Source organism: Microbispora oryzae, assembly GCF_017896165.1.
In the GTDB taxonomy this organism is placed as follows: domain Bacteria; phylum Actinomycetota; class Actinomycetes; order Streptosporangiales; family Streptosporangiaceae; genus Microbispora; species Microbispora oryzae.
Genome location: NZ_JAFCNB010000008.1, coordinates 170,330 through 285,672, shown reverse-complemented (window position 1 = coordinate 285,672; position 115,343 = coordinate 170,330). Strand labels below are relative to the sequence as shown.

General features: G+C 71.6%; 99 protein-coding genes (1 of these 99 cut by a window edge). 56 read left to right on the top strand and 43 right to left on the bottom strand.

Annotation, left to right across the window (positions count from 1 at the left end):
* The first annotated feature begins 110 nt into the window (after positions 1-110).
* Both JOL79_RS17450 and groL read left to right on the top strand, forming a co-directional pair.
* On the top strand, positions 111-311 hold the full coding sequence (locus JOL79_RS17450) for a cold-shock protein (RefSeq protein ID WP_030509192.1): 201 nt from the start codon (positions 111-113) through the stop codon (positions 309-311).
* Between the two features lie 268 nt (positions 312-579).
* Positions 580-2,202 carry a chaperonin GroEL gene (gene groL / locus JOL79_RS17445; protein ID WP_210156872.1) on the top strand — a complete coding sequence of 541 codons (1,623 nt, stop codon included), beginning with the start codon at positions 580-582 and terminating at the stop codon, positions 2,200-2,202.
* Positions 2,203-2,338: 136 nt separating this feature from the next.
* Here the strand turns inward: groL and JOL79_RS17440 are convergent, their stop codons facing one another.
* On the bottom strand, positions 2,339-3,049 hold the full coding sequence (locus JOL79_RS17440; RefSeq protein WP_210156871.1) for a septum formation family protein: 711 nt from the start codon (positions 3,047-3,049) through the stop codon (positions 2,339-2,341).
* Positions 3,046-5,055 (bottom strand): HelD family protein, encoded by a 2,010-nt coding sequence (locus JOL79_RS17435; protein WP_210156870.1) that lies wholly within the window; start codon positions 5,053-5,055, stop codon positions 3,046-3,048. The genes JOL79_RS17440 and JOL79_RS17435 overlap by 4 nt, the downstream gene beginning before the upstream one ends.
* A 118-nt stretch (positions 5,056-5,173) precedes the next feature.
* On the opposite strand from JOL79_RS17435, the gene JOL79_RS17430 reads away from it, so the two are divergent.
* Positions 5,174-5,479, top strand: a complete 306-nt coding sequence (locus JOL79_RS17430; protein WP_210156869.1) for a hypothetical protein — start codon at positions 5,174-5,176, stop codon at positions 5,477-5,479.
* Positions 5,480-5,742: 263 nt separating this feature from the next.
* Here the strand turns inward: JOL79_RS17430 and JOL79_RS17425 are convergent, their stop codons facing one another.
* A complete protein-coding gene (locus tag JOL79_RS17425; RefSeq protein ID WP_210156868.1) occupies positions 5,743-7,398 on the bottom strand; it encodes a DNA repair helicase XPB in 1,656 nt (551 codons plus the stop codon).
* Between the two features lie 87 nt (positions 7,399-7,485).
* Positions 7,486-9,897, bottom strand: a complete 2,412-nt coding sequence (locus JOL79_RS17420; RefSeq protein ID WP_210156867.1) for a helicase-associated domain-containing protein — start codon at positions 9,895-9,897, stop codon at positions 7,486-7,488.
* Positions 9,898-10,049: 152 nt separating this feature from the next.
* Between JOL79_RS17420 and JOL79_RS17415 the strand changes: the two genes are divergently transcribed.
* The gene (locus JOL79_RS17415) at positions 10,050-10,448 is read left to right on the top strand and encodes a cold-shock protein (RefSeq protein ID WP_210156920.1); all 399 of its coding nucleotides are present in this window, start codon (positions 10,050-10,052) and stop codon (positions 10,446-10,448) included.
* Between the two features lie 50 nt (positions 10,449-10,498).
* Here the strand turns inward: JOL79_RS17415 and JOL79_RS17410 are convergent, their stop codons facing one another.
* On the bottom strand, positions 10,499-11,770 hold the full coding sequence (locus JOL79_RS17410) for an MFS transporter (protein ID WP_307848579.1): 1,272 nt from the start codon (positions 11,768-11,770) through the stop codon (positions 10,499-10,501).
* Between the two features lie 111 nt (positions 11,771-11,881).
* On the opposite strand from JOL79_RS17410, the gene JOL79_RS17405 reads away from it, so the two are divergent.
* Together JOL79_RS17405 and JOL79_RS17400 are read left to right on the top strand one after the other, a co-directional pair.
* Positions 11,882-12,661 carry a DUF3027 domain-containing protein gene (locus JOL79_RS17405; RefSeq protein WP_210156865.1) on the top strand — a complete coding sequence of 260 codons (780 nt, stop codon included), beginning with the start codon at positions 11,882-11,884 and terminating at the stop codon, positions 12,659-12,661.
* Positions 12,654-15,674 (top strand): sacsin N-terminal ATP-binding-like domain-containing protein, encoded by a 3,021-nt coding sequence (locus tag JOL79_RS17400; RefSeq protein WP_210156864.1) that lies wholly within the window; start codon positions 12,654-12,656, stop codon positions 15,672-15,674. The genes JOL79_RS17405 and JOL79_RS17400 overlap by 8 nt, the downstream gene beginning before the upstream one ends.
* A 23-nt stretch (positions 15,675-15,697) precedes the next feature.
* Here JOL79_RS17400 and JOL79_RS34100 read toward each other — a convergent pair whose 3' ends face one another.
* Positions 15,698-15,910, bottom strand: coding sequence for a DUF2530 domain-containing protein (locus tag JOL79_RS34100; protein ID WP_210156863.1), 213 nt, complete (start codon positions 15,908-15,910; stop codon positions 15,698-15,700).
* A 115-nt stretch (positions 15,911-16,025) separates the two neighbouring features.
* Here JOL79_RS34100 and JOL79_RS17390 point away from each other — a divergent pair, with 115 nt between their 5' ends.
* The 5 genes from JOL79_RS17390 (at position 16,026) to thpR (ending at position 23,068) form a co-directional block, all read left to right on the top strand.
* On the top strand, positions 16,026-17,492 hold the full coding sequence (locus JOL79_RS17390) for an NCS2 family permease (protein ID WP_210156919.1): 1,467 nt from the start codon (positions 16,026-16,028) through the stop codon (positions 17,490-17,492).
* A gap of 439 nt (positions 17,493-17,931) precedes the next feature.
* Positions 17,932-20,286: an HNH endonuclease signature motif containing protein gene (locus JOL79_RS17385; protein WP_210156862.1), complete on the top strand. Its 2,355-nt coding sequence runs from the start codon at positions 17,932-17,934 to the stop codon at positions 20,284-20,286.
* Between the two features lie 114 nt (positions 20,287-20,400).
* Positions 20,401-20,844, top strand: coding sequence for a MarR family winged helix-turn-helix transcriptional regulator (locus JOL79_RS17380; RefSeq protein ID WP_210156861.1), 444 nt, complete (start codon positions 20,401-20,403; stop codon positions 20,842-20,844).
* A gap of 257 nt (positions 20,845-21,101) precedes the next feature.
* On the top strand, positions 21,102-22,358 hold the full coding sequence (locus JOL79_RS17375; RefSeq protein WP_210156860.1) for an MFS transporter: 1,257 nt from the start codon (positions 21,102-21,104) through the stop codon (positions 22,356-22,358).
* 152 nt (positions 22,359-22,510) lie between these two features.
* Entirely contained in the window at positions 22,511-23,068 is a 558-nt protein-coding gene (gene thpR / locus JOL79_RS17370) for an RNA 2',3'-cyclic phosphodiesterase (RefSeq protein WP_210156859.1), read from the top strand.
* A gap of 97 nt (positions 23,069-23,165) precedes the next feature.
* Here the strand turns inward: thpR and JOL79_RS17365 are convergent, their stop codons facing one another.
* Complete coding sequence (locus JOL79_RS17365; RefSeq protein WP_210156858.1) at positions 23,166-24,134, bottom strand: aldo/keto reductase; 969 nt, start codon at positions 24,132-24,134, stop codon at positions 23,166-23,168.
* A 46-nt stretch (positions 24,135-24,180) separates the two neighbouring features.
* The gene (locus tag JOL79_RS17360; RefSeq protein WP_210156857.1) at positions 24,181-25,560 is read right to left on the bottom strand and encodes a GH1 family beta-glucosidase; all 1,380 of its coding nucleotides are present in this window, start codon (positions 25,558-25,560) and stop codon (positions 24,181-24,183) included.
* Between the two features lie 385 nt (positions 25,561-25,945).
* Here JOL79_RS17360 and JOL79_RS17355 point away from each other — a divergent pair, with 385 nt between their 5' ends.
* Both JOL79_RS17355 and JOL79_RS17350 read left to right on the top strand, forming a co-directional pair.
* Complete coding sequence (locus JOL79_RS17355) at positions 25,946-26,953, top strand: LacI family DNA-binding transcriptional regulator (RefSeq protein ID WP_210156856.1); 1,008 nt, start codon at positions 25,946-25,948, stop codon at positions 26,951-26,953.
* Between the two features lie 288 nt (positions 26,954-27,241).
* Positions 27,242-31,285 (top strand): carboxypeptidase regulatory-like domain-containing protein, encoded by a 4,044-nt coding sequence (locus JOL79_RS17350; RefSeq protein WP_210156855.1) that lies wholly within the window; start codon positions 27,242-27,244, stop codon positions 31,283-31,285.
* A 44-nt stretch (positions 31,286-31,329) separates the two neighbouring features.
* On the opposite strand, the gene JOL79_RS17345 is transcribed toward JOL79_RS17350, so the two are convergent.
* Together JOL79_RS17345 and JOL79_RS17340 are read right to left on the bottom strand one after the other, a co-directional pair.
* Positions 31,330-32,334, bottom strand: coding sequence for a TrmB family transcriptional regulator (locus JOL79_RS17345; protein ID WP_210156854.1), 1,005 nt, complete (start codon positions 32,332-32,334; stop codon positions 31,330-31,332).
* Between the two features lie 73 nt (positions 32,335-32,407).
* Positions 32,408-32,977, bottom strand: coding sequence for a PadR family transcriptional regulator (locus tag JOL79_RS17340; RefSeq protein WP_230984918.1), 570 nt, complete (start codon positions 32,975-32,977; stop codon positions 32,408-32,410).
* Positions 32,978-33,032: 55 nt separating this feature from the next.
* Here JOL79_RS17340 and JOL79_RS17335 point away from each other — a divergent pair, with 55 nt between their 5' ends.
* Positions 33,033-34,193 carry an FAD-dependent oxidoreductase gene (locus tag JOL79_RS17335; RefSeq protein ID WP_210156853.1) on the top strand — a complete coding sequence of 387 codons (1,161 nt, stop codon included), beginning with the start codon at positions 33,033-33,035 and terminating at the stop codon, positions 34,191-34,193.
* 92 nt (positions 34,194-34,285) lie between these two features.
* Entirely contained in the window at positions 34,286-35,308 is a 1,023-nt protein-coding gene (locus JOL79_RS17330; RefSeq protein ID WP_307848578.1) for a hypothetical protein, read from the top strand.
* Between the two features lie 81 nt (positions 35,309-35,389).
* Here JOL79_RS17330 and JOL79_RS17325 read toward each other — a convergent pair whose 3' ends face one another.
* Together JOL79_RS17325 and JOL79_RS17320 are read right to left on the bottom strand one after the other, a co-directional pair.
* Positions 35,390-35,824, bottom strand: a complete 435-nt coding sequence (locus JOL79_RS17325; RefSeq protein ID WP_210156851.1) for a CBS domain-containing protein — start codon at positions 35,822-35,824, stop codon at positions 35,390-35,392.
* A 53-nt stretch (positions 35,825-35,877) separates the two neighbouring features.
* Positions 35,878-36,255 carry a hypothetical protein gene (locus JOL79_RS17320; RefSeq protein WP_210156850.1) on the bottom strand — a complete coding sequence of 126 codons (378 nt, stop codon included), beginning with the start codon at positions 36,253-36,255 and terminating at the stop codon, positions 35,878-35,880.
* 86 nt (positions 36,256-36,341) lie between these two features.
* Between JOL79_RS17320 and lhgD the strand changes: the two genes are divergently transcribed.
* From lhgD to JOL79_RS17305, 3 genes are read left to right on the top strand one after another with little or no spacing between them, the layout of a single operon-like run.
* Complete coding sequence (gene lhgD, locus JOL79_RS17315) at positions 36,342-37,532, top strand: L-2-hydroxyglutarate dehydrogenase (RefSeq protein ID WP_210156849.1); 1,191 nt, start codon at positions 36,342-36,344, stop codon at positions 37,530-37,532.
* Positions 37,533-37,544: 12 nt separating this feature from the next.
* Positions 37,545-38,255: a response regulator transcription factor gene (locus JOL79_RS17310; protein WP_210156848.1), complete on the top strand. Its 711-nt coding sequence runs from the start codon at positions 37,545-37,547 to the stop codon at positions 38,253-38,255.
* A gap of 3 nt (positions 38,256-38,258) precedes the next feature.
* Positions 38,259-39,668, top strand: a complete 1,410-nt coding sequence (locus tag JOL79_RS17305) for a sensor histidine kinase (RefSeq protein WP_307848577.1) — start codon at positions 38,259-38,261, stop codon at positions 39,666-39,668.
* Between the two features lies 1 nt (position 39,669).
* On the opposite strand, the gene JOL79_RS17300 is transcribed toward JOL79_RS17305, so the two are convergent.
* A complete protein-coding gene (locus tag JOL79_RS17300; protein WP_210156847.1) occupies positions 39,670-41,517 on the bottom strand; it encodes an efflux RND transporter periplasmic adaptor subunit in 1,848 nt (615 codons plus the stop codon).
* Between the two features lie 147 nt (positions 41,518-41,664).
* On the opposite strand from JOL79_RS17300, the gene JOL79_RS17295 reads away from it, so the two are divergent.
* From JOL79_RS17295 to JOL79_RS17255, 9 genes are all read left to right on the top strand, one after another.
* A complete protein-coding gene (locus JOL79_RS17295) occupies positions 41,665-42,843 on the top strand; it encodes an efflux RND transporter periplasmic adaptor subunit (protein WP_210156846.1) in 1,179 nt (392 codons plus the stop codon).
* A complete protein-coding gene (locus tag JOL79_RS17290) occupies positions 42,840-43,580 on the top strand; it encodes an ABC transporter ATP-binding protein (RefSeq protein WP_210156845.1) in 741 nt (246 codons plus the stop codon). The genes JOL79_RS17295 and JOL79_RS17290 overlap by 4 nt, the downstream gene beginning before the upstream one ends.
* Complete coding sequence (locus JOL79_RS17285; RefSeq protein WP_210156844.1) at positions 43,577-44,863, top strand: ABC transporter permease; 1,287 nt, start codon at positions 43,577-43,579, stop codon at positions 44,861-44,863. The genes JOL79_RS17290 and JOL79_RS17285 overlap by 4 nt, the downstream gene beginning before the upstream one ends.
* A gap of 44 nt (positions 44,864-44,907) precedes the next feature.
* Positions 44,908-45,516, top strand: coding sequence for a hypothetical protein (locus tag JOL79_RS17280; protein WP_210156843.1), 609 nt, complete (start codon positions 44,908-44,910; stop codon positions 45,514-45,516).
* Entirely contained in the window at positions 45,513-46,202 is a 690-nt protein-coding gene (locus JOL79_RS17275) for a response regulator transcription factor (RefSeq protein ID WP_210156842.1), read from the top strand. Before JOL79_RS17280 ends, JOL79_RS17275 begins: the two co-directional genes overlap by 4 nt.
* Entirely contained in the window at positions 46,177-47,625 is a 1,449-nt protein-coding gene (locus JOL79_RS17270) for a sensor histidine kinase (RefSeq protein ID WP_210156841.1), read from the top strand. The genes JOL79_RS17275 and JOL79_RS17270 overlap by 26 nt, the downstream gene beginning before the upstream one ends.
* A 45-nt stretch (positions 47,626-47,670) precedes the next feature.
* On the top strand, positions 47,671-48,255 hold the full coding sequence (locus JOL79_RS17265; protein ID WP_210156840.1) for a hypothetical protein: 585 nt from the start codon (positions 47,671-47,673) through the stop codon (positions 48,253-48,255).
* A gap of 88 nt (positions 48,256-48,343) precedes the next feature.
* The gene (locus tag JOL79_RS17260) at positions 48,344-50,059 is read left to right on the top strand and encodes a GTPase family protein (protein WP_210156839.1); all 1,716 of its coding nucleotides are present in this window, start codon (positions 48,344-48,346) and stop codon (positions 50,057-50,059) included.
* Entirely contained in the window at positions 50,056-51,726 is a 1,671-nt protein-coding gene (locus tag JOL79_RS17255; protein ID WP_210156838.1) for a GTPase, read from the top strand. The genes JOL79_RS17260 and JOL79_RS17255 overlap by 4 nt, the downstream gene beginning before the upstream one ends.
* On the opposite strand, the gene JOL79_RS17250 is transcribed toward JOL79_RS17255, so the two are convergent.
* The 10 genes from JOL79_RS17250 to JOL79_RS17210 form a co-directional block, all read right to left on the bottom strand.
* A complete protein-coding gene (locus JOL79_RS17250) occupies positions 51,680-52,804 on the bottom strand; it encodes an SPFH domain-containing protein (protein WP_210156837.1) in 1,125 nt (374 codons plus the stop codon). The genes JOL79_RS17255 and JOL79_RS17250 overlap by 47 nt on opposite strands.
* 3 nt (positions 52,805-52,807) lie before the next feature.
* Entirely contained in the window at positions 52,808-53,239 is a 432-nt protein-coding gene (locus JOL79_RS17245; protein WP_210156836.1) for an NfeD family protein, read from the bottom strand.
* A gap of 102 nt (positions 53,240-53,341) precedes the next feature.
* Entirely contained in the window at positions 53,342-54,505 is a 1,164-nt protein-coding gene (locus JOL79_RS17240; protein ID WP_210156835.1) for a L,D-transpeptidase, read from the bottom strand.
* Between the two features lie 62 nt (positions 54,506-54,567).
* Positions 54,568-55,683, bottom strand: a complete 1,116-nt coding sequence (fahA, locus tag JOL79_RS34095) for a fumarylacetoacetase (RefSeq protein WP_307848576.1) — start codon at positions 55,681-55,683, stop codon at positions 54,568-54,570.
* Positions 55,680-56,852, bottom strand: a complete 1,173-nt coding sequence (locus JOL79_RS34090; RefSeq protein WP_230984917.1) for a homogentisate 1,2-dioxygenase — start codon at positions 56,850-56,852, stop codon at positions 55,680-55,682. The genes fahA and JOL79_RS34090 overlap by 4 nt, the downstream gene beginning before the upstream one ends.
* An 80-nt stretch (positions 56,853-56,932) precedes the next feature.
* Positions 56,933-57,589 (bottom strand): IclR family transcriptional regulator, encoded by a 657-nt coding sequence (locus JOL79_RS17230; protein WP_230984916.1) that lies wholly within the window; start codon positions 57,587-57,589, stop codon positions 56,933-56,935.
* Between the two features lie 24 nt (positions 57,590-57,613).
* On the bottom strand, positions 57,614-58,777 hold the full coding sequence (locus tag JOL79_RS17225) for a PucR family transcriptional regulator (protein WP_307848575.1): 1,164 nt from the start codon (positions 58,775-58,777) through the stop codon (positions 57,614-57,616).
* Between the two features lie 26 nt (positions 58,778-58,803).
* Positions 58,804-59,007, bottom strand: coding sequence for an EF-hand domain-containing protein (locus tag JOL79_RS17220; RefSeq protein WP_210156834.1), 204 nt, complete (start codon positions 59,005-59,007; stop codon positions 58,804-58,806).
* A gap of 146 nt (positions 59,008-59,153) precedes the next feature.
* Positions 59,154-60,275, bottom strand: coding sequence for a cellulose binding domain-containing protein (locus JOL79_RS17215; RefSeq protein ID WP_210156833.1), 1,122 nt, complete (start codon positions 60,273-60,275; stop codon positions 59,154-59,156).
* Between the two features lie 180 nt (positions 60,276-60,455).
* Positions 60,456-61,400: a ketopantoate reductase family protein gene (locus JOL79_RS17210; RefSeq protein WP_210156832.1), complete on the bottom strand. Its 945-nt coding sequence runs from the start codon at positions 61,398-61,400 to the stop codon at positions 60,456-60,458.
* A gap of 489 nt (positions 61,401-61,889) precedes the next feature.
* On the opposite strand from JOL79_RS17210, the gene JOL79_RS17205 reads away from it, so the two are divergent.
* The 10 genes from JOL79_RS17205 (at position 61,890) to JOL79_RS17160 (ending at position 72,919) form a co-directional block, all read left to right on the top strand.
* On the top strand, positions 61,890-63,245 hold the full coding sequence (locus JOL79_RS17205; protein ID WP_210156831.1) for a cytochrome P450: 1,356 nt from the start codon (positions 61,890-61,892) through the stop codon (positions 63,243-63,245).
* 6 nt (positions 63,246-63,251) lie between these two features.
* On the top strand, positions 63,252-64,124 hold the full coding sequence (locus JOL79_RS17200) for a terpene synthase family protein (protein WP_210156830.1): 873 nt from the start codon (positions 63,252-63,254) through the stop codon (positions 64,122-64,124).
* Positions 64,125-64,126: 2 nt separating this feature from the next.
* Positions 64,127-65,716, top strand: coding sequence for a prenyltransferase/squalene oxidase repeat-containing protein (locus tag JOL79_RS17195; protein ID WP_307848574.1), 1,590 nt, complete (start codon positions 64,127-64,129; stop codon positions 65,714-65,716).
* A 211-nt stretch (positions 65,717-65,927) separates the two neighbouring features.
* The gene (locus JOL79_RS17190) at positions 65,928-68,174 is read left to right on the top strand and encodes a sensor histidine kinase (RefSeq protein WP_210156829.1); all 2,247 of its coding nucleotides are present in this window, start codon (positions 65,928-65,930) and stop codon (positions 68,172-68,174) included.
* Positions 68,171-68,587, top strand: a complete 417-nt coding sequence (locus JOL79_RS17185) for a roadblock/LC7 domain-containing protein (RefSeq protein ID WP_210156828.1) — start codon at positions 68,171-68,173, stop codon at positions 68,585-68,587. Before JOL79_RS17190 ends, JOL79_RS17185 begins: the two co-directional genes overlap by 4 nt.
* A complete protein-coding gene (locus JOL79_RS17180; RefSeq protein ID WP_210156827.1) occupies positions 68,584-68,958 on the top strand; it encodes a DUF742 domain-containing protein in 375 nt (124 codons plus the stop codon). The genes JOL79_RS17185 and JOL79_RS17180 overlap by 4 nt, the downstream gene beginning before the upstream one ends.
* Positions 68,939-69,523: a GTP-binding protein gene (locus tag JOL79_RS17175; RefSeq protein WP_210156826.1), complete on the top strand. Its 585-nt coding sequence runs from the start codon at positions 68,939-68,941 to the stop codon at positions 69,521-69,523. Before JOL79_RS17180 ends, JOL79_RS17175 begins: the two co-directional genes overlap by 20 nt.
* A gap of 318 nt (positions 69,524-69,841) precedes the next feature.
* Positions 69,842-71,128, top strand: coding sequence for an extracellular solute-binding protein (locus JOL79_RS17170; protein WP_307848573.1), 1,287 nt, complete (start codon positions 69,842-69,844; stop codon positions 71,126-71,128).
* A 7-nt stretch (positions 71,129-71,135) separates the two neighbouring features.
* A complete protein-coding gene (locus JOL79_RS17165; protein ID WP_307848572.1) occupies positions 71,136-72,068 on the top strand; it encodes a carbohydrate ABC transporter permease in 933 nt (310 codons plus the stop codon).
* Positions 72,065-72,919 carry a carbohydrate ABC transporter permease gene (locus JOL79_RS17160; RefSeq protein ID WP_210156825.1) on the top strand — a complete coding sequence of 285 codons (855 nt, stop codon included), beginning with the start codon at positions 72,065-72,067 and terminating at the stop codon, positions 72,917-72,919. Before JOL79_RS17165 ends, JOL79_RS17160 begins: the two co-directional genes overlap by 4 nt.
* Here JOL79_RS17160 and JOL79_RS17155 read toward each other — a convergent pair.
* The 7 genes from JOL79_RS17155 to JOL79_RS17125 form a co-directional block, all read right to left on the bottom strand.
* Positions 72,882-74,477, bottom strand: coding sequence for a glycosyltransferase family 39 protein (locus tag JOL79_RS17155; protein WP_210156824.1), 1,596 nt, complete (start codon positions 74,475-74,477; stop codon positions 72,882-72,884). The genes JOL79_RS17160 and JOL79_RS17155 overlap by 38 nt on opposite strands.
* Positions 74,478-74,692: 215 nt before the next feature.
* Positions 74,693-75,319 carry an SH3 domain-containing protein gene (locus JOL79_RS17150; RefSeq protein WP_210156823.1) on the bottom strand — a complete coding sequence of 209 codons (627 nt, stop codon included), beginning with the start codon at positions 75,317-75,319 and terminating at the stop codon, positions 74,693-74,695.
* Positions 75,320-75,454: 135 nt separating this feature from the next.
* Positions 75,455-77,401: a multicopper oxidase family protein gene (locus tag JOL79_RS17145; protein WP_210156822.1), complete on the bottom strand. Its 1,947-nt coding sequence runs from the start codon at positions 77,399-77,401 to the stop codon at positions 75,455-75,457.
* Positions 77,398-77,871 carry a DUF6220 domain-containing protein gene (locus JOL79_RS17140; RefSeq protein WP_210156821.1) on the bottom strand — a complete coding sequence of 158 codons (474 nt, stop codon included), beginning with the start codon at positions 77,869-77,871 and terminating at the stop codon, positions 77,398-77,400. The genes JOL79_RS17145 and JOL79_RS17140 overlap by 4 nt, the downstream gene beginning before the upstream one ends.
* Before the next feature lie 139 nt (positions 77,872-78,010).
* The gene (locus JOL79_RS17135; RefSeq protein WP_210156820.1) at positions 78,011-78,328 is read right to left on the bottom strand and encodes a hypothetical protein; all 318 of its coding nucleotides are present in this window, start codon (positions 78,326-78,328) and stop codon (positions 78,011-78,013) included.
* 27 nt (positions 78,329-78,355) lie between these two features.
* Positions 78,356-79,393 carry a cation diffusion facilitator family transporter gene (locus JOL79_RS17130; protein ID WP_210156819.1) on the bottom strand — a complete coding sequence of 346 codons (1,038 nt, stop codon included), beginning with the start codon at positions 79,391-79,393 and terminating at the stop codon, positions 78,356-78,358.
* Entirely contained in the window at positions 79,386-79,709 is a 324-nt protein-coding gene (locus JOL79_RS17125) for an ArsR/SmtB family transcription factor (RefSeq protein WP_307848571.1), read from the bottom strand. Before JOL79_RS17125 ends, JOL79_RS17130 begins: the two co-directional genes overlap by 8 nt.
* A 309-nt stretch (positions 79,710-80,018) precedes the next feature.
* On the opposite strand from JOL79_RS17125, the gene JOL79_RS17120 reads away from it, so the two are divergent.
* The 7 genes from JOL79_RS17120 (at position 80,019) to JOL79_RS17090 (ending at position 86,181) form a co-directional block, all read left to right on the top strand.
* Positions 80,019-80,819, top strand: a complete 801-nt coding sequence (locus JOL79_RS17120) for a glycerophosphodiester phosphodiesterase (protein WP_210156817.1) — start codon at positions 80,019-80,021, stop codon at positions 80,817-80,819.
* Positions 80,820-80,872: 53 nt separating this feature from the next.
* Positions 80,873-81,706, top strand: coding sequence for a DivIVA domain-containing protein (locus JOL79_RS17115; RefSeq protein ID WP_210156816.1), 834 nt, complete (start codon positions 80,873-80,875; stop codon positions 81,704-81,706).
* 134 nt (positions 81,707-81,840) lie between these two features.
* Positions 81,841-82,338 carry an ATP-binding protein gene (locus JOL79_RS17110; protein ID WP_210156815.1) on the top strand — a complete coding sequence of 166 codons (498 nt, stop codon included), beginning with the start codon at positions 81,841-81,843 and terminating at the stop codon, positions 82,336-82,338.
* 223 nt (positions 82,339-82,561) lie between these two features.
* The gene (locus JOL79_RS17105) at positions 82,562-83,089 is read left to right on the top strand and encodes an RNA polymerase sigma factor (RefSeq protein ID WP_307848570.1); all 528 of its coding nucleotides are present in this window, start codon (positions 82,562-82,564) and stop codon (positions 83,087-83,089) included.
* Entirely contained in the window at positions 83,086-84,234 is a 1,149-nt protein-coding gene (locus tag JOL79_RS17100) for a CU044_5270 family protein (protein ID WP_210156814.1), read from the top strand. The genes JOL79_RS17105 and JOL79_RS17100 overlap by 4 nt, the downstream gene beginning before the upstream one ends.
* A gap of 104 nt (positions 84,235-84,338) precedes the next feature.
* Complete coding sequence (locus tag JOL79_RS17095) at positions 84,339-85,154, top strand: PIG-L family deacetylase (protein ID WP_210156813.1); 816 nt, start codon at positions 84,339-84,341, stop codon at positions 85,152-85,154.
* A 163-nt stretch (positions 85,155-85,317) separates the two neighbouring features.
* On the top strand, positions 85,318-86,181 hold the full coding sequence (locus JOL79_RS17090; protein ID WP_210156812.1) for a glycerophosphodiester phosphodiesterase: 864 nt from the start codon (positions 85,318-85,320) through the stop codon (positions 86,179-86,181).
* A 388-nt stretch (positions 86,182-86,569) separates the two neighbouring features.
* Here the strand turns inward: JOL79_RS17090 and JOL79_RS35460 are convergent, their stop codons facing one another.
* Together JOL79_RS35460 and JOL79_RS17080 are read right to left on the bottom strand one after the other, a co-directional pair.
* A complete protein-coding gene (locus JOL79_RS35460; RefSeq protein ID WP_210156811.1) occupies positions 86,570-87,871 on the bottom strand; it encodes an RDD family protein in 1,302 nt (433 codons plus the stop codon).
* A 179-nt stretch (positions 87,872-88,050) separates the two neighbouring features.
* Entirely contained in the window at positions 88,051-88,548 is a 498-nt protein-coding gene (locus JOL79_RS17080) for a MarR family winged helix-turn-helix transcriptional regulator (RefSeq protein ID WP_210156810.1), read from the bottom strand.
* An 85-nt stretch (positions 88,549-88,633) separates the two neighbouring features.
* On the opposite strand from JOL79_RS17080, the gene JOL79_RS17075 reads away from it, so the two are divergent.
* The 3 genes from JOL79_RS17075 (at position 88,634) to JOL79_RS17065 (ending at position 92,667) form a co-directional block, all read left to right on the top strand.
* On the top strand, positions 88,634-89,281 hold the full coding sequence (locus JOL79_RS17075; protein ID WP_210156809.1) for an FMN-dependent NADH-azoreductase: 648 nt from the start codon (positions 88,634-88,636) through the stop codon (positions 89,279-89,281).
* 308 nt (positions 89,282-89,589) lie between these two features.
* The gene (locus JOL79_RS35455; RefSeq protein ID WP_210156808.1) at positions 89,590-91,152 is read left to right on the top strand and encodes a PstS family phosphate ABC transporter substrate-binding protein; all 1,563 of its coding nucleotides are present in this window, start codon (positions 89,590-89,592) and stop codon (positions 91,150-91,152) included.
* Positions 91,153-91,227: 75 nt separating this feature from the next.
* Entirely contained in the window at positions 91,228-92,667 is a 1,440-nt protein-coding gene (locus JOL79_RS17065) for a sensor histidine kinase (RefSeq protein ID WP_210156807.1), read from the top strand.
* Between the two features lie 18 nt (positions 92,668-92,685).
* Here the strand turns inward: JOL79_RS17065 and JOL79_RS17060 are convergent, their stop codons facing one another.
* Entirely contained in the window at positions 92,686-93,204 is a 519-nt protein-coding gene (locus JOL79_RS17060) for a MarR family winged helix-turn-helix transcriptional regulator (RefSeq protein ID WP_210156806.1), read from the bottom strand.
* A gap of 104 nt (positions 93,205-93,308) precedes the next feature.
* Between JOL79_RS17060 and JOL79_RS17055 the strand changes: the two genes are divergently transcribed.
* Positions 93,309-95,639 carry an LLM class flavin-dependent oxidoreductase gene (locus tag JOL79_RS17055; protein ID WP_210156805.1) on the top strand — a complete coding sequence of 777 codons (2,331 nt, stop codon included), beginning with the start codon at positions 93,309-93,311 and terminating at the stop codon, positions 95,637-95,639.
* Here JOL79_RS17055 and JOL79_RS17050 read toward each other — a convergent pair.
* On the bottom strand, positions 95,621-96,244 hold the full coding sequence (locus JOL79_RS17050; RefSeq protein ID WP_210156804.1) for a TetR/AcrR family transcriptional regulator: 624 nt from the start codon (positions 96,242-96,244) through the stop codon (positions 95,621-95,623). The two genes, JOL79_RS17055 and JOL79_RS17050, sit on opposite strands and share 19 nt — an antisense overlap.
* A gap of 191 nt (positions 96,245-96,435) precedes the next feature.
* On the opposite strand from JOL79_RS17050, the gene JOL79_RS17045 reads away from it, so the two are divergent.
* A complete protein-coding gene (locus JOL79_RS17045) occupies positions 96,436-97,173 on the top strand; it encodes an SDR family NAD(P)-dependent oxidoreductase (RefSeq protein WP_210156803.1) in 738 nt (245 codons plus the stop codon).
* Between the two features lie 64 nt (positions 97,174-97,237).
* Here JOL79_RS17045 and JOL79_RS17040 read toward each other — a convergent pair whose 3' ends face one another.
* The 3 genes from JOL79_RS17040 to JOL79_RS17030 all read right to left on the bottom strand — a co-directional run bounded on the left by JOL79_RS17040 (position 97,238) and on the right by JOL79_RS17030 (position 101,126).
* A complete protein-coding gene (locus JOL79_RS17040; RefSeq protein ID WP_210156802.1) occupies positions 97,238-98,623 on the bottom strand; it encodes an extracellular catalytic domain type 1 short-chain-length polyhydroxyalkanoate depolymerase in 1,386 nt (461 codons plus the stop codon).
* Positions 98,624-98,653: 30 nt separating this feature from the next.
* Positions 98,654-99,748 (bottom strand): cellulose binding domain-containing protein, encoded by a 1,095-nt coding sequence (locus JOL79_RS34075; RefSeq protein ID WP_307848569.1) that lies wholly within the window; start codon positions 99,746-99,748, stop codon positions 98,654-98,656.
* Positions 99,749-100,193: 445 nt separating this feature from the next.
* Entirely contained in the window at positions 100,194-101,126 is a 933-nt protein-coding gene (locus tag JOL79_RS17030) for a LysR family transcriptional regulator (RefSeq protein ID WP_210156801.1), read from the bottom strand.
* 341 nt (positions 101,127-101,467) lie between these two features.
* Here JOL79_RS17030 and JOL79_RS17025 point away from each other — a divergent pair, with 341 nt between their 5' ends.
* From JOL79_RS17025 to JOL79_RS17015, 3 genes are all read left to right on the top strand, one after another.
* Positions 101,468-102,472, top strand: a complete 1,005-nt coding sequence (locus tag JOL79_RS17025; RefSeq protein ID WP_210156800.1) for a TauD/TfdA family dioxygenase — start codon at positions 101,468-101,470, stop codon at positions 102,470-102,472.
* 81 nt (positions 102,473-102,553) lie between these two features.
* Complete coding sequence (locus JOL79_RS17020) at positions 102,554-103,726, top strand: pyridoxal phosphate-dependent aminotransferase (protein ID WP_210156799.1); 1,173 nt, start codon at positions 102,554-102,556, stop codon at positions 103,724-103,726.
* Complete coding sequence (locus JOL79_RS17015) at positions 103,723-104,748, top strand: isocitrate/isopropylmalate family dehydrogenase (protein WP_210156798.1); 1,026 nt, start codon at positions 103,723-103,725, stop codon at positions 104,746-104,748. Before JOL79_RS17020 ends, JOL79_RS17015 begins: the two co-directional genes overlap by 4 nt.
* A 7-nt stretch (positions 104,749-104,755) precedes the next feature.
* On the opposite strand, the gene JOL79_RS17010 is transcribed toward JOL79_RS17015, so the two are convergent.
* Positions 104,756-105,544 carry an ArsR/SmtB family transcription factor gene (locus tag JOL79_RS17010; protein ID WP_210156797.1) on the bottom strand — a complete coding sequence of 263 codons (789 nt, stop codon included), beginning with the start codon at positions 105,542-105,544 and terminating at the stop codon, positions 104,756-104,758.
* A 64-nt stretch (positions 105,545-105,608) separates the two neighbouring features.
* On the opposite strand from JOL79_RS17010, the gene JOL79_RS17005 reads away from it, so the two are divergent.
* From JOL79_RS17005 to JOL79_RS16995, 3 genes are all read left to right on the top strand, one after another.
* Entirely contained in the window at positions 105,609-107,162 is a 1,554-nt protein-coding gene (locus tag JOL79_RS17005; protein WP_210156796.1) for an MFS transporter, read from the top strand.
* A gap of 98 nt (positions 107,163-107,260) precedes the next feature.
* Entirely contained in the window at positions 107,261-108,274 is a 1,014-nt protein-coding gene (gene gap, locus JOL79_RS17000; protein WP_210156795.1) for a type I glyceraldehyde-3-phosphate dehydrogenase, read from the top strand.
* 374 nt (positions 108,275-108,648) lie between these two features.
* Positions 108,649-109,392, top strand: a complete 744-nt coding sequence (locus JOL79_RS16995) for a LuxR C-terminal-related transcriptional regulator (RefSeq protein WP_210156794.1) — start codon at positions 108,649-108,651, stop codon at positions 109,390-109,392.
* A 75-nt stretch (positions 109,393-109,467) separates the two neighbouring features.
* Here JOL79_RS16995 and leuD read toward each other — a convergent pair whose 3' ends face one another.
* The 5 genes from leuD to JOL79_RS16970 form a co-directional block, all read right to left on the bottom strand.
* On the bottom strand, positions 109,468-110,082 hold the full coding sequence (leuD, locus tag JOL79_RS16990; protein ID WP_210156793.1) for a 3-isopropylmalate dehydratase small subunit: 615 nt from the start codon (positions 110,080-110,082) through the stop codon (positions 109,468-109,470).
* Positions 110,083-110,092: 10 nt separating this feature from the next.
* On the bottom strand, positions 110,093-111,493 hold the full coding sequence (leuC, locus tag JOL79_RS16985; protein WP_210156792.1) for a 3-isopropylmalate dehydratase large subunit: 1,401 nt from the start codon (positions 111,491-111,493) through the stop codon (positions 110,093-110,095).
* 52 nt (positions 111,494-111,545) lie between these two features.
* Positions 111,546-112,136: a cysteine hydrolase family protein gene (locus JOL79_RS16980; RefSeq protein WP_210156791.1), complete on the bottom strand. Its 591-nt coding sequence runs from the start codon at positions 112,134-112,136 to the stop codon at positions 111,546-111,548.
* 126 nt (positions 112,137-112,262) lie between these two features.
* Positions 112,263-112,655 carry a cupin domain-containing protein gene (locus JOL79_RS16975; protein ID WP_210156790.1) on the bottom strand — a complete coding sequence of 131 codons (393 nt, stop codon included), beginning with the start codon at positions 112,653-112,655 and terminating at the stop codon, positions 112,263-112,265.
* 46 nt (positions 112,656-112,701) lie between these two features.
* Complete coding sequence (locus JOL79_RS16970; protein ID WP_210156789.1) at positions 112,702-114,576, bottom strand: FAD/NAD(P)-binding protein; 1,875 nt, start codon at positions 114,574-114,576, stop codon at positions 112,702-112,704.
* 487 nt (positions 114,577-115,063) lie between these two features.
* Here JOL79_RS16970 and leuA point away from each other — a divergent pair, with 487 nt between their 5' ends.
* Positions 115,064-115,343: the 5' end (the start) of a 2-isopropylmalate synthase gene (gene leuA, locus JOL79_RS16965; protein ID WP_210156788.1), read on the top strand. It continues 1,418 nt past the right edge of the window; the window shows 280 of its 1,698 coding nt (coding positions 1-280); the start codon lies at positions 115,064-115,066; its stop codon lies beyond the right edge, outside the window.

Here is a 115,343-nt window from a genome sequence, read left to right as displayed (position 1 = left end):
TGCGGATTGACTCTGTTGTCCTAAGCCTTGACACGGGTATGGTCGAAGACGATCGACGAAACCGGGGGCTTCTTGTGCGTGGTCCCCAGCCCAGCAAGAGGAGTCGGAAAGTGGCGCAGGGCACCGTCAAATGGTTTAACGCGGACAAGGGCTACGGCTTCATCGCGGTAGACGGTGGAAAGGATGTGTTCGTCCATTACTCGGCAATCATGATGGACGGCTACAAGGCCCTTGAGCAGGGTCAGCGTGTGGAGTTCGACATCACGCAGGGTCAGAAGGGCCCGCAGGCGGAGGCGGTCCGGGCCGTCTGATCCCGTCAACGACTATGAGGAGGCCCGGCCCGCGGCTCGCGGGGCCGGGCCTCACGCTTACCTGGGGCATACCGTCCAAGCTGGTCAGAAGCGCTTCCGCTTGCACTCGCAGGGGTAGAGTGCTAAATAGTTGGTTGGCACTCTGAGGTCGAGAGTGACAACAACCGGATCGAGGCGATGGGGCCCGCGAAGGGATGGCGGGCCCATGCCGTCGCGGGCGTCGGCTCGGTCCGCTGCACGCCACCCTGCTACTGGGAGGTCTAGCCTTATGGCAGCCAAGATGATCGCGTTTGACGAGGACGCCCGGCGCGGTCTCGAGCGCGGCATGAACCAGCTCGCCGACGCCGTGAAGGTGACCCTCGGCCCGAAGGGCCGGAACGTCGTGCTGGAGAAGAAGTGGGGCGCCCCCACGATCACCAACGACGGTGTCTCCATCGCCAAGGAGATCGAGCTCGAGGACCCGTGGGAGAAGATCGGCGCCGAGCTCGTCAAGGAGGTCGCGAAGAAGACCGACGACGTCGCCGGTGACGGCACCACCACGGCCACCGTGCTCGCCCAGGCGCTGGTGCGCGAGGGTCTGCGGAACGTCGCCGCGGGCGCCAACCCGATGTCCCTGAAGAAGGGCATCGAGGCGGCTGTCGAGCGGGTCAGCGAGGAGCTGTCCAAGCTCGCCAAGGACGTGGAGACCAAGGAGCAGATCGCCTCCACCGCCTCCATCTCCGCCGCCGACTCCGAGATCGGCTCGCTCATCGCCGAGGCGATGGACAAGGTCGGCAAGGAAGGCGTCATCACCGTCGAGGAGAGCAACACCTTCGGCCTGGAGCTTGAGCTCACCGAGGGCATGCGCTTCGACAAGGGCTACGTCTCCGGTTACTTCGTCACCGACCCCGAGCGCATGGAGGCCGTCTTCGAGGACGCCTACATCCTCATCGTCAACTCGAAGGTCTCCGCCAACAAGGACCTGCTGCCGCTGCTCGACAAGGTCGTGCAGTCCGGCAAGCCGCTGGTCATCATCGCCGAGGACGTCGAGGGCGAGGCCCTCGCGACCCTGGTCGTGAACAAGATCCGTGGCCTGTTCAAGTCGGTCGCCGTCAAGGCCCCCGGCTTCGGCGACCGCCGCAAGGCCATGCTGGGCGACATCGCCACCCTGACCGGTGGCCAGGTCATCTCCGAGGAGGTCGGTCTCAAGCTCGAGAACGCCACCCTCGACCTGCTCGGCCGCGCCCGCAAGGTCGTCGTCACCAAGGACGAGACCACGATCGTCGACGGCGCCGGTGACGCCGAGCAGATCGCCGGCCGCGTGAACGAGATCCGCGCCGAGATCGAGCGCACCGACTCCGACTACGACCGCGAGAAGCTCCAGGAGCGCCTCGCCAAGCTGGCCGGCGGCGTGGCCGTCATCAAGGCCGGCGCGGCCACCGAGGTCGAGCTGAAGGAGCGCAAGCACCGCATCGAGGACGCCGTCCGCAACGCGAAGGCCGCGGTCGAGGAGGGCATCGTCCCCGGCGGTGGCGTGGCCCTGCTGCAGGCGGGCGCCAACGCGTTCGACAAGCTCGAGGTCAACGGCGACGAGGCCACCGGTGCCGCGATCGTCCGCAAGGCCCTTGAGGAGCCGCTGAAGCAGATCGCCGTCAACGCCGGCCTCGAGGGCGGCGTCGTGGTGGAGAAGGTCCGCAACCTGCCCGCGGGCGAGGGCCTCAACGCCGCGACCGGCGAGTACGTCAACATGTTCGAGTCGGGCATCATCGACCCGGCCAAGGTGACCCGCTCGGCGCTGCAGAACGCGGCGTCCATCGCGGCGCTGTTCCTCACCACCGAGGCCGTCATCGCCGAGAAGCCCGAGAAGGAGAAGGCCCCCGCCATGCCCGGCGGCGGCGACATGGACTTCTAGTCCACGTCGTGGTCCATCTTCTGGGCCACGTCGGCGACACCGTCGCCGGTCTTCGTGAGGGGCGGTTCCGGTTCACCCGGGGCCGCCCCTTCGCCGTCTCGTCTTCCGCTGTCCGTCTTTCGCCGTTCCGCCGGGGTCACCGTGACAGGCGCGACCTGAGCGGCGCTCCGTTGAGATCGGTCACCATGCAGCTGACGGTGCGGCTGACCTCCCAGGCCGCCTTGCTCGGCGGTGTGAACGTGCGGACCTCGAGATGGCTGAGCTCGGGGTTGCCTGCCAGGGCCGCCCTCATCCGCTGGATGCACTGCCGCATCGCCGTGCGGATGACCTTCTCCTTCCCCGGCCACGCGGAGGCGGGCAGCCTGAACTGGTCGCCCACCTCGGCCTCGTGCGGCTTCCCGCACGGCACGAGCCGGACGGCGCCAATCATCTGGCGGCCGACCAACTCGGACAGGCAGTCGCCCGTTCTGACGGTCAGGATCGAGATCAGATCCTTTGGCGGGGGGCTCGGCGCGGGCGGGCGCATCCGGAGCGCCAGTGTGCCGGGTGCCGCCGCGGCCGGCTGGGGGGAGCCGGCGTGGCCCGTGTAGAAGCCCGCATAGAGGACGGCGGCCGCCGCGACCCAGACGCCGGACAGGACCAGCCCGGCGACGGCCAGGCCGCGCCCTCTGCCGCCGTGACGGCGGATCCGTACCAGCGCGGCGACGCCGCACGCGACGGAGAGCGGCACCGCGCTGAGAGCGCCCGCCACGAGCGCCGTGACGGCCAGGCGGCTCACGCGCGGTGGCGGGGGCACCTCTCCAGGAGGTGGATAGGGCGGCCCATAGGGCGGGTCGGAAGCGCTCAAGCCAGTTCCTCGGGCAGGTCCAGGGCGTGCACGACGGTCAGGGATGTGACGGCCCGGGTGAGGACGACGTAGAGCCGGGCGCGTCCCCGCTCCTCGGCCGCCACGATGTCCGCCGGTTCCACGACGATCACGTGATCGTACTCGAGGCCCTTGGCGAGGCTCGCGGGCACGACGAGCACCCGCTCCTCCCCGGTCGAGTCGGGGCCGAGGACGCCGTGCGCGACCCCCTCCAGGGCGGCCGAGACGGCGGGGACCGACGCGTCCGCGGCGATGACCCCGATGGAGCCCTCGCGGCCGAGGACGGCCCGTACGGCCTCGGCGACGGCGGGGCCCGTGTCGGCGGCGCCTGTGGCGGCGGGGTCCGCGCCGGTGACCCGCCGTACGGTCAGGGAGCCGGCGCCCGGCCGCAGCGAGCGGGGCGCGGCCAAGTCAGGAGCGACCGACGGCAGCAGCCGCGCCGCGTAGTCGAGGACCTCACGCGGCACGCGGAAGCCGAGGGTTAGCTCGGTGACCTCGCCCGCCGGCTGGCCGAGGTGGTCGAGCACGGTCTTCCACGACCGCGCCGACCACGGCGTGGTCCCCTGCGCCAGATCGCCGAGCACGGTGGCCGAGCCGGTACGGCACCGCCGGCCGAGTGCCCGCAACTGCATGGCGGACAGGTCCTGGGCCTCGTCGACGACGATGTGACCGTGGGACGGGGTCCGTTCGATGAGATCGGCCAGTTCGTCGAGCAGGGCGGCGTCGGCGGCCGACCACTTGGCCGACCGGTGGGACTTGTAGGGCTTGCGCCAGAGCAGCGACTCCTGCTCCTCGGCGGACAGATCCGCGCGCGCGGCCCTGGCGAGGAAGCCGGCGTCGGACAGCAGGCGGAAGAGCACCTGTTCGGGGGTGAGCTTCGGCCATACGGCGTCGACGACGGTCTTGACCGGCTTCGACCTGGCCACCGAGTCCTGCACCCGGTCGTCGGGCGACTCGCCGCGCCGTTCCATCTGCACCAGCACGGCGTGGGCGAGCCGCTGGGCCAGCGCCGCGCGGCCGGCGCCGTAACGGGTGGTGCCGCGGAGCCCGGCGACGATCTCGCGGACCTCGTGGTCCGGCACCCGGTAGCGGTTCACGCCCTTGGTGACCAGCACGCCCTCCTCCGGCTTGGTCACGTGTAGCCACAGTGCGCGCTCCAGCACGGCGGCCATCCGGGCGTCGCCCTTGACCGCCGCCACCGCCGGATCCTCGGGGTGCCCGTGATCGCCGAGGATGCCGGCGACCGTGGTCTGGTCGACCCTGACCTCACCGAGGGCGGGCAGCACCGAGGAGATGTAGGACAGGAAGGCGCGGTTCGGCCCGACGATCATCACGCCCGAGCGGGACAGCTTCTCCCGGTGGGTGAACAGCAGGTAGGCCGCCCGGTGGAGCCCGACCGCGGTCTTCCCGGTGCCGGGCGCGCCCTGCACGCAGACCGTGACGCCGAGGCCGGATCGGACGATCTCGTCCTGGTCGGGCTGGATCGTCGCCACGATGTCGCGCATGGGCCCGGTGCGGGGCCGCTCGATCTCCTCGGTGAGGAGCCGGCTCTGTCCGAGGCTGCGGCCGTCGAGCGGCTCGTCCTCGTACGCCGTCAGGTCACCGCCCTGGTATCCGAACCGGCGGCGCAGCGCCACGCCCATCGGATCGGCCGGGCTGGCCTGGTAGAAGGCTCGGGAGACCGGGGCCCGCCAGTCGATGACGAGCGGCCGGCTGCTGTCGTCGTGCACGTGCCGCCGGCCGACGTACACGGTCGGGGGCAGGTCGTCGTCGGCCGCCCGGTCGAGGCGGCCGAAGAACAACGGGGTGTCCGGGTGATCGGCCAGCGCCGCCACCCGCTGGTCGAGCAGGCCCTGCAACACCTGCTGGGACACCCAGTCGCCCGCGGCATCGGCGGACAGCGAGCGGGCGTGCTCGCGCATCGCCCGGAGCGCGGCGCGGGACGCCGCCAGGTGGGCGCGCTCGGCGCCAAGCACGTCTGTGGGCATGCGGAAGCTCCTGTCGGCAGGCAACGGGAAACACAAGAGCCTACCGATGGCCGGTGGAATGCCGAAACGGTATTTCTTCCGCGTGTCGTGGAGACACGGCCCGGGTATCTGAATCCGGGTGACGCGCACCTGGGTTCCGCCCGCGCTGCCGATGGTGGCGTGCCTGCTGCTCGCCGGGCTGTGGGGGATGTCGACCTTCGACGGCTGGGTGCAGAACGCCTTCTGCTCGGGCGCCTCGTCGTCCCTGGAGTGCGGTGACCGGCTGGCGCTGGTGAGCACGGTCTCCGCCGGGGTCGCGCTGTTCGCCGGCATGACGACGGCGGCCGGCTGGATCGGGCGGCGGGACGACCTGCTGGGCGTCGCCGTGGCGGCGTGGCTGGTCGCGGTGGGCGTTCTGTTCGTCGGCGGCATCGCCGTTCAGTAGCCCCGCCACCGGTGGACGGCTCCCGGGTCAGGGCTGGAGGGTCAGGCGCGCGTCAAAAGCTGGGCAATTTTTAGTGATTTATCCAGACATATGGGGTATGTCCGCCAGCATGGTCAGAGGTGCGGGGGCATGTCGCGAGGAGGTGATCCGGTGATCCGGCCCGAAGGAATCTCCTGGGTCTAGTCCGCCAGGAGCGGCCGCACCCGGCGAGGTCGGTCTCGCCGGGTTCTCGGTGCCGGTGGGTTCTCGGCGCCGGAGGGACGCTACCGCGCGGGGTCCTCCTCGCCGATGTCGTCGGCGTCGACGATCTGGTACGCGTAGCCCTGCTCGGCCAGGAACCGCTGCCGGTGCGCGGCGAACTCCTGGTCGACGGTGTCGCGGCTGACGATCGAGTAGAAGCGCGCGCCGCCGCCGTCCGCTTTGGGACGCAGCACCCGGCCGAGCCGCTGCGCCTCCTCCTGCCGCGAGCCGAACGTGCCGGAGACCTGGATCGCGACGGACGCCTCCGGCAGGTCGATGGAGAAGTTGGCCACCTTCGACACCACGAGGACGTTGATCTCCTTGTCGCGGAAGGCCTGGAAGAGCCGTTCCCGCTCGCGCACCCGGGTCTCCCCCTTGATCACCGGCGCGTCCAGGTGTTCGCCCAGCTCGTCGAGCTGGTCGATGTACTGCCCGATGACCAGCACCTGCTCGTCCCCGTGCCGCCGTACGAGAGCCTCGGTGACCCTGGTCTTGCTCGGCGTCGTGGAGCAGAACCGGTAGCGCTCCTCGCTCTCGGCCATCGCGTAGGCCAGACGCTCCTCGTCGCTCAGCGTCACCCGCACCTCCACGCAGTCGGCGGGGGCGATCCAGCCCTGGTTCTCCATCTCCTTCCAGGGCGCGTCGTAGCGCTTGGGCCCGATCAGGGAGAACACGTCGCCCTCCCGGCCGTCCTCCCTGACCAGGGTTGCGGTGAGCCCGACGCGGCGGCGGGCCTGCAGGTCCGCGGTCATCCGGAAGATCGGCGCGGGCAGCAGGTGGACCTCGTCGTACACCACGAGGCCCCAGTCGCGCGCGTCGAAGAGCTCCAGGTGCCGGTACGTCCCCTGCCGCCGGGTGGTCATGACCTGGTAGGTGGCGATGGTGACCGGGCGGATCTCCTTCTTGGTGCCCGTGTACTCGCCGATCTCGTCCTCGGTCAGCGAGGTGCGGCGCAGCAGCTCCTGCTTCCACTGGTGGGCGGAGACGGTGTTGGTCACCAGGATCAGGGTCGTCGCCTTGGCGTGGGCCATCGCGGCGGCGCCGACGATCGTCTTGCCCGCGCCGCAGGGCAGCACCACCACTCCCGAGCCGCCGTGCCAGAACGCGTCGGCCGCCTCCTTCTGGTACGGCCGCAGCGTCCAGCCGTCCTCCCGCAGGTCGATCGGGTGGTGCTCACCGTCCACGTAACCGGCGAGGTCTTCGGCCGGCCAGCCCAGCTTGAGCAGCGCCTGCTTGATGTTGCCGCGCTCCGAGGGGTGGACGGCCACCGCGTCCGGGCTGAACCGCTCGCCCAGCATCGGCCGTACTTTCTTGGAGCGCAGCACCTCCTCCAGCACGGCCCGGTCGGTGGTGGTGAGGGTCAGCCCCTGGATCGGGTGCTTCTCCAGCCGCAGCCGGCCGTACCTGGCCATGGTCTCGGCGATGTCCACCAGCAGCGCGTGCGGAACGGGATAGCGGCTGTAGCCGATCAGGGCGTCGACGACCTGCTCCGCGTCGTGCCCGGCCGCCCGCGCGTTCCACAGCGCGAGGGGCGTCACGCGGTAGGTGTGGACGTGCTCGGGCGCGCGCTCAAGCTCCGCGAACGGCGCGATGGCCTTGCGGCACTCGCCGGCCCTCTCGTGGTCGACTTCCAGCAGCAGCGTCTTGTCCGACTGAACGATCAGCGGCCCGTCATTCACAGCCCACTCCCTTGTACGGCTACCGCTTATCAAACAAGAGATCGAGCATAATCAGTCCCGGTTTTACCCAGACCAGGGGAGATCGGCTCAGCCGCCGTATTCGGTCACCCCGGTGATCCGGTGCAGCGCGAACCGGTGGACGGTCGCCCTGGTCTCGTCGTACGCCGTGAGATAGCCGCCCTCCAGCCGGGCCGGTTCGAGGATGCGGCTGGTCGCGTGGCCCTGGGAGTCGAGATAGCCGATCCACACCCGTGACCCCTGGCGGATCGCCTCCTGGAGCGCCTGGATCGCGTCGGTCGACCGCGTGCGCGGCACCTGGCCGTCGGGGGCGCCCGACGGGCGCCGGTGGGCCCGGTGCGCCTCGTCGCCCGCGCGCATCGCCCGCACGGCGGCGGCGGCGACGTCGGCGTCGGGGCCGCTCCCGCCCGCGGGCCGGGACGGGAGCCGGCCCTCGGTGCGCCGGGCGTCGGCCCGCGCCACCACCACATCGCCCTCAAGCGACTCGGCGACGGGCGCGTACCCCATGGCCCGCAGCGAGTCGACGAGACCCGCCCGGGACGTCTTCGACGCCAGCACGGTGGGCGCCAGCCTGCGCAGCCGCAGCAGGCCGGCCCGCTTGTCGGCCAGCACCTCGTCGAGCAGCGCGGGGTCGTCGCACCGGACGTACGACGAGGCGGTGCCCACCCGGATGCGGCCGTGCCGGCGGGCCACGTCGGTCACGAGGTAACGCAGCGGCTGGGGGACGCCTGTGGCGGAGTGCTTCTCCAGCATGGCGAGCAGGTCGTCGGCGGACTGCCCGGCGTCGAGCGCGCGCCGGACCGACCGCTCGCCGAACCGATAAACGGTCGCGCCGCCCTTCGACTCCACATCGGCCGCCAGCGCGAGCCAGCGGCCGAGGTCGGTGGTCAGCGGGCCCGGCGCGACGGCCGTGAGGTCGGCCTGGAGCAGCACGTGGTCGACCGGCTCGGGCAGCAGCGTCGCGAGCAGGGCGGACGCGCGGCCGTCCGCGTCGGGGAGGCCGTCGATCTGCGCGAGGGCGCGCCCGTGCTCGGACAGCACGCCGAGCCCGGTCAGCCCGATGTGCTCGGCCTCGCGCAGGGCGAACTCGGCCAGCTGATCGCGCAGGGCGGCCCGGCGGCGCGGCTGCTCCCAGGCCAGCCGCGCCAGTACGGACCCGGGGTCGGGGGCGAGCCCGGGGGGCGCGGCCGCGAGCACGGCGAGCGTGCGCGCCCGCACCTGGGCGACGCCCGGCCTGCGCAGGTCGGCGTGCAGGGCGTTGAGCGGGCGGTCGCGGTCGTCCCGGCCGCCGATCAGGCCGGGCACGCGGTCCATCGCCAGCCACGCCGTGGCGAGCACGGTCCAGCGGTCCTCCGTGGCCCGCACCCGCCAGGAGTCGTATCCGTTCGTCGGCAGCCACTCGCCCTCGCCCGCCGCGACGAGCCCGGCCGCGTGGGCCACCTCCACGATCAGCCCGGCCGCCCATTCGGGCAGGTCCAGAAGTTGCGCCGTCCTCCTGAGATCGCGGACGGCGAGACCACCCGTGCGCAGCACGCCGGGCGGGTCGGCGCTCCACAGCTCGCACAGCTCCTCGACGGCGCGGACGAACGCGAACGCCTGCCCCGCCGCCGTGCGGTCGGCGAGCGCCGGGCCGCGGGCCGTGCCGGTGAGCTCAGGAGGACAGGGGGAAAGGTCACGGTGGATCCGGCCGTCCCGGAGGAAGAGGGCGACCTCGCGGGGGAGCGCCACCGTCTCCTCGCCGGTCGCGCCGAGCAGGCCGCGAGCGAGGAGCTGCTCGATCGGCGACTGGGCGGAGGCGGCCGTCACCTCGCGGTGGGCGTTGGGCAGCCGTCCGGTCGGCGGGCCCCAGGCGAGCTCCTCCAGCGCTGCCCTGGCCTGCGGCGAGACCTCGCCGACCAGCCGGGCGACCGTCGCGTCGTCGGCCAGGAGCGCGGTCAGCCGATCTCTCGGCGCCTGTCCGTCTCGTGCCGACGCCGCCGCCCCGGTCGCGCCGCGGGCGCCGGCGACGTCGGCGAGGATCGCCTCGATCCGCTCCGGCGGGTGATGGCGGAAGACCTCGGCGGCCGGCGGCCCGAGGGCGGCGGGCGGGTCGAGGGCCTCGGCGACCCCCGGAGCCGGTCGCAGCGCCGGGCCGCTGTCGTGGACCAGCGCCCGGGTGCGGAGCCGTTCGAGCGCCTCGTCGAGCGCGTGGTCGAGCGCGGACTCCGCGCCCTTCCCTGCGGCGGCACGGGCGAGCGGAGCGCGCAGGTCGTCCCGGGTGACCGGCGGGGGCCGCAGGATCAGGGTCTCCAGCACGGAGAGCGTGAACCGGTCGAGGCGGTCGAGCGCCCGGCCGACGGCCGAAGGGGTGCTCGCCCGGGCCGCCAGGGCGTCCATGTGGGCGGGAACGGGCGTGACGAGTTCGGGCCGCGCCGCCACGAGCGTCCGCAACTGGCCGTCGGAGCGGCCGCGCAGCCACTCGGTGAACTCCGTGCCCGTCATCGCTTCCATCGTATGGCTCGGTTTCACGAGAAGGCCGGATGTGGAATCCCGATGGGAAGCGGCTTACTCCCTCAGGAGTGGGTCCACGTGGGGCCTGTGTGGGCATAACCTACATCCATCACCTTCACGACAGTCTGAACGAGGTCACCCCTGTGCCGAGTGGCAAGGTCAAGTGGTACGACGCCGACAAGGGTTTCGGTTTCCTCACGCGCGACGACGGCGGTGAGGTATTCGTGCATTCCTCCGCTCTGCCGAAGGGTATCGAGGCCCTTAAACCCGGGCAGAAAGTCGAGTTCGGTGTGGCTGAGGGCCGCCGGGGGCAGCAGGCCCTGTCGGTCCGGGTGCTTGAGCAGCCGCCTACGCTGGCCAAGGCCGCCCGGCCGAAGGCGAAGCGGAAGAAGCCGGACGAAATGGTGGTCATCGTCGAGGACTTGATCAAGCTCCTGGACGACGTCTCCAACTCCTATCAGAGGGGCAAGCACCCCGACGCGCCGCACGCCAAGAAGGTGGCGACCGTGCTGCGCGCCGTCGCGGACGACCTCGACGCCTGATCCGGCAGCGTCAGGCCCGGTCAGGCCCGGTCAGGCTCGGTCAGGCTCGGTCAGGCCGTGTCGGGGCGGGCCTCCAGGCCCGTCGTACGCGGCCTGCGGCGGCGCCGGGTGGCGACGAGCCAGGCCAGGCAGGCGACGAGCCCGGCGGAGACCACCCCGAACCCGGCCGGGCCTCCGACGAAGAGCGACATGACCAGGCCGAGCAGGCCGCCGGCCACCCAGGCGATCTGCAGCAGCGTCTCCACGAGGCCGAAGGTCGAGGAGCGCACGTGCTCCCCGACGTCGCGCTGCACGATGGCGTCGAGGGCCAGCTTGCCGAGGCCCTGGGCGAACGCTCCCACGAGCGCGACCACGGCGGCCGTCCACAGGTCGAAGGCGACCGCTGCGGCGGCCGTGGTGACGGTCGCGGCGGCGAGCGTCGCCAGCACGGTCAGCCGTGGTGATCGCGACCGGGTCCACGAGCCCAGCGCGGCCCCGGCGAGGCCCCCGCCGCCCGCCGCCGCGGCGAGCAGTCCAAGCGCCACCTTCTGGTCGGTGTCGCGCAGGTGGCCGTCCTGCACGAGGAACAGCAGGAAGAACACGAGGAAGCCCGACTGCACACGGATGGCCGCGTTGGCGATCAGCGCGTCGCCGACCGCCCGTCCCGTGGAGAGCATGCTCGCCAGGCGTCGCGGCTCGTGACCCGCGAGTTCCAGGTCGGGCGCGTCGACGTGCCGCGGGAGCCGTACTGCGAAGACCCCGGAGGTGAGGAACAGCGGCACGGCCACGCGCAGCAGCCAGTCGGGGCCGGTGAGGGCCACGAATCCCGATGCCGCGCCCGCGCCCGCCCCGGCCGCGACCAGGGCGAAGAGCGCGACCCGGGCGTTCGCGGTGACGAGCGGGATGTCGGCGGGCAGGACGCTCGGCATGATCGCCGCCCGTGACACGTTGTAGGCCTTCGACAGAACCAGCACCGCCAGGGCCGAGGGAAACAGCGTGATGGCGTCGGAGGAGTGGACCGCCCCGGCCATCCCCCAGCACAGCAGTCCCCGGGCGAGCAGCGTGCCCGCCATGATGTAGCGGCGTCCCGAGCGCAGCCGGTCGAGCACCGGCCCGACGAAGGGCGCGACGACCGCGAACGGCAGCATCGTGATCAGCAGATAGAGGGCCACCTGGCCGCGGGCCTGGCCCACCGGCAGCCGGAAGAGCAGCGCCCCCGCCAGGGCCACGGTGATCAAGGCGTCCCCCGCCGAGTGGGCGGCGGTCAGCTCGATCAACCGGCCGAGACCGGTGCGGCCCGCTCCGTGCGCGTGGGTGAGCCTGCGGGTAGCCCTCGCGGGCACGCCCACGGCATGGATAACGTTCGTCCAAATATTCACCATAGGCGCCGACAGTCCTTCCAGCATTCCCATCGAGCCGGTGCGGTCCGCTCGCGTCGTGGGTGAAAATGGAGTGTGAGTCGTACCCGAATCCGCAGCACTCCAGTCGACCCGGCCTGTGCCGCGGCGGTCGACCTGGCACGCCAGGCCGCCGACGAGATCGCTCGCCCCGGCGAGGTGGGAGAGCATCTCGGTTTCGACGGCGAGGGTGACCGGGTGGTGACCCACTACTTCGAGTGTCTGGATCGCGCCTACACGGGCTGGCGCTGGGCCGTCACCGTCAACCGGGCCTCCCGCGCCAGGAACGTCACGGTGAGCGAGACCGTGCTGCTGCCCGGCTCCGGCGCGCTGCTCGCGCCGCGATGGGTGCCGTGGAACGAGCGACTCCTTCCCGGCGATCTCGGCGTGGGCGACCTGCTGCCGGTCGAGGCCGACGACGACCGGCTGGTTCCCGGCTCCCTGGCCGGAGACGATCTCGACCAGCAGATGGTGTTCGAGCTGGGCCTCGGCCGGGCCCGGGTGCTGTCGCCCCTCGGCCGCGACCTCGCCGTGCGCCGCTGGCACGCGGGTGACGCCGGCCCGCACGCCCCGATCGCGCACGCCGCCCCCGCGCAGTGCTCCACCTGTGGCTTCTACTGGCCCCTCGCGGGCGCGCTGCGGGTCGGCTTCGGTGTCTGCGCCAACGAGTACGCGCCGGACGACGGCCGGGTGGTCTCGGCCGATCACGGCTGCGGCGCCCACTCGGAGGCGACGGCCGTGCCGTCCATGGTGGTGGACGCGTCACCTCCGATCCTCGACGACATGGGCTACGACGTCGTCGAGCCGGTCGCGGCGGACATTCCTGATCATGAGTGACTTCTTCGAGACCGCGCGGCTGCGCGAGACGGTGCTCGCGGCCTGGGCGGCGTCGCCCGCCCGCTTCCGCGAGGACGCGAACGCCGAGGAGGACTTCGCCCTCGGCGGCTACCGTGACCGGCTCGTCGTGGAGCTGGCCCAGAACGCCGCGGACGCCGCGCTGCGCGCGGGGGTGCCGGGCCGGCTGCGGCTGACGCTGGACGGCGACGTCCTGCTCGCCGCCAACACCGGGGCCCCGCTCGACACCGCCGGTGTCGAGGGCCTGTCCACGCTGCGCGCCAGCGGGAAGAAGGACGAGGCGGGCGCGGCCGGGCGCTTCGGCGTCGGCTTCGCCGCCGTGGTGTCCGTGACGGACGCGCCCTCCGTCGCCTCCCGGAAGACCGGTGGTGTGCGCTGGTCGCGGGAGGAGACCACCGCTCTGGTCGCGTCCCGGCCCGAGCTCGCGGCCGAGCTGGCCGGCCGGGACGGCCACGTGCCGCTGCTGCGCCTGCCCCTGCCCGACGACTCCCTGCGGGTGCCCGACGGTTTCGACACCGTCGTACGGCTCCCGCTGCGCGACTCCGCCGCCGTGGACGCCGTACGGCGGATGCTGGAGGAGGCCGGGCCGGCGCTGCCGCTGGCCCTGCCGGCCCTGGAGGCCGTCGAGATCGAGATCGGCGGGAGCGAGCGGACCATCTCGGCCGGCGGCTGGCACGTCGTCACCGAGTCGGGCGCCTACACTCCCGAGCAGGTGGCCGAGCTGTTCGCCGACCGCCCCACCGAGGAGCGCGCCCGGCCGTACTGGGAGGTCCGCTGGGCCGTCAAGCTCGACGCCGGGTCGGGCGAGCCGATGATCCGGGCCAGGGACACCGGCGTGCCGCGCGTGGTGCACGCGCCGACGCCCAGCGACGAGCCGCTCGACCTGCCCGCGCTGCTCATCGCCACGTTCCCGATGACGACCGACCGGAGGCACGTCGCCTCGGGACCGCTCACCGACTTCCTCGTGACCCGTGCGGCCGAGGCGTACGTCCGGCTGCTGGGGGAGCTGCCGAAGACCCCGGCCCTGCTCGACCTCGTCCCCGGCCTCATGGGCAAGGGACGGCTCGACGCGGCGATCCGGCGCGAGATCATCGAACGGCTCCCCGGCACACCGCTGCTGCCGGCCATGTCGGGTGTCCTGCCGGGCAGCGAGGCGAGGGCGGTCCTCGGCTCGCAGGAGTTCCTCGACACGATCGCCGAGATGGTGCCGGGGCTGCTGCCCTCGGGCTGGGCGACGCGGCATCCCGCCCTCGCCACGCTGGGCGTCCGCCGGGTGGAGATCGCGGACGTCGTCGACATGCTCTCGGGCGACGCCGTCGCCGACGCCACCCCGTCGTGGTGGCGGTCGGTCTACGCCGTGCTGCCCGCCGACGACCTGGAGTCGATCGCGGCGATTCCCGTGCCGCTCGCCGACGGCCGCCTGGTCAGGGGCCCGCGAGGCACGCTCATCCTGTCCGGGGAGTCTTCAGGGTCTTCGGCCTTTTCGGGGGATTCGGCCGGGCCGTCCGCGACTCCGCACGCTCTCGACCCCGCCCTGCTCGCCCCGCTCGGGCTGCGGATCGTCCACCCCGACGCCGTCCATCCGCTGCTGCTGCGGCTGGGTGCGGCAGAGGCGACCCCGCGTACGGTCCTGGAAGACCCGCTGACCCACGCGGCGGTGTCGGAGTCGCTCGACAGCGCGGATCCGGAGCCCGTCGCCCAGGCCGTCCTCGCCCTGGTGGACGCGGCCGGGCTGACCGCGGGGGAGGCGCCCTGGCTGGCCGAGCTGGCCCTGCGCGGCGCCGACGGCGAGCTCTACCCCGCGGGTGAGCTGCTGCTGGCCCAGGGGTCGCTGGCCGGGCTGATCGACCCGGAGGTGCCGTTCGGGGTGGCGGCGCCCGATCTGGTGGACAGGTACGGCCCGGCCGTGCTGGCCGCGACCGGCGTGCTCGACGGCTTCGCCGTGGTCAACGACGCGGACGTGCTGCTCGATCCCGCCGAATGCGACCACGAGCTCGACCTCGAGGACGAGTGGATCGAGGCCGTCCTCGACCTGCTGCCCGACCTCGACGTGCCGCCCGTCGCCCTGGAGTTCACGGCGGTGCGCGACCTCGAATACGTGGCCGACTGGCCGTCCGCGCTCGCCCTGCTGTCCCGGCCGCCGCTGCGAGCCGCGCTGCGCCCGTTGCGGCTGATCGTGTCCGGAGAGACCGTCGAGGTCCCGTCGTACACGGCGTGGTGGCTGTCAAGGCATCCCGTGGTCGACGGCCGCCGTCCCACGTCTCTGCGGCTCCCCTCGGGCGACCCACTGCTGTTCGGCCTGTACGGCGACGCCCCCGCCGCGGTGGACGAAGAGGCGCTGAAGCTGATCGGCGTCCGGTCGACGCTCGACGAGCTGCTCGCCTCGCGTGGCGGGCCGGAGGAACTGCTCGATCTGCTGGCGGACGCGTCCGTCGAGGTCGACCGCGCGCAGCTGCGGGGGCTGTGGACGGCGATCGCCGGCGTCGACCCGTCGCGGGTGAGCCCTCCCACGGCCGTACGGGCGGTGCTGAAGGGGCAGGTCACCGTGGCCGACGTGGAGGACGGGCCGGTCGTCGTGGAGGCGCCCGACCTGCTGGCCCTGGTCGAGGACCGGCCGCTCGTGCTCGCGCCGTTCGACCTGGCGGAGGCCCTCTCCGAGGTGCTCGACCTGCCGCTCGTCGGGGAGATCGTCGCCGGGGCCGTGACGTCGTCGGGAGCCGAGAAGCCCGTCCCGGCCGAGGTCCGCTCGCTGCTCCCGTCCGCTCCGCTGACGTACGTCGAGCACGACGAGCTGCTGGTGGACGGCAGGCCCGTGCCGTGGCGCTTCTTCGAGGGCAAGGTCCACGCGTCCGGGGTCGAAGGGCTGGCCCGCGGCCTGGCCTGGGCCGCCGGTCAGTGGACCGATCGGCTTGCGGTCGCCGCCCTTCTGCGGGAGCCCGCCAGGGTGCCGCTGCTGCTCGCAGAGGCCGATCTCGACCCCGTGACGCCCGTCTGACCTGGCCGGTCACGGATTGCTGGTCAGAGGCGGGAGTTGCGGCGCCTGATGTAGAGGAGGCCGAACAGACCGAGGCCCACGCCCGCGGCGCAGGTGAGGATCGGCTGGGAGTCGTCCGGGCGGATGACCAGTGCCGTGACCGCGAGGGCGACGGCCCACAGCGCCGTACCGATCAGGACCGTCAGGGCGTCCTGCGTCTTGAGGGGTTCGGGGTCGGGCCGACGCGGCTCAGTCACAGCGACAGCCTACCCGGTGGGAGATTTGTGACGAATCAGTCACAATAGGACAACGCTGGCTGCGGCGGTCTTTTCGCCGCCGGTGACGGGCTGTCACTCTGCGCGCGTGACTGACATGACCCCCGGTTTCCTCGATCGTTACTTCTCGATCTCGGCTCGCGGATCCACCGTGGGCCAGGAGGTGCGCGGCGGCTTCGCCACGTTCTTCACGATGGCCTACATCGTCGTGCTCAACCCCATCATCATCGGCACGGTCGCCGACAAGACCGGCCAGTTCCTGGGGGACTCGGACCATCCGCAGCTGGCGCTCGTCGCCGCGGCGACCGCGTTCGTGGCGGGCATCCTGACCATCGCCATGGGCGTCTTCGGCCGGGTGCCCTTCGCGCTCGCGACCGGTCTGGGGTTGAACGCGTTCGTGGCCTTCGGCATCGCCAGCCAGGTGTCCTGGGAGGACGCCATGGGACTGGTGGTCCTTGAAGGAATCGTCATCGCCATCCTGGTGGCGACGGGCTTCCGCGTGGCGGTTTTCCATGCGATACCGGAGCAGCTGAAGACCGCGATCAGCGTCGGAATCGGCCTGTTCATCGCGTTGATCGGCTTTGTGGACGCCGGGTTCGTCCGGCGGATGCCCGACGCGAGCAACACGACGGTCCCGGTCAAGCTCGGCGTGCTGGGCAACGGCTCGCTGACCGGCTGGCCGACGCTCGTCTTCGTCGCCGGCCTGCTCGTGATCGCGTTCCTGGTCGCTCGCAAGGTCAGGGGCGCCATCCTGCTCGGCATCGTCGGGACGACCATCCTGGCCATCGTCGTGGAGGCCATCGGCAAGATCGGCCCCCAGGTCGCGAACGGCAAGCCGGTCAACCCGAACGGGTGGAGCCTGACCGTGCCCACCTGGCCGTCCAAGGTGCTGGGTATGCCGGACCTGTCGTTGCTCGGGCAGTTCAGCCTGTTCGGGAGCTTCAGCAAGATCGGCGGCGTCGCGGCGGTCATGTTCGTCTTCACCCTGATGCTGGCCGACTTCTTCGACACGATGGGCACGATCGTCGGGGTCGGCCGGCAGGCGGGACTGGTCAAGGAGGACGGCACCGTCGAGCGGACCCGCGAGATCCTGCTGGTCGACTCCCTGGCTGCCGCCGCCGGTGGCGCCGCGAGCGTCTCGTCCAACACGACCTACATCGAGTCGGCGGCCGGGGTCAGCGAAGGCGCCAGGACCGGCCTGGCCAGCGTGGTCACCGGACTGCTCTTCCTGCTCGCCATGTTCTTCGCGCCGCTGACCGACATCGTGCCGTTCGAGGCCGCGACTCCCGCTCTCGTGATCGTCGGGTTCCTGATGATGACGCAGGTCAAGGAGATCGACTTCAGCGACCTCGAGACCGCGATCCCCGCGTTCCTGACGATCGTGCTGATGCCGTTCACCTACTCGATCACCGCCGGCATCGGCGCGGGGTTCGTGAGCTTCGTCCTCATCAAGGCGTTCCGCGGCAAGGCGAAGGAGATCCACCCGTTGCTGTGGCTGGTGGCGGCGCTCTTCGTCGTCTACTTCGCGCTCGAGCCCATCAAGAGCCTGCTCGGGCTCAGCTGACGCCTTCGTTGCGTCGTCGCCTGGAACGGCCGGGGCCGCGGCCCCGGCCGTTCCAGGCGGCCTCGTTTCGGGGGCGCTGGTCCGGGGCCCGGGGGTTCGGTGGTGGGCTGGCTGGGTCGGTGGATTCTCGGCCGGTTGGGTCGGCCGGTTGAGTCGCTGGGTTCGCCCGGGGCGGCGGGTTGGCGTCGTTCGCCGGCGCGGCGGTGAGCCGGCTGGCCCCCGTCCGCTTTGCGCCCACGTCGGGCGTCGGGGATTGTCGCCCTTGATTAGGTCGTGTGTTCGATATAGCGTGGGGCTTGCCGGTTGAGGTGAGCCTAGTTGGCGGGCCTGTAGGGCCATGCGCCGAGTGACGACGTAGCCAAGTCTGCAGAAGGGCCCGGTCTGATGATCGGGCAGGCAGTCTGTCCGTTTCACTTCGGCTTCCTTGGGGGTGCCCGTCATGGCCGCGCATTTGGCGTCGCCGTTGCCGTCGGACCACGGTGGCCTCCCGCGCGCGTCTGGCGATGAGTCATCCACCATCCACACCGGGCCGGCTCTGGATGAGCCGGGCGACCGCGGGCCGCATGGCGGATGGCTCTGGGACAGCGTGGACCGCGGTCCTGTACCGATCCCCGAAGGCATCGCCGTGATGCCACCCGGCCCAGAGCTCGCGCGAATCTTGGCGGACGTCAACGTCGCAACGGTGTCGGGATACGACACGGTGGAGGTGGTCAGGGCCGCCTACCGGCAGTGTTGTCATGATCGGGCGAGGTTCCTGTACGCCTTGCTTGAGGCGGGGCTGCGGGAGCCGTTCTCGGGGGCGGCGGTCCGTCGGCTTGGTGTGCCGGACGAGTTCGCGCCCGATGAGGCGCGGGCCGCGTTGGTATGGTCGCGGCGCCGGGCCGACTCCACGTTCGAACTGGCCTGGAATGTGCATCGTCGATTGCCCGTGTTGGGCGAGGCGATGCTCGCGGGAGACCTGGACGAGCCGCGGGCAGCGGCCTTCATCCGATGGACCGCCGGATTGACCGACGAGCAGGCTGTCTTGATCTGCGAGCAGTTGGTCGGGCAGGCGGCGGCGTGGACGGTCGGAGAACTGATCGACCACATTCAACGACGTGCTCTGGCCATCGATCCTGACTGGGCGCGTCGCCGTTACGCCGAGGCGGTGCGCCGGCGCCGGGTGGTCGGGGTACGCAACGACGACGGCACGGCGAGCGTGTCCGGGCAAGACCTACCGATTGACCGCGCGGCCGCGGGCTGTGACCGCATCGACGAGATGGCCCGTTCGTGCAAGCGATCCGGAGATCGGCGCCCAATCGATCACATTCGAGCCGATCTGTTCCTCGGATCACTCGACGGCACCTTTGAAGGGCTCTCCGACGAGCAGATAGTGGCGTGGGTGCTAACGCATCCCTTCATCGAACCGCCGCTGCCTGGCGACGATGCGCCGGGCGACCCCGGTACCGCTACCGTCGCCGAACCACCGGCTGAGCCTGCCCCCGCGCGTGTTCTTGCCCCTGCGCATGTCGGTCCCGGGCGCCAGCCGAGGGCGGCCGGCGACGCAGGTCAGAACGCGGGTGAGGACACGCGCCCGGACTCGTGTGAGGACACGCTCCCGGACTCGTGTGAGGACACGCTCCCGGACTCGTGTGAGGGCACGCTCCCGGACAGGTGCGAAGACACGCGCTCGGACTCGTGTGGGGAGGCCCACTCGAGTAGCAGCGCGGGCGGGCATAAGGACAGACGCGACACCAACGCCGGCCCGGTGAGCGACGTCACGGTTACCGGTCGCGCCTGGCCGGTACGGGAGCTGCGGGTCGAGGTCACATCACTGCTGGGCCGGGACGAGCATCCTGCCGAGCTGCCGGGCTGGGGCTTCATCCATGCCCCATTGGCCCGCCAGATCCTCACGCAGATGACCGGCGCGGAGTGGCGCTTCGCCGTCTGCGATGAGGACGGGCGGCTCCTGCACGCGGGGATCACCCGTCGCCGTCCCGCTGATGGAGGCAAGGTATCCCGGCGGAGCACTGAAACTGTTCGTCGCCCGGCTGTCGTGGAGCTCCAGATCTCCTTGGCTACCCTGCGGGAATTGGCCGCCGACCCCGACACCACCGGGCCCTGGGCTACGGTGGTGGCTGACCTCGCCCGGCAGGTCGCGGGCGGGGTAACCGGCCCGCCGGGCCGTCCCGAGCGGTCGATTGTGGGATCTCCAGGCAATGGTGCGGGACCTCGCCGGGCTGGTGCGATCTTACGCCGCTATGTACAGATTCGGGGCAGGGTCTGTTCCTGGCCCGGCTGCCGCGTGCCTGCGACGAACACCGACCAGGATCACGCTGTCGACTGGCTGGCGAAAGGACGAACCGAAGAGAGAAACCTCGACCTGGTCTGCCGCCACGATCACCGTGCGAAGCATCAGGGCGGCTGGCGTGTCGCGCTGCCGGAATCAGGGGTGGTTGTATGGACCAGCCCTCTCGGGCACGTCTACCCCGTTCCGCTGCCGCCGATCATGGCCAAGCTACTCGCGCCTGCTCCACGGAACTGGCCGAACACGCTGGCGATGCCTTATCGAGGCGAGGCCGAACAGAAACCGCTCATGCGGGTCGACGGAGGCAGAAGGCCGCCTGATCCGGCGCCTGGGGGAGGCAGGGAAGCGAGCCGCGATCTCCAGTCGAATCACGGTGCCGCTGGAGCTGGTGCTGGTGCTTGCGCCCACGCTGGTGCCTGTGGTGACGGTGCCTGTGGTGACGGTGCTGGTGACGACCGGAGTGAAGGCGCCGGAGGCTTCCCGCGTCTCGATGCCCCGCCGTTCTGAGCTTGCGGGATGGGTTGGACCGAGGGCTCGTAGATCATCTATAGAGGATCTGCGGCACCATGACCGATGCTGGAATACCCCGATGAGCTATATAGTTAGCGAAGGTAATGACTCATGCTAACGAATATCCCGAATCTGCGCAGCGACGCCGGGCTCGCCTCCGCCTTACGCGTGTCGCTCGCACGTCTGACGCGACGGCTTCGCAGGCAGGCCGCCCATCACTCGCTGACGCCCACCCAGCTCGCGACTCTGTCCGCCGTCGAGCGTCATACGGCTATGACGCCCAGCGAACTCGCGGAACACGAGAAGGTGCAGCCGCCCTCCATGACCCGGGTGGTCGCCAAGCTGGAGGAGCGAGGTCTGCTGACCCGATCACCCCATCCGACCGACCGGCGGCAGGTGACGGTGAGCGTGACGCCGCAGGGGGCGACGCTCCTGAAGGAGGAGCGCCGGGCGAAGGAGGCCTGGCTCGCCCAGAGGCTGAAGGAGCTCACCCCGGAGGAGAGAGCGACGCTGCGGGCGGCGGCCCCCATCCTGGAGAAGCTCTCGAAGATGTAGGCGGAGATGTAGGCGGGGACGCAGCCGGAGCCGCAGGCGGGGACGCAGCCGGGGATGTAGCCGGAGCCGCAGGCGGGGACGCAGGCGGGGATGTAGCCGGAGCCGCAGGCGGGGACGCAGGCGGGGACGCAGGCGGGGACGCAGCCGGAGCCGCAGGCGGGGACGCAGCCGGGGATGTAGCCGGAGCCGCAGGCGGGGACGCAGCCGGGGATGTAGCCGGAGCCGCAGGCGGGGACGCAGCCGGAGCCGCAGGCGGGATGTTCCGTTCGCTGCGGAACTACAACTACCGGCTGTTCGCGGCAGGTGGGGTCGTCTCCAACTGCGGCACGTGGATGCAGCGCACTGCCCAGGACTGGCTGGTGCTGGATCTCACTCATGGCAGCGGCTCGGCGCTCGGTGTGACGGTGGCGCTGCAGTTCCTCCCGGTGATGCTGTTCGGGCTGATGGGCGGGATGCTGGCCGACCGCTACCGCAAGCGGCGCGTGCTCATCGTGGCTCAGTCGCTGATGGGTCTGCTGGCGCTGACCATGGGCGTTCTGGTGACGACCGGTTCGGCCCAGGTCTGGCACGTGTACGCGATGGCGTTCACGCTGGGCCTCATCTCCTGCGTCGAGGTGCCGACCAGGCAGTCGTTCGTCGTCGAGATGGTCGGCCGGGCGGACCTGCCGAACGCCATCGCGCTGAACAGCTCGACGTTCAACCTCGCCCGGGTCGTCGGCCCGGCGGTGGCCGGCCTGCTCATCTCGTGGATGGGTACCGGGCCGATCTTCCTGCTGAACTCGGCGTCGTTCATCGCCGTGATCGCCGGTCTGGCGCTCATGCGGGCCTCGGAGTTGAGCTCGCCCCAGCCCGTTCCGCGGGGGAAGGGCCAGCTGCGGGAGGGCCTGCGCTACGTGGGAGGCCGTCCCGACCTCCTGCTGCCGCTGTTGATCGTGGCCTTCATGGCGATCTTCGCGCAGAGCTTCTCGACGAGCATCGCGCTCATGGCCCGGCAGGTGTACGGCGCGGGCGCGTCGTCGTTCGGGATCGCGTCCAGCATGTTCGCCGTCGGGGCCTTCGGCGGGGCGCTGCTCGCGGCCCGGCGGGTCAAGCCGAGCCGCCGGTTCCTGTTGGCGGGGGCGCTCAGCTTCGGGTTGTTCCAGGTGCTGTCGGGCCTCGCGCCGGTCTATCCCGCGTTCCTGTTACTGCTCGTCCCCGCGGGCATGGCCATGATCACTGTGAACACGACCGCCAACACGATCGTGCAACTCGGGGCGTCCCCAGAGATGCGCGGCCGGGTCATGGGCATCTACGTGCTCGTCTTCACCGGCGGCGCTCCGATCGGCGCGCCCCTCGTGGGCTGGCTCGCCGAGCTGGCCGGGCCGCGGATCGCGGTGGTGGCAGCTGGGACGTTGAGCATGGTGGGCGTCGCGCTGGCCGTACTGGTGACCCGGCTTGTGGCGGTGCGGGTCGCCGCCCGGACGGCGGACGCGGACGCGGTGGACATCCCAGGCGTGGCCGGAGCCGTGGCCTGACCGGCGTCCGTGGCCGTCGCCTGACGCCGCGCCCGCCGCCTGACCAGAGCCCGCCGCCTGACCAGGGCCCGTCCAAGAGCACGCCGCCGGGTCGCGCGGGCTGACCCGAGTATGCCGTTCCGGGTGAAGGTGCCACGGGAGACAATCGGGTCGTGAGCCGACTTTTCGCGGGCCTTTTGCCCCCGGGGGAGGCGTTGGACGAGGCCACCCTGGCCGTCGAGGCGGTACGGGCCGAGTGGCCCGGCCTGCGCTGGGTCGATCCCGCGCTGTGGCACGTGACCTTGGCCTTCTTCGGTGAGGTGGCCGACCGGGCCCTACCGGATCTACGGGTACGGGTGGCCAGGGCGGCCGCACGCCACGCGCGGGCATCGCTGCGCCTGGCCGGGGCCGGGGCGTTCCCGTCGGCGGCCCGCGGGCGGATCATCTGGCTCGGGCTGCGGGCCGATCCGCCGCTGACCAGGCTGGCCGGTTCTCTCACGGCGGCCGGTCGCCGGGCCGGGGCCGGGGAGGTGGACGGCAAGCCGTTCCACCCCCACCTGACCCTGGCCCGGTCACGAGACGGCGGTGACCTGCGGCGGCTGATCGGCGCACTCGGCGCGTTCGAGGGACGCGGCTGGGAGGCGGAGGCGGTTCACCTCGTCCGCAGCCACACCGGGCCGCAGGTGCGTTACGAGACCGTCGATGTCTACCCCTTGGGCAGGCGCGGCTAGGCTCCAAGGCGTGGATCGTCCTCGTCGCTGGCTGCTGCCCACGGTGCTCACGCTGCTCGTGCTCATCGTCATCGTGGGGACGCTGCTCAGCACCTGATCACCAGGCGTAGTCCTCCGGCGCGGTCCTGTGGCCGGGGAAGATCTCATCGAGGCGGGCCAGTGCCTTCTCGTCCAGATCGATCTCCGTGGCGCGCAGCGCGCCGTCGAGCTGTTCGACGGTGCGAGGACCGATGATCGGCGCGACCACCGCGCGCTGCCGGAGCAGCCAGGCGAGCGCCACGTTGGCCGGGTTCTCCCCGAGCTCGTCGCAGAACGCCTCGTACTGCTCGATCTTGTCGCGGTGCTTCTCGAGCTGGACCTGCATCTGGTCCGTGGCGGACCGGCGCTTGTCGGTCTTGCGCAGGATCCCGGCGAGCAGGCCACCCGCGAGCGGGCTCCAGGGGATGACCCCGAGGCCGTAGTCCTCGGCGGCGGGCAGCACCTCCAGCTCGGGTGCGCGGGTGAGCAGGTTGTAGTGGGACTGCTCGCTGACCAGGCCGAGGTCACCTCGCCGCCGCGCCGTCTCCTGCGCCTTGGCGAGGTGCCACCCCGCGAAGTTGGACGAGCCGACATACAGGATCTTGCCCTGCTGCCGGAGCACCTCCATGGCCTCCCAGAACTCGTCGAACGGGGTGTTCCGGTCGACGTGGTGGGCCTGGTAGATGTCGATGTAGTCCGTCTGCAGGCGCTTCAGCGAGGCCTCCGCGTTGCGGCGGATGCTGAGCGCCGACAGACGGCTCACGTTGGGCCACTCGCCCATGTCCCCGTAGACCTTGGTCGCGATGACCGTCTTCTCACGGCGCTCGCCGCCCTTGGCGAACCAGCGGCCGATGATCTGCTCGGTGGTCCCGGGGCCGATCTGGCGGCCGTAGACGTTGGCCGTGTCGAAGAAGTTGATGCCCACCTCGTGGGCGCGGTCCATGATCGTGTAGGAGTCCTCCTCGCTGGTCGTGGGACCGAAGTTCATCGTGCCCAGGCAGAGTCTGCTGACCTTGAGGCCGGTACGGCCAAGCTGTCCGTATTCCATGACGACCACACTAGGAACCTGGAGTGGACTCCAGTCGAGCGTGTGGTCAGCTCTGGCTGCCGATGAACTCCCTGAACCAGTGGAAGCTGGCCTTGGGGGTGCGAACCTGGGTGCGGTAGTCCACGTGCACCAGGCCGAACCTGGCGGCGTAGCCGCGCGCCCATTCGAAGTTGTCCATCAGCGACCAGCAGAAATAGCCCCGCACGTCGACTCCGTCGGAGATGGCGTCACGGGTGGCGGTCACATGGTCTCGCAGGTAGTCGATCCGGCCGGTGTCCTCCAGGACGCCGTCGTCGCCGTAGCCGTTCTCGGTGACGTAGATCGGGGGCAGGTGGGGATAGCGCCCGGCCAGGCCGACGAGGGTGTCGTACAGGCCCTCGGGCTCCACCGTCCAGCCCAGCCCGCTGGTTCGGGCGTGTTCGGGCGTGATGCCCCGCACCCCGATGTCGAACGCCGAGCGGGAGGCCGGATCGCCCTCCACGTGCGGGGCGTCGGCCACATGGATCCGGTAGTAGTAGTTGACCCCCAGGAAGTCGACCGGCGCGCCGATCAGGTCCAGGTCGCCGTCGCGGCGGAAGGAGAAGTCGCTGACGCCGCCGAACACCTCGGCCATGTCGGCGGGGTAGGCGCCGCCGAACAGCGGTTCGGTGAACTGGCGGTTGACCAGCAGGTCCATCCGGCTGGCCGCGGCGGCGTCCTGCGGGGAAGGGCTGGCCGGGACGGTAGGTGACATGTTGAGCGTCACCCCGATCCGCTGGCCGGGACGGGCCTGCTCGCGCAGGCGGGCGGTGGCCAGGCCGTGGCCGAGCAGCAGGTGATGGGCGGCGGCCAGCGCGCCGTGACCCTCCCGCACGCCCGGAGCGTGGCGGCCCTCGGCGTAGCCGACGATGGCCGAGCAGTACGGCTCGTTGAGCGTGATCCAGTTGGCCACCACGTCGCCCAGCGCCTCGTGCACGGTGGCGGCGTAGTCGGCGAACCGCTCGGCGGTGTCGCGGACCCGCCAGCCGCCGCGTTCTTCCAGCGCCTGCGGCAGGTCCCAGTGATAGAGAGTGACGAACGGCTCGATGCCGCCCTCGCGTAGCGCCTCGACCAGGCGCCGATAGAAGTCCAGCCCCCGCTTGTTGACCTGGCCGGTCCCGTCGGGGAACACCCGCGGCCAGGCCACCGAGAACCGGTAGGCCCCCGCCCCCAGCTCCTTCATCAGATCGACATCCTCCCGCCAGCGGTAATAGTGATCGCAGGCGAACTCACCGGACTCGCCCCTCGCCACCGCGCCGGGCACCCGGCAGAAGGCGTCCCAGATCGACGGGCCGCGCCCATCGGCGCTCACCGCCCCTTCGATCTGGTACGCGGCGGTGGCCGTCCCCCACACAAACCCAGCGGGGAAGGACCCCGCCCCGGCGAGGCGTTCCTCGATCGCCGTCATTCCTTGAACGCTCCAAACAGATATGCGCGACGCCCCCGTGCCGCGCGTCAGGCGGCCTCGGGGGCGTGATGTGAGATGCGGCCGGCAGCGCGGCCAGGGAATAACCCGATCTCCAACTCGTGGGCAGGCGAAGTTTCGCAGCTGACACCTGACGCTCCTCGATCTGGAGAAGGGGTGGCTGCGAGACGCGACGGCCGCGCCTGTGGCAAGCGGCAACGGCCGGTTCGCCGTAATCACACATAATCAGAGGGGAAGATGTCAAGTCACGGAAAGATAACTATTCCGGTTGGTTCTATCCGGCTTGACACATTTCCCGATACTCGCGTACCGTGCGTGAAACCGGTTACATGAAACCGGTTTCAGCGAGATGCGATAACGTTCGATTGTGGCAACGATCAGAGAGCTGGCACGCCTGTGCGGGGTGTCGCCGGCGACCGTCTCCCGTGTGTTCAACAACCCGGAGGTGGTGAACGCCAGGACGCGTGACGAGGTGTTACGCGCCGCGCAGCAGATCGGCTACCAACCAAACGCGTCGGCCCGCACATTGGCCACCAAGAAGTCGTCGATGGTCGGTCTCGTATGGGATACCGATCATCGGCGTCCCGGATGGCGGCATCCCTATTTCCAGGAGATCCTCATCGGGCTCAAGACCGCGCTCAGCGGGCGCGGCTACCATCTCCTGCTGCTCGCCACGAGCGAGGAGAAGCCCGAGGAGTCGTACGTGCACGCCGTGCGGCGGCACAATCTCGACGGGGTTGTCATGATCGACAGTGGCAACCGCGACCCCTCGCTCGGATACCTCGCCGAGTCCGGCATCGCCTGCGTCTCCCTCGACCGTCCACTGGAAGGGCCCCGCACCACGTACGTGACCTCTGACAATGTGGGAGGCGCACGGCAAGCCGTCCGGCACCTGTACGAGCAGGGGCGGAGGTCCATCGCGACCATCAGCGGCCCCGCGGGCACAGGACCTGGGACCGATCGGCTGCGGGGATACGTCGAGGAGCTCGCCGCGCTCGGCCTGTCGCAGCGTCCCGAGCACGTTGTCGAGGGCGACTTCTATCTCTCCGGCGGCGTGGCCGCGATGCGCCGGCTGCTGCGGGCGCCGGAGCAGCCCGACGCCGTCTTCGTCGCGGGCGACGAGATGGCCGTGGGCGCGTTGCGCGCGATCGCCGAGGCGGGCCTGAAGGTGCCCGAGGACATCGCCGTCGTCGGGTTCGACGACATCGAGCTGGCCGGGCTGGTCATCCCCGGCCTCACCACCGTCGCGCAGGACAAGGCCGGTATAGGAGCCGCCGCGGCCGAGGCGGTGGTCGCCATGATCAACGGCGCGGACGCGCCGCCCCCGCAGGTGCTGCCGACCACCCTCGTGGTCCGGGGCTCCAGCCGGCTCTGATCAGACCTGCCCCTCGTCCTGGAAACAGGCGGGGGGCGTTTCTGTCTGTATTGGGGTATTTCGGACTACTTTCCCGCTGGCGTGAACGCGTCACGGCAGCATCCCGCCGCCCGGTGACGTTGACGAGATTGTCCCGGATGCCGGATTTTCGGACCATATTCCGTGATCTCGACCGTCGGCGCACGCCTGGCGGCGGTCCGAAAGCAGGAGCATCCCCCATTGCGTATTTGGAAACTGCATATCCGGAAACCGCTTTTCCGGAACCGGCCCGGGGCCGGGGCCCCCAGAGTGGTGATCGCCACCGCCGCGGTGCTCGCAGCCCTGGCCGTTTCTCCCGGAACATCCCTGGCCGGCACTTCGCCGGCACCGCCCACCCCGGCAGCCACATCCACCCCGGCTGTCACCTCCACCCCGGACGCGGCCGGAGGCGCCGGGCAGGCCGAGCCGTACGCGCCTCTGTGTGAGGCGCCCGCCGAGGGCCGGTTCAGCTGTTTCGTGCTGCGGAAGGCGGGCGGCGCCCGCCACGCCGCGGGTCCGCTGGCGGCCGGAGCCGCCCCTGACGGGTACGGCCCCGCCGACCTCGCCGGAGCGTACGGGCTGCCGTCGGACGGCGGAGCGGGCCAGACGGTCGCGATCGTCGTCGCCTTCGACGCGCCCGAGGCGGAGGCGGACCTCGCCGTCTACCGCGCGCAGTTCGGCCTCCCGGCGTGCACCGGTGCCGACGGCTGCTTCCGCAAGGTCGACCAGCGGGGCGGCACCGACTATCCCGCGCCCGACCCCGGCTGGGCGGGAGAGGCGGCCCTCGACCTCGACATGGTCTCGGCCGTGGCGCCCCGCGCACACATCCTTCTCGTCGAGGCCGACTCCAACAGCCCGTACGACCTCGGCGCGGCCGTCGACCAGGCGGTGGCGATGGGGGCGCGCTTCGTGTCCAACTCCTACGGCACCGACCAGGAGTACTCCGACGAGGCGACGCTGGACGTCCACTACGACCACCCGGGAGTGGCGGTCGTGGCGGCCTCCGGCGACTACGGCTACGGAGTGTCCTATCCGGCCGCCTCGCCGTACGTCACCTCGGTCGGCGGCACGTCCCTGGTCCGCGACTCCAGCTCGCGCGGCTGGTCGGAGACGGTGTGGAACTCCACCTGGACGGACGGCGGCGGTCAGCAGCGGTGGGGCGCGCCGGGATCGGGATGTTCCCGGTTCGAGGCCAAGCCCGAGACGCAGCACGACTCCGGCTGCCCCGGGCGCACCGTCGCGGACGTGTCGGCCGTGGCCGACCCGGTGACCGGCGTCGCCGTCTACAACAGCTACTCCGACGACGGCTGGGCCGTCTACGGCGGCACCAGCGCCGCCACCCCCATCGTCACCGGCGTCTACGCGGTGGCCGGTGCCCCGATCGAGGGCACCCGGGCCAACACGTATCCGTACCTCGGCGCGAGCGCGCTGTGGGACGTCACCAAGGGTGACGACGCGAGCTGCCCGGCCGGGCTGTGCCCGTTCGGCACCACGCCGGAATGCGCGCCGTCCTACCTCTGCGCCGCGCAGGCCGGCTACGACGGGCCGACCGGGCTCGGCACGCCGAACGGCCCGGCCGCGTTCCGCGGCGCCCCGCACGGAACGGTCGCCGGCACGGTGACCGACGCCGGCACCGGCAAGCCCGTATCCGGCGCGCTCGTGACATTGGGCGACTACACCGCGACCACCGCGGGCGACGGCCGGTACAGCCTCGCCGTGCCGGTCGGCACCTACTCCGGCACGGTCGACGTGTACGGGTACCGGCAGGCGGTGATCGAGACGTTCGCCCTGGCCGACGGCCAGACCGTCACCAAAGACGTGGCGCTCCAGGCGCTGCCCGCGCAGACCGTGTCGGGCACCGTCACGGACGGCGGCGGCCACGGCTGGCCGCTCTACGCGCAGGTCGCGGTCGAGGGAGTGCCGGGCGCCCCGGTCTTCACCGACCCGCTGACCGGGAAGTACAGCGTGCGGCTCCCGCAGGGACGCACGTACACGCTCACCGTGACCTCGGGATATCCCGGCTACCTGCCCAAGACGGTGGAGGTCGCCGTCGGCGAGGGCCCGGCGACCGCCGACGTCGCGGTGCCCGTGGACACCACCAAGGCGGCGGCCCCCGGATATTCGCTGACCTATCACGGCGGCGGCGTCCAGCCGTTCGACACCCGGTCCGCCCCGGCGGGCTGGACCGTCAAGAACAACAACGAGAACGGCGGCTGGCGCTTCGACGACCCGCTGGGACGCAGCAACCAGACGGGCGGCGGCGGTGGCTTCGCCATCGTGGACGACTTCAACGAGGGCTGGGCGCAGCTCGACACCGAACTGCGCAGCCCGTCGTACGACCTGTCGGCCGAGAAGAACCCGGTCGTCGAGTTCGACACCCACTTCCCGCCGGTGCAGCGGGTCGACGTCCCGCAGGCCGACATGGACGTCAGCGTCGACGGCGGCACGACCTGGTACACCCTGTGGCGCTCGCCCCCGGCCCTGTCCGGCCCCGACCACGTGTCGGTCTCGCTCACGCCGTTCGCCGGGCGCAAGGACGTGCGGGTGCGGTTCCACTACGTGGGCGGCCTCGGCAACATCTGGGAGGTCGACAGGGTCGCCGTGGGCACCCGCACCTTCGCGGCGCAGCCCGGTGGACTCGTCGTCGGCCGGGTGACCGACGCCAACACCGGCGAGGGCGTCGTCGGCGCGACCGTGTCCCTTGGGCCCGCATCCCTTGGGCCCGCGCGCGCGATCAGCGTGGCGACGCCGCAGGACCAGGCGATCGGCGACGGCCTGTACTGGCTGTTCTCGCCGGAGAAGGGCGATCGGCGGATCACGGCGGAGAAGGCGGCGTTCGGCTATCCGGCGCTGACCCGGAAGCTGAAGCTCACGTCGGGGGTGACCCCCGCCGACTTCGCCCTCAAGGCCGGACGGATCACGGTCGCTCCCGCGTCCGTCAGCGCGTCCGTGCCGTGGGGCGGCAGCCGCACCGTCACGGTCACCGTGAAGAATGACGGCACGGCTCCGGCCTCCTTCACGCTCGGCGAGCGGGAAGGCGGGGCGCCGGTGAGCCTCCAGCAGACGGCGGGGCAGGGATCGTCCGACGGCACGCTGGAGGAGGCGAAGGGCCGCACGCCCGTGCAGCGGGTGAAGACCCCCATGGACAAGGCGATCCCGGCCACCGTTCCGTCTCCGCCGGCGTCCCCGTCGGGGAGCCCGGCCACACGTCCGGCTCCGCCGGTCGGCGACGCCTGGCGCGCGATCGCCGATCTGGCCCAGCCCTCCAGCGGCATGGTCGCGGGCACCTACAAGGGCAAGCTGTACGCCGGGCTCGGCAATCCGGCGACCGGCACCCTGTTCTCCAACACGTTCGCCTCGTACGACCCGAAGAAGCGCACCTGGACGACGCTGGAGAGCCCCTGGTACCGGCGGTGGGCGGCGGTGGGCGCCTTCATCGGCGACCGCTTCTACGTCACCTCGGGACGGGACAGCATGGGCGGCACGGTCGCCGCGACCGAGATCTACGACACCGGGACCGGCACCTGGCACACCGGCACGCCGAACCCGCGGCCTCTCGGGTCGTCGGGGTCGGCCGTGCTCGACGGCAAGCTCTACGTCGTCGGCGGGTGCTACATGGAGGGATTCGGCAACGAATACTGCGCCAACGCGGACGTCATGGTCTACGACCCGTCGGCCGACGGCTGGAGCAAGGCGGCGGCGTACCCCATCGGCACCGCGCGCCTGGCGTGCGGCGGGATCGACGGCAAGGTCTACTGCGCGGGCGGTCAGACGGCCAACGCGTACGCCTACGACCCGAAGACCGACAAGTGGTCCAGGGTCGCGGACATGCCGCTCGACCTGATGAGCGCGGCCTCAGCCGTGGCGAACGGGCGGCTGCTCGTCTCCACCGGCTACAGCCTCAGCCAGGGCGTCGTCACCAACGAGGGCTTCGCCTACGACCCGGCGACGAACACGTGGAGCCCGCTGCCCAACGCCCCCGCGCCCACGGCCGGAGCCGCGGGCGCCTCCGGGTTCTACCTCGTCGGCGGGTCCGACCCCGCGACCGGTATGCCCGTGGCCACCGTCGAGCAGCTGCCGGGCTACGAGCAGCCGCACGCGGACGTCGCGTGGTTGTCGGTGCGGAACGGCGGGTCCCGGCTTGAGCCGGGGCACAGCGCCAAGATCACGGTCCGGTTCGACGCGGACGAGGACGCTACTTCCGTCCTCACCGAATACTCGGCCGGGCTGGTCGTCGACACCGACACGCCGTACCAGGCGCGGCAGGTGCCGGTGACGATGCGCGTCGAGCCGCCGCGCCCCGGCCACGCCTGATCACCGCGGCCCGGCCGGAGGGACCTCCGGCCGGGCCCCTTCCCCTACGGGGTCCACCATCCCCGGCTGGCGGCGAGGACGCCGGCCTGGAACCTGCTCGTCGCGTTGAGACGGACCATAAGGTCGTGGATGCGGCGCTGCACCGTGCGATGGCCGATCTCCAACTGCCGGGCGATGGCCTCGTCGGGCAGGCCGAGCGCGAGCAGCGAGACGATGCGCCGCTCCTCGTCCGTCAACGGCGGCTCGTCGTCCGCCGCCCGTTCCGGGCCGGCGGCGCCGGTCGGGCCCTGGCGCGCGGGGTAGGGCTGCGCCTGCTGCCACAGCATCTCGAACAGCGTCGACAGCGCGTCGAGCAGGGCCGAGGGGTGCACCACGATGCACGAGTCGAGCACGCGGGGCGTCGCCCGCAGCGGGATCAGCCCGAGGTCGTCGTCGACCAGCAGCATCTTCATCGGGACGCTCGCCAGGACGCGGATCTCCTCGCCCGCGGCCGTGCCCCGGGCGAGCTCGTCGGCCTGGCCGGGCAGCAGCAGCGCGTCGCGGTCGTGGATGAAACGCCGCCGGACCGTCTGCTCCAGCACGTTCGCCGAGGAGGAGATCCGCTCCCCGTCGATCGCCCGCGCGTACGGCGGGGCGTCGATGCCGCGCAGGGTGCTCCTGGCCCTGCGCATGAGCTGCTGGCCCGACCGCGCCACCGCGTCAGGACCCGAGATCACCTCGATCAGCTCGGCCGCGTCGTGTCCCGGCCGCGCCCTGCGGTGCCGTTCGCCGAGGTGATGCGCCAGCGCCCGCACGCGCTTGATGTCGCGTTCGCGGGCCAGCAGCAGCACTTCGATGGCGTTCTCCGGCGGAAGCGCCGTGTAGCGCACCGGGCGGCCCGGCAGGCGGGAGATCAGGCCACGGTCCTCAAGGCGCTGCACGACCGTGCCGAACAGTTCCCGCTCTATCGTCGTGACGCTGAGGATCTCCTCCGCGGTGAGCGGCGTCCCGTCGACCAGCGCGAGGTAAGCCTCCTCACCCCACTGGTCGATCCCCAGCACCTCAAGCACGTGCCACCTCGTTGACCTGCGGTTGGGCAGGATCGTAGACGAGGCCCGGCCGCCGATCGTCACGAGGTGGGGGTCAGACGCGATAGTCCCAGGTCAGCGTGCCCTGGCTCAGGTCGTCCACGAGCCCGCGGACGAAGGCGAGCTCGGCGTCGATGACGTCCCGCCGATACTCGGTCTCCACGAGGAACAGGCGGGCGAGGAACGTGGCGCCCTCCGCCAGCTCGGTTCGTACGGCCGCCAGCCCGGCCTCCAGGACGGCGACACGCTCACGGAGAGCGGCCAGGGCCTCCTCCGGAGGGAGCACGGGCAGGAAGGCCAGCGCGGCGGGGAACTCGGGAAACTCCTTGGCCGGGGCGGACAGCATCGCCCGCATCCACTGCCGCAGCGTCTCCCGCCCGGCGTCGGTGGGCTCGTAGACGGTCCGTTCCGGCCGGTTCTCCTCCCGCGCGGTCTCGCGGACCGCGATGAGCCCGTCCCGGAGGAGGCGCTCGATCGTCTGGTACACGCTGTTGCGCTGGGCCACGTTGACCACGTCGTCCTTGTGCCGCTCCTTGATCAGTTGCTGCATCCGGTACGCGTGCATGGGCGCCTCGCAGACCAGGGAGAGCACGGCCATGGCCAGAGGGGAACGCCGGGTCGCCATGCCGCACATCGTATCGGCCCTGTTTCTCGATAGTCATTTTATGTATAGTCATAACATGACCAAGAGAGCATTGATCATTGGTGGCGGCATCGCCGGGCCGGTGGCGGCCATGGCTCTGCGCCGGGCGGGCATCGACAGCGAGATCTTCGAGGCGTACGACAAGGGGGCCGAGGGGGTGGGCGCCTTCCTCACCCTGGCCGTGAACGGTCTCGCGGCCCTGCGCGTGCTCGGCCTGCACGACCTCGTCGAAGGACTGGGCATGGACACGCCGGTCATGGAGATCCACAACGGGCGGGGCAGAGGGCTCGCCACCGTGCGGCAGCCGAGCCGCACCCTGAAGCGGGCCGACCTCTACCGCGAGCTGCGCGACGAGGCGGTGCGGCGCGGCGCGACCGTCCGGTACGGCAAGCGCCTCGTGTCGGCCTCGCCCACGGCGGGCGGGGTACGCGCCGTCTTCGCCGACGGCGGCGCCGCCGAGGGCGATCTGCTGATCGGCGCGGACGGGCTCCGCTCGCGCACGCGGACGGTCGTCGACCCGGCGGCTCCGTCCGCCCGCTATCTCGGGCTGCTGAACACCGGCGGCTTCGCGTCCGGCGTGACGGTGCCGGGGGTGCCGGGGACCGTCTACTTCGTCTTCGGCAGCCGATGCTTCTTCGGGTACATAATCCACCCCGATGGAGAGGTGTGGTGGTTCGCCAACCCGCCCAGCCGCCGGGAGCAGTCGCCCGAGGAACTCGCCGCCGTCGCGCCGGACCGGTGGCGGGCGCGGCTGATGGACCTGTTCGACGGCGAAGCCGGCCCGATGCGGCAGATCATCGCGGCGACCGAGCACATCCTGCCCGGATGGAACACCTACGATCTCCCGAAGGTCCCGACCTGGTCGCGGGACGGCATGGTGCTCATCGGCGACGCCGCCCACGCCACCTCGCCGGCCTCGGGCCAGGGCGCCTCGATGGCGATCGAGGACGCCGTCGTGCTCGCCCGGTGCCTGCGCGACACGCCCGAGACCTCCGCCGCGTTCCGCGCCTACGAGGGGCTGCGCCGCGAGCGGGTGGAGCGGATCGTCGCGTACGGCAAGCGCAACGGCGACGGCAAGGCGCCGGGCCGGTTCGGCGCCGCCGTACGCGATCTGGTGCTGCCCGTGATCATGCGCCAGGTGGAACGGCGGAACTCGCTCGCGTGGATTCACGACTACCGGATCGCCTGGGACGGCTAGGCGGGGACCGACCAGGGCACGCTCGGAGCGCGGATATCGGGAATGATGGCGGCATGGGGAGCAGATCGGGGGAGAGGCCGCGAAGCGGTCGCGTGGCGGGGCTCGTGGCGGCGTTCCTGCTGATCGTCGCGGTGCCGCTGGTCCCCGGTGCCGCCCGGGCCGACGGTGATCGGCTGCTCTTCCGGTTTCACGACAAGCGGATCAACGAGTCGAGCGGCATGGCCGTCTCGCCGACGCATCCGGGCATCGTCTACACGCACAACGACAGCGGCGACGGCCCCCGCGTCTTCGCCGTGGGGTCCGACGGCCGGACCAGGGCGACGTTCACGATCGGCGGGGCCGGCGCCTGGGACTGGGAGGCCATGGCGGCCACGCTCGACCGGGCCTCGGGGCGCGGCGTGCTGTGGCTGGCCGACATCGGCGACAACCAGAACAACCGCCGTGACATCAGCGTCTACCGGGTGACCGAGCCACGTACCGTACGGGACGCCACGCTGCCGGCCACCCGGTACCGGTTCCGCTACGAGGACGGCAGCCGCAACGCCGAGGGCGTCATGGTCAACCCGCGTACCGGCCGTCTCTACGTCGTGAGCAAGGAGATCGGCGGGTCGGTGTACGAGGCTCCGGCGCGGCTCCGTACCGACCGGGTGAACGTGCTGCGCAAGGTGGGGCCCGCGCCGATCATGGCGACCGACGCGGCGTACGCGCCCGACGGGTCGGCCTTCGTCATCCGCACGTACTTCTCCGCGTCGGTGTACCGGGCGCCGGGCGATCTCCTCGCCCACGTCACCATGCCGCCGCTCGACCAGGCCGAGTCGATCACCTATACGCGGGACGGCTCCGGCCTGATGACCGGGTCGGAGGGAGCAGACAGCCCCGTCTACCTGGTGCCGTTGCCGGCCGGGGCCCGCGCGCGAGCGGCCCCCGTCGTGTCCCGCCCGACGCCCCGGCCGACGCCGTCCCCGGGCCGGAGGGCGGCTCGCACCGGCGCCGCCGAGGCCGCGTCCGAGAGCGCGGGCGGCGGCGTTCCTGCACTGATGACGCTGTTATGGGTCGGCGTCGCGCTGGGCGTCATGGGAGTGATCGCGACGATCGCCTACCGGACCGGCCGCTGAGCCCCGCACCATCGCGCCCCGTCCCATACGGGACGGCCCCCGCCGATGACGGCGGGGGCCGGTGCCGGCCGGGAGCCCTGATCAGGCTCCGGCGTAGATGCGGTGGACGAACTCGGCCAGCTGGTCGTCCGGCAGCCCCTTGGCCAGGTCGGCTTCGCTGATCATCCCGACCAGGCGACGGTTTTCGATCACCGGTACGCGCTTGATCTGGTGCTCCTCCATCTGGGTGATGGCGTCGTCGACGCTGGTGTCGGCGTCCACCCACACCAGCCCGCGCGCGAGCTCGCCCGCGGTCGTCCGGTCGAGGTCCATGCCCTCGGCGCAGCACTTGATGATGATGTCGCGATCGGTGATGATCCCCTTGAGGCGGTCGTCGTCACCGCAGATGGGCAGCGCGCCGACGCTCATGTCGCGCATCATCTCCGCAGCCCTGCGCAGGCTCTCGTGTTCGCCCACGCAGGCGGCCCCCGGATGCATCACGTCCCGGGCTCGCTTCTCGGCTCCTCCGGTAGTCATCGTTTCCTCCCGAAACTTGGACTTATATAGGTCTATGCCCGGTTAGTCCCAGCTCAGCGGAATCTCTCGACGAAATGCTCCCCTCGCAACGCCCGCTCCACGAGTTCGATCGATTCGGCCAGTCGTACGAGGCGAGGTCCCTCCTGCCGATACGCGTCGAGCACCTCCTCGACCGCGTGTGGCGGCAGATGGTCTCTCAGGTCGACGGCGGCGCCCCGATAGCCGGTCCGGGCCGCCTCGATGGCCGCGCGCACGTGCTGGCGGGCCATCCGCGCGAGCGCGATCGGGTGGCGGCGCAGCACGCCGTACGCGCGATAGTCCGGCGGGACGGCGTCGAGCAGCCACGACACGGCCGACATCGCCCAGTCGGGGCTGTCCGGCGGCCGCACCTCGGCGGGCCAGCCTGGTGGCACGTACACACCGGTCAGCATACCGAACAACAGTTCGATCACCGAGAACCAGCCCGGCTGCGCGACAATGTCGGCATGGCAACCCACCGGACGCCGGCCGGGCCGGCATGAGGATCGGGATCATCGGCGCGGGGATCCTGGGCCTGGCCGTGGCCAGGCAGGCCGCCCAAGCGGGGGCCGAGGTGACGGTCCTCGACAAGGAGGACCGGGTCGCGGCCCACCAGACCGGCCACAACAGCGGCGTGGTGCACGCGGGGATCTACTACCCGCCCGGCTCGCTCAAGGCCCGGCTCTGCCGGGACGGCGTGTCCCTGCTCAAGGAGTACTGCGCGGAGCACGGGCTGCCGTACGACGAGGTGGGGAAGCTGGTCATCGCCTCCGGCCGGGGCGAGATGGCCGGGCTGCGCCGCATCGCCGATCGAGCCAGGGAGAACGGGGTTCCCGACGTCGCGGAGCTCGACGCCATCGGCCTTCGGGAGATCGAGCCCGCCGCGGTCGGGGTGGGCGCGGTCCACTCGCCGCGCACCGCGATCACCGACTACCCCGCCGTCGCCCGGTGCCTCGCCGACGAGGTGACCGCTTCGGGCGGGTCCGTACGGCTCTCGCATCCCGTGCGGGCGATCAGGGAGAGATCGGGCGGCGTCGATGTGCTGGCGGGGCGGTCGCGCTTCAGGTTCGACCGGCTGATCTCCTGCGCGGGTCTCGGCACCGACCGGGTGGCGGAGCTCGCGAAGGCGCCCGGGGCCGTGCGGATCGTCCCGTTCCGCGGGGAGTACTACCGGCTGACGCCCAAGGCGAAGGACCTGGTGCGCGGCCTCGTCTATCCGGTGCCCGACCCCCGTTACCCCTTCCTGGGCGTCCATCTCACCCGGCGGATCGACGGCGAGGTCCTCGTCGGGCCCAACGCCGTGCTCGCCCTGGCGTACGAGGGCTACTCGTGGCGGGACGTGTCGCCCCGAGACCTCCGGCGCATCCTCACCTGGCCCGGCACCGGGCGGATGGCCGCCAAGCACTGGCGGACCGGAGTGAGAGAGGTCTACGGCTCCGTGGCGAAGGGCGCGTTCGTGGCCGCGGCCCGCCGGTACGTCCCCGCGCTGTCGTCGGCCGACCTGGTGCGGACCGAGGGCGGCGTGCGGGCGCAGGCCGTGGGGCGGGACGGCGGGCTGGTCGACGACTTCGCGATCGACGTCCGGGGCCGGATCGTCCTGGTGCGCAACGCCCCGTCGCCCGCCGCGACCTCAAGCCTCGCCATCGCCCGACATATCGCTTTAACAGTGCCCTTAACGGAAGGGCCATAGAGTACGTCCGCCATGGTTGCCGAATCCGCCGAAGCCCGCCTGCTGATCGTCGAGGACGAGCCCAACATCCTCGAACTGCTGGCGGCCAGTCTCAGGTACGCCGGGTTCGAGGTTCACACGGCCGCGAACGGGATCGAGGCCGTGGCCGCGGCCCAGCGGCACCGGCCCGACCTCATCGTGCTCGACGTCATGCTGCCCGACATCGACGGCTTCGACATCGTCCGCCGCCTGCGCGGCGGTGGCCTCCACACGCCGATCGTGTTCCTCACCGCCAGGGACGCCACGGAGGACAAGGTCCGCGGCCTGACCCTCGGGGGCGACGACTACGTGACCAAGCCGTTCAGCCTCGAGGAGGTCATCGCCCGCATCCGGGCGGTGCTCCGCCGTACGGCCGGCGACCCGCTCACGGCGCCTCCCCGGCTGACGTTCGCCGACATCGAGCTCGACGAGGAGTCGCACGAGGTCTGGCGGTCGGGCGTGGCCGTCCCTCTGTCGCCCACCGAGTTCAAGCTGCTGCGCTACTTCATGGTCAACGTCGGCCGGGTGCTGTCGAAGGCCCAGATCCTCGACCAGGTGTGGGACTACGACTTCCGGGGCGACGCCGGCATCGTCGAGTCGTACGTATCCGTGCTCAGGCGGAAGCTGGACAGCAGGGAGCCGCGGCTCATCCACACCCTCCGCGGCGTCGGCTACGTCATGCGATTGCCCCCCGCCGGCGTGTGACCCGTGCCGGGACGCACGCCGCTGCGCATCAGGCTCAGCGCGGCCATGCTCGCCCTCGTCGCGGTGGCGCTCGCCGTGATCGGGGTCGGCAGCGTGTCGGTCCTGCGGTCCTATCTCGTCGGCCGGGTCGACGCGCAGCTCGGCATGGTGGTCGCCGATCTCGGCATGCGGCTGCAGCGGGGGCCGCTCGCCCTCGGCAGGCTGCGGGTGCCGCCCACGGGCCGGGTGGAGATCCGCGACGCCACGGGCAAGACCGTGGCGATGCAGGTGGGCATGGACGTCGAGACCCGTCCCGGCCCCGGACCGCTCACGGCGGCTGAGGCACAGGCCGGGTCCGCCCAGACGGTGTCCGCGGTGAACGGCGACGGGCTCTGGCGGGTCAGAGCCGTGCCGATCGAGGGCTTCGGCAGCGTGGTCGCCGCCGTCGACATGGAGTCCGTGCAGCAGATCACCACCCGGCTCGCCCTGGTGGAACTGCTCGGTGGCGGCGCCGTCATGGCCACGCTCGCCGTCGTCGGAGTCGTCATCGTTCGGCGGAGCCTGCGGCCGCTCGGCGAGATCGAGGCGACGGCCGAGGCCATCGCCCAGGGACACCTCGGCAGCCGCATCCCCGACTGGGACCCTCGCACCGAGGTCGGCCGCCTGGCCCGCTCGCTCAACGGCATGCTGGCCCAGATCGAGGCCGCCTTCCAGGCGCGGGCGGCCTCCGAGGCGGCGGCGCGCGAGTCGGAGGCGCGGATGCGGCGGTTCGTCGCGGACGCCTCCCACGAGCTGCGGACCCCGCTGACGTCGATCAGGGGATTCGCCGAGTTCCACCGGCAGGCGCCGGACGAGGACGCCGGCTGGCTCCTCTCCCGGATCGAGAGCGAGGCGGGCCGCATGGGCCTGCTCGTCGACGACCTGCTGCTGCTCGCCCGCCTCGACCAGCAGCGTCCTCTGCTCCAGCAGCCCGTCGACCTGCTCGCTCTCGCCGCCGACGCCGTCCAGGACGCGCGGACGCTCTGCCCCGACCGCGACGTCTCCCTCGCGATCGAGGGCGACGCCGCACTGATCGTCACGGGGGACGAGGTGCGGCTGCGCCAGGTCGTGGGCAACCTGATGAGCAACGCCACCACCCACACACCGGCCGGCACCCCCATCACCGTGCGGGTGGGCCGCGAACGGTCGCACGCCTTCGTCGAGGTCGCCGACAAGGGCCCCGGTCTCACCCCGGAGCAGGCCGCCCGGGTCTTCGAGCGCTTCTACCGCGCCGACCCGTCCCGCAGGCGTCCGACGGGCGGCAGCGGGCTGGGGCTGGCGATCGTCGAGTCGCTCGTCCGGGCCCACGGAGGGACGGTCTCGGTCCGGTCGGAGCCCGGGGCGGGGGCCGCCTTCCGGACCGTCCTGCCCCTGGCGTCCGAGGCCCTGCCCTGACCTACTCGGCTCCGGGGAAGCCCTCGTCGGGGAAACCGCCGCCCGCCGTGCTCGTGGGGAGCACGACCTGGTCGCCGTCCGAGAGCCCGCTGAGGATCTGGACGTACTGGTCGCCGCGGACGCCCTGCTTCACGGTGCGCCGCATCTGCGTCCCGCCGTTGACCACCGTGACCGTCGCGGTGCCGTCAGGGAGGGTCCGTACGGCCTGGGACGGCACATACAGGGCGTCGGCGGCCTCACCCGTCGTCACCCGCACGCTGGCGCTCTGGCCCAGAAGAAGCCGGGCCGGGCGGTTGTCGAGGCCGATCGTGACGCCGTACTGGACGAGCCGGTTGGTCGTGGTCGCCGTCGGGTCGATGTGGACCACGGTGCCGGAGTACTGCTCGCCCGGCCGGGTCGCGAGGCTGACCGACGCCTTCTGGCCGACCTTGAGCGAGCCCACGTCCGACTCGGTGACCATCGCCTCCACCTGGAGATCGCTCAGATCGCCCAGTGTGATGAAGGTCCCGGACGTGTAGTGGGTGCCGACGGTGCCGTCGATGGACAGGACGGTGCCGTTCGCGGGCGCGGTTATCTTGACTCCGGCGAGGGCCTTCGCGGCGTCGGACAGCTTGCCGCTCGCCTGGGTGACCTGGGCCTCGGCCTCCGCCTCCGTGAGCTGCCGCCCGCCGCCCTGACCGCCGCCGCTCTGACCCTGGCCACCGCCGCCCTGGCCGCCTCGTCCGGAGAACCCCTGCCCGGCTCCGCCGCCGGAGCCACTCCCGCCTGCGCCCTGGCCGCCTGCGCCCTGGCCCCCTGCGCCCTGGTTTCCGGCGCCCTGGCCGCATCCCTGCGGGGAGGCGCCGGTCGGGGACGGCTGCGGGGTCGGGGCCGCCGGGGGGATCGAGATGCTGAGAGTCGGCTCCGGATGCCCTGTGGGGTGATGATGCGGCCGGTGCGACCAGGTGGGCTTCGGGTTCGGCGTGCCGGTCGGCCCCGGGGTGGCTGTCGGCCGTGGGTCCGCGGTCGGCCGGGGATCGGGTGACGGCGATGCCGGATGCCCGCCGGCACCCGTCGAGTAGGCCGTCGTCGAATAGGCCGCAAGGGATATGCCTGTCGCCGTGACGGCGCCCCCGCCGCGCTGGGCCTGCCCGGACGGGCTGGGCGACGGCGACGACCCTGGCGGGCAGGGAGCCGAAGCGCCGCCGGAGCCTCCTGCGCTGGAGCTCCCGGCTCCGGAGCCCCCGGTGCCGGCGGAACCTCCTGCCCCACCGGCCGGAGCCCCCGTGCCCCCGGCCGAGGAACCCGTGCCGCCTCGTGACGCGCCCGTGCCCCCGGCCGAGGAACCCGTGCCGCCTCGTGACGCGCCCGTGCCTCCAGCCGAGGAACCGGCGCCGCCTCGTGTGGCGCCGCCGGCCGACGCGCCCGAACCGGCGCCGCCCCCAGAACCCCCAGAAGCCCCAGAAGCTCCGGAGGCCCCAGACGCCCCTGCCGTGACGGACACGCCGTTCCGCACGTTGTCGAGGGTCTCCTGAGCGGCGGCGAGGGCGGCCTTGGCGGCCTCGTAGTCTTCCCTGGCGATCGTGTCGTCGATGCGGGCGAGGAGCGCTCCCCGCTTCACCTTGTCGCCGAGCTTGACGTAGATCTTCTGGACCGTGCCCTCCGCGCCGAACACGAGGTCGTTGACGCCGTTGTTCACCGTGCTCCCGGCCGCCGAGACGTAGGACGACACGGTCCCCCGCTTGGCGGACGCGAGCGAGATCGGTTGCGGGGCGGACGAACCGCCCGCGGCGCTGATCACGGCGACGCTCGCCACGACGATCCCGGCGAGGGCCAGTCCCCCCACGCGGACAGGAGTGCTCGGTCTCATGGCGGACATCCTGCTGATGCCACGTCACCGCCGGCTTGGCCGTACCTGAGAGTTCACTGTGGATGCGGGGACCACCGTGGCGACTGTCAGGAAACCCTCAGCATCGGCCGAGGTTGCCCGAAGCGGGATTTGCCAGGGTTCATCGTCGTGAAGCTGTCGACGAAGCGCAGAGCGCTGATCATCAACGGCGTGCTGCTGGTGCTGCTGCTCGGCGGGATCGCCGCCACCTGGGCGGCCCTGCAAGGAGACTCCTCCGCTGAGACGTCGCCGCTGACGACCCGCGTGACGCGCGGGAGCGTCATCGCCACCGTGTCCGCGTCCGGCTCGGTCGAGAGCGCCCGCACCAGGGCGCTCGACTTCGGGACGAGCGGCACCGTCGAGTCGATCGAGGTGCAGGCCGGTGACAAGGTGAAGAAGGGGCAGGTGCTGGCCCGGCTGGACGACACGGCCGCCAGGGAGAGCCTCGACGCCGCCAAGGCCGCCCTGGACGCCGCCAGCGACGGCGACACCTCGACGGCCTCCGGATACTCCCAGTACATCAGCGCGCGGAACACCTACCGCGCGGCACAGCGCGCCCTGGACGGCACGGTGATCAAAGCGCCGTACGCCGCGATCGTGACCGCCGTGAACGGATCGGAGGGCGGCTCGTCGAACGGCTCGGGGAGCTCCGGCTCGTCGAGCGGTTCGGGCGGGTCGTCCCAGGGGCAGGGCGGCGGTTCCCTCGGTTCGCAGGGGTCCCAGGGCTCGTCGGGCGGCACGTCCGGCGGCTTCATCGACATCGCCGACCCGGCGCGCCTCCAGATCGTCGGCGATTTCACCGAGGCGGACGTCACCCGGCTCAAGGTGGGGCAGACCGCCACGATCACGTTCGACGCGCTGACCGGGGTGACCGCGTCCGGCAAGGTCGCCGTGATCGATCCGCAGGCGCAGACGAGCAACAACGTCGTCCAGTACGCGGCGACGATCTCCCTCACCGACGTGCCCCGCACCGTGCGGCTCGGCCAGACGGCGAGCGTCCAGGTGGAGGTGGGCCGGGCCGACGACGCGCTGACCGTCTCGTCGGCGGCGGTCACGACCGTGGGCGGCCGGAGCGTGGTGACCGTGCTGGAGAACGGCAAACAGGTCGTGCGCCCGGTGGAGGTCGGCCTCAAGGGAGACCTCACCACCGAGATCAAGTCGGGTCTGAAGGAGGGCGACGAGGTGGTCCGGCCGCTTCCGACCACGGCCGGCACGGGCGGAGGCTTCCCGATCGGCGGCGGCGGTCTGGGCCGCGGCCTCGGCGGCGGGTTCGGCGGCGGCGGCGGTGGCGGAGGGAGGGGCCGATGACGGACGGGAAACCGCCGGTTCTCGACCTGCGGGACATCACCAAGGTGTACGGCTCGGGCGAGACGGCCGTACACGCGCTGCGCGGCGTCTCGCTGACGGTGGACCGCGGCGACTACGTGGCCATCATGGGGGCCTCGGGCTCCGGCAAGTCGACGCTCATGAACATCGTGGGCTGCCTCGACATCCCGTCCGGGGGGCGCTACCTGCTCGACGGCACCGATGTGGGGGCGCTCGACGAATACCAGCAGGCGATCGTCCGCAACCGCAAACTCGGCTTCGTCTTCCAATCGTTCAACCTGATCCCCCGGATGAGCGCGCTGTCCAACGTGGAGCTCCCCCTGGCGTACGGCGGGGTGAAGGCGGGGGAGCGGCGCAGACGGGCGCTGGCCGCGCTCGACCAGGTGGGGCTGGCCGCCAGGGTGGGCCACCAGCCGAACGAGCTGTCCGGCGGCCAGCAGCAGCGGGTGGCGGTGGCGCGGGCGCTCGTGACGGCCCCGACCCTGCTGCTGGCGGACGAGCCGACCGGCGCGCTCGACAGCAAGTCCAGCCAGGACGTGATGGGCATCTTCGACCGCCTCGGCGCGAGCGGCCGGACCATCGTCGTCATCACGCACGAGGAGGAGGTCGCCTCGCACGCGAAACGGGTGATCCGGCTGATGGACGGCCACGTCGTCGAGGACGTACGGACCTCTCCGGTCGGCGGCCTCCCGCCGCGGCTCGCCGAGGTGGCGTCGTGAACGCGGCCGAGGTCCTGCGGTTCGCCCTGCGCGGGCTGACCGCCAACAAGGTGCGCAGCGCGCTCACGATGCTCGGCATCCTCATCGGGGTCGCCGCGGTGATCCTGTTGGTCGCCGTGGGGCAGGGCGCGTCGCGGTCGATCCAGGACAACATCCAGCGGCTCGGCGCCAACTCGCTGACGATCACGCCGTCCACGTCCGGGGGCGGCTTCGGCGGCGGGGGCGGCGGGGGCGGCTTCGTCCGGATCGCCCAGGGCGGTGGACGGGGAGACCAGCAGAACAGCGGTCCCCGCACCCAGGCCAAGGACCTGACCGTGGACGACGCAAGGGCGCTGGCCGACCCGGCCAACGCGCCGTCGGTGAAGAGCGTCTCCCCGGTGGTGACCGCCCAGAACCAGGCGGCGACGTACGAGGGCGCGAGCCACTCGATCGCGCAGCTCGTCGGCACCTATCCCAGCTATTTCGAGGCGTCCAACAAGCCGGTCGTCTCGGGCACGTACTTCTACAACGACGACGTCCTGTCCGCCCGGAAGGTCGTGGTCATCGGGCACACGGTCGCCCAGGACCTCTTCGGCACCGCCAGCCCGCTGGGCAAGCAGATCAACGTGGCCGGTGTGCCGTTCACGGTGGTGGGCGTGCTCAAGGAGGCGGGGTCCTCGGGCTTCCAGGACGCCGACGACGTCGCCATCGCGCCGCTGCCCGCCGTGCAGCAGAGCCTCACCGGCTTCGGGCCGCTCGGGCAGATCCTGGTCGAGGCCAAGACCGCCGACGCCGTCGACGCCGCGCAGGCCGAGGCGACGCAGGTGCTGAACCAGCGGCACGGCATCACCGGCACGGCCTCCGCCGACTACCGCATCCTCAATCCGGCCACGCTGCAGGAGACCGTCAGCGCCGCGACCGGCACGTTCACCGTGCTGCTGGCCGCGGTCGCCGCGATCAGCCTGCTCGTGGGCGGCATCGGCATCACCAACATCATGCTCGTCACGGTCACCGAGCGGACCCGCGAGATCGGCATCCGCAAGGCCATCGGCGCGCCGCGGGGGGCCATCCTCGGCCAGTTCCTCGCCGAGGCCACCATGCTCAGCCTCGTCGGCGGCCTGGCCGGGACTCTGATCGCGGTCGTGGGCGCGCAGTTCACGATCGCCGGAATCGAACCGGTGATCGTGCCGATGTCGATCGTGCTGGCGCTCGGCGTCTCCGTCGCCATCGGGCTCTTCTTCGGCAGCTATCCCGCCAACCGCGCCGCCAAGCTGCGGCCGATCGAAGCCCTCCGGTTCGAGTGACGGCCACCAATGACGATCACCGATACAGCCCAAGGGAGACGGATGTGAGCAGGCACGGCACCCCAGAGGACGTGCTGGAGTCCTCGCCGTTCGACGACGACCTCGATGAGGCGCTGGCGGCCGGCCCGGCCCGGGCGAAGGCGTCGAAGCTCACGCTCGGCCTCGCCGGGGCGGTCCTGCTCGTCGCCGGGATGTTCGTCGGCGTGCAGGCGCAGAAGGTGCTCGGCGGCTCGCCGCCGGGCCGTTTCGGGGGCGTCGCCGGGATTGCCGCCGGCGCCGGGGGCTTCGGCGCCCGGGCGGGCGGCGCCGGCGGCGCGGGAGGCGGTTTCGGCGGCCGTGCCGGGGGCGCCGGCGGTTTCGGCGGAGCGGGTGGCGGCGGTGCGGGCGGCGGGAACGTGACCTTCGGCACGGTCAAGCTCGTCGACGGCGGCACGCTCTACGTGCAGACGGCGACCGGCGGCCTCGTCACCGTGAAGACCAGCCGCGACACCAAGGTCAGCGTGACGAAGGCGGGCAAACTCGGCGACCTGAAGCCGGGCTCGACCGTCGTGGTGAACGGCGCCGCGGACGCCCAGGGGACGGTCGCGGCGACGTCGGTCACGCAGGGCGGGGCCGGCGGCCGGGGGGCGGGCGGCCGGGGGGCCGGGTCATGAGCCCCGAGGCGCGTCTCCTGGTCGTCGACGACGAGCCCAACATCAGGGAGCTGCTCTCCGTCAGCCTCCGATACGCCGGGTTCGAGGTGGTGACGGCCGCCGACGGCAGGGAGGCCGTGTCGCTCGCCGAACGGACGCGGCCGGACCTCATCGTGCTCGACGTGATGCTGCCCGACATGGACGGCTTCGCCGTCACCGACCGGCTCCGCGCCGCCGGGCGCCGCACCCCGGTGCTCTTCCTGACCGCCAGGGACGCCGCCGACGACAAGATCAGCGGGTTGCGCCGGGGCGACGACTACGTGACCAAGCCCTTCAGCCTGGAGGAGGTCCTCGCCCGGATCCGGGCCGTGCTCCGCCGTACACGCGGCGGGAACCCGGCCCCCACCCGCCTGCGGGTGGCCGATCTGGAGATGGACGAGGAATCCCGGGAGGTCTGGCGCGGCGGCAAGGCGGTGCGGCTGTCGCCCACGGAGTTCAAGCTGCTGCACTACTTCATGATCAATCAGGGCCGGGTGCTGTCGAAGGCGCAGATCCTCGACCACGTGTGGAACTACGACTTCGGCGGCGACCGCAACGTGGTCGAGTCGTACGTCTCCTATCTCAGGCGCAAGGTCGACTCGAGCGAGTCGAAGCTCATCCACACGCTACGCGGTGTGGGTTATGTCCTGCGTGCTCCGCGCCCGTGAGCTGAGACGGCGCGCGGCCAGGACGCCGCTGTGGCTGAGGCTCGTGGGCGGGACGCTGCTGCTGGTGGCGCTGGCCATCGCGCTCACCGGCGGCTTCGCCGTCCAGCTCCTGCGCGGCTACCTGATCGACCGGGTCGACGGCCAGCTCCTGGCCATGGACCACCGGGCGCACGAGCTGCCGTCCATGCCGGCGCCGTCGCAGGCCGGCGCCGCCCGGCCGCAGCGTGAGTTCGGCTCGTTCTACGTCGTGCTGCTGAGCGCGGACGGCGCGGTCGTCCGCACTCTTCAGGAGCCGCCGAACGGCGAGCTCCCCGCGCTGCCCCGGCCCGTGCTCCGGCACGGTTCGCGGCTGTTCACCGCCGAGTCGCCGAAGGGCGCGCTCTGGCGGGGCATAGTCTCGGCCGACGGCCAGGGCGGCTTCCGGGTGGCCGCGATGAGCCTCACCGAGATCGACGGCACCGTGTCACGGCTGGCGGTCATCGTGTCCTGCGTGGGGGTGGCCGTGCTCGCGGCCCTCGGGCTCGCCTGCCACTGGCTCGTCCGGCGCAGTCTGCGGCCGCTGGGGGAGATCGAGCGGACCGCAGAGGCCATCGCCGCCGGCGACCTGTCGCGCCGGGTCCCGCTCCGGCACCCGCGGACCGAGATGGGCAGACTGGGCCGGGCCATCAACGGCATGCTCGCCCAGATCGAGGCGGCCTTCCTCGACCGGGAGGCGTCGCAGGAGCGGATGCGCCGGTTCATGGCCGACGCCTCACACGAGCTGCGCACCCCGCTGACCTCCATCCGCGGGTTCGCCGAGCTGTCCCGGCAGCAACGTTCGCAGGACCCGGCCCGGCTGCTGCGCAGGATCGAGGACGAGGCGGTGCGGATGGGCCTGCTCGTCGACGACCTGCTGCTGCTCGCGCGGCTCGACCAGCACCGCCCCGTGGAGAGCCGGCCGGTCGACCTGCTGAGCCTGGCGGCCGGCGCGGTGCTCGACGCGCAGATCCTCGCGCCGGACCGGGAGATCGAGCTGCGCCGCATCGACGCCTCCGACGGCCCGGTGCGGGTGCTCGGCGACGAGGCGCGGCTGCGCCAGGTCATCGGCGCCCTGGTGAGCAACGCCCTGCGGCACACCCCTCCAGGTACGGCGTTCCGGGTGGGCGTGGGAGTCGTCCCGGGACCTCTCGCGGTGATCGAGGTCGCGGACGACGGCCCAGGGCTGGGACCGGGGGAGACCGAGCGGGTCTTCGAACGGTTCTACCGGTCCGATCCCGCCCGCAGCCGGGACTCCGGCGGCACCGGCCTCGGGCTGTCCATCGCCGCCGCCCTCGTGCAGGCCCACGGCGGCACGATCACCGCACGCGACGAGCCGGGCCACGGCGCCGTGTTCCGGGTGCAGATCCGCGCCGAGTCCGTCCAGAGCCAGCAGGCCGCGTCGTGAAAAGCACTTCCGTGAAAGGCCCCGTGATGAAAGGCCATGAGACCAATGACTAGGTTCATCCCTTCGCGTTATCTGACCGCCGGCGTCCTGGCCGCCGTGGCCCTGTCGGCCACCGGCTGCGGGGGCGACGACGCGGCGAGCGGATCGGGCACCGGGTCGGGCGGCTCGTCCGCCGCCGCGCCCGCCGCCTCGCCGGGGGCCGGTTCCCGCGAGGCGTTCACGGCCTGTCTGCGGCAGAACGGCGTCACGCTGCCGAGCGGACGCCCCAGTGGTCGTCCCAGTGGCCGCCCCACCGCGCGCCCCAGCGGCGGGACGGGACGAGGCCCGGGTGGCGGCCCGGGCGGTTTCGGCGGCGGGTTCCCGTCGATGTCGCCCGAGATGCAGAAGGCGTTTCAGGCGTGCCGCTCGCTCATGCCGCAGGGCGGTTTCGGCGGCGGGGGCAACCGGCGCGGGTTCGGCGGCGACCCCGCCGCCATGCAGGCGTTCCGCAACTGCATGAAGGACAACGGGGCGGAGGTGCCCGAGTCGGGTGGCTACCGGCAGATGAACCGGAACGACCCGAAGGTGGCGGCGGCGCTGAAGAAGTGCCAGGTGCTGCTCCCCACGGCGCGCCCCACGCCGGGCGCCTGAGGCGGCTCGTGCCGGCCCGCCGACTCGTGCCGGCCCGCCGACGCCTCGTGACGGATTCGACGGCGTCCCTCCGGGAAAGTGCCGGAGTATGGCGGGGCACGAGGGCCTCCTGGGCATCCTCCGGGACCTGCGGCGCCACCTCGACCAGGAGCTGTTCCCCCTGGCCGTCGGTGACGTCGCGGCCGACCGGCGTGCCCTGCGGGAGCTGAGCGGCCAGCTCGACGACTACCTGCTGCCCCGGCTGGCCGCCATCGACGCGCCATTGCTGGCCGTCGTCGGCGGTTCGACCGGGGCGGGCAAGTCGACGCTGGTCAACTCCCTGGTCGGGGAGACCGTCACCGAGCCGGGTGTGCTCCGCCCGACCACGCTCGCCCCCACCCTGGTCGCCGGTCCCGCAGACACCCCGTGGTTCGCCTCGCCCACGGTGCTGCCCGCGCTGCCGAGGGTGACCGGAGACGGCCGGGGCGAGCCGGGCACGCTCCGGATCGCGACCGTCGAGAGCCTGCCCGCCGGGCTCGCCCTGCTCGACGCCCCGGACATCGACTCGGTCGTCGCCGCCAACCGCGAGCTCGCGGCGCAGCTCCTGGCCGCGGCCGACCTCTGGCTGTTCGTCACCACGGCGGCCCGGTACGCCGACGAGGTCCCGTGGGGCTTCCTCCGCCAGGCCCGCGAGCGCAGCACCGCGCTCGCGGTCATCCTGCAGCGCGTCCCGGCGGAGGCCCACGACCCCGTCACGGCCGACCTGGTCCGGTTGCTCGGCGAGAACGGCCTGGCCGGGACGCCGCTGTTCACGGTCCCCGAGCTGGCGCTCCCGTCGGAACGGGCCCGGCTGCCCGCCGAGACCGTGCAGCCGATCGCCACCTGGCTCGCGGAGCTGACCGTCGACGCGCGGTCCCGGGCGGCGGTGGTCAGGCGGACCCTCACCGGCGCGCTCGGCAGCCTCACCACCCGCGTGCCCCGGCTGGCCGACGCCGTCGACCGGCAGCGGGCCGGGATCGAGGAGCTGCGTGCCATGGCGGACAAGGCGTACGACACGGGGATGGCCGCCTTCGACGACGGCATGCGGGACGGCCTGCTGCTGCGCGGCGAGGTGCTCGCCCGCTGGCAGGACTTCGTCGGCACCGGCGACCTGATGCGGGCGCTGGAATCCCGCGTGGGATGGCTCCGCGACCGTCTCGCCTCACTGGTCCGCGGGCGGCCCGCCCCGGGGCGCGAGCTGCGGACGGCGCTGGAGAGCGGCGTCGAGTCGCTGATCCGCTCGGCCGCCGACGCCTCCGCCGAGCGGGCCGTCGAGTCGTGGCTCGCCACCCCGGCCGGGCGCGACCTGCTGGAACGCGCCGGGGTCGTGGTCACGGGACGGCTCGGCCGGGCGTCCGCCGAGCTGCCCGGGCGGGCCGGCACGGCGGTGCGCGCCTGGCAGGGCCACGTCCTCGACCTGGTGCGGTCGGAGGGCGCCGACCGGCGGTCGCTGGCCCGGGCGGCGTCGTTCGGCGTCAACAGCCTGGGCGTCCTGCTCATGCTCGCCGTGTTCTCCTCGACCGGAGGGATCACCGGCATCGAGATCGGCATCGCCGGAGGCACCGGCGTGCTCAGCCAGAAGCTGCTTGAGGCCGTATTCGGCGACCAGGCCGTGCGGACGCTGACCCAGAGCGCCCGCGACGACCTGCGCCGCCGGGTCGGCGACCTGCTGGGCGAGGAGCGGTCGCGCTTCACCTCGCTGCTCGACGGGCTCGGTCCCGGCGGTGAGACCGCGGCCCGGCTCAGGGAGGCGGCGAAGGCCGTACGGGAAAGGGGCGAGCTGTGAAGCTCCTCGGCGGGCGGGCGGAGGCGCCGCTCGACGACCGGCTGACCGCGCTCGCGGAGGCGGCCGAGCTGGCGGAGGGACGGGCCGGCCGCGCGGACGTCGAGCACGCCAGAGCCGTCGTCGAACGGGCCGGCGCGCGGTGCGGACTGTCGGTGGACCACACCGCCGCGGCCCTCGCCGGCGCGACGGGCAGCGGGAAGTCGTCGCTGTTCAACGCCCTCGCGGGGGCCGATCTGGCCGTCGTCGGGGTGACCCGGCCCACCACCGCCAAGGCGCAGGCGGCGATCTGGGGACCCGACGGCGCCGGGCCGCTGCTGGACTGGCTCGACGTGCCCGTGCGGCACGTCGTCGGGGGCGAAACGCCCCGCGGCGTGAAGCAGCTGGAGGCCACCGGCCTGATCCTGCTCGACCTGCCCGATCACGACTCGATCGAGCTGTCGCACCGGCTGGAGGTCGACCGGCTGGTGGGCGTGGTCGACCTGCTGGTGTGGGTGCTCGACCCGCAGAAGTACGCCGACGCGGCCGTGCACGAACGCTACCTGCGTCCGCTCGCCCGTCACCGGGACGTCATGGTCGTCGTGCTCAACCAGGTCGACCGGCTGCCCGCGGGATCGGTGGCGCGCTGCCTGGACGACCTGCGCGGCCTGCTGGCTGCCGACGGCCTGGCGGGCGTGCCGGTCGTCGGGGTCTCGGCCCGCACCGGCCGGGGCGTGGCGGAGCTCGGGCTCATCCTCGAACGGCGGGTGTCCCAGCGGCGGGCCTGGGCGGTCCGGCTCGCTGCGGACGTCGCCACGGCCGCCGACGCGCTGCGACCCGACGCGCCGGTGGCCGACGCTCCGCGGTCCGGGGAGCGGGCCGCGGCCGTGTCCCCGGAGCGGCTGAACCGGCCGCCGGACCGGCCGCTGGTTCGGGCGCTTGAGCAGGCGGCGGCGGTTCCGCTGGTGGTGGAGGCCGTGGCGAAGGCCCACCGGCACCGGGCGGTGGCCGCCACCGGATGGCCGGTGACGCGGTGGCTGCGCCGGCTCCGCCCGGATCCGCTGCGCCGCCTCCACCTCGGCCGGCGCGACGCCCGCACCTCCCTGCCGGCCGCGACCGCCGTACAGGTCTCCGCGGTCGACACGGCCCTGCGGGACGTCGGCGACGCGGCCGCGCGCGAGGTGCCCGAGCCCTGGGCGACCGCCGTCCGGCACGCGGCCCGCTCCCGGGCCGGCGAACTGGCCGACGCCCTGGACCGGACGGTCGCCACCACGTCGGCCGGGATGGCGCGGCCGCCGCGCTGGTGGCGGGCGGCGGGCACGCTCCAGTGGCTCACGGTCGGGGCGATGGCGATCGGGGCGCTGTGGCTGCTCCTGCTCTTCGCGACCGACTATCTGCTGCTGACCAGGCCGCCGACGCCGACGGTGGGCCGGGTGCCGTGGCCTACCGTCCTGCTGGCCGGGGGCGCGCTCGCGGGCGTCGTGGTCGCCCTGCTCTGCCGGGTGGCGGCCTGGATCGGCGGGCGCCGCCGGGCCCGCCGGGCCGCCAGGCGGCTCCGCGCCGGCGTCGAGAGGGTCGCCCGGGACCTCGTGATCGCTCCGGTGAACGACGAGCTGTCGCGGTACGCCCAGTTCGCCCGGTGCCTCACTGTGGCGGCGTCCGGCCGGGCCGCTCCTCCTCGGGGCGGGTGACGGCGGCCGGGTCACGCCGGCCCGTCAGCGCGTCCAGTGCGGTGACGCCCGGCCCGCCCTGGTCACCGGCGCCGGGGGAGAGCTGACGGGGGCCGCGCTCGCTGTCCTCGGCGGCCGCCCTGGCCTCCGCCGCGGCCCGCTCCGCCTCGGCGACGGCCGCGCTCTCGGTCCGCCGGCCGTCGCGTTCCCTGGTGGCGGGCGACATCGGCAGCGCCTCGGTGAACGCCTTCGACACCCCCTGCAGGGCCGAGGTGACCTCGCTCGGGATCACCCAGAACGTGTTGCCCTCTCCCTGCGCGAGCTGCGGCAGCACCTGCAGGTATTGATAGGCGAGCAGCTTGGGGTCGGGGTCGTTGCGGTGGACCGCCTGGAACACCTCGTCGATCGCCTGCGACTGGCCCTCGGCCTTGAGGATCTGCGCGGTCCGCTCGCCCTCGGCGCGCAGGATCGCGCTCTGCTTCTCGCCCTCCGCCGTGAGAATCTGCGACTGCCGCTGACCCTCGGCGGTGAGGATCGCCGCGCGCTTGTCGCGCTCGGCGCGCATCTGCTTCTCCATCGCCTCCTTGATGGTCTTCGGCGGGTCGATGGCCTTGATCTCCACCCGGTTGACCCGGATGCCCCACTTTCCGGTGGCGTCGTCGAGCACCCCCCGGAGCTGGCTGTTGATGGTGTCGCGGGAGGTGAGTGTCTTCTCCAGGTCCATGCCGCCCACCACGTTGCGCAGGGTGGTCACGGTGAGCTGCTCGACGCCCTGGATGAAGTTGGCGATCTCGTACTCGGCCGCCCTCGGGTCGGTGACCTGGAAGTACAGCACGGTGTCGATGTCGACGACCAGGTTGTCCTCGGTAATGACCGGCTGCGGCTTGAACGACACGACCTGCTCGCGCAGGTCGAGCAGCGGGCGGACCCGGTCGACGAACGGGATCACGAAGTTGAGGCCGGGCGCGAGCGTCCGGTAGTAGCGGCCCAGGCGTTCGACGTTGCCCGCCCTCGCCTGCGGCACGATGCGTACCGCGCGCAGCACCGTGAAGACGACGACAAGGGCGACGACGACGCCGGCGATCACTGCTGCGTCCATGCTCTACTCCCGAGGGTAGACGAGGGCGGTCGCGCCCTCGATCTCGATGACGTCGACCGTCGCGCCGGCGGGGATGACCAGGCTGTCGTCGTAGGCGCGCGCCGACCACTCCTCGCCCCCGATCCGGACCCGCCCGTCCCGGGCGGTGACCTCCTCGGTCACGTACGCCGGCCGGCCCACCAGAGCGGCCACGCCGAACCGGCGCGGGGGCGGCTGCCTGATGTGCCGCAACGCGATCGGCCGGACACCGGCGAGCCCGGCGACGGCCGCCACGACGAAGAGGGCGAGCTGGAGACCCGGCGGGAGCCCGACGAGCGCGACCCCGGCGGTCAGCAGGGCCGCGACGGACAGAATTCCCAGGGCGGCCGTGAGCGTGAAGATTTCCGCGACGCCGAGGGCCGCCGCGAGGATCAGCCAGACGATCCACGAGTCCATTGCCGCCTCCATAGCAATGAACGGATCCGGAACACAGGAGGTTCCTCCCCTTTACGGTAACTCCGTAGTCGTCGCCTCCGCGTCATTCGCGGGCGCGGCGGTTCAGCGGCGGACGGGACCGCCGCGGGCGGCCAGGTCCTCCCGCACGGGCGCGTGGAGGGCGCTGCCCGCCAGCCAGTCGGCCCAGGAGAGCTGCCAGTAGCCCCAGCCGTTGTTCCACTCCAGCTCGCGGGCGGTGCCGGTGACGATGACGGGGTCGCCGCGCAGGGAGTGGTCGTAGAACCACCGGGCCTGGTTGGGCCGGGCGTTCACGCATCCGTGGCTCACGTTGACCCGGCCCTGGGCCCACACGTTGTCCATCGCGTGGACGTACTCGCCGCTGTTGGAGATCCGCACGGCGTAGCCGATGAGCATGTCGTAGTAACCGGGCTCGCCCTCGCGGCGGCCGGGCGAGACCATGCGCACCGGGTTTCCCTTGTCCATGGTCAGGTGGACGCCGCTGGTCGTGGTGTATTCCCTGGTGGTGCCCATGCCGGCGCTGATCGCCATGCGCTGGGCCACCTGGCCGTCCGTCCGGACCACCATCTGATGGGTGCGGGCGTCGATCGTGCTGATCGTCGCCCGGCCCACGCCGAAGGAGAGTGACCTGTCGGCCGCGCCGTACGTGCCGGGGCCGGTGCGCAGCCCGGCGAGATGGGCGGTGAACGCGACCCTGCTCCCGGACGGCCACATGTTCCTCGGCCGGTAGATCGCCTGCGTCGGCCCGGCCCAGCGCCAGGCCCCCTCGCCCGGCCCCCGGACCTCCAGCGCCTTCTCCACGGCCGCCCGGTCCTCCACCGGGCCGGTGAACGTCACGATGATCGGCATGCCGACGCCGACGGTCTCCCGGTCGTCGGGCGTGACCGAGGCGACCGAGATCTCCCGCTTCGGCCGCAGGGTGCGGAACCTCCCGGCGAGGCGCGACGTGACGCCCTGCGCTCCGGTGGCGACGGCGTTCACGGTGAACTCGGTGCCGGGGCGGAGCGTCCAGCGGGACCGCCACACGGTGTGGGAGGCGTCCAGGTCGCCGTCGAGGAGCTCCCGCCCGGCGAACGCGACCACGCTGGTCAGCCGGCCGCCCTCGGCTTTTACGACCACCGGGGCGTCGGGGCGCACCCCGGCCGTGCCCGAAGCCGGCGACATGGTGATCCGGGGGGCCGGCGGGACGTGGACGGCGCAGCCCCCGACGAAGAGGAGGACGGCCGCGGTCCAGGCGATCCAGCGCATGCGTGTGCCTGCCTTCGCTACTCGGGGCCACCAGAGTAGCGAGACGTGACGACGCGGACACGTTAAGTCGCGGGAACTATGGTCCCGGAGACCCCCGCCAGGCGGATCCCGTCCCGGGTGACGGCGTGGACGGTGACCGTGTCGCCGTCATCGAGGAAGGTCCTGGTCTCGCCGTTCGCCAGTGTCAGCGGCTCGGCGCCGTTGCGCGTCAGCTCGATCAGCGAGCCGGGGTCGTCCGGGCCGGAGACCGTGCCGCTGGCGAACAGGTCGCCGGTCCGCAGCCGGGCGCCGTTCACCGTCATGTGGGCGAGCATCTGGTCGGGCGTCCAGTACATGCCCCGGTAGGGCGGGGCCGAGACCGGCTCGCCGTTGAGCTCGACCGTGAGCGTGAGATCGAGGCCCCAGGGCGCGCTCCTGCGCAGGTAGGGGAGCGGCTCCGGGTCCTGCGCCGGGCCGTCGACCCGCGCGCCCTCCAGCGCGTCGAGCGGGGTGATCCACGGCGAGATCGAGGTGGCGAACGACTTGCCCAGGAAAGGCCCGAGGGGCACGTACTCCCAGGCCTGGATGTCCCTGGCGCTCCAGTCGTTCACGAGGGCGACGCCGAAGACGTGGTCCTCGAACGCCCCGGGACGCTCGCCCGGCCCTGTCGGCGTCCCGACGACGAAGCCCAGCTCGGCCTCGATGTCGAGGCGCAGGGACGGCCCGAAGGACGGGCGGCCGCCGGGCGCGGACGGCGGCCGCTGCCCGCACGGCCGCCTGATCGGCGTGCCCGAGACCACGACCGTGCCCGCCCGGCCGTGGTAGCCGACCGGCAGGTGCCGCCAGTTGGGCTTCAGCGGCTCCTCGCCCGGCCGCAGGATGCGGCCCAGCGCCGACGCGTGGTCGAGCGACGCGTAGAAGTCGACGTAGTCGGCCACGTCGACGGGCAGGTGCGGGGTCACCTCGCCGAGCGGAATCAGATCGCCTGCCGTGCTCTCTCTCACGGCCGCCTCGACGCGCCGCCGCGCCGCCCGCCACGCCGTACGGCCGAGGGCCATGAACGGGTTGAGCGAGGGCGCGGCGAAGACCTCGTCGCCCAGGGCCGCCGCGAGGTCGAGCACCCGGTCGTCCACCCGGACACCCACCCGGCGAGGCTCGCCCGGGCGGGAGAACACCCCGTACGGCAGGCCGAAGCTCACTCCCGGCCCGCCCAGGTCCAGGCGTACGCCGGGTCCTCGCACGCGAGGGCGGCCGGGCCGAGGTCGAGCGGGCGGAAGGTGTCGAGCATGACCGCCAGCTCGCTCGTGCGCGTCGCGCCCTGCCGTACGGCCTCGACGGCGGCCTCGACCGCGCCCGGCTGCGGGCCGTGGGTGAACCCCGCCGGATGCAGGGAGATCGAGCCGACGTCGATGCCGGAGCCCCGCCGGGCCGTGTAGTCGCCGCCCGCGTAGAACATGAACTCGTCGGAGTCGACGTTGTGGTGGTTGTAGGGGATCGGCACGGCCTCCGGGTCGAAGTCGAGCGGCCGCGGGCAGAACGAGCAGATGACGAAGCCAGGTCCCTCGAACGTCTGATGGACCGGCGGCGGGGCGTGGGTGCGCTTCACGATCGGCTCGAAGTCCTGGATGTTGAAGGCGTAGGGATAGAGACAGCCGTCCCAGCCGACCACGTCGAACGGGTGACGGGCGTAGGTGAGCCGGGTCAGCCCGCCCCTCGTCCGGACGAGGACCGGCACCTCCGCTCCGTCGGCCAGCAGCGGCTCGGCCGGGGCCCGCAGGTCGCGCTCGCTGTACGGCGCGTGCTCGAGGAACTGGCCGAACTGCGAGAGGTACCGCCGCGGCGGCCGGATGTGCCCGGCCGCCTCGACGACGAGCGCGGTCACCCGGCCCTCCGGCACCCATCGGTGGATCGTGCCGGTCGGGATCACGACGTAGTCGCCCTCGCCGACGTCCAGCGCGCCGTACGCGGACTCGAACCGCGCCCGTCCGCTCGCGATGTAGACGCACTCGTCGCCCTTCGAGTCGCGGTAGAGCTCGCTCGGCGCGGCGCTCTCGGCGTACGAGATCCGGACGTCGGCGTTGCCGGCCAGCAGCAGGCGGCCGGAGACGAGGTCGCCGTCCGGCGACAGCTCGCGGGTGCGGAAGTGGCGCGGCGACAGCGGGAGGTTCGGGACCAGGGCGGCCGGGCCGGCGTCCACCGCCTCGGCCTTGACGATCGCGGTGGGCGCGTGGCGGTGGTAGAGGAGCGAGGAGTCGGAGGAGAAGCCCTCCTCGCCCATCAGCTCCTCCTTGTACAGGCCGCCGTCCGGCCCGCGGAACTGGATGTGACGCTTGCGCGGCACCTCGCCGACGACGCGGTAGTGCGGCATGGCCATCCTCCGGAAGTGTCCTTATAGCGGACGTCTTTGTCCTCTATACGTACGACCTTCCGTCACCGCCGGTGCCGCTGTCAACCGGGGGCGGGCTGGGAGAGCGCCGCGGTGAGCTCCCGCGCCGCCGCGAGGACGAGCGGGCCCACCTCGTCGGGATCGAGATCGGTGAAGCTGACGACGCCGACGGACGCCTCAAGCCACGGGAGGCCGCGCACCGGGGCGGCGATGCCCTTCGCGCCCTCCTGGAGCTGGCCGCTGCTGGTGTGCAGGGCGGGCTCGCCGGCGCCGGCCCGCAGCGCGAGGAGCGCGAGCCCGGCCGCGCCCCGGGTCAGGGGATGGCGCGACCCCTCCCGGTAGGCGACGTGGAAGTCGGTCCACGACGGCTCGGCCACCGCGACGGCCAGGCCCTCGTCGCCCTCCGCCACCGTCAGGTGCGCGGTCGCCCCGGCCCGCTCGGCCAGGGCGCGCAGCGACGGCAGCGCGGCCAGGCGGAGCAGGGGCTGCACCGACCGGGCCAGCCCGAGAACCCCGAAGCCCAGATGAACCCGCCCGCTCGCGTCCCTGCGGGCGAACCCCTCCGCCATGAGAGTGGTGACCAGCCGGTAGACGGCGGGGCGGCTCAGGCCGAGCTCCTGGGCCAGCTCGGTCGGGGTGCGGCCCCGGTTGTCCTGCGCCAGCACGCGCAACAGCCGTAAACCCCGCTCCAGAGTCTGCGCTGACTCGGCCGCCATCATGATTCGATTATCGCGGGGCCGCGTCTAGCGCGGGGCTGCGTCGAGAGCCTGCCGGGCCCGCAGCACGATTTCCAGCTCGAAGCGGACGTCGGGGTCGGCGAGCTGGTCGCCGTAGAGCTCCTCCAGCTGGCGCAGGCGATAACGCACGGTCTGCGGGTGCACGTGGAGCGCGGCGGCGACCTCCGCGACGCCCCGGCCGTGCCGGAGCCAGGCCAGCAGGGTCTCGGCGAGCCGGTCCTGCTGGACGGGCCGGAGATGGGCCAGGGGCGCCAGCCGCGTCTCCGCGAGGGCCGCCACCAGCCCCTCGTCCTTGAAGACGACCAACATCGCCATGTGATCGGCGCAGCGCAGCAGGCCGTCCCATGGCAGGACGCCCCGTCTGCCCAGGTCGAGCGCCTCTCGGGCCCATCCCAGCGAGATCGCGGCGTCCGCGGGGGCGACCGCGGGCCCGACCGCGGCGCGCCGCCCGCCCAGGGCGCGCTCCAGCGCCTGGATCCGTCCCGGTCCCCCGGGGTCGGGCAGGACGAGGCAGGGGGCGGTCCTGTCGAGGCCCGGCAGGACGTCCGGGGGCAGGAGCGACGCCGGGGGCCCCTCCGCACGCTCCCGGTGCTCCTCGACGGCGACGCCGGCCACGGTCCTCGGCAGCGGCCACCCGGCCGCCCTCGCCATGTCGGCGATGGCGTCGGCGGAGGCGGGGGGCCGGCTGAGCAGCAGGTCGAGCAGCCGCCGCCGGCGCCGCTCCCGCTCGCCGGCCGCGTGGGCCCTGGCCTCCGCGAATCCCTCGGCCGCCGCGTCGGCGAGCTGGTCGAGGTAGACGAAGATGGCCTCGCCCAGGTCGTACAGCGTCCTGGGGTCGAGTCCCAGCTCGTCCGACTGCTCGGCGACCTGCCGCCAGGCCACCCGGGCGCCCAGGCGCATCGCGGCCTGGAACGACTCCAGGTCACGGCCCTCCGCGGCCTCGCCACGTCCGATGGTGCGGAACACCTCGAGGTCCCAGGGCGCGCGGGGGCTCTCGATGCGGTCGAGGAAGCCCCGCAGCGCCTCGTTGACCGCGAGGCGCAGGACCTTGAGGTACGTCTCGTCGGCGGGGCGCGAGTATTCGGGCACCCGCCGCTGGATTTCGTCGATCAGCAGGTCGGCGACGCCGTCGACCTGGGGGCGCAGCAGCGCCGCGACGCCCGCAGGCACCGCGCCCCAGAGCTCGTCGTCCGCTTTCAGCGCCTGCTCAGCCAGACGCCGAACTCGTCGATGTCGATCAGGCCGTCGCCGTCGCCGTCGACCTTCGCGATGGCGCCCTGCGCCCCGTCGACGCTGATCGTCTCGCCGAGCACCTCCATCAGGCGGACCAGCTCCTCCGCGGAGATCCGCCCGTCCTTGTCGGCGTCGATGAGATTAAAAGTCACCGCATATTCGCTCATGCCGTACTCCTCCCGGATCGCGCTCAGCACCTTAGCCGATCACGCGCTGCCCCCAGGCGGGAAGCGGAAACGTGGGGCCGCCAGGTCCGCTCACGCGTCAGCGAGACGGCTCAGCAGACGGCTCAGGAGACGGCTCAGGAGACGGCTCAGGAGACGGCGCAGCGGGCGGACGGCGCGGTGTTCGTGCCGTTCCAGGAGCCGAGGAAGCCGAACGACGTGGTGGCGCCGGGGGTGAGGGAGCCGTTGTAGCCGGCGTTCCGCACGGTCACGCTCTCGCCCGTCTGGGTCAGCGTGCCGTTCCAGGTCTGGGTGACCCGCTGTCCGTCGGCGAAGGTCCAGGTGACCGTCCACCCGTCGATCCGGGCGCTCCCGGTGTTCCGCACGGTGACGTCCGCCTGGAAACCCCCGCCCCACTGGTTGGTGACCGTGTACGTCGCCGAGCAGCCGGCCGGGCCGGAAGACGGCGAGGACGACGGCGAGGACGACGGCGAAGGGCTCGAGCTGGGCGAGGGGCTCGGCGTCCGGCTCGGGCTCGTGGACGGACTCGGGGAAGGACTCGGCGAGGGGCTGGGGGTGCCGCCGGACAGCAGCGCCGCCAGCGCCGGATACCACCGGTCGGACATCTTCTGGTCGCCGCTCGCGTTCGGGTGCACCCCGTCGTAGGTGTCGGCGGAGGTGCTGAAACCCGTCCACTGGTCGACCACCGTGATCGGCGACGCCGCCGTGGACTTCGCGGCGGCCCAGCCGGGGATCGCGTCGTTCAGGGCCACCACCCGCTGACCGCAGTCGGCGCAGTTGGCGGGGTTCATCGGCAGGATCTTCGCGACCAGGATCTTCATGTTCGGGTTGCTCGCCCGCATCTGGTCCACGAGCTTGCCGAACGCCGCGGTGATCGTGGCGGGGGACTTGCCGTTCCAGACGTCGTTGGTGCCGAAGTGCATCATGACGATGTCCGGGCGGGTCGCGGCGAGCCATCCGGGGAGCAGGTTCTGGTCCGCGACGTTGGTGGCGAGGTAGCCGCCGTGCCCCTCGTTGTCGCCGTCGTACGCGACGGCGCACCCCTGGGGCGGCAGCGTGCCGACGAAGTCGACGTTGGTGTAGCCGGTGCTCTGCAGTCTGTTCCAGAGCAGGGCGCGCCAGCAGCCGGGAGATCCGGTGATCGAGTCGCCCAGCGGCATGATCCGCACCGGGGCGGCCTGGGCGGGCCGGGCGACCAGCAGCCCGAGCAGCAGGACCAGCGCCGCCATGAGCGCGCTCTTCCTCGACATCGTGCCCTCCCTCGTCCGGCCAGGCGGCCATGTCCGGCCTCGTCCGCTCTGTCCGCCTCCGCTCGCCGCGATGGTAGGAGCGCGCCCGGCGGGCCGCCCAGCCCTCCCCGGCCGGAACGGGCGGTGACCTGCGCGGCCGGATGTACCGTTCAGCCGGGGAAGGTCAGCCCGGGAGCGCCGTCAGCCGATGAGCCGGGCGAGGTCCGCGATCGGCAGCGAGCCGGGCTCCCTTCTCTCCCGGGCGAACCGGTCGGCCTCCCGCTGCAGGACGAGGTTCACCGGCGTGGGCACGCCGTGCCGGCGGCCCAGCAGGACGATCTCCCCGTTGAGGTAGTCGACCTCGACCGAGCCGCTGCCCCTGGCGAGGCTCTGCCAGGTCGATCCGCCCGGCCGTTCGACGCCGCCGAGGGGAGCGATCTCGACCAGGTCGCCCCGGGCGGTCCGCTCCTCCTCCTCGGAGGCGTACGGGATGCCGGCGGCGTCCAGCACGGCCCGGGCCTCCCGCTGGGCGCGCTCGGTGATCTCTCCTGTGCCCGGGGCGTGCCCGCAGAGCGCCTCGACGGCGTTGCCCAGGTTGCCGAGCAGCTTGGCGTACTTCCACCGCATGACGTCGGGCACGGCGAAGGCGGCGAACCGGCTCTTGGAAAGATCACCGGCCATCCGCTCCGCCGTCTCGTCCACACCCTGTGGATATCGCCCGAGGGGAAGCATGCCCGACATCGGGGTGCCGTACGACGCCACCACCCCGGGTTCGAGATGGAGGGCGGGCATCCACAGGCACATGCCGTACACCTGGGAGAAACGGCGCAGTGCGAGGCGCTCGTTCTCCACGGCGTTCTGCGCGCAGACCACCGGGACGTCGTCCCAGCCGTCGAGCGCGGCCCGCGTGTCCTGCGTCTTCGTGGCGACGACGAGCACGTCCCCGTCGCCGAGCGGCACGGGACGGTCGGTCACCGGGATCCGGAGGGTCTCCTCGCCGTCGGGGGCGACCAGGCGCAGACCCCGGTCGCGGAGCGCCTCGTGGTGCGCGCCCCGCGCCACGAGCAGAACGTCGTGGCCGCTCTGGAAGAGGCGCCCGCCGATGGTCCCGCCGATCGCTCCCGCCCCGATGATGATGTAACGCACCGTTTGATACTGGCACGGGTTCCACCAGGTCGCGCGAGCGAATATGCTGCGTGCGGTCTGTTTTCCGCACGTCCCGAGAGGTCCGCCCATGTACAAGGAGTTCCTCGGCGAGGTCGTGGTGTGGCTGATCCCCGTCGTCATCCTGGTGGGCCTCGCGCTGATGGTGACCAGCCACGCCTGACACAGCCGTCTCAGTAGGGCCGGATCGCTTCGATCCGGCCCTTTCTGCTGGTTGGACCCGGTTGTCAACCGCGTAGCATCCCGGCAAAAACGCTAACACAGCCAACCTGGCCTAGTGAGTACAAAACTGTCACTTAGCCGCACTGTTGATCACTTGATAAGGATCATGTGACACTTTGGCCGTGATGCACAGGAGACGCCCGATCTCGGACGGGACGCCGAATCGGTCACCGATCGCCCGGGAGGGCTGCGGCTGACTGTCCGCCACTCATCGTGAACCGCGAGCGACACCAGCACGAGGAGACAGGCGTGACGTCTGCCGGAACCGGCGGTCCTGGCACGGGAAAGGCGATCGGCCTTCCGCTCCGCCGCATCCTTCCCCGTATCCTGCGAGACCCGGTCAACGCGTTGTGGGAGTTCGGCCGGGAGCACCGCGGCCGGGTGATCCGGCTCAATCTCGGGCCCTTCCGCCCCTATCTCGTCAGCCATCCGGACCACGTCCAGCGCGTCCTGCGCCTCAACTGGCGCAACTACGCCCGTGAGGGCACCTACTGGAAGCCCCTGCAGCGCCTGATGGGCGACAGCATCTTCAGCGAGGGCTCCTGGGAGTCGAGCAGGTCGGTGCTGCAACCGCTGTTCACGGCCAAATACGTCGCGTCCCTCGGCGCCGGCATGGCCGAGACGATCACCGAGGGCGTCGAGAACTGGGAGATGCACGCGAAGACGGGGGAGGCCCTCGACGCGCCGACCGAGCTCACCCACATCGTCACCCGGGCGGTCGTGCGGGTCCTGTTCGGGGACAAGATCCCCGACTCGGACGCCCGGCGGCTGACCACCGCCTACCACCTGGCGGCGAAGTCGTTCGCCCTCCGGCTGCTGATGCCGTTCGTGCCGAACTCCGTTCCGGTGCCTGGGGACCGGACCTTCCACCGGTCGGCCAAGGTGATCGACGACATCATGGTCCCGCTGATCCGGCAGGCCAGGCTGGAGCCCGGCGACGGCAAGGACGTCCTCTCGGCGCTGGCCAGGGCCCACGCGGAGGGCGGGACCGCGGGTCACCAGCAGATGCGCGACGACCTGGTGGCCGTCTACGCGGCGGCGACGGAGACGACGGGTACGGCGCTGAGCTGGCTGTGGCCGCTGCTGGAGGACCACCCGGAGGTGGCGGCCCGGCTGCAGGCGGAGATCGACGACGTGGTGGGGCCGGGGCCGGTGGATCCCGCGTGCCTGCCCGAGCTGCGTTACACGAAGATGGTCCTCCAGGAACTCGTGCGGCTCTACCCGTCCGGCTGGCTCCTGCCGCGGATGACGCTTGAGCCCGACCAGCTCGGTGACGTCCGCATCCCCGCCGGGGCCCAGGTGCTGGTCAGCCCCATGGTCACGCACCGGCTCGACGAGTTCTGGGATCGCCCTCTCGACTTCGATCCCGAACGGTTCGCGCCCGGCCGCGAGGAGCGGCGGTCCCGCTGGTCCTACATCCCGTTCGGCGGGGGACCGCGGCAGTGCCTGGGGATCCACCTGTTCCACGTGCAGGCTCCGTTGATCGTCGCGGCCGTCCTGTCCCGCTACCGCGTGCGGGTGGCGAGCACCGGTCCATATGTCCCGACGCCGTCGGCGGCGCTGGCGTCCAGTCCGAAGATCGAGCTGAACCTGCGGTCACGTTGAGGACACATGAGCGATAGGTACGAGACGATGCCCGGCGCCGAGCTGGGGGCGGCCTGCGCGCTCGCCGTACGGCTCCAGCGCGCGATGCGGGCGTACGCGGCCGGACGCCCGGCCCTGTTCTCCGCCGCGCAGTTCGACGCCGGCTTCTTCGCCGCGCTGTCGATGGTCAGCGCGTTCGGGTCGCCCTGGGCGTCCCCGGACGAGCTCACCGCGGTCACCCGGGCGTCGATGTGGATCGGCGCCCTCGACCACCAGGTCGACGTGGTGGCCGAGTCGCGGGCGGAGGTCGACGACCTGGTGGCGGAGTGTCTCGCGGTGGCCCGCGGGGAGGCGCCCGGCGGCGGCTCTCCCCTCGCCGGGATGCTGGCGGACATCAGGGACGGGCTGACCGGGAGTCTGTCGGCGGCGCCGCACCCGATCTGGGCCGACCAGGTCGGGCGGGTGCTGTCGGCGATGGCCGCCGAGTGGCGGTGGAAGAGCGAGAAGGCCCGGATCGAGCTCGGGGAGTATCTGGACAACGCCGACAGCGTCGGGTCGTCGTTCGTGAACGTCTCGCACTGGATCGCGACCGGCGACGACTGGACCCGCCTGCACCTGGAGGAGCTGCGCGAGGTCAGCGGCGTGGTGCAGCGCTACCTGCGCCTGCTCAACGACCTGGCGACCCACGGGCGCGAGCGGGAGTCCGGCGACGTCAACGCGCTGGCGCTGGGCGCGGGACGCGACGAGGTGACCGCCCGGATGGCCGGGCTCGCCGCCGAGTGCGGTCCCCTCCTGGAGACCGTCGCGGCGGGCAGCCCCCGCGTGGCTCTCTATCTGGAACGGCAGATCGGCTTCAACACCGGCTTCTACGGGGTCACGGACTACTGGGGCGCGAAGTGAGTGTGGATTCCGCGACGTGGGACGGCCCGGCGGGCGTGACGGGCGCCTCGGACGAGCTGGTGCGCGAACTGATGATCCGGCCCTGGGGGCAGGTGACACCGTCGGTCTACGAGACCGGCCGGGTCGTGACCCTCGCTCCCTGGCTGGCCCGGCACGCGGACCGGGTGGCCTACCTGCTCGCCGCCCAGCGTGACGACGGCGGCTGGGGCGCACCCGGGGCGTACGCGCTGGTCCCGACCCTGAGCGCGACCGAGGCGCTCCTGGCGGAGCTGCGGCGTGGCACAGAAACGCGGCAGGAGTCCGCGACGCTCCTGGAGGCGGCCGGACGCGGGCTGCGGCTGCTGTCCGGGTGGCTGGCCGAGCTGACCGCGCGGTCCCTGCCCGACCTGCCGGCCGTCGAGCTCACCGTGCCCGACATGGTGGGCCGGATCAACGGGCATCTCGACGCCCTTGGCGAGGCGGGCTGTCCCGGCCTGCGCCTGCGCCTGCCGGCCGGGATGGACACGACCTTCCTCGACATCGTCCGCGACCGGATCGGCTCAGGCCGGCAGGTGCCGGAGAAGCTTCTGCACGCGCTGGAGGTCGCCGGCGACGCCGCGGCCGGGGCGGCGTCCGTTCTTCCCACCGCCATCGGCACGGTGGGCGCCTCGCCGGCCGCCTCGGCCGCCTGGCTGGGCGATCCCGCAGGACGCGCCGCTGGCGATCCGGTGCTGCGGCACCTTGAGGCGGTCGTCGTCCGGCACGGCGGCCCGGTGCCGGTGGGCTTCCCCATCACGGTCTTCGAGCGGGGCTGGGTGCTGAGCTGGCTGGTGCGGGCGGGTGTGCCGGTCGATGTGCCGCCTGAGCTGGTCGCCGAACTGCGCGCCGTGATCGGGCCGGCCGGCACCCCGGCGGGTCCTGGGCTGCCCTGCGACGCGGACACGACGTCCGTCGCGCTCCACGCGCTGACGCTGCTGGGCATGCCGCAGGTCCCGGCCAGCCTCCTGGAGTTCGAGACGGAGACCCACTTCTGCACCTGGCAGGGGGAGCAGGGCGCCTCGGTCACGGTCAACGCGCACGTCCTCGACGCCTTCGGCCAGTACGCGATCTGCCGGCCCGCGGAGCGGGCGTCGTACGAGAGGGTGATGGCCAAGACCACCCGGTTCCTGCTCGACCGGCAGGAGCCGGACGGGAGCTGGTCGGACCGCTGGCACGCCTCGCCTTACTACGCGACGGCGGGGTGTGCTCTGGCGCTCGACGAGTTCGGCGGCGACGGATCGGCCGAGGCGGTCGCCCGCGCCGCGCGCTGGGTGCTCGACTCGCAGCGGGAGGACGGGTCCTGGGGACGCTGGGGCGGCACGCCCGAGGAGACCGCGTACGCCATGCAGGTGCTGCTCATGACGAATGCGAAGTGGGACCCCGCCGGGCGGGAGGCGGCGGCCCGCGGATATGACTATCTGCACCGTTCATGGGGCGTAGTGGATAATCCGCCCATGTGGCATGACAAGGACCTATACCTCCCAATTGCCATCGTTCGGGCCGTCGTGCTCGCGGCTGTTCACCTCGCGCAGGGCGCCGGTGTGGTTGTCCCCGTCGCAGGGCCGCTGGTATGATCACTGGCGTTTTATGAGTACTAAACGGCATGTATTTATACAAAAGCCCATATTGCTCTGTGACTGACTTCGGTTACCTTGAGTAAACAATTGCGCCGTTGCTAGAGTGTTCCGCGGCCTCTGCATAGAAATGCTATGCCCCTCGGGGTTTGTCAGGGTTTATGCCTGTCTACCGCCGGGGGTTTCCTGATTTTGCGGTGGGTGGGTGTCGATGCGTTTCCGCAATTCCCGAATACGGACCAAGGTCGCGGCTCTGCTGGTGTCTCTCACCGCGCTGTGGGCGTTCGCGGCCTGGGTCACTCTCCGGGAGGGCGTCACCCTTGTCTGGACCGCCACCCTCAACACCGGCGTGATCCAGCCCAGCCAGCCGCTGCTGACGGAGTTGCAGGAGGAGCGCCGCCTGTCCGTCCTCCGCGTCGCCGCGCCGAGCCCGCGGGCCCGGCAGGAGCTGGAGCGGCAGCGCGCCCGCACCGACTCGGTGCTCGCCGACTTCGAGCGGCTCGCCGGCGGCAAGAACGTCGACCTGGCGGCCAGCCCCGCCTTCAAGGCCCGGCTGAACCAGGCGCTCCAGCAACTCCAGGGGCTCACGCAGGCACGCAAGGCGATCGACACGACCACCCTGGACCGGGTGCAGACGGGTGACGCGATCACCCAGATCATCGACTCGATCTACCGGATGTACGACTCGCTCACGTCCTTGGACGACGAGCAGGTGGCCAGGGACGCCCAGAGCAACGTCGCGATGAACCGGGCGCGGGAGCAGCTCGCCCAGGAGGACGCGCTCGCGCAGGGCGCCCTGGCCGCGGGACAGTTCGCCCCGGCCGAGCTGGCGCGGTTCACGCAGCTGGTCGGCGTCCAGCGGTGGTTCACCGACAAGTCGGTCGCGGAGCTGCCGACCGTCGACCAGGAGGCGTACCGCAGCCTGGCGGCCACGCCCAAGTTCCAGCGGCTGCGCCAGATGGAAGACATGCTGACGCAGAACGCGGTGCCCCGGCGTACGCCACCGGTGACGGCCGAACAGTGGCGGCAGGTGGCGCAGGGTGTGCTGACCGACCGGGCCCGCACCCTGCAGGTCTCCGGCGACGCCCTCATCCAGCGCGCCGGGGACGTGGGCGCGGGCATCGTGGTCCGCCTCGTGCTCGCGGGCGGTCTCGGCCTCCTCGCCGTCGTGGCGTCGATCGTCCTGTCGATCACGACCGCCCGGGCGCTCGTGGCGCAGCTGGAGAAGCTGCGCGCGGCGGCCCTGGAACTGGCGAACGAGCGGCTGCCCGGCGTGGTGGCCCGCCTCGCGCAGGGCGAGAAGGTCGACGTGCGGGTGGAGGCGCCGCCGCTGGAGTTCGGCACCGACCTGATCGGCCAGGTGGGCTCCGCCTTCAACACCGTGCAGGAGACCGCGATCCGCACCGCCGTCGAGGAGGCGCAGCTCCGGCAGAGCATCCGCGACATCCTGCTCAGCCTGGCCCGGCGCACGCAGTCGCTGGTGCACCGCCAGCTCACGCTCCTCGACGTCATGGAGCGGCGCGAGTCGGACGCCGAGGAACTCAAGGACCTGTTCCGCATCGACCACCTCGCCACCCGCATGCGCCGCAACGCCGAGAACCTCATCGTTCTGTCGGGCGCGTCCCCGGCCCGCGCGTGGCGCCGTTCGGTGCCGATGGTGGACGTCGTGCGCGGCGCCCTCGCGGAGGTCGAGGACTACACCCGGGTGACGGTCATGCCGATGGGGCAGACGGGCCTCACCGGCCGGGCGGTCGGCGACGTCATCCACCTGCTGGCCGAGCTGATCGAGAACGCCGTCTCCTTCTCCCCGCCGTACACGACCGTGCAGGTGGGCGGCCAGGTCGTGGCCAGCGGCTACGCCCTCGAAATCGAGGACCGCGGTCTCGGCATGAGCCCGGAGGACGTCGACGCGGCCAACGAGCGGATCGCCAACCCCCCGGACTTCAACCTGTCCAGCACCGCGCGGCTCGGTCTGTACGTGGTCAGCCGGCTGGCCGAGCGGCACGGCATCAAGGTGTCCCTGAAGGCGTCCCCGTACGGCGGCACGACGGCCGTCGTCCTGCTGCCCATCGACCTGGTCATCGAGGACGGGGACGACCTGTCCCAGGGGACCGGGCCGTTCCCCGAGCAGGAGCGGGGGCCACGGAAGATCGCACTTGTCGGCGCACCCGACGCCGACCCAGAACCCGCCCAGGAGGTGGTTCCCGTGCCCGTCGTGCCAGAACCGCCGAGGCCAGCGCCTCCGGCGTCGTTCACCCCGTCGGGCCTGCCGTTCCGGGTGCCCCAGGCCAACCTGGCGCCCGCGCTGGCGGACAACACGGCCGACCTCGACGAGGACGACGAGGACGACCGCAGCCCCGAGGACATCCGCAAGATCATGGGGTCGTTCCAGTCGGGCACAAGGAAAGGCAGGTCTGAGGCGGCGAGGCTGCAGAACGAAGGGAGCGACGACCAGTGACGCAGAAGACGGGCGCGTCCGCGGATCTCGCGTGGTTGCTGGACGACCTGGTCGAGCGCGTGCGCGAGGCCGACCACGGCATCGTCCTGTCCACGGACGGGCTGCTGCTCGCGTCCTCGCGCGGGCTGCGGCAGGAGGACGCCGAGCACCTGTCCGCCGTGGCCTCCGGCCTGCAGAGCCTGGCCCGCGGTGTGGGTGAGCGCTTCAAGGGCGGCGCCGTACGGCAGACCATCGTCGAGATGAAGTCGGCGTACCTGCTCGTCACGGTCGCCGGCCAGGGGGCCTGCCTGGCCGTCCTGTGCAGCGGAGACGCCGACGTCGGCCTCGTGGCGTACGAGATGGCCATGCTCGTCGCCCGCGTGGGACAGTACCTGACCTCTCCCGCCCGGACCTCCGGAAGCGAGCATCGATGAGCAACGAGTGGAACCCGGACGAGGAGCGGCTCCTCGACGCGCCCACCGTCCGCCCGTACGTCATCGCCAGGGGGCGCACCGACGCCCCGGACCGGTTCGACCTGATCTCGCTCGCGGTGACCATCAGGCCCGCGACCGGGAACGAGATCGGCCTCGATCCCGAGCACGTCGCGATCGTGCGGCTGTGCCGCAGGCCGCTGTCGGTGGCCGAGATCGCGGCCCACATGGATCTGCCCGCCGGCATCGTGCGGGTGCTTCTCAACGACCTGTTCGACCGTGGATTCGTCGCCGTGCAGCAACCGCAGCCGGAGATGGACGTGCTCGACGAACGGATGTACAAGGCGGTGCTCGATGGTCTCAGGGCGCTCTGACCACCCCAAGATGCCCACGGCGATCAAACTTCTGATCGCCGGCGGCTTCGGTGTCGGCAAGACGACGATGGTGGGATCGGTCTCCGAGATCCGGCCGCTGCGCACCGAGGAGACGCTGACCAACCGCAGCGTGGGCGTCGACGATCTGTCCGGAGTCGAGGCCAAGTCGACCACGACGGTCGCCATGGACTTCGGCCGCATCAGCATCGGCGACGACTTCATGCTGTACCTCTTCGGAACCCCGGGCCAGGAGAGGTTCTGGTTCGTCTGGGATGAGCTGGCGAGGGGAGCGCTCGGGGCGGTCGTGCTGGCCGACACCCGCAGGCTCGCCGACTGCTTCCCGTCCGTCGACTACTTCGAGCGGCGCGGGACGCCGTTCATCGTGGCCGTCAACTGCTTCGACGGCGCGCCCCGGTTCGAGCTCGACGAGGTGAAGCTCGCCCTGAACCTCGGCCCCGAAGTCCCGGTCCTGCTGTGCGACGCGCGCCGCCGGGACTCGGGCAAGGAAGTGCTGATCACTCTCGTGCAGCACGCGTACGGCCGGCGCCCCAACGCCGTGGCCTGACCCCTCGGCGACGCCCGCGCCGGAACCCGCGGCCGCGCTCATCGGCATGCCCATCGCCGATGAGCGCGGCCGTTTCCCTGCTCCCGCTTGATCATTCTCGCCAGGGATTTCGGCGGCCTCCGCCCTTTCGGTCTGAAACTTTCAGATTTCCGCATTCCTGAATTGCGTGAACCGCTGGTGAAGCATGCCCCGGAACGCTGGCGAGTAACAGCTACACAACAGCCGTTGATCTGAGCCAACTCCCACAGGTAGCGTCGGCGGCGTCGCAGAAACTATCGGCCCTATGTCGAAAGTTTCTAAATCGAGGAGGGAACGACCGTGACGGTGTGTCGGCGAAGTGCGGCGCTTCTGGCGGTGTCCGCATTGATCCTCGGGGGTTGCAGTTCCACGGGAAGTGAAGGCGGCGGAGGCGGAAGCTCGGCCGCCGGCAAAGTCACCGTGGAGTGGTGGAACATCGGGACGACCGAGCCCTTGAAGACGGTTTACGCCACCGCGGTGAAGGACTTCGAGGCTCTTCATCCGAATATCACGATTAAGAACGTGGCGACGGAGAACGACGCCTACAAGTCCAAGCTGACCACGCTCACCCAGTCAGGTAAGGCGCCGCAAATCTTCCACACCTGGGGTGGCGGTGTTCTCAAGCAGCAGGTCGACGCCGGGCTGGTAAAGGACATTTCCTCCGAGGCCGCGCCGTGGCTGAGCACGTTCACCGACGCCTCGCTCGCCGCTTACCAGTTCGACGGCAAGACCTACGCGGTGCCGTACGACATCGGAATGGTCGGCTTCTGGTACAACAAGGCGCTGTTCAAGAAGGCCGGCATCGAGGAGCCGCCGGGCACCTGGACGCAGCTGCTCGACGACGTGAAGAAGCTCAAGGCCGCGGGCATCACCCCCATCGCCCTCGCCGGCAAGGCCAAGTGGCCCGGCCACTATTACTGGGCGTACCTCGCGATGCGGATCGGCGGCCTGCCCGCTCTGCAGAAGGCAGGAACCGACAAGAACTTCAACACGCCCGATTTCGTGGCGGCGGGGCAGAAGGTCAAGGAGCTCGCCGACCTCCAGCCGTTCCAGCGCGGCTTCCTCGGCGCCGACTACGACAAGCCGGGCGGCCAGGCCGCGACCATGGGCAACGGCAAGGCCGCGATGGAACTCATGGGCCAGTGGGCTCCGGCGGTCGAGAAGTCGTCGGGCAAGGGCATCGGCGACGACCTCGGCTTCTTCCCCTTCCCCGCGGTGGAAGGCGGCAAGGGCACGGTCACCGAGGCGTTCGGCGGTGGCGGCGGATTCGCGCTCGGCGCCGACGCGCCGCCGGAGGCCGTCGAGTTCCTGAAGTTCCTCACCAGCGACGCCGAGCACCGCAAGGCCGTGGGATCGGGCGGAGTGCTGCCGGTGCTGAAGGGCGAGGAGGACGCGGCGACCGACCCCAACCTGTCGGTGGTGGCGAAGAACCTCGCGTCCGCGACCGGCTTCCAGCTCTACCTCGACCAGGCGTACCCGCCGGCGGTCGGGCAGGAGGTCAACGACAGCGTGGCCGAACTCATCGCCGGGACCAAGACGCCCGACCAGGTGACCCAGGCCATCACGGAGACGGCGAAGTCGGAGTAAGTGCCGCGTGAATTCGGGTCGCAGGAATCCCCGGAGCCGCGCGCTCCGGGGGTTCACCACCATTCTGCTGTTCCTTCTCCCCGCCCTCGTCCTGTTCCTGCTGCTGGTGGTGGCCCCGATCGCGGTCGCCATGTACACCAGCTTCTTCAAGTGGAACGGCCTCGGGGGGCTGCCCACCGAGTTCCTGGGCTTGGGCAACTTCGAGCGCCTCTTCGGCGACCCGGTGTTCCAGGGCGACCTGTGGCACGGCGCCGTCCTGATCGCCTTGTCGCTCGTCGTACAGCTCCCCATCGCGCTCGGCCTCGCGCTGCTGCTCAACCAGAAGCTGCGCGGGCGCGCGTTTTACCGGCTGCTGTTCTTCGCGCCGTACGTCCTGTCCGAGGCCATCACGGGCGTGCTGTTCATGATGATCCTCGAACCGGAGTCCGGGCTGGCCAACCAGATCCTCCAGGTCGTGGGGCTCGGCGGGCTCGACTGGTTCGCCGACCAGTCGACCGTGCTGCTCTCGCTGTTCCTGGTCATGCTCTGGAAGTACTTCGGCTTCCACATGATCCTCTACATCGCGGGACGCCAGGGCATCCCCAACGAGCTGATCGAGGCGGCCCAGATCGACGGCGCCACCGGGTGGAAGGTGTTCCGCCATGTCACGCTGCCGCTGCTCGGGCCCACGATCCGGATCAGCGTGTTCCTGTCCGTCATCGGGGCGATCCAGCTGTTCGACCTGGTCTGGATCATCACGGACGGCGGTCCGACCCATTCGTCCGAGACGATGGCCGTGACCATGGTCCAGTTCGGCTTCAAGCGTTTCCAGGTCGGCTACGCCAGCGCGATCAGCGTGGTGATGTTCCTCATCAGCCTCGTCTTCGCGCTCGGCTACCAGAGATTCGTCCTGCGCCGCGACCTCCAAGGAGCGACCACCGTGCTGCGAGACCAGAGATGAGCCGCCGGGCCGCGGTGCCCTCCCAGGGCCGACGCGGAAGGAACCACCTGATCCTGCAGCTGATCGCCGTGGTGGTCGGCGCGTTCGTGGCGATCCCGCTGATCTACGGGGTGGTCGGCGGCTTCAAGACCACGTCGCAGCTGTCGACCAACCCGTTCGGCCTGCCGTCCCCGTGGGTCCCGGAGAACTACACCGACGTGCTGGGCTCGGGGTCGTTCTGGCGGCAGCTGTGGAACAGCACCTTCATCGCGATCGCCACAGCGGCGATCGTCGTCGGCGTGTCGGCCATGGCGGCCTTCGTGTTCGCGCGCTTCGCGTTCAGGGGCCGCGAAGCGCTGTTCACGCTGTTCGCGGCCGGCCTGATGTTCCCGTTCACCGTGGCGATCCTGCCGCTGTTCGTGCTGCTGCGGATCTTCGGGCTGCTGGGCAACCCGCTGGGAGTGATCCTCCCGCAGGCCGCCTTCGGGCTGCCGATGACGATCATCATCCTGCGCGGCTTCTTCCGGGCCATCCCGGGGGAGATCGAGGAGGCCGCCACGCTCGACGGGTGCACCGCTTTCGGCTTCTTCTGGCGCGTCCTGCTGCCGATGGCCCGGCCCGCGATCGCCACCGTGTCTGTCCTCGCCATCGTGACCAGCTGGAACAACTTCCTGCTGCCGCTCGTGGTCTTCAACGAGGACAGCATGTGGACCATCCCGCTGGGCGTCCAGCAGTTCCAGGGGCAGTTCGCGTCTGACACGGCGCGCATCCTCGCGTACATCGTCATGGCGATGGTGCCCGCGCTGGCCTTCTACGCCGTGGCGGAGCGCCAGCTCATCGGGGGCCTGACCGCGGGCTCGCTGAAGGGGTGAGTCCCTTGCGCACATAGAGCCGTACGGAGTAGCCCAGCACACGGGTGAACATGCGGCGGTTGTACCGCTCCTTCAGGAGCAGCCGTTTGGCCGTGTCCTGCGGGGAGGCGAGGTCGGCGTCGCGGGGATGGGAACGGCTGATCACCCAGACCCGGGGCGCGTCGCCCACGGACCCCGGGAGCTGCTCGGCACCCAGCTCCCGGCCCGCGAGCGTGCCGGACTCGGCGCCGGATCGCCGCAGCGCGACGTCGCGGACGTTCCGGAACGCGGCCGGATAGGCCTCCGCCACCAGGCGGCGCACCGACGGCAGGAACAGCACCGCGTCGCCGGGACGGGCGCCCGCGGCGATGATCCGCGCCACGGCCGCCGGGTCGTCGGGACGGCTCGCCACCTCGCGCGCCCGCTCGTGGACGGGCAGGGCGGGCACCGTCAGCAGCGCCGCGAGCGCACCGGCCACGCCCAGCCGCAGGACGCCCCACCGCAGCGGCCGGACGGCCGCCGCGATGCCTCCGCCGACGGCCAGTGCCAGCCCCGCGACCGCGTAGAGCACGTATCGGTCCTGGTAGAAGGGCTGGATCCAGGCCGAGACGGCGAGCAGCAGGGCGGGCGGCACGACGGCGAGCGGCAGGGCCAGCGCGAGCAGGCCGGCGTGGCGCTCCAGCCGTTCTGATCGCCCTGAGCGGACCATCAGCGCGGCGACCACCGCGACCACGACGAGGACGGCGGTGAGCGCGAGCGGGACGCCGGTGCCGGCGAAGCGGGCGACGAGGTCGGAGACGGTGGTCCAGCCGGGCGGCTCCAGCCACGCCACCTGCCCACGCTGCGTGAAGCCGGCCCCCGCCACCGGAGCGACCGCGAGCAGCGCGCACAGGCAGGCCGCGGCCCAGCGGATCCAGGCGGCTCGCTCCGCCCGGGCCCAGACGAGCGTCACCGCGTGGGCGGCGAGGGCGAGGGCGGCGAAGAGGTTGAGCAGGCACGCCACGGCGACCGCCCCCGCGTACCAGGCCCATCCGCCCGTCCGGCGGGGCCGCGCCAGCGCCCGGACGAACAGCAGAGAGGCCAGGACGACACCGGCGGCGACCAGCGCGTACGACCGGGCCTCCTGGGCGTAGTAGCCGACGACCGGCGCGGTGGCGTAGAACAGCCCGGCCATGAGCCCGGCGAGGGGCGACGCGAGCCGCCGTCCGATGGCCGCGACTCCCGCGGCGGCCCCGGCCGTCGCCAGCAGGGACGGCAGGCGCAGCACCACCTCGGGAGGCAACCCTCCGGTGACCGACAGCAGGGCGTGGACGAGCAGGTAGTAGCACCCGTGAACGGCGTCGACGTGGCCGAGGGTGCGCCACAGCTCCGGCAGTGAGCGACCGGCCACGGCATAGGTGGTGGCCTCGTCCTGCCACATCGAGCCGCGGTCGAGGCCCCACACGCCGGCCAGCAGGGCGACGAGTGGAGGGACGCCGAGAGCCGCGACGGCGCGGACCGGCCGCCCGCGCCACGCGTGATCCGGCTGCCCCCGCCATCGGGATCCGCGCCGTTCGGCCGGATGATGGATGACGCTCACGATCTCCCCGTTCGCCGGCCGCGTGGTCGCGCACGCCGCTACCCCTTCTGGAACATCCCTACGCGGGCGGCGGGGTGAACGGGCGTCAGGCGCAGGCGAACAGTGGGAGAACTCGCGGCGCGGCAGACCCCGCTCCCGGCGGTGGGCGCCGGGAGCGGGGCTCCGTCGGGGGGAGGCTGGGGGGAGGATGGGGGAGGTCGGGTCCTCCGGCCGGATCAGTCGGGGTCGATCCTGTGGAGGTAGTGGCCGGACGCCCAGCCCGGCTTCCCGGACGACGTCTCCACGGCCACCCATCCGTGGAGCCGGCCGCAGCCGCCGGCGAAGCGGCCGTCCGTCGCGGTGAGGGAGCCGACGGGGCGATAGCGCAGGCCCGGCCCTCTCCGGACGTTGAGGTAGCTGCCCCTGCGGACGTTCACCACCCGGTACGTGCAGGACAGGCTGGGCCGGACGATGGCGGACGGGGGCACCAGATCCAGCTTGCGCAGGTAGCGGGTCGCGACCCAGCCGAGCCTGCCGCCGGAGTATCTGACCGTCACCCATCCCGCGGAGGGCGTGCAGGCCCCCGCGAACCGGCCGTCGGACAGGCGCAGGGCGCCGACCACGTCGTGGATGCGGCCCGGTCCTTCCCGGACGTTGAGATGACTCCACGGCGATATGCCGCGGACGCGATAGCTGCACGCGAGGGCGGGCCCCTCGGGGCCCGGCTCCGGTCTGACGAGAGTGGCCGCCCGCGCGGGAGGTGCGGCGGGGGCGTCCGCCAGAGCCGGCGGGACGGCGAGGACGAGCCATCCCGCTGCGGCACCGGCGCTGATCAGGGGGGTGAGCCGCTCCGCGACTGTCACGTTGTCTCCTTCCGGTCCGCATCGCCGTCGGCCGGTCGGGGGACCGGGCAGGTGATGCATTCACCGAAAGTTCTTAACCGATTACTCTCCGTTTACACTCTCCACGGCGGCGCGGCGGATTTCTTTACCCTCCGGTCAGCCGCCGTGGGCGCCGTGGAAAGGCGTGGTCACCCCTTCGTACTCCAGGTGGAGCACCATTCCCTGATCCGCGTGGCTGAGGTTGTGGCAGTGGTTCATCCACAGCCCGGGGTTGTCCGCGCGGAACGCGACCTCCCACACCTCGCCCGGCCGTACGTCGAAGGTGTCGAGCCACAGCGGGGCGCCAGTGGGAGCCCGGCCGTTCCGGCTGAGCACGAGCACGCGGTGACCGTGCAGGTGCCAGGGGTGCGTCTCGTTGCCCCGGTTGACCACGGTGAACCGGACCAGGTCGCCGTCGGCGACGCTCAGCGGGGGGATGTCGGGGAAGGCGCCGCCGTTGACCGTGTAGGCGTAGAGGAGCCGCCCGCCGGCCAGCGAGACCCCTCGGTCGAGCACCAGGGTGAAGCGCCGGTCGAAGCGGCTGCCAGAGGAGAAGGGAGTGGGCGCGGGCGTGCCGTAGCGGGTGATGTCGAGTTCGGGCCAGGCCGTGGTGTCCGTGGTGACCGTGCCGTCGTCCGGCGCGTCCCGCTCGCCGAGCCGCAGTGCGACCGTGCGGTCGTCCACCCGGAGCACGACCGGCTGCCCCGGCTGCCCTGGGGGCGTCGTGAAGGCGAGGTCGTACCGGCCGCCCGCCGGGAGCCGCAGCCCCGTCCGCGACAGCTCGCCCGGGCCGTTCAGGTCCGCGCCGTCCACGGCCACCAGCCGGTACGGCGTGCCCGCGAGCGTGAACCGGTGCGGGGTGTTGTCGGTGTTGATGAGCCGCAGCCGCACGGTCGTTCCCGGAGCGACCTGGTGGAATAAGGGTCGATCGGCGTCGCCGACGACGGTCGAGCCGGCGAACGTGTGCACGGGCAGGGTGAGGTCGACGCCGGAGGCGGGCGCCGCGCGCGGCGCGACCACCAGCGTCCCGTACAGACCCATGCGGACGCCGAGATTCGAGACCTCGTGGGTGTGATACCAGAAGGTCCCGGCCTGGTCGGCCCGGAAGCGGTAGACGAACTCCTGGCCCGGCATGACCGCGTCCTGGGTCAGGCCGGGCACCCCGTCCTCGCCCGACGGCACGTCGTACCCGTGCCAGTGCAGCGTGACGCCCTGCGCGATGTCGGCGTTGCGGAGCCGCACCTCGATCAGATCGCCCTGGACGGCGGTGAGCGGGGGCCCGGGGACCCGGCCGTCGAAGGTCCAGGCGCTGATCCGTCTGCCCGACGAGAGGGTCACGGTGGCGGTGCGGGCGGTGAGGGTGAAGTCCCGCACCCGGCCTCCGGGAGCGGGAGTCGTGGGGCCGCGGAAGCCGGTGACCGGGCGGGCCGGGCCGCCGGTCATGTCCATGCCGCTCATCTGATGCGCGGCGGCCACGTCGCCCGGCCGGCCCTGGTCCGGCAGGCTCCCGGAGGGGACGACCGCCAGCACCACGCCCAGCAGGGCGACCCCTGTGGTCGCGCCGGTGAGTGTCCGCGGTCGCGGCACGCGGGCGGCGACCGCGCGCCAGGTGACCAGGACGGCGGCGGCGACGACGGCCAGGAGGATCAGCGACCTGCTCACGGTGGCCGGGTAGCCGAGGAGGAAGGTCTGGATCGGGCCGGCCGCGCCCGCGTAGGCGGCCGCCAGCAGCGGGACGACGACGGCGGGCGCCCCGGCGTCCCCGGGCCGCCCCCGCCGTACGGCGGACAGCAGTCGCGGGCCCGCCACCGCGGCGGCGGCGACGGTCGCCACCAGGAGCAGCGGCAGGGCGAAGGTCACCTTCTCCTGGACGAACCACCATCCGGCGCCCGCTAGCGCGATCACCGACCAGGCGCGCGCGAGCGACGCCGCCACGGCTCCCGCGAAGAGGACGGCCGCCGCCCGGGGGCGCCGGGCGGCGGCCGTCACCCCCGCGCCCGCCCACAGCGCGGCGGTCACGACCGCGACGAGCAGGTCGAGCACCATGAGCCGGTCGGTCGTCATGAGGCGGGCACCGCAGGCCCGTCCGGCCTGGCCTGCGTCGCCGGTCCGTCCTCGCGGCCGGGGTCGCCGCTCATCGCGAGCTTGCGGGCCCGCTGGAAGACGGCAGCGGAGACGCCGATGACGGCCATGCCGTTGAGCGCGTGCAGGCCGAGTATGGCGAGGGACAGCGGGGTGGAGTTGCCCGAGTCGTCGTCGAACGCGCGCCCGAGGACGACGATCAGCACCTGGACGATCACCAGACCCAGGGGCAGGAGACTGCGGCCGATCAGCGGGCCGGGGGCCCGGGCGGCCGCCGCGGCGGCCGTGGCCAGCAGGGACAGTACGGGGATGATCAGCATGCCGGTCATGCTGTGCAGGGCGAACGAACCGTCGTCCTGCGGCTTGTCGAACGCGCCGACGGCGGCGAAGTACATCTGCGCCACGGCGGCGGCCAGCAGAACGCCCGCGATGACGGCGTAGACCTTACGCACGGCGGACTCCCTTCGGTGGTTGCGGTCAGGGGGATCGTGTCCGACACCGCACGCCGTCGTCGTCCGCCGTCCGGCGACACGTCGCCTACCACCGGGGGAGTACGCCCCGTTCTCGCGGGTCAGCCGCCGTGATGACGCACTACTGCGCGCGGGCCCCCGGCGGCCACTTGCGGTAGCTCTCGTAGAGAGCGGCCAGATTGTCCGTGTAGAGCTCCGTGTAACCGCAGGCCGCGCAGATCCAGGCCCGTACGGTCCCGGACGAGCCGCCCTGGAACCAGATGAGGCCGTGCTTGGGCGGCTCCGGCTCGGTGACGTGCACCTGCAGTGGCTGCGGATTGTGCTCCCCGCGGTCGCGCACCTCCACGCCGCGCATGATGTGCTCGGAGGAGCATTTCGGGCAGACGTCCACGTCCGGTCCCTTCGCCTCGTGCGACTCGTACGGAACGCGAGTGTGCACAGCGCAGATCACAGGACCGTACCGGGGTCAGCTACGGCGGGAGAAACGGATCCGGCGGCGCCCCGAGCAGGAGCCCGGTGCGGCCGGCTGCTCGCCGTCGACCCGATCGGGGGTGTGGGCGGGGCCGTGGGCGTCGGCGCAGTGCGGAGCGGGCCGTCCGATCGCCAGGAGGTCCGGGGGAGCGTGGTCGACCTGGAGGGTGGTGTGCTCGATACCGTACTCGTCGCGCACCAGTCGCTGGGCGGCCTCCCGTACGGCGTGGCAGTCGGCGCCGGGGGCGACGAGGATGTGCGCGGACATGGCCGGGTAGCCGGAGGTGACCTCCCAGATGTGGAGGTCGTGCACTTCGACGACGTGTTCCAGCCCGGCGGTCTTGTGGCCGATCTCGGCGGGGTTCATCCCCGCGGGCGCGGCCTCCATGAAGACCCGGCCGGACTCCCGGACGAGGCCCCAGCCCGCCTTGAGCATGAGCGCGGCGACGACCAGCGCGGCGACGGCGTCCGCCCTGGCCCACCCCGTGAGCAGGACGACGACTCCGGCGAGCGTGGTGGCGACGAACGCGAAGAGGTCGTTCAGGATGTGCTGGAACGCCCCCTCGACGTTGAGGCTCGCCCGGTTCGCCCGGCTGAGCAGCCAGGTCGCGGCCAGGTTGACCACGATGCCCGCGAGCCCGGTCGCGACGACGTACGCGCCCTCGACGTCCGGCGGCGTGATCAGGCGGCGGACGGACTCGTAGACGAAGAAGACGCTGAGCAGCAGCAACGTGATGCCGTTGAGCTGCGCGGAGACGATCTCGGCGCGCTTGAGACCGTAGGTGAAGCCGCCCTGCGGCGGCCGGGCGGCGATGCGCATGGCGATGAGCGCGAAGGCGATCGCGATCGCGTCGGTGAGCATGTGACCGGCGTCGGACACCAGCGCGAGAGACCGCGCGATCACGCCCACGACGACCTCGGCCGCCATGAAACACAAGATCAGGACGAGCGCGGCGGTCAGGTGGCGCCGGTCGGTGTCCGCGCCGACCCCGTGCCCGTGCCCGGCCCCGTGCCCGTGGCCGTGATCACTCATCGCCCCGGTCCCTCCCGTCGTGCCCGATGTGGGTGATCGCAAGGTCGAACAGCATCCGTACATGTGAGTCCGCGAGGCGGTAGTACGCCTGGCGGCCGGATCTGCGGACCTTCACCACATTGTGAACGCGCAGCAGCCGCAGGGCGTGGGACGCGGCCGACATGCTGTGCCCGGTGGCCGCCGCGAGGTCGCACACGCACATCTCGCCGCCTTCGAGCAGGGCGGAGATCAGCCGCAGTCGCCCGGGGTCCGCCAGGAGTCCGAAAATCTGCGCGAGGTCCTCGACCACGTCCTGCGCCGGCAGCGCGTTTCTCACGCTTTCCACCCGTCCTGGATCCACGTCCGGAAGGGCGCAGGAATCTCCAGCGATGTCCACAATACTTGCACGATTATTCATATGTAGGAGTTTAGGTTCCCCAGGCGGCCTGTCAACGTCCCCGGGTCCCAGGTCTCGGTCCGGCAAAGATTGTCCCCCTCTCCGGAGGTGCGAGTGTAAACGAAGGGTAATCGAGGAACTACCAGCGGTGGCTGTATGCGGCCGACACGCGGCGGATGGCGAGACGGGGGACGACATGACACGCACCGCTGGTGATAGGTCCTCGCCCGTACGGCACGGCGCGGCGCGGTGAGGAGGCTCACCCGCGCGTCGGCGGTCCCGATGCTGGCCCTGACGGTCGCCGTGCCCGCGAGCCCGGCGGAGAGCCAGGTCGTCGACCGGGCCCGAGGAACGTGCTCCGCGCCGTCGGCCGTGGCCCATCGGGGCGACGGGGCGGGATACACGGAGAACACCTCCGGCGCCTTCCGCGAGGTCCTCGCCGGAGGCGCGCGCCAGGTGGAGCTCGACGTGCACTTCACGAAGGATCACCACCCCGTCCTGATGCACGACTCGACGGTCGACCGGACGACCACGGGCACCGGCCGGGTCTCCGCCATGACCCTCGGGAAGTTCCGCGATCTACGGACACCGGACGGTCAGCGGCCCCCCACGCTGGCGACCGTCATGCGGCTGGTCCGGGACGCCGGGGCCCGCATGCTGGTCGAGCTCAAGGAGGTGCCGGACGCGAGCGACCTGCGGTCGCTGCGGGCGGACTACCGGCGCCTCGGCGCGTACCGGTGGGCGAGCCTCATGTCGTTCTCGCCCGCGGCGCTGCACGCGGCGCGGGCGATCCCGGCGGACAAGGGCCTGCTCGCGACCTCACCGCCGTCTGTGCGGGTGGCCCGCGGATACGACTTCGTCGGCGTCCGGTACGACCGGCTCACCGCGGCCCGCGTCCGGGCGTACCGCGCGGCGGGAGTGGCGGTCTACGCCTGGACGCCGAACGACCGCGCCGACTGGCGCCGCCTCGCGAGTTACGGCGTGAGCCGCGTCGTGACGGACCGGGCGCCCGCCTATCAGATGTGGGCCAGGACCGCCTGCCGGCCCTGAGGCGCGGAGTCGTCCGCGCCGACCGAGCGACAACCATGGGGGAGGTTCAGATCATGTACGAGGCCCACGGTCATGAGGGCGACGAGGGACGTGACGGGCACCAGGGACATCACGGGCACGGGCACGGGCATCACGGGAGGGAGGCGCTCGATGAGCTGGGGGACGTCGGCAGCGGCCAGGCCCGCACGGGCGTGCTGAGCCCGGCCGCCGTGCGCAACCAGGTCTTCACCGTCGTCCGGCTCCGCGAGGGCTACGACCTGGCGGAGGTGGACACGTTCCTCGGCCTCGTGGAGATCACCCTGAGCACGCTGCTGCGTGACAACGACGATCTGCGCCGGCGGCTCAAGGCCGTGGTCCAGCTCTCCCGCCAGGCGCGACCGCCCGCGAGCGTGAAGGCCGGCCGGGTCGTGGAGATCGCCCACGAGGCGGCCGAGCGGGTGATCGACATGGCGTGCCAGGAGGCCGAGGCCGTGCTGGCCCAGGTCCGCGCCCAGGCGGAGGAGATGGAACGGGAGGCGGCGGAGCGGGCCGACGCGCTCCGGCGGGAGGCGGGCCGGGCGCAGCGTGACGCCCTGGAACGCCGGTTGGAGTCGCTCCAGACATTCGTGGCCGACTTCGGCGGCCGGTTGAAGGCCGGCCTGGGCGGCTCCCCCGACCTGCTGGAGGAGTTGCTCGACGACCTCCGCGCCCGGATCGGACCCCTTGAGCCCGAGCGGCCCGAGCGGGGTGAGCGGGGTGAACGGACCGAGCGCGGCGAGGAGGACGAGGGGGTCCCGTCGCCGTACACCGCCGGAGCACAGCGGACGCCCGCCGCGGCGACGGTGGACGACACCATCGGCCTGGACATCTTCGAGGGCGTCCGGGTGATCACCCCGGGGGACAGGTGAGCGCGGGATGGGCCGCCGCCGGTGACCGTATGTGTGGGGTTGTTGTCTCGTAGGTGCCTGTTTCTATCCGGTTCGGCCCCGCATGGTGGAGGAGTCGGCATCGACCGGCCGCACGCTGAGAGGGGGTGCCCGCCGTGATTCGGATCCACGCCACCGGGACGACCGAGCCCGCCGCATTCTGGCGCGGGGTGGCCGCGTGTGCCGGGGAAGCCGTGAGACGGGCCCGGGGCTACGTCCCCGGGGAGCTGCGGCCGTTCGGGCGCCGGGCATCCTGGGCGCTCGGCCGGGAGTTCGCCTCGGCCGCGCTGGCCCGGAGGTACGTGCGCGCCCAGCTCGGCGAGTGGGGGTGGCGTGGCCCGATAGAGGTGGTCGAACTCGTCGTGACCGAACTCGTCGGCAACGCCCTGCGGCACACGGCGGGGCGGCCGGTGCTCACGCTCGTGAAGCACGGCGACGTGGTGCGCTGCGAGGTGGCCGACGACGAACCCGCCTTCCTGCGCCCCTCGCGGCCGGGACGAATCGGCCACGGACTTGTCCTCGTCGACCTGCTGTCCATGTCGTGGGGGGCGGTCCGTATCGGGCTCGGCAAGGTCGTCTGGTGTGAGGTCTCCTCTCGCGCCTGGGCTGTGTGACCGGGAGGCGGGGGACGCAGGGAGGGCAAGGAAGGCGGGCCGGGGGGAGTGGGGCGAAACCGCTCCCCCCGGCGTTTCACTGTCCGACTGCAGGCACACTGGTAGCCGCCTGACCGGCGAAAACGGCATCGCCCAAAAAATCATCAGAAGTCATCTGTAACACGCGGGCCTTCCTGACCACTTCCTCGTGTCGCAACAACACCCGGGACGAAGGGGGCAGGTGGTGACGGACGATTCTCAGCGGTTCACCGCCATGTACGACGAGTGCCGCCAGCGCGTGTGGGCCTACGTAGTCAGCCGCGCCGGTCGGCAGATCGCCGACGAAGTGGTGAGTGAGACGTTCGCGATCGCCTGGCGGCGGTTCGACGACGTGCCGGAGCCGGCCCTGCCGTGGTTGCTCGGTGTGTCCCGCAACGTCTTGCGGGACAACATCCGCGCCGAGATCAAGCAGGAGTCGCTGGCCAGGGAGCTTGAGACCTGGAACGAGGGAGACCACGCCGAGCGCGTGGCCGAGCGGTTCGCCGTCGTGCGGGCGCTGGCCACCCTGAGCGAGGACGAACGGGAAATCCTCATCCTGGTCGCCTGGCAGGGGCTCTCTCCCCGCGACGCGGCCCGCGTCGTCGGCTGCTCGCCCGCCGCCTTCCGCGTACGCCTGCATCGAGCCCGCAAGCGGCTCGCCCAGGCCGTGGAGGGGGCGCCGGCGATCGTGAACCGGCCCCGGGTCCGAAGTATGCACAAGGAGTGGTCATGAACCCGATGGACGAGTTGCGGGCCGCGCGCCCGGCGTACTACGACGCCCAGGTGGACGAGACGACCAGGGCCGGCGAGCTCGCCCACGCGATGGCGCAGCCGCGGCGGACTCAGAGCCGGAAGGCATGGCGGCCGGTCTGGGGGCTCGGGCTGGCCGGGGCCGCGGCGGCCACCGCCGTGGCGGTCACCGTGTCCGTCGCCGGCGGCGGGGGCGTCGGCGTCGGCGCCGGCGGTGGGAGCACGGGTGTCACGGCCCTCGGCTCCCCCGGCGCCGCGGCCACCCCGGAGGTGGCCCGGCTGTCGGCGAAGCAGCTTCTGCTGGTCGCCGCCGAGTCGTCGCGCAAGACGCCGGTGGCCGAGGGGGCCTACTGGCACAGAGAGTCGACCTCGGGCGTCGCCCAACAGGTGGGCACCAAGGTCAAGTACGTGGTGAACACCCTGGGCCGCGCCCAGTTCTGGATCGCGAGCACACCCGACCGGCCCAGCTACTGGGTGTCGCAGAACCTGGGCACCAAGCCCGCCAAGGGACAGGAGGACGCCTGGCGGCAGGACGGCTCGCCGACGAACTGGAAGATCCAGGTCGGCACCAAGCGGATGAGCGTGACCGTCGACGCCGGCTCGGGCAAGCCGTCGAGGGACCGAATCGACGTGAACGGCAAGGTGTTCGACCTGGCCGGGCACAACGCCTCCATGGCCGAGCTGCGCGCCCTGCCCACGACCGCGGAGGGCCTGAAGAGGTATCTGCTCAAGGGCTACCAGGGCCACGGCACCGAGGCGAACACGCCGATGGACGCCGACGCGTGGCTGTTCCAGGTCACCGCGGGGCTGCTCGAGGACATGCCGGTGAAGCCGGCGACCCGGGCCGCCGCGTACAAGGTGCTCGCCGGGATCGACGGGGTTCGCAACCTCGGGCAGGTGACCGACGCCCTCGGCCGTACGGCGACCGGGGTCGGGCGGACCGAGACCTGGCCCACCGGCCGGTTCGAGCGTCAGCTCCTGATCGACCCGGACACGGGGGCCCTGCTGACCGACCAGTACGTCGCGGTCGAGCCGCGCGGCGAGTACTCCTGGGCCAAGCCCGGCACGCCGATCAACTGGACCGCCACGATCAAGGCCTCGTGGACCGACGAGACGCCGGACTCCTGACGCGCCCCGGGTGCGCCGGCCGTCTCCCCTCCGCGCGCGACTTGTCGTAGCGCGGAGGTAGGGTCACCGGTGTTTCGAGGAGATCGGCGACCCGGGGAGACGGAATGCAGCGACCACTCACCCTCATGGCGGTTCACGCCCATCCCGATGACGAGGTCATCGGGACGGGCGGGATCCTGTCGGCGTACGCCGACGAGGGCATCACGACCGTGCTCGTCACCTGTACGGACGGCGGGCAGGGCGACGGCCCTGACGGGGTGAAGCCGGGCGAGCCCGGTCACGACGAGGCGGCGGTGGCCGAACGCCGCCTCGCCGAACTGCGTGAGTCCGTCGGCCATCTCGGTGTCACCCACGTCGAACTGCTCGGCTACCGCGACTCCGGCATGGTCGGCTGGCCGGCGAACGACCACCCCGAGGCGTTTTTCAACGCCCCGGTGGAGGGGGCCGCGGCGCGGCTGGCCGAGCTCGTCGAGCGCTACCGGCCGCACGTGATCGTCACGTACGACGAGAACGGCGGCTACGGGCATCCCGACCACATCCAGGCACATCGGATCGCGGTCAGGGCCGCCGAGATGACCGGAATTCCGGACAAGTTCTACTACTCGGCCGCGCCGCGCTCCCGCATGCTCGCGATGGTCGAGCACATGAAGGCGATGGGGATGGGGCCGGACTTCGAGCCGCCGGACGACTTCGGCACCCCGGACGAGCTGGTCACCGCGGAGATCGACGTGTCGGCGCACTCGGAGCGGAAGCTGAAGGCCCTCCGGGCCCACGCGAGCCAGGGCGACAGCGCGATGCTGCTGGCCATGCCGCCGGAAGCCCAGCAGCTCTTCTTCGCCGCCGAGTTCTTCACCCGGGCCTGGTCACGGGTCGACGCGCCCGACCTCGAGGACGACCTGTTCGCCGGCCTGCGCGGCTGAGCCTGCTCGGGGGCGCTCGCGGGCCACGGATCGCCCCGAACCGCCGGGAGCGGCGAACGCTCATCCGCACGGCATCAGATCGACACTTTCACCTCAACTTGTCGTCATGGACCCTGGTCAGATACCTCCTCGTAGGCCGCCTCCCGCCTTCGAGGAGACCCCCATGCTCCGACCGCTCGTCCTCACCGTTTCCGGCGCCCTCGCGGCTCAGATCCCGGCGCTCCCCGCGCACGCCGCGCGTCCGGCCGCCGCCGAGTCGTCCCAGGTCGTCGTCGTCGCTCATCGCGGGGCGTCCGCGTACGCCCCGGAGAACACGATCGCGGCCTTCGAGGAGGCCCGGCGACTGCGCGCCGACACGTTCGAGCTGGACGTTCAGCAGACCAGGGACCATCAGCTCGTCCTGATGCACGACGTCACACTGGCCCGCACGACCGACGTGGAGAAGCTGTTCCCCCGCCGGGCGCCCTGGCGGGTCGGCGACTTCACCCTCGCCGAGATCCGCCGGCTGGACGCCGGCTCGTGGTTCGCGCCTCGTTACAAGGGCGAACGGGTGCCGACGCTGGGAGAGACGCTCACGAAGCTGAGCGGAAGCGGGCTCGACCTGCTCCTGGAGATCAAGGAGCCGAGGCGCCACCCCGGCATCGAGGGCCGGATCGCGCGGGAGCTGCGGGCGGAGCCCGCGTGGCTGCGCCCCGGACGCCTCACCGTCCAGTCGTTCGACTGGGACTCGGCGCGGGCCTTCCACCGGCTGCTGCCCAACGTCCCGATCGGCCTGCTCGGCGCCCCCTCGGCGGGCCGCCTGGCCGGGCTCTCCCGCTTCGCGGACGAGGTGAACCCGCCGTACGCGTCGGTCACGGCCCAATATGTGCGGCGCGTGCACGCGAACCACATGCGCGTGCTCGCCTGGACCGTGAACGACGCCGCGACCATGCGGCGGCTGATCTCGGCGGGGGTCGACGGCATCATCACCAACCGCCCCGACCTGCTGCGCGGCATAACACTCACCGCGCGGAAACGGCCGGCCTGAGACCCGGGGGTTGTCCGCGGCGTTCTTCCCGGCGACGATGAACACGTCGTCGGGAGGCGTCCATGGCGGTCATAGCGGGACTGTTGGCCGGATCCGTGCTGCTGACGGTCGCCTTCGGCCTACGGATGAACTGCCACAGTCCGCGAAGCCGGGCACCGTACCAAGCCTGTCAAAGGGTCGTCTACGGGCTGCTGGGGCGCTGCCCCTACCACGGGCGGCGGCCGACGCCCCGCCTGGTCGCCACTCTCGGCGGGCGCCACCTGCTGGACCGCCGGGTCTGCGCGAAGTGCGGGAAGCCCCGGACGTTCTCCCGGATGAGGGACACAGGTCGGCCCTATCTCGGCTGCTCGGGATATCCCGGCTGCCGCAATCCGCGGATGCTGCAGGATTAACGCTTCTGAGGCAGCCTCGACCTGCCGCGGACGACGATGGCGCGGGCTCCGCGGTCGTGCAGGCACTGCCGGGCGGGGTCCCAGATCAGCCAGGCGAGATTGCGTATCGCCAGCGGCGGAAAGACGAACTGCAGGTCGAAGAGGAGCGCGCGCCTGAGGGCGTCCGCGTGGTTCAGCGCCCGCGCGTCCCAGACCGAGATCGGCTCGATCCGAGCGAGACGCTTGCCGGGGCTACCCCCGCTGAGCGTGCTCAGCGGCTCGTACAGGTTCAGTGTCACGAACCCGGCGAGCGTCGCCTGCCACGCGGTGAGCCCCAGCAGGGAACCGCCCCGGGCCAGTGCGACGGCGACGCCGACCGCGATCACCAGATCGGCCGTTCGCGCGGAGATCCGGCGGCCACGCGGAGCGAGATCGGCCCAGATCGCGCGCCAGCCCGTGGACGCCCTGCTCCGCGTGGACCCCACTGGTTCGAGCCGGAGCGCGGTAATGGATGTGCCGGCGTCCGCGATCACGTCTTTACGCATGGTCAGCCGGTGTCCGGTGGAGAAGCTCAGATAGCTGCTGCGGTTTTTTCTGCGCTGGTGCAGGTAGAAAAGTTCCGGCCGGCCGCACTCCGGGCATTTGTGCCAGATGGAGTACGGGGAGAGATCGATCGCGTGGTCGAGGGTGGAGTCGTGGTACGCCACCACGGTTCCTTTCTCGAATTCCCTGGACGAGCGCATGCGCGATATCTGAAACGGCTCGGCGTAGCCCGTCATCACGTCAAGTTCGACGATGTATCCGTCGCTGCCCGCGCGGCCGGAGCGGATGACCCCGATGCGCAACTCCGTCAACGGCTGGACGCGGTCGAGGAGAGCCGAGACGGTCCGGCCCATCTCCGCCACGGCCTCCTCCTGGTCCGGCCGGAGGCGTGGCATCCCGCCATGGGCGTAGACGTTGCGCCGCTCGCCGTACCGATCAAGGCCGTCGGCGGCGGCGCCGGCCGCCGCGGAGACGATACGGGCCACCGGATCGCGCTCGGCCCGGGCCATCAGTTTGCCGGCCGCTCGCGCGGCCGCATTCCAGGCGCCGAGCGTGATTCCGGACGGTTCGAGTTTTCGCTGCCACTGTTTTACGCCACCCGGCTCGACCGAATTCTCCCGGCACCAGGCCAGCGCCAGCACCCCGAGAAACGTGGCGACCAGTTCCAGAAAGTGCTGCGCCTTTCCCAGCCGATCGGCCGGGCCGTCGGCGATTTCGAACAGGCGAGCCGGATAGGCGATCGGGAACGGATATTCGTGCAACCGGTGCGGGACCACCTCTTCTCCTTCCTGCGTCCGGCTCGAACAGAACATGTGATGCCGGGGCGGGGCAAGTAGACGAGACGACAGAGCCCGATAGCCGGGTGTGGAAGGCGATTCGAATTCGGATCCATCCGAATGGGCGTGCCGGGACGGCGTGGGCCTCTACGGGCGCGACGACGGGCGGCCGTTCGGAATCAGCGGCCGGTTTTGGCTGCCTCCGCGGCGTCTTCCCTCGCCGCCTCGACGCAGGTGGCGGAATCCACGCCCGTGACCTGCTGGAGCAACTCGTAGAGGGTCTCGCGCTGCTCGAAGTCGAGCCCCGCGAACACCTCGTCCTCGACCGCGGCCAGTGCGAACTCCGCCTTCGCCAGTCTCTCACCGCCGGCCGGGGTGAGCTCGACGACATGGCGGCGACGGTCCTTGGGTGAACGCCGCCGCTCGATCAGCCCTTCGGACTCGAGGTCGTTGAGCAGCCCCACGACGTTGGTCCCGTCCATCTCCAGCGTTCCGGCGAGCGCCTGCTGGGTGCTGCCGCCGCCGTCCCGCAGGACTGTGAGAGCGATGAGGTGGCGGGGACGCAGGCCGAGCGGGGCGAGGACCGACTCGGAACGGAGCCGGATGCGGCGGGCGATGTGGTCGAGGAGGGCGCCGCAGCGGTGCGCCGGCTGGTTGACGACCGGCAGGGACTTCATGCCCCAAGTCTAGCCGACTTGACGTGTGGTCGACGTGCCGCTAATCATTTGTGAACCACAAACTATCCATGAAGGATGAACTGGGATGTCACACCTGCTGCACATCGACTCGAGCATCCAGGGCGACCGGTCCGTCAGCCGGAAGCTGTCCGCACGCGCCGCCGCCGTCTGGCGGGAGGCGCATCCCGGTGGCACCGTCACCTACCGTGACCTGGGCAGGAGCCCCCTGCCGCATCTCGATGAGGCCGGCGGACTGGCGCGGATGACGCCGTCGCAGGACCACACGCCGGCGCAGGCCGCCTCCTGGGCGCTGACGGAACGGCTGACCGAGGAGGTGCGGCAGGCCGACACGATCGTTCTCGGGCTGCCGCTCTACAACTACAGCGCGCCCAGCTCCGTGAAGGCGTGGGTCGATCACCTCATCGCGCCGGGGCTGGCGTTCGACCCCGTCACCAGGGAGGGGCTGCTCGGCGGACGTGAATTCGTGGTGGTCGCGACCCGCGGAGGCGGTTACGGGCCCGGAGCGCCGCGCGAGGGGTGGGACCACGCGTCGCCGTGGCTTTCGCACGTCATCTCCGGCACCGGGCTTGAGCCGCGGTTCATCGCGGCCGAGCTCACCCTGGCCGAGGTCGACCCCGCCATGGCGGAGCTGATCCCGATGGCCGCCAAGAGCCTCGCCCAGGCGGAGCAGGAGATCGACGCTCTCTGGACCCCGGTCGACGTGGCGGTGTAGCGCCGTCCGCCGTGAACGAGCCGCGCCGGCCGCGCCCCCTCAAAGGACCTCAAGGGACTTCATAGGACCTCAGGAGACCTCAGGGGACGCGGCCGTCCGGGCGGCATCGCGGCGATATCGACCGCACGGGATATTCCGGAAGCTTCGGTGAATGAAGAATTCCGCGCGAACATCGGGGAACCGCTCCGTTAAGACGCCGGTATTCCGATTGCCGCCGCATATCGTGAAAAAGGCCAGGCGTGAGGCGCGTTGGCCGCAGCGTATAGACCGCCGGCGCATCCGGGTCATTCACGGGGAGCGTGTCGAGCGTGGACTGGTTCACCCCCGAGAACATCGTCGCCATGGTCGCCGCGCTGCTCGGCCTCCTGGTGCCCGCCGCCGGCGCCTCGTACCAGCTCCGGACGCGACGCGGCAAGCGTGTCGGCCACCGCGTGCAACTGGACACCGCCATCGGCGGCACCGGCGGCACCGGTGACGACGGCGCCGGCGACGACGGAGGTGCGCCGCCGAACGCGCCGCTGGGGCTCTTCACCGACCAGCTCGGCATGTCCGATCCCACTCTTGTGCTGCTCCGCGTCGAGAACGTCGGCACGACCGGCATCGCCGACACCGACTACACCAACCCCGACAGGAATCACGGCCTCACCGTCGTCTTCTCGGGGCGGAGGGTGCGCAGCGTCGAGGTCATCCCCGACCCCAAGGCGCCGCACCTGCTGGGACATTTCGTCCCGGTCGAGGGCAAGGGCGGCCTGCAGTACGGCGGGAACGCGATTCGCCTGCCCCGCGTCCCGCTCAACGAGGACCAGCACTTCAAGCTGCTCGTGCTGTTGAGCGGCGGTCACGCCGGAGGCCGGATCGACGTCAGGGGCGGCATCCAGGACGGCAAGGTGGAGCGCACCCGCAGCATGTCGGTCGACGACAAGCCGCCGCTCTTCAGCAAGGTCGCCCTGGGGACCACCGTCGTGCTCGCCGTCTGCCTCCTCACGCTGGCGGGCATCGTCGTCTTCCGGCAGCCCGCGCCGCCGATCGGCTGCGCCGCGGGGGAGCTCAAGGTCGTCGGCTCCACGGCCTTCGCCCCCGCCATGCGGAAGCTGGCCGAGCGGTACGAGGGGGAGTGCCCCGGCTCCCGGATCAGGGTGGACGTGCACGGCAGCAACGAGGGCGTGCGCGAGCTGATGGAGGCGGACGGCGGCTTGACCGCCGCCCCGGCCCTGCTCGCCGTCTCGGACGGTCCCAAGCCGCCAAGCTTCACCCAGCTGAGGGAGGACCGGATCGCCATCGCGGCCTTCACGCTCGTCGTCAACGACAAGGTCGGCGTCGGCAACCTGACGATCGATCAGGTACGCCGGATCTACCAGGGCGACGTGGTCAACTGGGCCGAGCTCGGCGGCCCCGACCTTCCCATCCGGCTCGTCAGCCGGGACGCCAACTCCGGCACCCGCGACCTGCTCCGCCGGCGCATCCTCGGCGGACAGGGCGAACCCGCCTTCACCTCCCGGGATTGCGAGACCAGGAACTCCCCGCAAGACAAGATCATCCGATGTGAGCTCGACAGCACGACCGAGGTGCTCACGACCGTGGCCCGGCTGCCGGGCGCCATCGGCTACAGCGAGCTCGGGGCCGCCGTCGCCACCAAGGGCCTGCACCCCGTGACCATTGACGGCCACGCGCCCTCGATCCAGGCCATCGGCGACGACACCTACCGTTTCACCGAGATCGAGTACGCCTACACCAACGGGGCGCCCGCCCCCGGCTCCCTGACGTCGAGCTTCCTCAACTACGTGATCAGGGGAAACGGCCAGGAGGTGCTGAAGGCCTTCGGTCACCTGCCGTGCTACACGCCGAGCGGCCTCAGACGCTGCCAGTCGTGAGCCGCGGCCCCGTTCGAGGGGGAGGCGCCGACGCTCTGCCGCCGCTCGTGTGGTCCACTGGCTGGGGGACGGAGGATGAGAACGCGGCAGCAACTCTCGATCATCAGGCGCACCACGCTGTTCGCCGGAGCAGTGGCCGCCCTGCTGTCGACGTCGCTCGCCCTGTTGCTCATGGTCGTCATGCAGCACGTGGCCACACGGTGGCTCAGCGAGGAGGTCGCCGCCGCGGGCCGCCGGGTGGTCACCCAGATCGAGCATGGAGACGTGGTGGCCGATCCGCTCGCCAGCCACTCGTCGCGCGTCGTCCAGGTGGTCGACGAACGGGGAAGGGTCGTCGCCTCGACCCCGCAACTGAAGGGCAGGCCGCCCATGGCGGCCTTCACTCCCAGCGGCCGGCAAGCCACCACCTCCGTGGTGTGCGGCGGGGTGTTCCGGGACGACTGCGATGTGGTGGTGGCCCAGCGGGCCCGGCACGGCCAGGCGGACTGGATCGTCTACAGCGCGTCCCCGGCCATCCCCCCGTGGGTTGACGCACAGCTCGCCGCGGCGATGATCGGTGGCGCCCTGCTGCTCACGGTGGGGATCACCGCGCTCGGCCACCGAGTGGCCGCGGTCTCCCTCCGGCCGGTCACCGCCATGCGGGCGGAACTGGATTCGATCAACGCCACCTGTCCCGACCGCCGGGTGCCCGTGCCGCCCTCCGCCGACGAGATCCACGACCTGGCCGGCAGCGTCAACGAGACGCTGAGCCGGCTGGAGGCGGCGCTGCGCCAGCAGCGCCAGTTCGTGTCCGACGCCTCTCACGATCTGCGCAGCCCCATCACCGCCATGCGGACCGAGGTGGAGGACGCGCTGGCCGCCCCCGGGGAGACCAACGTGACCGAGCTCGGCTCGCACCTCCTGCACAGCCTCGACCGGCTCGGCGGCATCGTGCACGACCTGCTGATCATGGCGGCGCTGGACTCCGGCGTCTCACTCCCGCCGGAGCGGGTCGACCTGGCGCAGTTCGTGGTGGGCGAGTGCGCCATCCGCCGTCCGAAGAAGACGATCGAGTGCAGCCTCCAGCCCGGGGTGCGGGTCGAGATCGACCGGGGCAGGCTGTGCCGGTTGCTGACCAACCTCGTCGACAACGCCATGCGGCACGCCGAATCCGTGGTCACCATCACCGTACGGCGGGAGCCCGGCGACGGACCGGAAGATGGACGCTTCCCGAACGGCGTCGCCGTGCTTGAGGTGCTCGACGACGGCGCCGGGATCGAACCGCAGCAGCGGGAACACGTCTTCGGCCGTTTCACCCGTCTGGACGCCGCCCGCACCCGCGACCGCGGGGGCAGCGGACTCGGCCTGCCGATCGCCCGGCAGATCGCGGAGATGGCCGGCGGCACCCTCGGGATCGAGGACAGTCCGCGTGGGGCGCGGTTCGTGTTGCGACTGCCCGCCGCCGCCGACGCCGCGAAGCCGGCCGGGAGCTCCGCCGTTCAGGATCAGCCGATCACCGCCCGGGGCTCCAGGTAGCCGTCGCCGCGGGACGGGTCAGGAGGGGATGTCGAGCACCGACCTGACGGCGACGCAGGGGTCGGTGTTGGGGCGCGTGTCGTGGATGGCCGAGGCCGCCTTCGTCGTGATCTTACGGAGGATCAGCCGCTCTTCCGGGCTGATTCCGGCCAGCATCCGCTCCTCGGCCATCGCCACGCGGTTCTTCGCCTCGGCCAGCACCCGCACGCCGCGCTCGGTGACCGCGATCAGCCGGGCGCGTCTGTCTGTGGGATCCGGCCGTCTCTCGACGAGGCCCGCCTCGACCAGGTCGTCGATGAGATAGACCAGCACGGTGCGGTCGAGCGCGACCTGGCCGGCCAGGTCCTTCTGCCGCCGCGGCTCGCCCTGTGCGACGACCGAGAGCACGTGGTAGCCCCTGCTGCCGCCCGGCATGCCCCGGAGCGCCTCGTCGACCTCCTCCTGCCAGGCGCGCAGGACCATGCCGAGCGACCATCCCAGGTTGCCCGCGGCGGCGCGCTCGGTCGCCGGGAGGTCGTCGGCCCGTTCTTCCGCCATCGTTCAAGACTATCAGGAACACGTGTGGGCGCAGATCAGTTGCATGGCATATAGGTTGTGACTCAGATAAAATTCTGTGCAACGTATCTGATGGGGACCATTCAATGCCTGACTACGGTCACGAGCTCCTGCTCGGCACGTTCATCACTCCCACCGCACACGACCCGGCGCGGGCCGTGGCGCTGGCGGAGCTTACGGAGGACGCCGGCCTGGATATCGCGACGTTCCAGGACCATCCCTATAACGCCGACTACCTCGACACGTACACACTGCTGACCTGGGTCGCGGCCAGGACCCGGCGCATCCGCGTCTCGGCGAACGTGATGAATCTGCCGTTGCGGCCGCCCGCGGTGCTCGGCCGGGCGACGGCGACGCTCGACGTCCTGTCGGAGGGCCGGTTCGAGTTCGGCCTCGGCGCGGGCGCCTTCCCCGGCGCCGTCCACGGCATGGGCGGCCCGCGTCTGACGCCGGGGCAGAGCATCGAGGCGCTCGACGAGGCGATCGACATCATCCGGGGCGTCTGGGACGACGGCGAGCCCGGGCCGCTCCGCCACAAGGGCACGCACTACTCGATACCCTCCATGCGGCGCGGCCCGCGTCCCGCACACGACATCGGCATCTGGCTGGGGGCCTACAAGCCGCGCATGCTGCGGCTCACCGGCCGCAAGGCCGACGGATGGCTCCCGTCGCTCGAATACATCGAGACGCCCGGGATGGCGGAGTCGAACCAGATCATCGATGAGGCGGCCCTCGCCGCCGGTCGCCACCCCCGCGAGATCCGGCGCCTGCTCAACATCCTGCACGTGGGCTTCTCTCCCGTCAGCCGCGGCCTCCTCCAGGGGCCGCCCGAGCAGTGGGTGGACGAGTTGCTCACCCTCGTGCTCGACCAGGGCTTCTCGGCGTTCCTCATCGGGCAGGACGATCCGGAGGTGATCCGGACCTTCGGCGAGGAGGTGGCCCCCGCGCTCCGCGAGGAGGTCGCGCGCGAGCGGGCGAAGGCCGGTCCCGGGGACGTCCCGGGCGGTGGTCCGAAGCGCCCGGCGGCGGTGCTCGCCAGGCGGCACGACACCCTCGACTACGACGCGGTCCCTGAGTCGCTCGCGGCGAAGGTCGTCGAGCCGGGCGACCGGGCTTACGAGGAGGTGCGCCACAGCTACAGCCACACCGGATCGCCCGCGCTGGTCATCCGGTGCGAGACGGCCGACGACGTCGCGGCCGCGCTCGCCTACGCGCGCGGCCAGAACGCCGGCATATCCGTACGCAGCGGTGGGCACGGCATCAGCGGCCGGTCCACCAACGACGGCGGCATCGTGATCGACCTGTCGAAGATGAACGCGGTCGAGGTGATCGACCGGGACACGGGGCGCGTGAGGGTCGAACCGGGCGCGCGGTGGGGGCACGTCGCCCGCGCGCTCGCGCCGTACGGCCTCGCGCTGAGCTCGGGAGACTACGGCGACGTTGGCGTCGGGGGCCTCGCCACGGCAGGCGGCATCGGCTATCTGGTCCGCCAACACGGCCTCACGATCGACCACCTGGTCGCTGCCGAGATCGTCGTGGCGGACGGCCGCAGGCTCCGCGTCGACGGCGGCCATCACCCCGATCTGTTCTGGGCGATCCGCGGCGCCGGCGGCAACTTCGGCGTCGTGACGGCGTTCGAGTTCGAGGCCGACGAGGTCGGGGACGTCGCCTACGCGACGATCGTCGTGGACGCCACCGACACGGCCGATTTCCTGGTCGAGTGGGGACGGCTGGTCGAGGCCGCCCCGCGTGAGATCTCAAGCTTCCTGTCGCTCTTTCCCGCCCGCGGGGGCGGCTCGGTGACCGGGCAGATCACCCTGGTCTACGCCGGGGACGACGTCGAGGCCGCGCAGAACGCGCTCACCCCCTTCCTCGGCGTGGGCCCCGTGCTCGACCAGCAGGCGCAGCTCGTGCCGTATCACCTGATCGTCGCGCCGGCCGGGAACCGGCATCGCGGCCAGGGTCTCGCGGACACGCGCAGCGGGCTGATCGGCCACGTGACCAGGCTGGCGGCCGAGGTCGCGGAGCAGATGATCAAGTCGGGAGCGATCACGGTCATGCAGTTCCGCTCGATGGGCGGGGCGGTGCACGACGTCCCGGCGGACGCCATGGCGTGGTCGCACCGGACCCAGGAGTTCTCCGTCCTCGCCGCGTCGGTCCCGGCTCTCGCCGCTCGCATGGACGCCCAGTGGGCCCGCCTCCGCCCTTACTTGGACGGCATGTACCTGAGCTTCGAGACCGACACGGATCCGGCCCGGCTGCTCGACGCCTTCCCCGAACCGGTCCTCACTCGTCTGCGCAGCCTCAAAGCGGAGTGGGATCCGGACAACGTCTTCAACCGTAACTTCGCCATCACTCCGGAGTTCGAGGGCGGAGACGACGGCGCCGGGGCGGAGGTTCAGCCGAGCCGCATGTGATCCGGAGCGGGATGCGCCAGGGGCGCCGCCGTCACTGCTCGGATGCCGTCGAAGACCAGGCCCAGATATCGGCGCCACAGCTCCGGGTCGGCGTCCATCGCCGGCGCGGCGGTCTGGTGCACGCCCCCCACCAGCAGCACGATGTCCCGGCCGGTGATGTCCTGGCGGACGGTCCCCTGCCGGCGGGCCCGGTCGGTCAGGGTCTCCGCGACCTCGCACAGCCGCTCGATCCCCGCCTGGACGTCGGGGTGCCGCAGCGACGGGCGTCCGACGACCTCGCAGAACGCCCGGTCCTTGACCTGGAGCTCGACCCCCGCCGTCATGAACGCGAGCAGGGCGGCCTCCGGATCGTCGGCGTCCGAGAGCGCGACGCCGGTGTCGACCAGCGCGTCGAGCAGTTCGCCCACGATCGCGGCGAGCAGGTCTTCCTTGGTCGGGAAGTGCCGGAAGACCGTTCCCTTCCCGATGCCGGCCCGCTGGGCGATCTGGGTGACAGACGCCTCCGTGCCGTACTCGGCGAAGACGTCGGCCGCGGCGCCCAACAGCAGCCGCCGGTTGCGCAGGGCGTCGGCCCTCGCCTGCCGGCTCGTCCGCGGGGCCGTCATGGGGTTCGTCGTCGGATTTGCCGTGGGATTTGCCGTCGGATTCGTCATCGTCCTCCCGTCTCCCGCCAGTCTAGCGGAACATGACCGGCTGGTCCGGTTGGGTGCTATGTTGAACCTGACCGACCGGTCCGGTTTGTTGTGGCGCGGAGTCGCGCAGGTGGCCGGTGTCGCACAGGGGAAGGGAAAGATCTGTGGATCGCGTGCTGGATGGAAAAGTCGTCCTGGTGACGGGGGCCTCGTCGGGCATCGGCGAGGCGACCGCGCTTGCGCTCTCCGCCGCCGGAGCGAAGGTGGCGGCCGGGGCCCGCCGCACCGACCGGCTGGCCGGCCTCGTCGAACGGGCCGCGGGCGAGGTGCTCGCGCTCGAACTGGACGTGACCGACGAGGGGTCGTGCCGCGACGCGGTGTCCGCCGCCGCCGGGCACTTCGGCGGACTCGACGTGCTGGTGAACAACGCGGGGATCATGTTGACCGGCCCGATTCCCGGGGCGGACACCTCGGAGTGGGCGAGGATGGTGCACACCAACCTGCTCGGGGCGATGTACACCACCCACGCCGCCCTGCCTCATCTGCTGGAGCGCGGGGGAACGCTCGTGCAGATCTCCTCCACCTCGGGGCGTACGGCGTCGGCGGGCGGCGGCGTTTACGCGGCGACCAAGTTCGGGGTCAACGGATTCTCGGAAGCGCTGCGCCAGGAGGTCACGGCACAGGGCGTGCGCGTCGTGGTGATCGAGCCGGGGATGGTGGACACCGAGCTGGCCGACCACATCACCGACCCCGTCACCAGGGCCGCCGCCCGGGACATGATGAAGTCGATCCGCACGCTGCGCCCGGAGGATGTCGCGAACGCCGTGCTCTACGCCGTGAGCCAGCCCGGCCACGTGGCCGTCAACGAGATCCTGCTCCGTCCGACGGACCAGGTGGTCTGAGACACGAGGCGACCCGCCGCCCGCCGATCGGAAGGGAGATCGGCGGACGGCGGGTCGCGGAATGTCACATGCTGGAGCAGGTGACGGTCGGAGTGGCGGCGCCGTCGCCGTTGGCCGTGAAGCCGAACGTGGTGGTGCCGCCTGCGGCGATGGTGCCGTTGTAGGCCGCGTTCTGGACGCTGACCGTGCCCGTGGAGCCGGTCACGACCCCGTTCCACAGGCTGCTGATGCTCTGCCCGGAGGCCAGAGTCATGCGAACCGTCCATCCGTTGATGGCGGTGGATCCGCCGTTGGCCACGGTCACCTCAGCCTGGAAGCCGCCCGGCCAGCTGTTGATCGCCCGGTACGTCGCGGTGCAGCCGCCCGGGCCCTGAGGTGTCGGGCTCGACGAGGGCGAGGACGACGGCGACGGGGACGGGGACGGGGATCGCGACGGCGACGCAGACGGCGACGCAGACGGGGACGGAGACGGAGAGGGCGACCGCGTCGGAGAGGCCGACGGGGAGGGCGAGGCGGTCGTGGTGCCGTCGAGGCCGAGGAAGGTGATGGCGTAGGCGAGCTGGCCGGTCATGGGGAGCTGGTGGCCGACGCCGCTGATGCTGATGCCCTCGACGGGGGCCTGGTTGCCGGTGCCGCCGTAGCGGGTGCGGGTCCAGGTGGACTGCGGGTGATCGGTGAAGCTGGGGGTCTGGCTCAGGCCGTGGAGGTTGGTCCACTGCTTGATCTCCTCGCCGAAGTTGGGGTAGGCGAGGGTGGTGTCGGTGGTGCCGTGCCACAGCTGGATGCGGGGGTAGGGGCCGGTGTAGCCGGGGTACATGGCGCGGGCCTGGTCGCCCCACTGCTGGGCGGTCTTGATGAGCTGGCCGCCGGAGCACTGGCTGTTCCACAGCGACCCGCCGGTGGTGGCGAAGCAGCCGGCCGGGACGCCGGAGTAGGCGGAGGCGGCGGAGAACACGTCGGGATATTCGGCGGCCAGGACGTTGGTCATCATGGCGCCGGAGGAGAATCCGCTGACCACGATGCGGCCGGAGTCGATGTTGTAGTGCTGGCGGGCGTAGGAGACCATCGACATGATGCCGGTGGAGTCGCTGCCGCCGTCGCGCTTGAGGGCGCCGGAGGTGGACACGTCGAAGCAGGAGCCGCTTCGGGTGGCCTCGGGCAGCACGATGATGTAGCCGTAGCGGTCGGCGGCGGTGACGAAGTCGTGGCCGTTGCCGTTGAAGATGCCGCTGGCCGACCCGCTGCAGTAATGCACCAGGACGAGCAGGGCGGGGCGGGGTGCCACGTTGTTCGGCACGTAGATGTACATGTTCAGGTTGGTCGGGTTGTTACCGAAGTTGGTCACCCGGGTCATGGTCGCGGCCGCGGCGGGGCGCGCGGCAAGGAACATGCCCACCATGACCAGGGGAAGCGCGGCGGCCGCCAGCAGCGTCCTGATCCTACGTTTCACGCTGTTTCCTTCCTTACGTAGATGTGCGGGTCAGGCTGCGGAGCAGGTCAGCGTGGGGGTGCTGGGGGTGCCGGTCGCGCTGCCGAGGAAGCCGAACTGGGTGCTCGCGCCCGCGGCCAGGCTGCCGTTGTAGCTGACGTTGCCGGCGGTGACCTGGGATCCGCTGGAGGTGACGGTGGCGTTCCAGGCCTGGGTGACGGTCTGGCCGCCCGCGAACTGCCAGGTGACGGTCCACGACGAGATCGCCGAGCTGCCGGCTGTCACCGTGACGGTGGCCTGGAACCCGCCGGGCCACTGGTTGGTCACCGAGTAGGCGGCCGAGCAGGCGCCGCCACCCGGAGGCGGGCCGGACGGCGACGTGCTGGGGGTGGCACTCGGGCTTGGGCTGGGGCTCGGCGAGGCGCTCCACGACGGGCTGGGACTGGGGCTCGGCGACGGGCTGGAGCCCTGGCTGATGCTGCCGGGGACGGACTGGAGCGCGGCGTACCAGGCGGCGGCCATCTTGTCGTAGCCGTTGGCGGTGGGGTGGATGCCGTCGATGAGGTCGGACGCGGTGAGCTTGCTGTGCATGTCGACGAGGTGGACGTGCTTGCCGTTGTTGACCTTGCTCTGCACGATGCCGGGGATGGCGGCGTTGAAGGTGCGGACGGCCGACTCCTGGCCGGAGTTGGCCAGGGGGATGATGGTGGCGACGAACACCTCGGCGCTGGGCGCGGTGGTGGTGATGTGGTCGATCAGCGTGGACAGGCGGGTGGGGGCGCTGGAGACGTTGTAGTTCTGCAGCACGTCGTTGGTGCCGATGTGCAGCAGGACGGTGTGGGGGTTGTAGGTGCGCAGCCAGCCGGTGATGTTGGCGTCGATCTGGTCGATGCGCCAGCCGGGGTGCCCCTCGTGGTCGTGGTCGCCCAGGTTGGAGGGGCCGTTGTACTGCGATCCGACGAAGTCGATCGTGTAACGGCCGGAGGCCAGGCGCTGCCACAGCCCGATGCGGTATCCGCCGGGCACCTGGGTGCCCTCGGTGATCGAGTCACCCAGCGGCATGACCTTCACCCCGCCGTTGGACTCCGCACCCGCGATGCCCGTCCCCATCGCCGCTACGGCCACGGAAAGGAGCGCCGCGGTCACCCATTTTCTCCACGTACGCATGCTCAACCTCTCTCGGGCGGCAGCCCGAAGCCCCGGCCGACAGCCCCTGTTAGCGTTAACATTTCAATCGGCTTCCTCGTCCACGAACATTGCGACGCAGCCTGGCTACGCGGCCGGACGTCGCCGGATCTGACGGGCGGCGGGGTGCCGGCCATTGTCCCGGGCCGTGCCGCTCCCCTTCTCGTCGGCTAATTCGAGGTAGTGGCCGGAGCAAATCCGAGGCGGGGAGGCGCCGTCAAGCTCCGGGCCGGTGCCGTGCGGGCGGGTGCGCGCGGGCGGGTGCGCTCATCTGGTGTTATCGGGGATCGCCTGATACGGCCGGTGAGGAGGTGATGGTGAAAATTTCACCTCTGCCGTCTCCGGCTCCGACCCGCTCGCCACGGGACCCCGTGTGCCGAATTTCGCGGCATTTTCGATTGAACGGTCAGGTGGCCGCCGAGGACTCCGGTTCCACGGTGCGCAGAAGCCGATGAGGGGCGGCCGCCCGAATTTCTCCGGCGAGCCCCTGCATGATGGAGACGAAGCTGCGCGCGGCCGGAGACGTGCGCGCCGCCGAGCTGAGACAGACGGACAGCCGGCGGGTGACGGGCGGCGACAGGGGCAGCACCCGCAGGTCCGGCGGCACGGACCGCAGGGTGGTCTCCGGCAGCAGCGCGAGACCGAGACCCTCGCCCACGAGCGCGAACAGGGTCGAACGGCAGTGCGTGCGATAGGCGATCGTGGGGCCGTGCTCGCGATCAGGCAGCGCGAGCCGGAGGATGTCCGGGTCGCTCCCGGCCAGAACGACGAACGACTCGTCCGTGATCTGCGCCACCCGCACCACGGGTCCGGCCGCCAGCGGATGCCCGGCCGGGAGCACGAGACGGATCTCCTCCTCCAGCAGCGGTGTGCTCGCCAGATGCCGCTCCGGGCCGGTGAATATCCCCACCTCTATTTCCTGCCGGTGCAGCCAATTCGATATCTGGCGGTCGTCCCCCTCACGCAGACTCGAATCGAAACCGGGAAAACGGGCGCCGAAACGGGACAGGGCCCGGGCCAGCAGATGGGGGTCGAAGGTGCCGGTGCAGGCGATCCGCAGACTGCCGGTGAGATGATCGCCGCCGACTTTCTCCGCCTCCATGCGCATCAACTCGGCATGGCGGATCACGGAACGCGCGTGGACGAGCAATCGCCTGCCTATCGCGGTCAACTCCACGCCGCTGCGGTCACGTTTCATGAGCGGAACGCCGAGCTCCGATTCGAGACTCGCGATCGCGTGGCTTACGGCGGATTGGCTGATCTGCCGTGCGTCGGCGGCCTTGGTGAAACTTCCGGTGTCCACCACGGCGACGAAGGCCGCGCACTGTGCCAGGTTCATAGGAGTCCATCTCATGACTGACCGGCAATCGCCGGCGAAGGGCGGTCGCTTACCTGTGTGAACATGATCACCACGGCTTCGCCCTCGAAGCCGCGGGGCCGGAGGCGTACGGGCCGCAAAGGCCTCATTGTGCATACATCTGTCCGCTCGGCGCGGTCAATAGTTTGCCGCCGGATAAGGCCTGATCTGCGCTCGGGTTGAAGTGATCTCCGACTCTGGTTGACACGACTCAACTCCGAGTTGATATGCCCGTCCGCCTTTTCGACCATCGGTGGATGACATCGGCGGGACCGTTCCTTCATTCTTGGCTTCGTCCATTCGCCGAACGGTGAGACGGAGCCATGAAGCCTGATTACGAACTGTCCTCAGCCGAACACGAGGAACTGCACGCCGTTCTGTCGGGTATCGAAGAACATCCCTACCGGGATTACTCCGCGTTCTCCAAGGCCGTAGCCGAGATCGTGGAAAGCGGCAGGGTGCCGGCGTTCTTCGTGGATGTGTGCGCACGGATACGCGCCGAGCGGGAATCCGAGTCGGCCACCATCCATCTCGTCCGCAACTGCCCCATCGACGAGTCCGTTCCCGAGCTCGACCACGACGACCCGGTGGCGGACCGGCATCTGAAGAAGACCACCTTCGTCGGCGAGGCGCTGCTGGAGCTGTCCGCGCGCCTGCTGGGCAACCCGCTGCTCGCGTACGCGCGCAACAAGGGGTCGTTCTTCACCGACGTCGTCGCCATCAACCGGTACAGCGGCATGCTCACCGGCTACAGCGACAGCGAGCTGTTCTTCCACAACGACCGCACGGCCCATGCCGTACGCGCCGACTACACCTCGCTGCTGGGGCTGCGCTGCCCGGACGGGGAGCTCATCTACACCGGCTACATCGACGGCCGGGCCCTGCTCCGCCAGCTCTCCGCCGAGGAGCAGGAGGTCCTGCGCCGGCCCTTGTTCGTGACGCACTTCGACGTCTTCTCCAAGGCGCACAACAAGGACCTGAGCCTGTCGGAGACGCATCCGATTTTGGAGAACGGGGCGAGCTTCCGTTACCTCGACACCATGACGACCGTGGCCCCCGACGCCCCGCCGGAGGCCAAGGACGCCCTGATCGCGATGAAGAACGCGGTCGTGCGCGCCGAGCGCGTACGGCACCGGATGCGCACCCGCGACCTGCTGCTCTTCGCCAACCAGGACGGCCTGCACAGCCGGGAGAAGATCGAGATCACCGATCCGGACAGCGCCCGCTCGCGGTGGCTGCTGAAGACGTACGCCTTCCGCGACGAGGAGACGGCGGACCGGCACGCCGACAAGTGGATCGACGGCGTACGGGGCCTCGTCGCCGACTGACGCCTCCCCGCGCCTATCCCACGGCGGTCGCCGGCCCGCGGCGGGCGACCGCGTCAATCCGGGCGACTTCGAAGGAGAGTGATGAAGAGCCGCACCGCGGAACGTTTCCGGCTCATCGAGAAATCGGCCACCTACGCCGTCCTCGACCTCGTACGACGGTTGAGGGCGGAGGGGCGGTCGGTGCTCGACCTCGGAGGGGGAGAGCCTGACTTCGCCACCCCCCGGCACATATCCGACGCCGCCGTCGGCGCGATCGGCGAGGGCCGGACGCACTACACGGCCAGCCGGGGCCTGCCGGAGCTCCTGACCGCCGTCGCCGAGAAACTGGGCAAGGAGAACGGCCTCACGGTCGACCCGGCGGTCAACCTGATCGCCACCCCCTCGGCGAAGCACGCCCTGTTCATCGCTCTCACGACGATCCTCGATCCTGACGACGACCTGCTGGTCCCCACGCCCAGCTGGGTGAGTTACGGCGCGATGGCCCGGCTGGTGGGCGCCCGCCCGGTCGCCGTGGAGTTGCGGGGCGACGAGGGCTTCCGCATCACCCGCGAGGCGCTCGAACACGGCCGCACCGGCCGGACCAAGGCGATCCTGCTGAACAACCCGAACAACCCGACCGGCCGGGTGCTGAGCAGGGCGGAGGCCGAGGTCGTCGCCGCCTTCGCCGTCGAGCACGATCTGCTGATCGTCACGGACGAGATCTACGAGAAGATCCGTTTCGACGGCGGCGAGCACATCAGCGTCGCGAGCATGCCCGGCTGCGCCGACCGGACGATCACCGTGAACGGGTTCTCCAAGGCGTACGCCATGACCGGCTGGCGTCTCGGATACGTGGCGGCTCCCGCCGACATCGCGGCCGAGATGCTGAAGGTGCAGCAGCACACGGTCGGCTGCGCCGGCTCGTTCGTGCAGCACGGCGGTGTGGTGGCGCTCACCGGCGACCAGGAGCCCGTCCGGGCGATGACCGAGGAGTACCGGGCGCGGCGCGACCTGATCGTCGGCGGCCTCAACTCGCTGCCCGGCATCCGCTGCGCGCCGCCGGAGGGCGCGTTGTACGTGTTCCCCGACATCCGCGGGACGCGCTTCGCGGACTCCCAGGCGTTCACCGAGTGGCTGCTCCGCGAGGCGGGCGTCGCCGTCACCCCGGGGTCGGCGTTCGGCCCCGGGGGAGAGGGGCACATCCGGCTCTCCTTCGCCACGTCGCGAGACGTGCTGGAGGAAGCGATCGACCGGATGGCGGGCGTGCTGCGATGACCCGATCCGTGACGCTGGCCGTCGTGTCGGAGGACGCGGCCGGGCGGCAGGCCGCGGGGCACGCCCGCAAGGTGCTCGACGCGGTGCCGTACGAAGACGGGAACGCCGTGACGATCCGTACGTACGACCTCGGCTCGTGGGGCTCGTCCACGTCGCTCGATCCGCCTCGTGAGCTCGCCGGCGAACTCGCGCGTTGCGACGCCATCGTGGCGACGTCGTCCGGCGACGGGTCGCTCCCGGCGCACGGCAGGCTCGGCCGGCTGATCGAGGAGTTCGGGCAGCACATCCACGTCCGCCACGTCAGACGGCTGCCCGGGGTGCTCTCGCCGCTCGCCGGGCAGCCGGAGGTCGACTTCGTCGTCGTCCGGGACGTCGGTGAGGGCAACTACGGCGGGCGCGGGGCGGCGTTGTGGACGGGCACCCCACAGGAGATCGCCAGCGAGGTCGCCGTGCAGACCGCGCGGTGCGTCGACGCCGTGGTCGCGTACGCCTTCCGGCGCGCCGCGGCGCGGCCGCGCGGGAAGCTGACGCTCGTGCACAAGAGCAACATCCTCGTGCACGCGGCCCATGTCTGGAACCGGGCGGTGTCGCGGATCGCACCCGAGTTTCCCTCGGTGAGGGTGGAGTATCTGCATGTCGACGCGGCGGCGATGTTCGTCGTCAGCCAGCCCGAGCGGTTCGACGTGGTCGTCACGGACGGGCTGTTCGGCGATGTGATGATCGGCCTGGGCGGCGCCGTCAGCGGCGGAGGCCCGGCGGCCGGCGGCCACATCGCGGTGGAGGCCGGCGTGCCGTCGCTGTTCCGCCCGAGCGGCCCGCCGGGTGTCACCGGCGGCCCCGACGTGCGCGCCGTCGCCCTGGCCGCCGCGCTGGCGCTGGAGCACGCCGGACGCGCGGCCGAGGCGGCCCGCGTCGAGGCCGCGGTGCTGAACGACCTCGACGAGCACGGGACCCGCTCCGGCCGGTCGCCCGCGGCCGTCGGCGACGAACTGGCCCTGCGGGTGTCGCTCGACGGCCCGTAGCCGCCGGTCAGTAGTCCACGAGTCCGAACTCCCGGAGGAGTCCGGCGGCCCCCGCCTCGGTGAGGTGGACCACGCGCGGGGCCGTGCCGGGCTGCAGCCAGCCGAGCTCGAACAGCCTGCCGGTGATGGCCGCGCCGAGAGCGCCCGCGAGGTGATGCCGATGCTCGCTCCAGTCGACGCAGTAGCGCACGGCGGGACGGCGCGGCGGCAGCCGGTCGAGGTCCACGCCGAAGCGGGCGAGCTCGGCCCGGCCGTGGTCGGTCACCTGGTAACTGTGGTCATGACCGTACGCCGCGGGCCGGTCGCGGAACGCCTGTCCGGCCCGGTGTGTGCCGTCGTGGCCGGTCAGGACGTCGCGGTGCAGCAGGGCCTGCATGAGTGCGACGCCGAGCCGGCCCGCCAGGTGGTCGTAGCAGGTGCGCGACCGGCTGAGCGCGTTGGTGCGGCTGCTGTCCCGCAGGGTCCTGATCTTCGACGGCGGCGCGATGACCGCCAGCGCCTCCAGGGCGGCGCTCACCTCGGGCCCGGCCAGCCGGTGGTAGCGGTGCCGCCCGTGCTGTTCGACCAGGACCAGGCCGGACTCGACGAGTTTGCGGAGGTGCCCGCTGACGGTGGCGGCGCTGACGCCGGCCTCGGCGGCGAGCAGGCTGGACGGCAGCGAGCGGCCGTCGCCCAGCGCCTTGAGGATCCGGGCGCGCGAGGGGTCGGCGATCAGCGCGGCCGCCCGGGCGATGTCAGGTTCGCCGTTCCGCTCGGTTCGGTCGCGGCCCGGCTCGACTGTGCCAATGGAACGCATGTGTCCACGCTACGCCGGTGACGCTTCGGCGTGCGCCTAAGTATCCGACTCGGAGAATGAGGTCATGGACGTAACCGATCACAGCAAGGGCCGGCTCACGGCGGACGCCGCGTCCGGGCCTGTGGTGTCTGGGCCTGTGGCGTCCGGCCCCGTGGTGCCAGGCCCCGTGGTGCCAGGCCCTGTGGCGCCGGGCCCCGTCTCCGCGGCATCGGACGGAGGCGCCGCGCGCGGCACGTCCCTCGCCGCCGCGCCGCTGATCGCGCTCAGCCTCGGCTACTTCCTGGTGATGCTCGACGTCACCGTCGTGACCGTGGCGGTCCCGCAGATCCGCCACTCGCTGAACGCCGACGCCTCCTCGATGCAGTGGATCGTGGACGGGTACAGCACCATCTTCGCCGGACTGCTGCTGTTCGGCGGTGGCCTGGGCGACCGGCGGGGATACCGAAAGGTGTTCTTCGCGGGCCTGGTGGTCTTCGCCGCGGCCTCCGCCGGATGCGCGCTGGCGGCCACCGCCACCCAGCTCGTCGTCGCCCGGCTGCTCCAGGGCGCCGGGGCGGCCCTCCTCGTCCCGGCGTCCCTGGCACTGCTGACCGCGGCCTACCCCGACCGGGCGGTACGGGCCCGGGCCCTGGGCATCTGGGGCGGCATCGCGGGCGTCGCCTTCGCTGCGGGGCCCCTGGTCGGCGGGCTGCTGGTGTGGGGGCTCGACTGGCGGGCGGTGTTCTGGCTGAACGTGCCCATCGTGGTGGCCGCCATCCTGCTCACGCTGCGGCACGTGCCCGCGCCCGCGCCCCGTGGCGGATCGCGCCGGGTGGACGTGGTCGGCCAGGTCCTCGGCGTGGTGGGCCTGACGGCCGTGGCCGGCGCGCTGAACGAGGCGGCCGTCTACGGCTGGACGTCCGCGCGGGTCCTCGTCGCCCTGGCCGTGGGGCTGGTCACGCTGGCGGTGTTCGTCGTCCTGGAACGGCGGCTGGAGGTGGCGGCCAGGACGGACGCCACCGGGCGTCCCCCGATGCTCTCGCCGTCGTGGTTCCGCCGCAGCGGGTTCGCGGCCACCGCCGTGATCGGCGTCCTGCTCAACCTCGGCTACTACGGAATGCTGTTCCTCTCCACGCTCTACTTCCAGCAGGGGCGCGGCTACGACGCGCTGAAGACCGGGCTGGTGCTGCTGCCGTCGGTGTGCATGGCCCTGGTGGCGGCGCCGTTGTCGGGCCGGCTGACCGCCCGCTACGGTCCCTACCGGCCGATGGCGGTGGCCCTGCTGACCGGCACCGCCGGGTTCCTGGGCTGGCTCGTGGCCGGCCCGGACACCGCGTATCCGTTGCTGCTGTTCGCGCTCATCGTCACCGGCCTGGCCACGCCGCTGACGGTCCCGGCGGCCACCGCCGCGATCATCGAGTCGGCCCCGGTCGAGGCCGCCGGCGTGGCGACCGCCGTCTTCAACGTCGCACGTCAGGTGGGCAACGCGGTCGGGGTGGCCATGTTCGGCGCCCTCGCCGCGACGACCGGGCTGATCGGCGGGTTGCACACGTCCGCGCTGATCGCGTGTGCGGCCTTCTTCGCCGGAGCCCTGCTCGCACTGTTCGCCGGGCGGCAGCGGGTCGCCTCACCCGTCTGAGAACGGCGCTCGCGTCGGACGCCGCGGGCGGCCGGCGCATCGAGGCGAACGCACGAAGCCCAACGCATCGAGCCCAACGCATCGAGAGTAGGAGAACCATGGCTCACCGTGTGGCCATCAACGGCTTCGGCCGGATCGGCCGGACCATCGCCAGGGCGGCGCTCCGCCGTCCGGACATCGAGATCGTCGCCGTCAACGACCTCGTCGACCCCGAGCTGCTGGCCCATCTGCTGATGTTCGACTCCGTGCACGGCCGGCTGGAGGTTCCGGTCCACGCGGAGGGCGACCACATCGTCGTCGGCGACCGCCGCATGCGCGTGCTGAACGTCAAGGACCCGGCCGAGCTGCCGTGGGGGGAGCTCGGGATCGACGTCGTGATCGAGTCGACCGGCGTGTTCACCGACGCGGACAAGGCCGCCGCGCACCTGAGCGCGGGAGCGGGCCGCGTCCTGATCTCCGCCCCGGCCAAGGGCCCGGACCTCACCGTGGTGATCGGAGTGAACGCCGGCGACTACGACGGCACGCAGAAGATCATCTCGAACGCGTCGTGCACCACGAACTGCGTCGCGTTGCTGGCCAAGGTGCTCTCCGACTCCTTCGGCGTACAGCGGGGACTGATGAACACCGCGCACGCCTACACCAGCGACCAGCGCCTGCACGACGCGCCGCACCGGGACTACCGGCGGGCCCGGGCCGCCGCGGTGAACATCGTGCCCGCCAGCACGGGCGCGGCGCGGGCCATCGGAGTGGTCCTGCCGGAGCTGCAGGGCCGGATGGACGGCCTCGCCATGCGCGTCCCGGTGCCGGACGGCTCGATCGTCGACCTGACCGTCGAGCTGGAGGCCACGGTGACGGCCGAGGAGGTCAACCAGGCGTTCAAGCAGGCCGCGGACAACGAGCTGAAGGGGCTGCTGGTCTACACCGAGGCTCCCCTGGTCTCCACGGACATCGTGGGCAGCCCGGCGTCCTGCACCTTCGACGCCTCCCTGACCATGGTCTCCGACCGGCCGGGCAGCGGCTCGCTGGTCAAGGTCGTCGGCTGGTACGACAACGAGCGCGGCTTCTCGGAGCGCACCCTCGACCTGGTCGAGCTGGTCTGCGCCCGAGGGTGACCCGCCGGTCGCCCGACCGGCCGGGCGACCGGCGTGGCGAGGGCGGTCCCGGCCGCCACGACGGGGATCGTCGTGGCGGCCGGTGATCGGCCGGAGCCGCGTCTCGTGACCTTACGACTTCTGTCAAGGAAATCCGGATATCCAGTTGAACGTTCGCCGGTTCCCGGGTGGAACTGTTTGATCCGTCTTTCCTGACAGGCATAACCCCGTGGCCTGGTCGTCGCCCACGTCGCCGTGCAATTGCATCTCGCATTTCGGGATATCTATTTCGAAAAAGTTTCGACGTGTTGGTTAATTGGGTGATATTGACTATTATCTGACCGCTGCGAAAGTGCATCGATGCCAGGGGAAGCTCGCGACAGGGGGAGCGAAGCATGTGTGATGTCACTTTTCGGCGGGAGGACTTCGTCACCAGGACCCGCCGGAGGCCTCTGACCACCGTGCTGCTCGTCGATCACGACCCGATCTCCCGGCACGTTCTCGAAAGCACCCTGAGAGAGGCCCCGCACATCAGGCTGGTCGCCGGCGTCGACGGGCGGAGCCCGGTGGACGGCTGGCCCCTCACCGGGGTGGACACCGTGGTGCTCGCCGCCGAGGTGACGGAGCGGCTGCTCGACGTCATTCGCGACCTGGCCTCGCGACGGCTGCGCGTCCTCGTCGTGAGCGTCGGCTGGACCAGGCGGACCCTGAACGACGCGCTCGTCGCGGGTGTCGGCGGATGCCTGGTGAAGGACGCGCAGGGACGAGGGGTGAGCTCCGCCGTGCACGCCATGTCGGCCGGCCATCTGGTGCTCTCACCCATGCTGTGGCAGCTCATCGATCCGCCCGGCCGCACGGGTCAGGCCCCCGGCTGCCTGGCGGACGTCAGGGGAGACCGGCGCACCGCCCCGGCCGTCCTGCGCACGCTCACCGAACGGGAGCGTGAGGTGCTCACCCTGCTGTCGGCGGGCCTGTCCACGGCCGAGGCGGCCGATTCGCTGAAGGTGACCCCGGCGACCATCAAGAGCCACGTCTCCCACATCATGACGAAGTTCGGCGTGCGCAGCCGCCTGGAGGCCGTCCTCATGATGCGGAACGCGCTCGCCACGAGCTGCTCGCGCAGCGGATCGGCGGCGTGACCCCGGAAACGGCGGCGGCCCCGGCTCCCAGGGGGCGGGGAACCGAGGCCGCGCGGGTGGCCGCTCCTGCCCGGCTCAGGCGGGCAGGGGGCCGTCCAGGAGGGCGGTGGTGGTGGGCAGTGTGGGCCGCCTCCTGCGCTCGTAGTCGCTGATCTCCTCGTGGTGGCCCAGCGTCTCCATGACCGGGTCGAGGCCGCTCAGCAGACGGGCGCGGATCTCCTCGTCCAGGGAGAAGGGCTCGTCCACGCCGGCGCAGCGCACCCGGAGGCGTTCGAGGTCGACCGTGATCGGCACCCGCGGGTCGTCCTCGACGAGGTCCCAGAGCCGCTCCACCACGGCGGCGGGCAGCACCAGCGCGAGCAGGCCGTTCATGAGGGCGTTCTCACGGAAGATGTCGCCGAACCGCGGCGCGATCACGCACCTGAAGCCGTAGTCCTGCAACGCCCACACGGCGTACTCCCGGGACGACCCGGTGCCGAACTCGGTGCCCGCGACCAGGATCGTCGCGCCCCGGTGCTCGGGCCGGTTGAGCACGAACGACGGGTCGTCCCGCCAGTCGGCGAAGAGGGCGTCCGCGTGCCCGGTCCTGCTGGAGTGGGTGAGGAAACGCACCGGGATGATCTGGTCGGTGTCGACGTTGCCGCGCCGCAGGGGCACGCCCGTCCCGGTGTGGACCGTGAACTGCTTCATCCGCTGGACCTCACAAATCGCTCGGAGCCGTCAGCCGTCCCGCCACCGCGGTCGCCGCCGCGACGGCCGGTGAGACGAGGTGGGTCCGCGACCCCTTGCCCTGCCGGCCCTCGAAGTTCCGGTTGGACGTGGAGGCGGCGCGCTGCCCCGGCCGCAGCCGGTCCTCGTTCAGCGCCGCGCACATCGAGCACCCCGCCGCGGCGCGGAAGTCGGCCCCGGCCGCCGTGAAGACCCGATCGAGCTCCTCGGCCACGGCCTGCCGGCGCACCTCGGCGGACCCCGGGACGATGATCATGTGTACGCCGTCGGCGATCCGGCGGCCGTCCAGGACCTCGGCCGCGGCCCGCAGGTCCTCGATCCGGCTGTTGGTGCACGACCCGAGGAACACGGTGTCCACCGAGATGTCCCGCATCGGGGTGCCCGGCTTGAGATCCATGTACGTCAGGGCCTCTTCCGCCGCCGCGCGCTCCTGCGGATCGGCGAAGTCGGCCGGGGACGGGACGCTGCCCTCGATCGGCACGCTCTGGCCGGGATTGGTGCCCCAGGAGACGTAGGGCGTGAGCCGGCTCCCGTCGATGACGGTCTCGCGGTCGAACGTCGCGTCGTCGTCGCTGCGGAGCGTCCGCCAGTACGCGACCTCCCCGTCCCACGCCGCGCCCTGCGGCATGTGCGGCCGGTCCTTCATGTAGGCGAACGTGGTGTCGTCGGGGGCGACGATCCCCGCGCGGGAGCCGGCCTCGATCGTCATGTTGCACAGCGTCATCCGGGACTCCATCGACAGCGCCCGGATGGCGGGGCCGCGGTACTCGACCACGTGGCCCTGGCCTCCCGCTGTGCCGATCTGGGCGATGAGCGCCAGCACGAGATCCTTGGCGGTGACGCCCTCGGCCAGTTCGCCGGTCACCGTGACCGACATGTCCTTCATGCGCCTCATCACGAGGGTCTGCGTGGCGAGGACGTGCTCGACCTGGCTGGTCCCGATGCCCAGGGCGAGAGAGCCGAACGCGCCCTGGGTGGTGGTGTGCGAGTCGCAGCACACGATGGTCATTCCGGGCCGGGTGAGCCCGAGTTCGGGGCCGATCACGTGCACGATGCCCTGACGCGGGTCGCCCAGCCGGAACAGCGGGATGCCGTGCCGGGCGCAGTTCTCCCGGAGCAGCTCCGTCTGCCTGCGCGCGGCGGGATCCTGGATCAGCCGGTCCACGGCGATCGTCGGCGTGTTGTGATCCTCGGTGGCGATCGTGAGGTCGGGGCGGCGCACGGTGAGCCCCCTGGCCTGGAGACCGGCGAACGCCTGCGGGCTGTTGACCTCGTGGATCAGGTGGAGGTCGATGTAGATCAGATCGTCGTCGGCGCCGCCGCGCCGTACGCGATGCGCCTCCCAGATCTTCTGGGCCAGCGTGGAGCCCATCAGGTTCTCACCTTCTTCGTTCGAAGCGACCGGAGATGCGGGACGGACGCGCTCACGGCGCCGGCAGGGCCCGGCGCACCGAGGTGACCTCGGCGGTCCGCCGGATGAGCGTGATCGCCGCCTCGTGCAGCCGTTCGTCGGCCGCCGCCGTCGCGTCCTCCAGGACCCGGACACGATAGTCCCGATCATGGCCTTCCCGTACGGTCGACATGACGACCAGATCGGTGGAGACCCCCGAGAGCAGGAGGGTGTCGATCCGCTGGGTGCGCAGCAGCAGGTCGAGCTCGGTGCCGTAGAACGGGCTGAGCCGCCGCTTGGCGATGACCACCTCGCTGTCCTGCGGCTTCACCGCGTCGTGGACCTGCGTCCCCCACGTGCCGAGGATGAGCTTCCGCTCCCTGGGCGCGTCCGCGAAGATCATGGAGTCGGCCGGGCACTCCACGAAGGTGGGGGAGAAGCCGACGACGACGTAGATGACGGGGATGTCCGCGCTCCGCGCGTGCTGGATCGCCGTCGCGGCGTTCTCCAGGACGCCGCGACGGGCCACCTGCTCTGCGTAACCGTGGTCGGCGAACTTTCCCTCCGGATGCACGACGTCGTTGATCAGATCCATGACGAGCAGGGCGGGGCGGTGTCGATCCATCGTGGTCCCTCTGTTGTGCCGTTTCGGTTGGTGCGAGATCGGTTCGGTGAGATCGGTCGGTGAGATCGGTTGGGGGCGATCGCGGACGCGGACGCGGAGAGGCGCGGCCGGTGGCCGCGCCTCCGCTCACGTGCCGTTCGCTCCGGCGACGGGCTCGGTCGGCGCCTCGCGGAAGGCAAGGACGGTGAATCCGGTCTCCGTCTCGATCTGATGGACGCTGTCCGCGTCCTCGACGACCAGGTCACCCCTCGTGTACCGGTCGCCGTTGTCGTTGATCATTTCCCCGTCGAGGACGAACACCACCTCGAAGCCGAGGTGGCGATGCAGGTCGCCGTGGGCGCCGGGGCCGTACCGGACGAGGAACGCCTCGGCCCGCGGGCCCTTGGCGAGGGAGTGGATCTCCACTCCGGCTCGTCCCGGCTGCCGCCATTCCTTCCACTCGACGGCGTCGAGGCTCTCCGGCGACAGGAGGTTGCGCAGCACGGAGACGGTGCGTGCCGTGCTGTCGGCCAGGCTCATGGGCGACTCCCTGGAAGAGGTGGGGGGTGCGGTGGGTTTCCGCGGCTCACGGGGTGAGCGCGTGCGCGGCGATGGCGTCGGCGTCCCTGATGAACTCGTTCCAGGGCCCCGGACGTCCGCTGCCGACGAGGGTGAACCAGCGGGTGTGCTCCGCGGGGATGCCGAGCACGTAGACGCCGGTGTCCGGGACGCCGTCCCGGCCGATCGGGTGGAAGGGCGACCGGGTGATGGCCACGCCTCCGGTGGCGAACGCGTCGGGGCCCTCGCCGTTCACGAACTCGGTCCAGACGCCGCGGCCGTGCAGCCGGCGTACCAGGCGGGATGGGTCGCGCGGCATGTTGGGGTTGGGGACGCGCGCGTCGATCACGACGTCGAGCTCGGTCCGCGACCCCGCCACGTTCGGCGACGACACGGCGAACATGCCGCTCTCCTCGTCGCAGACGAAACGCGCGTTGGGCCCGGTGACGCGCAGCAGCCCGCATTCGATCAGGGCCAGCGCGTGCCGGACGCGGATCCGCGGCGGCCCGGCCGCCAGGAAGGAGCTTCTCGGCGAGAACCATTCGAGGAAGTCGGTCCGGTGTGATCGCGGGTGCAGGCCGCCGAAGTCGACCAGTTCCCGGATGACCCAGCGGGTGTCGCGCATCACGTCGAGCGCGGCCTTGAGCGGATCGTCGTAGTTTCCCCGCTCCGCGCGGTCGAGATCGTGATGCATCTCCCGGATCAGCGCGGCGTGGAACTCCTCAGGGCTGGAGAACGTCGCCCGGTCGAACGGACGGCTGAGCGCTTCGAGGTCGAACGGCGTGACGTCGCCGGCGCCGAACTCCGCGGCGATCGCGCGGACGTCGGGCACCCCGCGCTCGGCCCGGGCCGCCACCTCCGCGGTGAACGCGGCCGAGACCGCCTCGCCGGCGCCGGTCCGCAGCGTGGTGGCGTAGTAGACCAGCTCCATCTCGGCGATCACCCAGGGCTGGACCTCGGTGCCGAAGTCGAGCGGCTCCCGCCCCTGATGCGCCGTCCTGCGCCGGACCAGCTCCGGCCGGAACAGCGTCGGCTCGTACGAATACGTGGAGCTCTTCTGGTTGCGGCCGCGGGCGGGCAGGGGGACGCCGCTGCGGGAGCCGGCCACCAGGACGGGCTCCTCACCGCTCGGCTGGTAGACGGTCCTGTTCGGCTCGATCTCCAGGAACTTGCCGTTCCGTCCGAGCGTGAGGGCGAACATGACGTCGTAGAACGACAGCCCGATCCCGATGACGCCGACCGTCGACCCCGCGGGGATCTCGTCGAGCGGCATCTCCGAGGCGCTGTCCCCGCGGATGTAGCGCAGGTGGGGGCGCTCGCGGGCGAAGGCGGCCAGGGCCTGCTCCCTGCCGGTCAGATCCGGCAGGCCGTGCCCGATGGTGAGCACTACCCGGTCGACGGTCAGATGGCCGCCGCGGGCGAGGGCCAGCCGGTAGCCGTCCGTGGTGCGTTCCAGGTCCTCGACCAGGTCGGTGACCCGGTGCAGGCGCGCGCCCGGAGGGAGCGTCCGCTCCACCACGTCGAGCAGGAAGCGCATGTAGCGGCCGTGCAGCGCGCGCGGCGCGTAGCCGTTCGGGCCGGGGCACGCGGGATCCTGGGTGGCCCACCACTCGGCCAGGGAGGGCCCGGCGCCCGGCCGTACCGGACCGTCGTCGGGCGGGCCGGAGAACATCGTCACCTCTCCGGAAACGGTGTTCATCAGGAACCAGTCGGGCTGGTCGCTGCGCCACACGCGCCCGCACCCGACCTCGTGGGAGTCGATGAGGTGGATGTCGACCGGGCCGACGGGGGGATTTTCGGCGAGCCGGGCCGCGAGGCGTTCCAGGACGCCCATTCCCCTGGGGCCGCTTCCGACGATCGCGATGCGGCGCGGGCTCCCGCCCGCTCTCTCCGGTGAATCCACGGGTACGGACCTCTCGAATTCCTGACGCGATTCCGCTGGCGTGACGTCGGCAGGGCGAAACGCGGCGGTATCGTTCACTTTCGTCCTCTCAGACCGCCTGGCAGGAAATATGAGCGGCAAGCGGCCACGGATGTTCGCCGGGCCGCCTGCCGGGTTATCTAGGGTTTTTGGTCCGTTCTGTCCCAGGGTCATCTCTGCCATTGGGCCGATCAAGGTGGCCGCGTTCATGTTTGTCATCTGATCCGCTCATGGAAATGCGCGGAGCTGCGTTTTCCGACTGTGAGCACAATCGATCGGATGCATGAGGATGACCGGGTTGATCCAGTTTTGCGAGTCACGTTTACTGACAGGGAAGTCAAGCCGCGCGGTTGGCCGGCGTTCAACTCCCGAGATGCGGTGAGCGAACCGGCGCCCTGTCTGTGAGCAGTCCAGGCGTACGGCCGTGCGCGTCACCCCGAATTCCTCTGCCCGGAGGGACCTCACTGGGATGTACACGCAACAGCAACCTTCCGGAATGCCGTTCCACCGTTATCGGCCGTTCGAGCCGGTGCGGCTGACCGGCCGGACCTGGCCGGACAAGATGATCACGCAGGCGCCGCGGTGGTGCGCGGTGGACCTGCGCGACGGCAACCAGGCGCTGATCGACCCGATGGACGCCGACCGCAAGCTGAAGATGTTCGACCTGCTGGTACGGATGGGCTTCAAGGAGATCGAGGTCGGGTTCCCCGCGGCGTCGCAGACCGACTTCGACTTCGTCCGGCAGATCA

What these genes read in the sequence shown, in the direction of transcription:
- JOL79_RS17115 (WP_210156816.1), top strand. Translation starts at nt 80,873, where the DNA reads ATGTACGAGGCCCACGGTCATGAGGGCGACGAGGGACGTGACGGGCAC.
- JOL79_RS17335 (WP_210156853.1), top strand. Translation starts at nt 33,033, where the DNA reads ATGACCAAGAGAGCATTGATCATTGGTGGCGGCATCGCCGGGCCGGTG.
- JOL79_RS17065 (WP_210156807.1), top strand. Translation starts at nt 91,228, where the DNA reads ATGAGAACGCGGCAGCAACTCTCGATCATCAGGCGCACCACGCTGTTC.
- JOL79_RS17050 (WP_210156804.1), bottom strand. Translation starts at nt 96,244, where the DNA reads ATGACGGCCCCGCGGACGAGCCGGCAGGCGAGGGCCGACGCCCTGCGC.
- JOL79_RS17420 (WP_210156867.1), bottom strand. Translation starts at nt 9,897, where the DNA reads ATGACGGGCACGGAGTTCACCGAGTGGCTGCGCGGCCGCTCCGACGGC.
- JOL79_RS17325 (WP_210156851.1), bottom strand. Translation starts at nt 35,824, where the DNA reads ATGACTACCGGAGGAGCCGAGAAGCGAGCCCGGGACGTGATGCATCCG.
- JOL79_RS17300 (WP_210156847.1), bottom strand. Translation starts at nt 41,517, where the DNA reads ATGAGACCGAGCACTCCTGTCCGCGTGGGGGGACTGGCCCTCGCCGGG.
- JOL79_RS17180 (WP_210156827.1), top strand. Translation starts at nt 68,584, where the DNA reads ATGAGCAACGAGTGGAACCCGGACGAGGAGCGGCTCCTCGACGCGCCC.
- JOL79_RS17245 (WP_210156836.1), bottom strand. Translation starts at nt 53,239, where the DNA reads ATGGACTCGTGGATCGTCTGGCTGATCCTCGCGGCGGCCCTCGGCGTC.
- JOL79_RS17400 (WP_210156864.1), top strand. Translation starts at nt 12,654, where the DNA reads ATGAGTGACTTCTTCGAGACCGCGCGGCTGCGCGAGACGGTGCTCGCG.
- JOL79_RS34090 (WP_230984917.1), bottom strand. Translation starts at nt 56,852, where the DNA reads ATGCCGCACTACCGCGTCGTCGGCGAGGTGCCGCGCAAGCGTCACATC.
- JOL79_RS16995 (WP_210156794.1), top strand. Translation starts at nt 108,649, where the DNA reads ATGTGTGATGTCACTTTTCGGCGGGAGGACTTCGTCACCAGGACCCGC.
- JOL79_RS17340 (WP_230984918.1), bottom strand. Translation starts at nt 32,977, where the DNA reads ATGGCGACCCGGCGTTCCCCTCTGGCCATGGCCGTGCTCTCCCTGGTC.
- JOL79_RS17010 (WP_210156797.1), bottom strand. Translation starts at nt 105,544, where the DNA reads ATGCGTTCCATTGGCACAGTCGAGCCGGGCCGCGACCGAACCGAGCGG.
- JOL79_RS16975 (WP_210156790.1), bottom strand. Translation starts at nt 112,655, where the DNA reads ATGAGCCTGGCCGACAGCACGGCACGCACCGTCTCCGTGCTGCGCAAC.
- JOL79_RS17160 (WP_210156825.1), top strand. Translation starts at nt 72,065, where the DNA reads ATGAGCCGCCGGGCCGCGGTGCCCTCCCAGGGCCGACGCGGAAGGAAC.
- leuD (WP_210156793.1), bottom strand. Translation starts at nt 110,082, where the DNA reads ATGAAGCAGTTCACGGTCCACACCGGGACGGGCGTGCCCCTGCGGCGC.
- JOL79_RS17265 (WP_210156840.1), top strand. Translation starts at nt 47,671, where the DNA reads ATGACTAGGTTCATCCCTTCGCGTTATCTGACCGCCGGCGTCCTGGCC.
- JOL79_RS17060 (WP_210156806.1), bottom strand. Translation starts at nt 93,204, where the DNA reads ATGGCGGAAGAACGGGCCGACGACCTCCCGGCGACCGAGCGCGCCGCC.
- JOL79_RS17090 (WP_210156812.1), top strand. Translation starts at nt 85,318, where the DNA reads ATGCTCCGACCGCTCGTCCTCACCGTTTCCGGCGCCCTCGCGGCTCAG.
- JOL79_RS17435 (WP_210156870.1), bottom strand. Translation starts at nt 5,055, where the DNA reads ATGCCCACAGACGTGCTTGGCGCCGAGCGCGCCCACCTGGCGGCGTCC.
- JOL79_RS17145 (WP_210156822.1), bottom strand. Translation starts at nt 77,401, where the DNA reads ATGACGACCGACCGGCTCATGGTGCTCGACCTGCTCGTCGCGGTCGTG.
- JOL79_RS17220 (WP_210156834.1), bottom strand. Translation starts at nt 59,007, where the DNA reads ATGAGCGAATATGCGGTGACTTTTAATCTCATCGACGCCGACAAGGAC.
- JOL79_RS17055 (WP_210156805.1), top strand. Translation starts at nt 93,309, where the DNA reads ATGCCTGACTACGGTCACGAGCTCCTGCTCGGCACGTTCATCACTCCC.
- JOL79_RS17360 (WP_210156857.1), bottom strand. Translation starts at nt 25,560, where the DNA reads ATGACGGCGATCGAGGAACGCCTCGCCGGGGCGGGGTCCTTCCCCGCT.
- JOL79_RS17275 (WP_210156842.1), top strand. Translation starts at nt 45,513, where the DNA reads ATGAGCCCCGAGGCGCGTCTCCTGGTCGTCGACGACGAGCCCAACATC.
- JOL79_RS17320 (WP_210156850.1), bottom strand. Translation starts at nt 36,255, where the DNA reads ATGCTGACCGGTGTGTACGTGCCACCAGGCTGGCCCGCCGAGGTGCGG.
- JOL79_RS17095 (WP_210156813.1), top strand. Translation starts at nt 84,339, where the DNA reads ATGCAGCGACCACTCACCCTCATGGCGGTTCACGCCCATCCCGATGAC.
- groL (WP_210156872.1), top strand. Translation starts at nt 580, where the DNA reads ATGGCAGCCAAGATGATCGCGTTTGACGAGGACGCCCGGCGCGGTCTC.
- JOL79_RS17270 (WP_210156841.1), top strand. Translation starts at nt 46,177, where the DNA reads ATGTCCTGCGTGCTCCGCGCCCGTGAGCTGAGACGGCGCGCGGCCAGG.
- JOL79_RS17100 (WP_210156814.1), top strand. Translation starts at nt 83,086, where the DNA reads ATGAACCCGATGGACGAGTTGCGGGCCGCGCGCCCGGCGTACTACGAC.
- JOL79_RS17260 (WP_210156839.1), top strand. Translation starts at nt 48,344, where the DNA reads ATGGCGGGGCACGAGGGCCTCCTGGGCATCCTCCGGGACCTGCGGCGC.
- JOL79_RS17020 (WP_210156799.1), top strand. Translation starts at nt 102,554, where the DNA reads ATGAAGAGCCGCACCGCGGAACGTTTCCGGCTCATCGAGAAATCGGCC.
- JOL79_RS17385 (WP_210156862.1), top strand. Translation starts at nt 17,932, where the DNA reads ATGGCCGCGCATTTGGCGTCGCCGTTGCCGTCGGACCACGGTGGCCTC.
- JOL79_RS17200 (WP_210156830.1), top strand. Translation starts at nt 63,252, where the DNA reads ATGAGCGATAGGTACGAGACGATGCCCGGCGCCGAGCTGGGGGCGGCC.
- JOL79_RS17365 (WP_210156858.1), bottom strand. Translation starts at nt 24,134, where the DNA reads ATGGAATACGGACAGCTTGGCCGTACCGGCCTCAAGGTCAGCAGACTC.
- JOL79_RS17390 (WP_210156919.1), top strand. Translation starts at nt 16,026, where the DNA reads ATGACCCCCGGTTTCCTCGATCGTTACTTCTCGATCTCGGCTCGCGGA.
- JOL79_RS17080 (WP_210156810.1), bottom strand. Translation starts at nt 88,548, where the DNA reads ATGAAGTCCCTGCCGGTCGTCAACCAGCCGGCGCACCGCTGCGGCGCC.
- JOL79_RS17375 (WP_210156860.1), top strand. Translation starts at nt 21,102, where the DNA reads ATGTTCCGTTCGCTGCGGAACTACAACTACCGGCTGTTCGCGGCAGGT.
- leuC (WP_210156792.1), bottom strand. Translation starts at nt 111,493, where the DNA reads ATGGGCTCCACGCTGGCCCAGAAGATCTGGGAGGCGCATCGCGTACGG.
- JOL79_RS16980 (WP_210156791.1), bottom strand. Translation starts at nt 112,136, where the DNA reads ATGGATCGACACCGCCCCGCCCTGCTCGTCATGGATCTGATCAACGAC.
- JOL79_RS17005 (WP_210156796.1), top strand. Translation starts at nt 105,609, where the DNA reads ATGGACGTAACCGATCACAGCAAGGGCCGGCTCACGGCGGACGCCGCG.
- JOL79_RS17380 (WP_210156861.1), top strand. Translation starts at nt 20,401, where the DNA reads ATGCTAACGAATATCCCGAATCTGCGCAGCGACGCCGGGCTCGCCTCC.
- JOL79_RS17250 (WP_210156837.1), bottom strand. Translation starts at nt 52,804, where the DNA reads ATGGACGCAGCAGTGATCGCCGGCGTCGTCGTCGCCCTTGTCGTCGTC.
- JOL79_RS17240 (WP_210156835.1), bottom strand. Translation starts at nt 54,505, where the DNA reads ATGCGCTGGATCGCCTGGACCGCGGCCGTCCTCCTCTTCGTCGGGGGC.
- JOL79_RS17015 (WP_210156798.1), top strand. Translation starts at nt 103,723, where the DNA reads ATGACCCGATCCGTGACGCTGGCCGTCGTGTCGGAGGACGCGGCCGGG.
- JOL79_RS17230 (WP_230984916.1), bottom strand. Translation starts at nt 57,589, where the DNA reads ATGATGGCGGCCGAGTCAGCGCAGACTCTGGAGCGGGGTTTACGGCTG.
- JOL79_RS17290 (WP_210156845.1), top strand. Translation starts at nt 42,840, where the DNA reads ATGACGGACGGGAAACCGCCGGTTCTCGACCTGCGGGACATCACCAAG.
- gap (WP_210156795.1), top strand. Translation starts at nt 107,261, where the DNA reads ATGGCTCACCGTGTGGCCATCAACGGCTTCGGCCGGATCGGCCGGACC.
- JOL79_RS17190 (WP_210156829.1), top strand. Translation starts at nt 65,928, where the DNA reads ATGCGTTTCCGCAATTCCCGAATACGGACCAAGGTCGCGGCTCTGCTG.
- lhgD (WP_210156849.1), top strand. Translation starts at nt 36,342, where the DNA reads ATGAGGATCGGGATCATCGGCGCGGGGATCCTGGGCCTGGCCGTGGCC.
- JOL79_RS17215 (WP_210156833.1), bottom strand. Translation starts at nt 60,275, where the DNA reads ATGTCGAGGAAGAGCGCGCTCATGGCGGCGCTGGTCCTGCTGCTCGGG.
- JOL79_RS17075 (WP_210156809.1), top strand. Translation starts at nt 88,634, where the DNA reads ATGTCACACCTGCTGCACATCGACTCGAGCATCCAGGGCGACCGGTCC.
- JOL79_RS17175 (WP_210156826.1), top strand. Translation starts at nt 68,939, where the DNA reads ATGGTCTCAGGGCGCTCTGACCACCCCAAGATGCCCACGGCGATCAAA.
- JOL79_RS17310 (WP_210156848.1), top strand. Translation starts at nt 37,545, where the DNA reads ATGGTTGCCGAATCCGCCGAAGCCCGCCTGCTGATCGTCGAGGACGAG.
- JOL79_RS17030 (WP_210156801.1), bottom strand. Translation starts at nt 101,126, where the DNA reads ATGAACCTGGCACAGTGCGCGGCCTTCGTCGCCGTGGTGGACACCGGA.
- JOL79_RS17025 (WP_210156800.1), top strand. Translation starts at nt 101,468, where the DNA reads ATGAAGCCTGATTACGAACTGTCCTCAGCCGAACACGAGGAACTGCAC.
- JOL79_RS17130 (WP_210156819.1), bottom strand. Translation starts at nt 79,393, where the DNA reads ATGAGTGATCACGGCCACGGGCACGGGGCCGGGCACGGGCACGGGGTC.